The organism is Brevibacillus thermoruber 423, assembly GCF_000454065.1.
GTDB lineage: Bacteria > Bacillota > Bacilli > Brevibacillales > Brevibacillaceae > Brevibacillus > Brevibacillus thermoruber.
In genome coordinates this window covers 252,127-366,827 of sequence record NZ_KE695652.1, presented here as the reverse complement: position 1 = coordinate 366,827, position 114,701 = coordinate 252,127, and the positions used below count along the sequence as shown (strand labels likewise).

The window sequence follows — 114,701 nt, the reverse complement described above, 5'->3', positions numbered from 1 at the left end:
CCCTTGGGGAATGCTCTTGCTCGGAATCACGGCCACCGGCTTATCCGCCAGCGCGGCAGCCTGCTGGGCGGCCATGACGATATTGCTGTTGTTCGGCAGGATGATCACCTGCTTGGCGTGCAGTCCCTCCACCGCCTTGACGAAGTCTTCCGTGCTGGGGTTCATCGTCTGGCCGCCTTCCACCACGACGTGGACGCCCATGCTGCGGTAAATCTCGGCGATGCCGTCTCCGGCGGCGACGGCGACCAGGCCGTAGGGAAGCGGCTCCGCCGGTTGGGCTTTCGCTTCACTCACCTTTTTCTCCTCTTCACGGAGGATGTTGGCGTGCTGCTCCCGCATGTTTTCGATCTTGATCCGATGCAGGCTGCCAAACTGCTGGGCGTACTGCAGCACGCTGCCCGGGTGTTCGGCGTGTATATGTACCTTGACGATTTCGTCGTCGGAGATGACCAGCAGGGAATCGCCCATCTGGTCCAGTTGATGGCGGAAGACCGTTTCCGAAAACGGCTTTTTGTTCGGTTCCGTGCTGTTGACCAGCCGGATCATGAACTCCGTGCAGTAGCCGAACGTGATGTCCTCCGTTTTCAGGTGCACCTGCGCGCTGTGCTGCTCGTGCACCAGTTCGTCCAGATTGACCTGTGCAGCGGATCGTTTGGACTCTGCCTCACGCTCTTCCGCCGTCTCGCCGCGCAGGGCGCGGAGAAAGCCCTCGTAGACGAACAGCAGCCCTTGGCCGCCCGAGTCGACGACCCCCACTTCCTTTAGCACCGGCAGCATGTCCGGTGTGCGCAGCAGCGCAGCCTGCGCCTGTTCGTAGGTTTTTTCCATGACCAGCAATACGTCGTCTGTGGCGCGCGCCGTGCGAACGGCCATCTCCGCCGCCTCGCGGGCAACGGTCAAAATGGTGCCTTCCACCGGCTTCATGACTGCCTGATAGGCGGAATCCACCCCGGCCTTCAACGCCTCGGCGAACTGGCGGGCGCTGATCACGTCTTTTCCGCTGACCGCTTTGCTGAAGCCGCGGAACAACTGGGACAGAATGACCCCGGAGTTCCCCCGAGCGCCCATCAGAAGCCCCCTCGCCAGCGCGGCGGCCGCCTCTCCGATCGACGCCGATTCCCTGCGCGACAGCTCCTCCACTCCTGACGTGAGCGTCAAATTCATGTTTGTCCCCGTATCGCCGTCCGGCACCGGAAAGACGTTTAATCCATCCACCACTTTGGCGTTGCTTGACAGCAGCCTGGCCCCCAGATGAACCATCCGGCTAAACAGCACGCCATCGAGACGCGTATGTACCAACTGATGTTCCTCCTTACGAATCCCTGTCTGTACGGACTCCCTGTACATAGATATTAACCGCAGCCAGATCGACGCCAACCAACTGTTCCAGCGTGTACCGGACGCGCCGCTGCACGTTCCCGGCCACCTCGGAAATCTTCACGCCGTAGCTGACGATGATATGCATGTCCAGTACCACTTCACCGTTCTGGTTGTGGACGACGACGCCTTTACTCAGATTGTCCCGCCCCAACAGTTCGGCAATTCCATCTTTCAGCGCCTTCCGGGAAGCCATGCCGACGAGGCCGAACACTTCCATGGCGGCGCCCCCGGCAATCCGCGCAATTACTTCTTCTGCAACGTCAATTTTACCCAGAGGTGTGCTCATTTCCACTGTCATGCAAGGACTCCTCCTTTTTCAACGGCGTCGCCGTTCTAGTCAGGCACGTATATACCATGCTTCTCCCAATTCTACACCATGAAAAGCGAGAAATGAAGCGTTTTGTCGAACGCGGCGGGGGAAAGCGGAAGCCGGGCTTTTCCTCATGTCAAGTATTGCAATTGACAGGGGGGTGTGCTACTATAAGCAAGTGTTTGTATTTCTCACACCGGGTATCCCGTTTATATGCAGCTAAGGGAGGTGGATCGCAATGGCACGTCGCTGCTTTGTAACTGGCAAGTCTGGCAAAGCTGGAAACGCTCGCTCCCACTCCATGCGCGCTACTCGCCGCAAATGGGGTGTTAACGTTCAAAAAGTGCGCATTCTCGTAGATGGAAAACCGAAGCGCGTTTACGTCAGCACCCGAGCGCTGAAATCCGGTCTCGTAACCCGCGTGTAACGCGATACGGGACAACGCGAAAAAAAGCACCCGCGAGGTGCTTTTTTGCTTTTTCCCTGCTGTTTTTCCTTCCCCTGAACACGGGGCGCTGCCTGCTCGCGCGTCGATCGCCCTGCATGAAACGTCCCGGAAACGACTGGCGCACCGCCGCGCGCAACCGCTTCCGGTCTCCCCTGCATAAGAACAGCTTCCCCGGGAAGACCGGCTTCTTCCGAGGGCGCCGTCAGATGTGTGCACAGCGATGCCGCTGTCACTTTTTCCGGTTGAACGCCTCAATGACGGCGCGAATCATGCCACCCAGGAACTTCGGCAACTTGATGGTGTAGAACCGCATGCGTACCCCTCCTTACCGAAATTACTTCACGTGATACAGATACCAGCCAGCCCCCACGAGGCCCAATCCCAACAGGCTATACCAAACCCACGGAGGTGCCGTGTACAGGAAAATGGTGATCCCTCCGACAGCCAACGCAACCCCGAGAACACGTCGCAAGGCGCCCCCCTGTCGCAGGCGAAAGGAGCGCAATCCCATTTACTGCCGCACCTCCTTCAGGCGTACTGTTCAAACGTGCATATTACATCATATTCCGCCGTGGGGCAAACATGTGTCTCCCGGTGTCGAAATGAAAAAAATTCAGGCAACTCGTTGCTGCCTGAATACCATATGCGGATAGCTCCGCCGATATGACCCTTTTTTCGCCCGTGTACGAAAATGGGCGCGGCACGCCGCCTCGTTCCCGCCGAGACGGCAGCCGAACCCGTCTGTCTCCTGGCGCTCCCTTACGCCATCCGCCTCCGTTCCCCCGCCGGAAACAGCAGGTGCGGCGCGCTGGTCAGCACCACCGTCAGCACGATGCCGGCAATGATCATCTCCGGCAGCAGATAGGTGATGTTGTAGAGGAACGAGTAGAGCGCGACCGGCGTCCCCTCCGGTGCGTATTGGCCGAACCAGACGATGCCGGAGATGAAGTGGCAGACAAACCGTCCGATCACGCCGACAAACAGGGCGCTCCACAGCGCCGTAATCCGCCTCGTCGCCCCCTGCAGACCGGACAGCGGGATCACGCCGGACAGTCCCAGGGCGGCAAACGCCAGCGGGTAGTCGAGCAGCACCTGAACGGGAGCAACGATCGTGCCCCCCAGCAGCGTTTGCAGCAGCCCGACGATCAAGCCGGTCACCACGCCCGGCAGAATCCCGCGCCGCACCGCGATGAGGGCGATCGGCACCATCACCAGGGAAACGGACCCTCCCTGCGGCATTTCCAACACCTTGATTTCGCTGAACACAACCGCAAGTGCTGCCATCATCGCCATTTCCAGCAAGACGAGCAGTCGTTGTCGAGCCATGCGCGTTCACTCCTTTTTACCCGAAGTACCAATGGAAAAAGACGGAAGCCAAAGAGCGGCTGCTGCTAATTCTAACGGAAGCTGTCCGGTCTGTCAAAATCGCAAGCAGAGAAAAAGCCGCGGAGCGCTTCTGGCCCCGCGGCTTCGTCCCTTGCGTCATGGTGTGCCCCGCTGTGTTTGCCCTCAAGCGGCGGCATCGTCTTGAACACGGTTTTGTCCGGGACAGCGTCTTGTCCTCACAGCATTTTTTCCAGGAACTGTTTGGCCCGCTCGCTGCGCGGACTGGTGAAAAATTCCGCCGGCGGCGCCTCTTCCACCAGCCGTCCCCCGTCGAGGAAGCAGATGCGGTCGGCCACTTCCCGGGCAAAGTTCATCTCGTGCGTGACGATCGCCATCGTCATGCCGGAATCGGCCAGCCCTTTCATAACCTCCAGCACCTCTTTGACCATCTCCGGGTCGAGCGCCGAGGTGGGCTCGTCAAACAGCATGATCTCCGGCTCCATCGCCAGCGACCGGGCGATGGCGACGCGCTGCTTCTGCCCGCCGGACAGCCGCGCCGGAAAGACGTCCGCCTTGTCGGAGAGGCCGACGCGGGCCAGCAGGTCCCGGGCCTTGGCTTCGGCCGCCTCCTTGGACACGCCCTTCACCTTGACCGGCGCGTAGGTCAGGTTGTCCAGCACGGTCATGTGCGGGAAGAGGTAAAAGTGCTGAAACACCATGCCGATTTTTTGCCGGATCTTCATCACGTCCGCCTTGGGGGCGGTTATCTCGTCCCCGTCGATGAAGATGCTGCCCTTCGTCGGGGTCTCCAGCAGGTTGATGCAGCGCAGCAGCGTCGATTTCCCCGAACCGGACGGACCGATGATCGCCACCACGTCGCCGCGGCCGATCTCGGTGGAGATGTCGTGCAGGACGTCGAGCGACCCGAACGACTTGCTTACGTTTTGAATCTTAATCACTGCGTCTGAGCCTCCTCTCCAGACCGTGCGCCAGCCAGGTGAGCAGCATGACCATTACGTAGTACAGCGCGCCGGCAATCAGGTACGGCTCGAAGTAGCGGAAGATCGTTCCCTTCACGATGTTGGCGTTCTGCATGATGTCGGCCAGCCCGATCGTGGAGACCAGCGCCGATTCCTTCAACAGCGCGATCGTTTCGTTCACCAGGGCGGGCAGGATGTTTTTCAGCGCCTGCGGCAGAATGATGTCGATCATCATCTGCCGGTACGGAACGCCAAGCGCCTTGGCCGCCTCCCACTGCCCCTTGTCGACAGCCAGAATCCCTGCGCGGATCGTCTCCGAAATGTACGCGCCGGAGTTGAGCGTAAAGGTGAGCACGGCCGCCTCGAATTTGGAAATGTTATAGCCGAATATCTGCGGTGTCGCAAAATAGATGAACGTCAACTGCAAAATCAGCGGCGTGCCGCGAAACACCGAGGTGTAGGCGACCGCCAGCCATTTCAGTATGCGAATGTTGGAAATCTTGATCAGCGCCAGAATCGAGCCCCAGATAAACCCCAGCACGACCGAGAGGAGCGTTACCTGTAATGTGACCTTTATCCCGTTCAAGATAAACGGGATATAGGGCACAATTTGTGCAAAATCAAACATGCCCGTTTTCTACTCCTTGTCAGGGCCCGGTTATTGGCCGAACCACTTCTTGATCAGCTTGTCCATCTCGCCGTTTTCCTGCATCTGTTTGAGCACCTTGTTGAAATCCTCCACGTACGGAGAACCTTTCGGGAAAGCGACGGCGGAACCGTTCTTTTCGGCTTCTGGCATCGTGGTGAACTGGAGTCCCGGATTGGCGTCGATGTACCCCTTGGCCACGGTGTCCTCCAGGATCGCGGCGTCGACGCGTCCGGTTTTTACCTCTTCGATGATTTCGCCCGTCTTGTTCAGCGAGACGATTTCCAGCCCCTGGATCGTCTTGGCCAGTTCCTTGGCCGCTTCTTCCTGAATGGAGCCGGTCTGCACGGCCACTTTTTTGCCGGCCAACTGCTCCGGCTTGGTGAGCTTGCTCTCCTTCTTGGCGACAATCGAGTTCTTGGCGTCGTAGTAGATGACGGAAAAGTCCACGTTTTTCTGCCGTTCCGGCGTCGGCGACATGCCCGCCATGACGAAGTCGGCGCGCTTGCTTTGCAGCGCGGGGATCAACCCGTCAAAGTTCATGTCGACCACCTGCACCTCGAAGCCCAGTTCTTTGCCGATGTGCTTGGCGATGTCGATGTCAAAACCGACGATCTCGTCCTGGCCGCTGGACAGGTCGTGGAATTCATACGGCTTGTAGTCGGCCGACGTGGCCATGATCAGCGTTTTCTTTCCGCCGGAGGAAGCTTGTCCAGCCGGCTGTTCCCCTGCGGGCTGCGCGCCAGGCTGGCTGCCGGTGCCGCATCCCGCCAGTACCGCTACCGCCAGCAGCGTGGAGACGGCGAGCGAAAACAAGGACGTCTTTTTCATCGGAATACCCCCTAGACATGATGTGAGTAAAGTACCTTCGCTTGCCATGAATCGTTGGCTGCGGAAGTGCAAGCTGCCGGCTGCTTCTCCGACAACTTATATTTATTCATCATAATGCTTATTTTAATCATAACCGAAACAATTTCAACTAAATTTTATTTATCATGCAGCAGCAGGCGGTGTGTTTCGGTTTTCCGCCGCGTCCGGACGTCCCCTCTGCTTTTTTTCGGAAACGCGGCCGCCCGCTCTGGCAGTATTCTTCCAGACGATGTATCATGCAGGTGGAAACCGTTAGGAGGAGGGCGTGTATGAACAGGAATTGGACTGAATATTTTCGCCGGCTGCTGCCGGATGTGCTGGAAGAACTGCGCACCTACGTGGAAATGGAGACACCCACGCACGACAAGGCGGCGGTCGACAGACTCGGGGCGTACATCACGGCCCGTTTTCGCGAACTGGGCTGCCGCGTGGAGGCGATTCCGCAGCGCGAATACGGCAGCCAACTGCGTGTGGAATACGGAAGCGGCCAAGAGCAGGTGCTCGTGCTCGGCCATTTTGACACGGTCAAGGAGATCGGCACACTCAGCCGGGAGCCGTGGCGCATCGAGGATGGCAAAGCGTGGGGACCCGGCACGTACGACATGAAGGCGGGCATCGTGTTCGGCTATTTTGCCCTGCGCGCGATCATTGAAGAAAACCTGCCGCTTACAAGCAAGCTGGTCTTTTTCTGGAACACGGATGAAGAGGTCGGCAGCCCGTCATCGGAGGCGCTGATCAAAGAAGAAGCGAAGCGGAGCAAATGCGTGCTGGTGCTGGAGCCTGCGGCGGGAGACGGGTCGTTGAAAACCAGCCGCAAAGGCGGCGGCAATTTCGTGTTGAAGGTAAAAGGACGGGCTGCCCACGCCGGCAACGACCACGCCAAAGGCGTCAACGCCATCGCCGAGCTGGCCCATCACGTCCTCGCCGTCCAGTCCTGGACCGATTACGCCGCGGGCACCACGCTCTCCGTCGGCACGATCAAGGGGGGCACCGCCTCCAATGTCGTACCGGACAGCGCGGAAGCCGTGGTAGACGTGCGCGTGAGCACGTCGGCCGAAGCGGAACGGATCAGCCGGCTGATGCGCTCGCTCTCCCCCGTCCTGCCCGGCGCCGAGCTGGTGGTGGAGGGGAGCATCAGCAAACTGCCGATGGAACGGACCGGCGAGACGGAACGCCTCTTTCTTCACGCCCGCTCGCTGGCTGCCCTGGAGGGACTGGACTTGACCGAGACCGGCGTCGGCGGCACCAGCGACGGCAATGTTGCGGCAGCTGTCGGCACGCCCACACTGGACGGACTGGGACCTGTCGGCGACGGGGCCCACGCTCCCCACGAACACGTCGTGATTGACGCCATTCCGCAGCGGATCGCGCTGCTGCTACGCTTGTTCACCACCTTGTAATATTTTCATGATTCTGCATATAATGGAAAGATGATCACATGGAAACGGTCAAACCGCTGCCGAGCAACCCGGTCGGCTATTGGGCCCGACTGGGAGCCAACCTTTTGGACGGACTCATTTTCGGATTGCCTTTGCTTTTGATCAGCTACTGGATTACGGGAAATTGGTCAGGCAATCTTGTTACCAACCTGCTTTCCATACTCTACTCGCTTTTGCTCCCGGTCCTCTGGTACGGCTGCACGATCGGCAAGAGGATTGTGGGCGTGCGCATCGTCAAGGTAAACGGCGAACCCGTCGGCATCGGCACGATGCTGCTGCGCCTGGTCGTCGGGATGTGGATCGTCTACGGCCTGACGTTCGGGATCGCGGCGATCATCAGCGTAATCATGGTCGTCGTCCGCGACGACAAGCGGGCGATCCACGACCTGATTGCCGGCACCTACGTGACCTCCAACCAACCGTCAGCCTTGTAGAAAACAAAACAACGCACGGCAGGGCCGGGACGGCATCTTCGCTGTCCCGGCCCTCTTTTGGGCATTGCGAACCGCCCTCCCATTCGATATGATAGTCCGTATGATGTTTTACGGGAGGCAGTTGCTTTGGCTTTGACCGACAAACGACGTCGTTTCAGTTCCGTACAAATTATTGTGCTCTTTTACCTGAGTGCCGTGCTGATTTCCACCCTGCTTTTGATGCTGCCGTTCTTTCACCAGCCCGGCGCCCGGCTTACGTTTATCGACGCGCTGTTTACCGCGTCAAGCGCCATCAGCGTGACGGGTCTGACCGTGATCGCGATTCACGAGGTGTTCAATCACTGGGGGATTCTCCTGCTCACCCTGCTCTTTCAGATCGGCGGCATCGGCATCATGACGCTGGGAACATTTTTCTGGCTGGTTCTGCGGCAGCGAATCGGGCTGGAACAGCGCAAATGGATCGCCACCGACCACAACCGCCCCACGCTTGCCGGTCTCGTCTCCCTGATGCGCAGCATTCTCCTGCTCGCCATCTTCATCGAGCTGGCGGGAACGGTCATGCTGGGAAGTTACTTCTTGTCGGCAGGGTACCACGACGATTGGTACACGGCCTATTTTCACGGTTTTTTCGCGTCGGTCAGCGCCTTCACCAACGCCGGGTTTGACATCTACGGAAGCTCGCTGGTCGGCTTTTCCCACGACTACGTGTTCCAACTCATCAACATGGTCTTGATGGTCTTGGGGGCCATCGGCTTTCCCGTGCTGGTCGAGGTGAAGGACTACGTCGCGCACCGGCGGCTCAACCAGCGGTTTACCTTTTCGCTGTTTACCAAAATCACCACGCTGACCTACTTGATCCTGAGCGTGGCGGGCACCCTGTTTTTCCTGCTCTTTGAATGGGACGGGTTCCTTACGGACAAGAGCTGGCACGAATCGCTTTTTTACGCGCTGTTTCAATCGCTCTCCACACGCAGCGCCGGCTTGACGACGATGGATGTCAGCCTGCTGTCCACGCCGACGCTGGTCATGCTGTCCGCGCTGATGTTCATCGGGGCCTCCCCCAACAGCGTGGGGGGCGGTATCCGGACGACCACGTTTTTTGTCATGATCGCCACGGTGGTCTCCTACATGCGCGGCCAGAAAGACGTCAAGGTGTTCGGCCGGGAGCTGGAGGAAGACGACATCATGCGCTCCTTTCTCGTCTTCTTTGTGGCCATCAGCCTGGTCTTCGCCGCGATCGTCCTGCTCGTCTGGATCGAGGGGCTGCCCATCCAGCAGGTCTTCTTTGAGGTGTGCTCGGCGTTCGGGACGACCGGAATGTCCATGGGGATCACATCCGAACTGAGCACGTCCGGCAAGCTGATCCTGATCATCGCGATGGTGATCGGCCGGATCGGGATTGTCAACCTGCTGCTCCTGCTGAAAAAGGACGAGCGGCAGATTCGCTACCACTATCCGAAAGAACGGGTCATCATCGGACAGTAACCACAAACGACAAAAGCCATCCTCACGATGAGGATGGCTTTTTGTTGCAGTTCGGGTCAGCCGCGAATCGCCGCGATGGCCTGCGCGCGGTCGGCCTGGTTGAAGACGGCGCTTCCGGCGACGAGCACCGTAGCCCCCGCTTCCTCGCAGAGGCGGGCCGTCTGCGCATTGACACCGCCGTCAATTTCAATTTCCACGCGGTTCAGTCCGCGCTCGTCCAGCATCCGGCGCAGCTCTTTGATTTTCGGCACGACGCTGTGAATGAACTTCTGGCCGCCAAAACCGGGGTTGACCGTCATCAGCAGCACCATGTCCAGATCCTCCAGCACCGATTCGATCGTCACCAGCGGGGTGGCCGGGTTGAGCACAACCCCCGCCTTTACCCCCTGCTCCTTGATCAGGTACAGCGTGCGGTGCAGATGGCGGCACGCTTCCTGGTGAACCGTGATCCAGTCCGCGCCGCTCTTGGCAAACTGCGGGATGTAGCGGTCCGGCTCTTCGATCATCAGATGCACGTCCAGGGGCAGCTTGGTCACGGGGCGGATCGCCTCCACGATCAGCGGTCCAATCGTGATGTTGGGAACAAAGCGGCCGTCCATCACGTCGACGTGAATCCAGTCGGCTCCGCCCCGCTCGACGTCGCGAATTTCTTCGCCCAGCCGGGCAAAGTCGGCGGACAGGATAGAGGGTGCGATTTTTACCATGGCTTGTTCCTCCGTTGGTATTCTTTCAGTTCCTCGCGAAATTGCTTGTAGTGTTCGTAGCGCTCGGCGTCCAGCTCGCCCGCTTGCAGTGCCGCGAGGACGGCGCAGCCGGGTTCGCTTACGTGCAGACAACCGCGAAACTTGCACGGGACGCCCAGCGCACCGAAGTCGCGGAACGCCTCCGCCAGGTCGAGCTCGTCGATGCCGATAAACTCCAGGGAACTGAAACCGGGGGTGTCCGCCACGTACCCCCCGCCGGGAAGCGGGATCAGCTCCACGTGGCGGGTCGTATGCCGGCCGCGCCCCAGCTTCTGGCTGACGTCGCCGGTCTGCAGGCTGATGCCGGGAAACAAGGCGTTGATCAGCGAGGACTTGCCTACGCCCGACTGGCCGGCGAAGACGGAGATGGAGTCGCGCAGCGCTTCGCGGAGAGCTTCGACGCCGCGCTTGTCCACCGTGGACGTGGGGATGACGCGGTAGCCGATCTTCTCATATTTGCGCACGACCGCTTCCACGTCATCGTCCGCTGCGAGGTCCGCCTTGGACAGCACGATCACGGAATCAATCCCGGCGTGCTCCGTATGCACGAGAAACTTGTCCAGCAAAAACGGACTGAACGCCGGCTCCACCATGGAAAAGACGAGCACGGCCTGATCGACGTTGGCGATGGGCGGGCGAACCAGCTCGCTCGTCCGTTCGCCCACCTCCATCACGTACCCCTCGCCGTCGCTGATGACTTCGTACACCACCCAGTCGCCGACGAGCGGATTCACTTTCGCCCCTTTTTTCTTGAACAGTCCCCGGGCCCGGCACTGGTAGACTCGATCCCCGTCGGCCACGTAGTAGAATCCGCTTAATGCTTTCACGATCCGTCCTTCTGGCATCCATGTCCCCCCAACTGCTTATGGCACACTGTCGTAGGTGATGGTGATTTTCTGATAATCCGGCACCCCGTTGCGGTACACACGGATCACGGCGTTTTTCTGCGGCGACAACACAACCGGCACGTCGTAATTCTTGCTCTCGGTGATTTTTTCATCGACGACAACCTGATTGTCGCCGCGCGCGTCGCTCACCGTAATCTTGACCGACACTTCTCCCTCGCCGTCCAGCACCTCCATGTAGATCGGCTGGGAGGCGAACCGGGCGTCCGCCGGATATTGGCCGTTGCTTACGATCAGCGGAATCGCCGTTCCCTTGGTCACCCGGGTGCCCGGCTCGTAAGGCGAAGGCATGCCGATGACAATGCCCGGCGTGTCCGTATAGGCCGGTTCCTGCCTGATGTTTTGCTGGTCGACCAGAAGCCCCTTCTTGAACAGCTCGATCTGCGCCTTTTCCAGGGTATAGCCGCGCACGTCCGGAATGGTTACCTGCGGCGGTCCCGTGCTGATCTCCACCCGCACGTCGGTCTGGTTGGGAACGACCTTCTCGTCCGCCGGCGGGAACTGGTCGATCACATGGCCGGCCGGCACCTTCTCGTCCTCTTTTTCCACGAAGGTATTGTCCGTGATGGCAAACCCTTTTTCTTTCAAAGCCTCTTCCGCTTCCTCCCGACTCAGGTTGACGAGGTTGGGCATCTCCACGGCTTCCTGCCCCTTGCTGACATAGATCGTGACGATGCCGTTTTCCTTCAGCCGCATCGGCGGCGCCGGGTCCTGCCGGATCACGATGTCCTTCTCCACGCTGTCGCTCGGCTCGTAAACCACCTGCGGGACCAGTTTGGCTTCGCGGATTCTCTGCTCCGCCAGGGTGCGGTGCGTCCCTTCCACGTGCGGCACCTGCACTTCGGGCACAGACGGGAAGAGGTTTACCACCAGGTTGAACCCGAGAAAGGCCAGAACCATGAACAGCCCGATCGCCCCGACCCACGCCGCCGGTTTGACCCACCATCGGCGCCGCTGCGGGGTTTCTTCCTCCTGCCGCTGCTGCCCGGTCTGCCGCTGCTGCCCGGCCTGCCCCTGACGTCCCTGACCTTCCAGCATCTCCGGCGTGATGGCCGGATACACCTTCGTCTGCTCGTCGTCTTCCGGGAACTGGATCTTCTCCTCGTCAAGCCGCTCCGGCAAGAGGCAGGTCTCCAGGTCCTCCAGCATCTCCCGCGCGGAGGCGTAGCGCAGTTGCGGGTCCTTTACCAGCGCTTTGAGAATGACGTTCTCCACGCTTTGCGGAATGTCCGGATTGACCTGCCGCGGTTCGGGCAGGGGTTCCTGCAAATGCTTCAGCGCGACAGAAATCGGCGAATCGCCGGAAAACGGCAGTTGGCCGGTGACCATTTCGTAGAGCACAATCCCCAATGAGTAAATGTCCGACTTTTCCGCCGTCACGCCACCGCGGGCCTGCTCCGGCGAAAAGTAGTGGACCGAACCGAGCACGGCGTTGGTGTGCGTGATGGTGGTGGACGTCACCGCACGGGCGATGCCGAAATCGGTCACCTTCACCCGTCCGTTTTTCCCGATCAGGATGTTGTGCGGCTTGATGTCGCGGTGGATGATCTGGTTTTGGTGGGCGTGGTCCAGCGCGTCGCAGATTTCCGCAGCAATCCGCACGGCCTCTTCCACCGGAAGCGCTCCGTGGCGGTTGATCAGATCCTTCAGCGTCGAGCCTTCCACGTACTCCATCACCATGTAGTGGGTATCCCCGTCCTGCCCCACGTCGTACACGCCGACCACGTTGGGGTGAGACAAGCTGGCCACCGCCTGCGCCTCCCGCCGGAAACGGGTGACGAAATCTTCGTCCGTTCCGAACTGCGAACGCAGCACTTTGACCGCCACCTGACGGTTCAGGACCAGATCCTTCGCCTTGTACACGATGGCCATTCCGCCCCCGCCGATGCGGGCTTCCAGTTGGTATCGTCCCCCCAGTCGTTGACCTTCCATCTCGCTCACCCCTCTCTTTGCCCGGTGACGGGCTTGGGTCTGTTGCGAACAGCTACCAGTGTGATGTTGTCCTCGCCGCCCGCCTCCAGGGCGTGTTCGACCAGACCGTCCACCTGTGCCTGCAGCGATACGGGACGCTTCAGCCACTCCACCATCACCGAATGATGTACTTTGTTGCTCAACCCGTCAGAGCACAGCAGCACCACGTCGCCCTCCGACCAGTTGAACTGTCCCAGGTCGATGCGCACGTCCGGCTCCGTGCCGAGGGCGCGCATCAACACGTTGCGCTGAGGGTGAACCGAGGCTTCCTCGGCCGTGATTTGGCCGCTTTTCATCAGTTCGTGCACGAGCGAGTGGTCTTCCGTCTTCAACTGCAGACCATCCGCGTTGAAATGATACAGCCGGCTGTCGCCGATGTGCGCCGTCACGCCGCCGGTCTCTCCCAGCAGCGCGGCCACGATCGTCGTCCCCATGCCGCTGCACTCCGGGTGCTCCTGGGCGTACCGGTACACTTCCTCATTGGCCATGAGGAGCGCGTGCATCAGCCGCTCGCGGGCGTCTTCCCCGCTCAGTTCGCTGTCCAGATGACGCAGTTCTTTTACTATTCGCTCAACGGCGAGGCGGCTGGCGATATCGCCAGCCTGGTGGCCGCCCATGCCGTCGGCGACCACGGCCAGAACGCGCCCGTTCAGGTCGGCGATGCAGGCGAAGTAGTCCTCGTTGACCTGACGGACGCGGCCGACATGTGATTTCATCGCAATTTCCATGAGATCACCCCGCGGTTTCCTTTGCGTATTGTGCCCGGAGCTGTCCGCACGCGGCCGCGATGTCGCTGCCGTGCTCGCGGCGGATCGTCACGTTGATCCCTCGCTCCTCCAAAATGCGTTTGAACCGGAAGATTTCGTTGCGCGGGGTACGCACGTAATCGCGCTCCGGCACGTAGTTGACCGGGATCAGGTTGACGTGGCAGAGCATGTCGCCGATCAGGTCGGCCAGTTCTTCCGCGTGCTCGGGCTGGTCGTTTTTCCCTCCGAACAAGCCGTACTCAAAGCTGATGCGGCGGCCCGTCTTGGCGATGTAGTAACGGCAGGCCTCCAGCAGTTTCTCGAGCGGGAAGCCCCGGTTGATCGGCATCAGCTTGGTCCTCAGCTCCGTGTTCGGGGCGTGCAGGGAGATGGCCAGGTTCACCTGGCCTCCCTTGTCCGCAAATTCGTAGATCTTGGGCACGATCCCGCTGGTGGAAACGGTGATGTGGCGGGCCCCGATGTTCAGTCCGCGGTTGTCGTTGATAATCCGCAGGAAGGCGATCAGGTTGTCGAAATTCTCGAACGGCTCGCCAATGCCCATGACGACGACATGGCTGACGCGCTCTCCTTCTTCGTCCAGCTTCCGCTGGGCCATCAGCACCTGGGCGACGATCTCGCCGGCGTCCAGATTGCGCTTCAGACCGCCCAGGGTGGAGGCGCAGAACGTGCAGCCGATGCGGCAGCCCACCTGCGTGGTGACGCAGACGCTGTTGCCGTAGTTGTGCCGCATGATCACCGTCTCGATCGCGTGGCCGTCCGCCAGTTGGAACAGGAACTTGACGGTTCCGTCCTGTGACACCTGGCGCGTAATTTCACGCAGCGGATCGATGCGGAAGGTTTCGTTCAGCTTTTGCCGCAGATCCTTGGACAGGTTGGTCATCTCGTCAAACGAATGGACGCGCTTGACGTACAGCCAGTCAAAAATCTGCTGGGCGCGAAACGCCTTGTCTCCCGCCCCGACGAGCCACTCTTTCAACTCGTCCTGGGTCAGGCTGTAAATGAGCGGTTTTTCGCCCGTATACGATGAAAATGGCATTTGTATGTTCACATCCTCAAGTAGTGGCATAGCGAGAAATCATCATTCTATCATTGTACCTTGCATCGCGCGCCGCATCAAACACGAAATGGCGCGAACCGCGCAATATGCGTCGCTTTTCCTAGTGTAAACCAAACGGCAGGGACGCAAACAACAGCGAAGGAGCGGCCATCCGCTGACGGAGTGCCACCCCTTCACGCTACCCTTTTCGTTTCAGACGGGCGATAAAAAATCCGTCGCTGTCAAAGTGATGCGGCAGCACCTGCACGTATCCCGCGCGGCCGTCCAGACGCTCCCGCGCCGCTGTCGGCAGGTCCTGGGCCAGCGTTTCGTCCAGCGCGAACTCCGGATGCTCGGCCACAAACCAGCGCACCACCGACTGGTTTTCCTCCGGTTCGATGGTGCAGGTGCTGTACACCAGGAGGCCGCCCGGCGCCAGCATCCCCGCCACCCGTTCCAGCAGCCGGTACTGCAGGTCGGCGATCGCCTCCACGTCGGCCGGGGTTTTGTTCCATTTCAGGTCAGGCTTGCGCCGGATCACGCCAAATCCGGAGCACGGCGCGTCCAGGAGAATTCGGTCAAACGCGCCCAGCCCCCTGTCCGGCAGTTCGAGCGCGTCGCTCGTGATCGGCGTAATGATCGAGATGCCAAGCCTGTCGGCGTTCTCCGCAATCAGCTCCCGCTTGTGCGGATGGACGTCGCTCGCCACGATCTCTCCCCGGTTCTGCATCAGCTCCGCCAGATGCGTCGTCTTTCCGCCCGGAGCGGCGCAGGCGTCCAGCACCCGCATGCCCGGCTGGACGGCCAGCGCCGGCGCGACGAGCATGGAGCTTTCGTCCTGCACGGTGAAGTACCCTTCGCGGAACCAGCGGGTCCCCGCCGCATGCCCGCCGGGAAACAGGATGCCGTGCGGGCTGAGCGGCGACGGGGCGGCGTCCGGATACTCCTCCCGCAGCCGTTCCAGCAGTTCGTCCCGCGTCAGTTTCAGCGTATTGACGCGAACGGACGCCCGCGGGGGGCGGTTGTTGCTCGCACAGATGGCCCGCGTCTCCGCTTCGCCGTATGTCTCGACCCAGCGGCGCACCAGCCATTCCGGGTGGGACTCTTCTACCGCCAGTCGGCGCGCAGCGTCTCCCTCCGGCAGGCGCTCCCACACGTCAGGCTGCCGCAGCACGTTGCGCAGCACGCCGTTTACCATCGACGCGATGCCCTGGTGCCCTCTCCGCTTGGCGATCTCCACCGCTTCGTGCACCGCGGCCCGCGCCGGAATCCGGTCCAGGTAGCGAATCTGGTACAGGCTGAGCCGCAGCAGGTTGCGCACCCAAAGCTGCACCTTTTTGCCGCGGACAAAGTGGGCGAGCACCTCGTCCAGCGTCAGCCGCCGCTGAATCGTGCCGTAGACCAGCTCCGTCACCAGTCCGGCGTCGGGAGCGCGCAGCTCCCCGCGCTCCAGGACGTGCTTCAGCTCCAGATTGCTGTACGACTTGTGTTGCTCCACCCTGTTCAGGACGTCCAGGGCGATCTCGCGCGCTCCCTTGTATGCCACGTGTTATTCTCCTACCTTTGTGCCGATTTCAATGCCGCTGCCTGCGCCGCGCAAAAAGTCGCGCGCGCTCATCCGCTTCTTTCCTTCCGGCTGCAGTTCGGTAATCTTCACCGCGCCGCTGCCGCAGGCCACGACCAGCCCGTCCTCTTCCCGGGCGACAATCGTGCCGGGCTCCGCCAACTGACCGTCGTCCGCCTGCATTTCCACCCACCAGAGCTTCCACACCTTGCCGCCATAGGTGGTAAAGGCGACAGGCCAAGGGTTGAGGCCGCGCACCTGGTTGTACACCTGCCGCGCCGTCCGGGTCCAGTCGACCCGCTCATCCGCCCGTTTGAGCGTAGGCGCATACGTCGCGGCCTCGTGATCCTGCGGCTCAGGCACGATCTCTCCGGCCAACAGCTTCGGCACGGTCTCCACCAGCAGCTTGGCGCCGGCAGCCGCCAGCTTGTCAAACAGGGTGCCGGCCGTATCCCGTTCGTCAATCGGCACGACCACGCGGGAGAGCATGTCGCCCGCGTCCAGCGCCTCCACCATGTACATGATCGTCACGCCCGACTCGGTTTCGCCCTCCACAATCGCCTTGTGGATCGGCGCTCCTCCCCGGTACTTGGGCAGGAGCGAGGCGTGCACGTTGATGCAGCCGTAGCGGGGCGCGTCCAGCAAACGCTTCGGCAAAATCTGGCCGTACGCGGCCGTCACGATCAGATCAGGCTCCAGCGCGAGCACCTGTGCCAGCGCCTCGTCCGCCTTGATCTTCTCCGGCTGCAGCACCGGGATGCCGAGGCGCAGCGCCGCTTCCTTCACCGGCGGCGGCGTCAGCACCTGCTTGCGCCCCACAGGCCGGTCAGGCTGCGTCACGGCGGCGACGACCCGGTATCCCTCCGCCGCCAGCGCTTCCAGGCTGGGGACGGCAAAGTCGGGCGTTCCCATAAACAGTATGCGCACGTCTTTCAAAACGGTTTATTCCCCTTCCTCTTCCTTGCTGATCGGATAGACGCGGTCGGCGATGTCGATGAACAGGACGCCGTTGAGATGGTCGATTTCGTGCTGGGCGCAGCGGGACAAGAGGTCGTCCGCTTCCATTTCAAACACGTTGCCGTACCGGTCCTGTCCCCTGAGCTTGATCCATTTGTGACGGCGCACATCGCCGCGCAGACCGGGGATGCTGAGGCAGCCTTCCGGGTAGTCGAACTGCTCCCCTTCGAAGGCGATGATCTCCGGATTGACCACCTCGATCAGGCCGTCCCCGCAGTCCATGACGATGACGCGCTTCGAAACGCCCACCTGGGGCGCGGCCAGGCCGACGCCGTCCGCGTCGTACATGGTCTCCGCCATGTCGTCCAGCAGCTTGTGCAGGTTGGCGTTGAATTTGGTGACCACTGCCGCTTTTTCCCGCAGGATCGGATCAGGGTGTTTGACGATTGTGCGAATAGCCATTGGTTGTAATCCTCCCTAAAGCAGTACGTGCGGATCGACGTCGATCGTCATCAGCACCTTCTGCTGTTTGTTCCCTTCTTCAAAGACGTCCACGGCCTGGGCCAGCAGGTCGGACAGCCGAGGCTCATCCCGATATTTTAACATGATCTGGAACCGAAATCTATCTTTGATCCGCGGAATCGGCGACGCCACCGGTCCCAGCAGGATCGTCGTCTCCGCCAGCCGCGGCCGGAGAAAATCGGCCACGGTATGAGCCGCCCGGATGACGACGGGCACCTCTTCATGCGAAAAGGTGAGCAGCACCAGCCGGTAGTACGGCGGATAGCCGGTCCGCCTGCGCTGCATCATCTCCTCGCGGTAAAACGACGGGTAGTCGTGCCGGGTGGCATGGACGATGCTGTAGTGCTCCGGCGTGTAGGTCTGGATGACCACATCCCCTTCCAGTTCGTGCCGCCCGGCCCGTCCGCCCACCTGGGTCAGCAGTTGGAACGTCTTTTCCGCCGCGCGGAAATCGGGCAGGTGCAGCGACGTGTCCGCCGCGATGACGCCGACCAGCGTCACGCGGGGAAAGTCCAGCCCCTTGGCAATCATTTGCGTACCCAGCAGCACGTCCCCCTGCCCGGTGCGAAACTTGTGCAGAAGCTCCTCGTGCGCCCCTTTGCGGGAGGTGGTGTCCACGTCCATGCGGATGACGCGGATGCCCGGGAACAGCCGGGCCAGCTCCGCCTCCACTTTTTGCGTGCCCGTCCCGAAAAAGCGGATGTGCTCGCTCTGACACTCCGGACAGTGGGCGGGCTGCACGATCGTATAGCCGCAGTAGTGGCAGCGGGCGGTGTGGTTGGTCTTGTGGTACGTCAGCGAAATGTCGCAGTGCACGCAGCGGAGCGTGTAGCCGCAGGAGCGGCACATGACAAAAGTGGAAAAGCCGCGCCGGTTCAAAAACAGCACCATCTGCTCCTGTTTGGCCAGCCTGTCGCCGATCATCTCGTACAGCAGGCGGCTGAACATCGACCGGTTCTCCGCGCGCAGTTCTTCCCGCATGTCGACGACGTGGACGCGCGGCAGCGGCCGGCTGCCGACCCGCTCCGGCATCTCCAGGAGCGTGTAGCGGCCGCGGGCAGCCAGCGCGTACGTCTCCAGGGAAGGCGTGGCGCTGCCCATCAGCACCACGGCGCCGTTTTCCCGCGCCCGCCAAAGCGCCACCTCCCGCGCGTGGTAGCGCGGCGTCTCCTCCTGTTTGTAGGAACTCTCGTGCTCCTCGTCGATCACGATCAGCCCGACGTTTTGAAACGGGGCAAAGACGGCCGAGCGCGCCCCCACCACCACTTTTACCTGCCGGCGGATGATTTTGCGCCACTCGTCGTACCGCTCTCCCTGGGAAAGCGCGCTGTGCAGCACGGCCACGTCGGCCCCGAACCGCGCCTTGAACCGTTCCACCATCTGCGGCGTCAAGCTGATCTCGGGAACGAGAAAAATCGCCTCCCGCCCCGCGGCCAGCGTCCGTTCGATCGCTTCCAGGTACACTTCGGTCTTGCCGCTGCCGGTCACCCCGTGCAGCAAAAACGCGCCGTACGCGCCCGCTTCGATCTGATCGCAAATCGGCTTCAGCGCCGCCTCCTGCTGCGGGGTGAAGGACGGCTTTTCACCGCCGGCAAAGCGCTTGTGCGCATACGGGTCGCGGTAGACCTCCACCTGCTCGATCGCGACCCAGCCCCGCTGCTCCAGACTTTTCAACGGGGAGCGGGTGATGCCCAGCTCGTCTCGCAGCGTCTGCACGGAAAACGACTGCCCCTCGTGCGCGGCAAACAGCTCCAGCACCCGCCGCATCTGCTCCGCCCGCGCCGGCAGGGAGCGGATCGCGGAAGCCAGCTCCGCTCCCTCCAGCAGGCAGCGGACAAACGACTGCTGCTTGCGGGTGATCCGGTCCCTCACCTGGTATTCCGTCGCCAACAGACCGCTTGCAATCCACCCCGGCACCAGCATCGCCTCGTCAGGAAAGCGCTTTTCCGCCTCGGCGAGCGGCAGCTGCCGCTTTCGGTACACTTCCCACAGCAGGGCGGACTGTCCGCAGGCCGTCTCATCCAGCAGGTCGGTGGCCGCCAGCCACTTTTCCGATCGGCCCTTCAGCACGGCGGGAATCATCGCCTGCATCGCCGTCACCCACGGACACAAATACTGGCGGGACATCCACTCGCCCAGGCGGATCAGCTCGGCGGTCAGCGGCGGCGTATCGTCCAGCACCTGTTCCACATCCCGAAGCCGTCCGGCCGCGGCCGCCTCCCCCGGCTGATCGGTTACGTCCACCACATACCCCTGCAGCTTCCGGGGGCCAAACGGCACGACCACGCGGCTGCCGACCCGCACCAGCGGACGGAGCCAGGGCGGTATCCGGTAGTCAAACGGGCGGTTGGTGCGGTTGACCGGCACGTCCACCACGATCCGGGCGATCATAACGCGTCAGACAGCGGCCGGTGCGCCATTTTGACCAGGATCGCGTCGAACAGTTTGTCCGCCACGTCCCGCTTGCTCAGCTTTTCCAGCGCCGCCTGCTCCCCTTCCCGCGTCAGCAGCGTGACGATGTTGGTGTCGCTGCCCATGCCCGCGCCTTCCATCAGCACGTCGTTGGCCACGATCATGTCCAGGTTTTTCCGCTCCAGCTTGGCCTTCGCGTGGGCCAGCACGTCCTGCGTCTCGGCCGCAAAGCCGACCACGTACTGGTCCGTCTTCCGCCGGCCCACCTCCTGCAGGATGTCCGGCGCCTTTTCCAGCTCCAGCACCAGCGGGCCGTCTCCTTTTTTCATCTTATGCGCATGGACCGTCTTCGGCCGGTAGTCGGATACCGCCGCCGACTTGATCACGATGTCGGCGTCCGGCAAATACCGCATGACCGCGTCGTACATCTCCTGCACCGATTCCACCGGGACAAACTCGACACCGGCCGGCTTGGGCAGCGACGTCGGCCCGCTGATCAGCACCACGTCCGCCCCTCTGTCCCGCGCCGCTTCCGCGATGGCATATCCCATCTTGCCGGAGGCGTGGTTGGTGATGTAGCGGACCGGGTCGATTTTTTCCCGCGTCGGCCCCGCCGTCACCAGCACCCGTCTGCCGGCGAGGTCGCGGGGGTTCTCCTTCTGTTCGGCAAACAGGCGGATGACCGCTTCGACGATCTCCTCCGGTTCGGCCAACCGCCCTTTGCCGATCCAGCCGCATGCCAGCAAGCCTTCGCCCGGCTCGACGAAGCGACAGCCGTACTCCGCCAGCCGCCGCATGTTGGCCGTCACCGCGGGATGGCCGTACATGTTGACGTTCATCGCCGGAGCCAGCATCACCGGCGCTTTGGTGGCGAGAACGGTCGTCGTCAGCATGTCGTCGGCGATGCCGTTCGCCATTTTGCCGATGACGTTGGCCGTGGCGGGGGCGATCAGCACGAGGTCGGCCCGGTCGGCCAGCTCGATGTGGCTGATCACCGCGGGGTCCGGCTCCTGAAACATGTCGGTGTACACCTGCTGGTGGGAGAGCGCCTGAAAGGTGAGCGGCTGCACAAACTGCATGGCGCTCGCCGTCAGGATGACGTGTACCTGCGCTCCCGCCTGGGTCAGCTTGCTGGTCAGCGCCGCCGCCTTGTACGCGGCGATGCCTCCCGAAACGCCCAGCACGATTCGTTTTCCTTGCAGAGGAAGCATGTCTCGGTTGTCCTCCCTTTTTAGTCGGTCTGCCAAACGGCCAGACCGGCGTGGTTGCGTCCGTCACGACGAAAGACCGGTGCCGCTGCGAAAAAAAACAACCTGCGTGAGGTTGTTTGTAAGCAAAAACGCGGTAACAAGGCCGCTCTTATTTGCGGACGTCGGTGTATTCGTAGATGACCTGGTCGGCGATCAGCTCTTCCAGCGCCAGGCCGACGAACTTTTTGGACTTCGGTTTTTCCACCTGGACGGCGCTGTTTTCGCGAAGCTGGCGGGCCCGTTTGGACGCGATGGTGACCAGGGTGTACTTGCTTTCCACTTTTTCGGTCAGTTTGTCAATCGACGGATACAGCATGGATTATTTGACCTCCTCAAGCCATTTGCGGTACTTGTGAATTTGGCGTTCCTTTTTCAAGTGCTCGGCGGTGATGATCGACCGGATGCGTTCGCAGGCGCAGTCGATCACGTCGTTGACCACCACGTAGTCGTACTGATCCATCAGCTCGATCTCCTGGCGGGCCATCTCCATGCGGTGACGGATCGTCTCTTCCGTCTCCGTTCCCCGTCCGACGATCCGGTTTTCCAGTTCGGCCAGATCGGGCGGCGCGAGGAACAGAAAAACCCCCTGGGGAAACTTTTTCTTCACCTGCAGGGCGCCCTGCACCTCGATTTCCAGAATCACGTCGCGCCCTTTTGCCAGCATCTCTTCCACAAACAGGCGCGGCGTACCGTAGTAATTGCCGACGTATTCCGCCCACTCCAGCAGTTCGTCCTGCTCGATCATCCGGCGGAACTCTTCTTTTGTTTTGAAAAAGTAGTTAACCCCTTCCACTTCTCCGGCCCGCGGCGCCCGCGTGGTGGCGGAAACGGAATAGACCAGATCCGGCATGCGCTCGCGAAGCGCTTTGCAGACCGTTCCCTTGCCGACGCCAGACGGCCCCGAAAGAACCAAAAGGAGACCGCTATCGCCCATCGTATGTCTTCACTCCTGCCTATTCGTCCGATTCGTCGTCTTTTGTCGTCAGCCGCTGCGCCACGGTTTCCGGCTGGACCGCGGACAGGATGACGTGATCGCTGTCCGTGATGATGACCGCCCGCGTGCGCCTCCCGTACGTCGCGTCCACCAGCATGTTGCGGTCGCGCGCTTCCTGGATGATCCGCTTGATCGGCGCTGATTCGGGACTGACGATGGATATGATGCGGTTGGCGTTGACGATGTTGCCAAACCCGATATTGATCAGCTTGATTGCCATGACGGCCCCGTCCATCCTTTCATCGCTACTCGATGTTCTGAACCTGCTCTCTCATTTTTTCCAGTTCCGTCTTGATCTCGACGGCCAATCGCTGGATGGGCAGGTGATTGGCCTTGGAAGCGATCGTGTTGGCTTCCCGGTTCATCTCCTGCAGTAGAAAGTCCAGCTTGCGCCCGACCGCTTCTTCCCTGCCCAACTGTTCCGCAAACTGGGAGCAGTGGCTTGTAAGACGGGTCACCTCTTCACTGATGTCGGAACGGTCGGCCAAAAAGGCCGCTTCCTGCGCAAGGCGCTGCGCGTCCAGTTCAAACGGAGCAGTTTCGGCCCATTCGGCCATGCGCTGATGCAGACGGCTGCGGTACTCGTCGACGACCAGCGGCGCCATTTGTCCGATTTCCTGTGTCCAGGCGGTGATCCGGGCAAGCCGCTGTTCCAAATCCGCCTGAAGCTGCAGCCCTTCCTTCCGCTTCATGGACAGCAAGTCTTCCGCCGCTTCCCGGCACGCCGCAAGCAGCCACTCGGCCGCCTGCTCGGCGTCCGCTTCCGCCACGTCCCGGTTTTGCACCACACCAGGCAGGAGCAGCAAGTCCTTGGCGGTTAACGGCGACTGCAGCGAAAAGCGCTCGTTCATCTCCCGCGCCGCCGACACGTACTGCTCCGCGACGGCCCAGTCGATGGCAATTCCCTGCCCCGTCAGGCCGCCGGCATCCACGGTGACGGCCACATCGACGCGGCCTCGCCGGACGTATTGGCCCACAAGCTTGCGCACCGGCTCCTCAAGCATGCCCCAGGCCTTGGGCAAGCGAACAAGGATTTCGCAGAAACGATGGTTCACCGCGCGCATCTCCACAGTGAGCCGCAGCGAACCGTACATCCCTTCTCTTCGGCCGTACCCGGTCATGCTTCGGACCATGGTTCTCACTTCCATAGACGTAAAATCGTTAATTTATTATAGGAGACAACTCTTGACAGTGTCAACCGAAGCCGGGGCGGGGACAAGCCGATTCCGCCGTGGTGCGCTTTGTGATACACTGTCACTGACGCTTTTGAGACAGGCGCGAAAGTGGATTCGTGCAGGATTTCTGCACACGTGAGGTGAGCACTTGTGGCATTTGACGGAATTGTAACCCGTGCCGTCGTGCGGGAATTGCAAAAACTGGCGGGCGGACGGATCGCCAAAATCCATCAGCCCCATCACAGCGATATCGTCATGCAGATCCGGGCGCAGGGGGAGACGGTAAAGCTGCTGCTTTCCGCCAATCCGACCTATCCCCGGCTGCATGTGACCACCGAAGAGTTTACCAATCCGCAGGAAGCCCCGATGTTTTGCATGCTGCTCCGAAAGCACTGCGAAGGCGGGCTGATCGAGGCAATCGAACAGGTGGACATGGAGCGGATCGTCCACATCGACATTCGCACCCGCGACGAACTGGGAGACACGGCGCGGCGGCGGATCGTCATGGAAATCATGGGCAAGCACAGCAACATCATCCTGCTCGATCCGGCCAGCGGCACCATCCTGGACAGCGCCGTGCACGTGACCCCGGCGATCAGCCAATACCGGCAGGTCCTGCCCGGCCGTCCGTACGTCTCCCCGCCCAACCAGGAGAAGCGGGACCCGCTTGTCGTTACGGAACAGGCGTTCATCACGGCGATCGACTGGAACGGCGGTCGGCTGGACCGACAGTTAGTGGACGCCTTCACCGGGATCAGTCCCCTTTTGGCGAAAGAGATCGTCCACCGGGCGGGCCTGCCGACGCGGGAAGCGTTGTGGCGCGCCTTTTCTTCCGTGATGGAAGCGGTCAGACAGCACCGCTATGCGCCGATGATCGCAGAAGGCCGGGAGAAAACGCAGTTTCACGTGGTGGAACTGACCCATCTGACGGACGCCGCCACGACCTCCTTTTCCTCCGCAAGCGAATGCCTGCAGGCGTTTTACGCCGTCAAGGCGCAGCGGGACACGGTCAAGCAGAAGGTGCACGACCTGATCCGCATCGTCACCAGCGAACGGAACAAAAACGAGAAGAAAATCGAAAAGCTGGAGCAGACCTTGGCGGAAGCGAAGGATGCGGAGATTTTCCGGCTGTACGGCGAACTGATCACCGCCCACATGCACCAGCTCAAGCGGGGCGATACCCTCCTGGAGGCGGTCAACTGGTACGACGAAGCGGGCGGCACAGTGACCATTCCGCTCGACCCGTTGAAGACGCCGTCGGAAAATCTGCAGGCGTACTACAAACGCTACAACAAGGCCAAAAACAGCCTGCAGATCGTGGAAGACCAAATCCGGCAGGCGCGCGAAGAGATCGTCTATCTGGACGGCCTGCTCGTCCAGTTGGAGCACGCCTCGCTGCAGGAAGCAGAAGAAATCCGCGAAGAGCTGGCGGAACAGGGGTACGTGCGCAGCCGGCAGAAACGGGCGAACAAAAAGAAAAAGGACGCCCGCCCCGAACTGGACGCCTACACGTCCAGCGACGGCACGGAGATTCTCGTGGGCAAGAACAACAAGCAAAACGACTACCTGACCAACAAGCTGGCCGCGCCTCACGACACGTGGCTGCACACCAAGGAGATCCCCGGTTCCCACGTCGTCATCCGCTCCCGCCAGGTCTCGGAACAAACCCTGCGGGAAGCGGCCGTCCTCGCCGCTTACTACAGCAAGGCGCAGCACGGCAGCCAGGTGCCGGTCGACTACACGCTGGTCAAGCACGTGAAAAAACCGAGCGGCGCCAAGCCCGGCTTCGTCATCTACGAACAGCAGCGGACGCTTTACGTCACCCCCGACGAAGCGCTGGTCCGCCGGCTGAAGGCGAACAACCGCGCGGCGCATAGCGAGACTAGCTAGGTTCATACTAAGAGCATGAAAGGAGGGTTCGTTCTTGAACATCCTGCTCAAGCTCTTGGTAAACGGCATCATCGCGGTGCCGGGGCTGCTGTGGTCGGGAACGTCGCTTTCGTTTGCGCTGGTCACCAGCGCCGTCGTCAGCCTGGTGGCCTACGGGCTGGGTGATGCCGTCATCCTGCCGCGGACCAACAATACATTCGCCAGCACGGCCGATTTCGCGCTTGTGTTTTCCCTGTTCTGGCTGGCCGCGTTTGTGTTTGCGCAGCCCTTTCGGCTGTCCGGACTGTTTTTGACGGCCTTTGCCATTTCCGTTGCGGAATACTTTTTTCACGACTATTTGCAGCGACACGGGGTCCATCACACCAAGCACCCCGGCTGACGCCCCACCATTGACATGCGAAGGAGGATCGGGATGAACGTCATCGGGATCATCCAGACAGATTTGAACGAGTTTAACGTTCTGTTTGTACCGGACCAGAACAGCGGCCAGAACGGAGCACAACAGGGTCAGCAGGGCCAGCAGAGTCAGCAGGGCCAGCAGAACCAGGCCAGTCAGGACAACGACTCCCTGTTTCTCGATTTCCTGGAGGACCAGACTGGCGGACAGAATCAGGGGGCAGCCGGAAATCAGCAGAGCGGTCCGCAGGAGATGACCGTCCGGATCAAAGGCATTCCGGAGGGGCAGAAAGCGAACTTTTTGCAGATGTACCAGATCCTTCAGGACGCCAAGGACACCCGTGATCTGGAACAGTCGCTGACCATCGTCAACCAGGGAGACCCGCAGCAGAATCAGGGAGCGGGCGGCTCCGGCGGACAGCAATAAGCCCGATCCCCACAGGACCGGGTGCTCGAAGGAACCGCGACGCCGCCGGCAAACACCCCGGCCCGCTGCCTGCCAGGAAACCCTTCCGGCCCATTCCAGTCGGACACGCGGTTTCTTTTACGGGCAGCAGGACTTCCTTGTGGATCACGCAAAAAACCTGGAACGGTAACGTCCCAGGTTTTTTCGTGATCGAATCGTATATGTCCAGCTACTGCCGTTTTCCAAAGGAAAAGCCCCCGCTCTGCCGTCCGGCCTCATGTTTCTGTAACCTGCTCTCACACAGGTGGGTGACCCGTCCGCGTTTCTGCCTTCCCATGCGTCCCAAGACGGGAGGTGGGCCTGACATACGGCGCGAAGTTCTGTCTCCCTCGAAACACTCATAAGGTTAGAAACATTCGTGGCCTCACGTACATCGCAGGATCTTTACATTTCTAACTCTACCACAGATGGCTTCACTTCTCAACGGATAATCTTTCACCTTTTGCATATTCGCCGAAAGACTTGGTTGCGCCGTGCACGATGCCGTTCTTTCAGGCAGAGCGGCCATGTGCAGGAACGCTGCTGATTATTGATGGGACCAAACGAATGTCCTATCATTTATTTAGGAGAAAAACGCGTTGGGAGGTTTTTCACAAGACGCGCATCAAAGAAGGAGGATTCCATGCGCAAAAAGGTGGAAAAAACGTTATTCGGGTTATGGGCAGGTGAATTATTCGCTGTTGTTTGTTTTGCCTTGCTGTGGTTGATCTATGCACAACAGTTTAAGTGGGCAAAACCCTATGTAACGTCATGGCCGTCTGTCTATGCGTTTGCCTTGCTGGAATTTATCTTGCTTCAAGGAAGTTATTATTGGTTTGTAAAATGGAAACAAGTGCGGCGAGGCTGTTTCTCCCATTTGCCTGATCGTCACCTTCGACTTTTCCATGTCTTCAAAAGAATCAACCTTTTCCTGATTGCGATCGGACTGCTGTTCTTGATTTATCAATGGAAGGTTTTTTCCGTTGATTTTTATTGGTTTGTCTTTCTCTACGTGTTTGCCATTCTTGAATATATCAATTACTACCACGTGCGGCTGTCCTATCAAACCATAGACGAAATAAAAGATTTCCTCCGTCAACGGGGATTCCGGCGTTCGAAACTGGCAAGTGAATGGAAAACCCGCTCATGATGTGATCCGGAGTTTTCGCTCGACATGATTATACCCTCGCCTCTCTGTTCGGGCGGACGCCGCGCATCAACCGGATAGGAACGGGACAAACGGGTCATGCTACAAACAAAACCCACCCGTATGGAGGCATCACGCGATGAAAAAGAACGTGTTTCGTGCGTGGTTGATCGTCTGCTGGCTGGGATGCGTCTCTGCGCTTCCCCCGGCCGCCGGTGCCGCCGGCATTCCGCCAGCGCCAAAGAGCCAACAGGGGTACGGCAACGATGCGTTCCGCAATATCACGGTCAGCAAGACCGACGCCCGCCAATACGTCGTCAAGGGAGAAGCCCGCGTCTTCGAAGGCAATGTCCGCTACGTGGTCACGGACGGGGCAACCACCCTGATCAACAGTTTCGTCACCGCCAGCCGCGGCGGCCTGGCATGGGGCTCCTATGAACTCAACCTGAACCTGCCCGGCAGCAAGCAGCCGCTGACCTTGATTCTGTTTGAAGAAATCGCGCAGACGGGCGCCCGCCGGCACGAACTGAAAATTCCGCTTCCCTGACGAAAAAAACGCCGAGGCTTCGGCGTTTCTTCACGTTCGCTTCTGTTTGGCCTGAACCAGCGATTCAAACGTGGGATGCATGATCAACGCGGGCTGCTGCTCCTTTTCCCAGGCCAGCGACTGCGCCAGATTCATCTCCAGGCAAGCGGTCAAACCCGCTTTGGTGACGGCCAGCGCATGACGGGGCAAACGGCGGAGGGCACTGATCAACTGCTGCGCCTCCTGCTCGATCTCGGCCGCATCCACGGCTTTGTAAATCAAGCCGATCCGCTCCGCTTCACTGCCGGAAATCTTTTCGCCGAGCAGCGCCAATCGTTTGGCCTGGGCCATGCCAACCAGGCGCGGCAGCAGATAGGTGCCGCCGAAATCGGTGGTCAGGCCGATCTGGACAAACGGCTCCTGCAGCACGGCTTCCCGGGCGGCGATGACAAAGTCGGCGTGAAGCGCCAGATTGAGGCCCGCCCCTACCGCCGCCCCTTCGATCAGGGCGATGACCGGCTTGGGCATGTGATGGAGCTGCGTCAGAAACGCGTTGATCACCGTCAGCGACTCGTCCGCCTGGGCGGGGTCGCGCAGCGCTCCCAGTATGCTCAAATCGGCCCCCGAGCAGAAATTGCCACCGGCGCCGCGCAGAAGCACCACGTCGGCAGCCGGTTCAGCGGCGGCCCGGGCGATCGCGTCCCTCAGCAGCGAAAACATCTCCAGCGTCAGCGCGTTCAGCACCCGCGGACGATTGAGCGTGATCGTCCAGACGCCCTCCCGCAGGTCGGTTTGGATCGGCAAGTCTTGTCTGTGTTCCATCACGGGTTTTCTCCTTTCGTTACGAGGTAGGCGGGATGACGCCTTCCTGTTCCAAGCGGGCCAATTCGTCATCCGTCAGGTTCAGCTTGGCTTTCAGCACGTCGCGGGTGTCTCCCCCGCAGCGTGGAGGAGGCATCATGCCGTCCAGCGGGCGGGTTCGTTCCACGCGCACCTGCAGCGTCTCTCCATCGGTTCCGTATGGCAGGGTAAAGGCGACTTCCCGGCTGGCGACATACGCGCTGCCGCTCCAGGTGTCCATCTCCTCCACGGCGGTCAGGCAGCAGTCCACTTCGCTCCCCAGCTCGCTCCACTCCGCCTGTGTCCGAGACAGAAACAGGGTTTTCATTTCCTCAAATACGTCCGGGTGGTCGGCAATCAACGCGCCGTGCAGGGTCTCCCAGTCTTCCCGTCCAACCGCCCGGCAGAAATTGTGCCAGAACTTTTCTTCCAGCGCCGCCAGCGCGACGTACTTGCCATCCGCGCTCTCGTACACCTGGTAGGCCAGCATTCCCTTCAGGAATTGGCCCATCGCCTTCGCCTGCCCGTCATGGGCGAGCAGGGCATGCAGTCCCATCCAGGAGGAGAGCACGTCCACCGAGGCGACGTCCAGGTAGGCGCCCTGTCCGTGTCGGCATTGCCGAACCAGCGCCGCACAAATTTGCTCGGCTGCGTACAGGCCCACGGCGTAATCGGCGATCGGCACTTCCGGGGGGACCGGCCTGCCTTCGCTGTCGCGAATCGCTGACAACAACCCGCTGATCGCCTGGTAGTTGAGGTCGTGGCCGCCCAACTGGTGCATGTCCCCCGTCTGGCCGTATCCGGTAACCGAGCAGTACACCAGCGAAGGATGGACAGCAGACAAGCTGTCGTAGTCCAGACCGAGGTGGCGCATCACGCCCGGACGGAAGCTCTCCACCACCACGTCGGCACGGCTGGCCAGGTCAAAAGCCAAGGCCCTGCCCGCTTCGGTATGCAAGTTCAGCGCGACGCTCCGCTTGTTGCGATTGGAGCTTAAAAACAGCGCGCCCGTCTCCCCGATCCGCGGCCCCAGCGAACGGCCAGGATCTCCCCCGGGATGGGCTTCCACCTTGATCACTTCTGCCCCCAGGTCGGCCAGCCTCATTGTGCAATATGGCCCGGGAAGATGGCGTGAAAAATCGACAACCGTGATCCCTGTCAACATGCGGTTACCACCCCTTTCCACCCTTGTCCATGTTTTGGTATTTCGTGATGGGCGGGCCGCATTCCTTCATTGTCAGAAAAATGCCAACACGATTACAGCCGTCCAAATAACGAACGGCTGTTGCTAGGTGATAAAGCGCAGTGTGAGCGGATAGCGATAGGGTATGCCGTCATTGGCTCTGATCGCCGCCAAGATGACGGCCACCACCCAAAAGACGAACAGGGCGAACAAGAGCAGGACGCCAATAAACAGGAAAATCAGCAGCATGCTGATCGCACCGTAGATCGTGACGCTGATGGCAAAGTTGAGCGCCTCTTTCCCTTGGCTGTCGACAAACGCTCCCTCTTCCCGCTTGATCAGCCAGACAATCAGCGGCCCCAGCACATTCCCCAGCGGGATGACCAATCCGGCAAACGCAGCGAGATGAGCAGCGATCGCCCATATCCGCTCCTGTTTGCCGGGCCGTTCCTGATTCATGAAGAACGCCTCCCTGTTTTTTCCTTCTCCCTTCCAAATGTACGGCAGACCTCCCGAAAACTTGCGGAGAGAAAAAAAGCACCCCTGGAAGAGGCGCTTTTTTTCGCGTTAGTAATGGCTGTCGTACCCGTAATGAGACATCGACGAGGATCCGTACCCGCCGTATCCTTTCCCGTGGTGCTCTTTCCTGTAGTGGTGGCAATCGTACTTGTAGACAGGTTCGTAGTAACATTTTTTCTTGTAGTACTTCTTCTTACAGCATTTTTTGTAATGGCATTTGTGCCCGTGAGACTTATGGCATCCGCAGCTCATGACCTCACCCCCCTTGAGTTGGTACAGTTACATGCTATGTCGAAGGGGGGATATCGGCATGGTACACTTGTCTAAAATGCACACAAAATAAACGGATATCCATGTGGGTCGTTACTGCGTGACAATTTTCCGCAGTTCGTTGATTCCGTGATGATCGGGTATTTCCTGAAACTCCTTTACCTTGGGCAAGGTCAACAGATGCGGACGGGTCATGTAGCCCGGTTTGGAGATGTAGACCACGTCACAGTTGGCAATCAGCTCAAACACGTCGGGGTGGTTGGCCTCGATCGTCCGCAGGTCCAGATGGGTGATCCCGGCGTTGTACAAGTCGTCGATCATTCCCTCCGCTCCCCGGATGGTGGCGCAGATCAAGCCCACCTTGGTGTGGCGGGGGTACGCTTCCAGTGCGGGAATGACGATGGTCGGGTCGGGGATGAAGTCCAGGCTGACCACCGGAGGCGCTTCCCGCGGGAGCGCCTGCTTTATTTTCAGATTGACGCTGGGATGGGTGACAATCGCCTTGTACTGCTGCAAAAAGCCGGCGTCCTCTTCCAGCCGCTCCCAAAATTCATCAAACGTGCGCCCCTCCACCATCGCGCTCGGCAGGTGATACTGCACCAGCCGCAGATACTCGGCCAGCTCCAGTTCCGTAAAGCGGAGAAACAGCACGGGGGACTGGTTGATCTCCTGCATGACGGCGGACAAGACGCGCGTAAACTCGTCCATCGAATACCCCATCGCTTTTACCTTGTGCAGCGTCTCCTTGGCCAATAGCGCTAGGTGGGCGGGGTTGCGGGTTAACAGGGGGTCGTTCACCACGTTGCTCACAATCGTCCCCCGTCCCTGTCGGGAGTCGACCAGTCCCTCCTGCTGCAGGCGCAGGTAGACGCTGCGCACCGTGTTGTAGTTCACCTTGAGATGGGCGGCCAACTGCCGCACAGTCGGAAGCTGTGTGTGCGGCGGCAGTTCCCCGCTGCGGATGAAGGCGGCGATTTGCTGATACAGTTGTTCGTGGTACGAGATGTTGGAATCTTTTTGCAGAGACAGACGATGCACGGTACAACCCCCCGGAATTGTGGTGTTCCTATCGTAAATCAATTCTGAATCGAGCGTCAATAGAGACACAGGGGTTGAACCCGCCCCTCGGGGAGATACTAAACGGGACACTACATGGGAAGAAAGCGGGGTGACCCTTATGGGCGAGCGCAGCCGTTTTCGCGAAGGCGACAAGTCCCCGAAAAACGCGGTCTACATGGAAATCGGGGAGTCCGGCGCCAGCGTGCAGGACCCGATGATCATCGAGCTGGGCAGAGGGGACAAGTTTCCCCCCACCCGCAACAAGAACCGCGTCTGGACACAAAAGTAGCCGATTGTCACGGACAAAGGGGAAAACGCGGCTCCGCCACGCGATGGGGCGGAGCCTGCCATTCCCTTTGCCTTGGGAGAACCCCCCCGCCAGCGGCTGGGGTTGGCCTCGTTTTACTCCTCTTCGTCCTCGCCGTCCTCTTCGTCGCCTTTCAGGTAGATGATCGTAACCCCCAGGCTTTCCAGGAGCTGCAGCACTTCCCGGTTCAGCTCCTCGTCCCGCAGCAGCCCCAGGCTCTCCACCAGTTCCAGCTCTTCCAGATCGCCCGATTCGGCATCCTCGATCAGTTCGATTACTTCCGTCATCTCCCTTTCCTGCAGAATGGAGAGAAGTTCCTCTTTGGTCATTCTGTTATCTGCACCTCGTTTTCTGCTTGCTTGTTCCTTTATAATAGTACATGGATGAATCGGAAAACAAAAGAGCGAGGAGCCAGTCATGTACCCGCACCCCTACCTGGAATACCTGGTTCAGTTCCACGCCGAACGGGACTACTTCGAATGTCACGAGATTTTGGAGGAGTATTGGAAAAGCGAGGCCGGACAGCGCAGCCCCGTCTGGGTCGGGCTGATTCAGATCGCCGTCGGGCTGTATCACCACCGCAGGGGGAATCGGGCCGGCGCCGTCAAAATGATGAACAGCGCCCTCCGCCTGCTGCGGCAGCAGCAGGATGCTCTCAGCCGTCTCGGTCTGGACCCCGCCGCCCTGCTTCAACTCCTCGCCGCCGTCGTCGCCGAGATGGAGGCGGGCGCTCCGTACCGCAGCATCTCGCTGCCGATCGCCGATCCGGAGCTGCGCCGACGTGTGCAGCAGATGTGCGCGGAACGGGGGCTGCCATGTGAACGGCCAAGCGACATGGCCAACCGGTATCTCCTGCACAAGCACACCTTGCGCGACCGCAGCGGCGTCATCGCCGAGCGGGCCCGCCAGCTCTCGCTTCGGGAACAGCGGAAACCGAACGGCTAATCGCGACGATCCCGCCGTCGTTTTCAGCCCGCGTACACCCAGATGACCAGCGCGAGAACGATGCCGAAGTCGGCCAGCATGTGGCTGAACCACGTGGCGTACACGGCGGGAAAGATACCCTTGAGCCACCCCCAGAGAACGCCGACCGCCAGCACCATGAGCGTAATCCACACGCCCCACCGCCAGCCGAACAGGACGGTGGCCACCAGCAGATGATACAGGCAAAAAAAGAGGCTGCTGAGAAGCACAGCAGCAAAGCGGGACATTGCGGCCAGCAGCCGCTCCAGGACGAACCCGCGCCAAAACAGCTCTTCCAACAGCGAATTGACGACGGCCATGTACAGCGAAAACCACCAGACCGCCTGCTGGGTGAGTCCCCATCGTTCCAGCACGGCGCGGATTTCTTCCGGCTGCACGCCGGAGGCAAAGAGCAGCCGGATGCCGGCGAGAATTCCCGTCAGCATGAGCGCTCCCGCAGCCAGACCCCAGACCGCCCCCTGTTTGTCAAAGGGGAGCCACGCACGCCGCCAATCGTCGGCCAATCCCCCTTCCCACCATCCGTGAAGCAGGGGAATGCCGAGGCAGACCAGCAGATGAAACGAGACAAACGTGGCAGCCAGGCTCTCCCTTTCTACCAATCCGTAAAAAACAGCCAACGTTGCGATAAAGCCGTAGCCGATCAACAGCAAGAGCGAGCGTTTCCGCTTCATGAAAAAACTCCTTACTCCTTATCCGTCTGATGACGGGCTTAGGTTTCCCCATGTGCCGGGAAGGCATACCCAACAGGGAATCATATACAAACGAGTGGGCAAATGGTATACTGTTTGAATCGAATGGATAAAAATGTTTGGATCCAATGGAGAGTGGCTTCCATGTTGTGGCGAAATCGTACGTTTCTCCTGTTGATGACGGGGGAGGTGATCACCGGATCGGGCCTGTGGATCTCCATTATCGCCAACCTGCAGTTCATGCAGCACCTGATCCCGTCCGACGCGCTCAAAGGGCTGATCCTCATGAGCGGCCTGGTGGTCAGCATCCTGCTGTCGCCCAAGGCGGGCGTCGTCATCGACCGTTCCGACAAGCGCAAGATCATGCTGGTATCCAGCCTGGTTCGCTGTCTGAGTCCGGTCTGCATGTTTCCTGCCATCGCGCACGACTCGCTCGGGTGGATGGTCGTTTCCCTGATCATCATGCAGGCGTCCGCCGCCTTTTACTTCCCGACCCTGCAGGCATCGCTGCCCGCCATCCTACCGTCGTCCGAACTGCTCAAAGCGAACAGCGTCTACCTGAATATTTCCACGCTGTCCCGGATCGGCGGGACCGCCATCGGCGGCGTTCTCGTCGCCACGATGGATCTCCGCATGCTCTACGCCCTGTCCGTCGCCGCCTACATCGTCGTGGCGCTGTTGACCCTGCTGCTGCGCATTCCGCCAATCGCCTCCCACAAACGGCAGGAAAAGGTGGAGTTCCGCGAAGTGCTGACGATCACCAAAAAGGATCCCGTCCTGCTCGTCGGGCTGGTGAACATGGGGCTGATCACGCTGTTTCTCGGCGGCATCAATCTGCTGGTGCTCAACTTCAGCGAAATCCAGCGGACGCCCGAAATGATGGGCTGGATCTACGGGGTGGAGGGGACCGGCATTCTGGTGGGCGGACTTCTGGCCAAGCGCTGGATCGGCGGACGCAACCTGATCGTCGCATCCACCGTCCTCTTGTTTTTCTTCGCCCTCGCCCAGTACGGGATGTCGTTTGCGGAAAGCCGGATCATGGTGCTGGGCTCGTTTGCCTTGTTCGGCATGACCGTCGCCTTTTTCTTCCCGGTCACCACGACCGTGTTTCAGAAGCGGCTGGCGGAGCATCAGCAGGGGCGTTTCTTCTCCTTCCGCAGCATGCTGGACCGCGGCGTTTTCCTGATCGCCCTGGGGACGACCGGCCTCTGCCTGGACCTGCTGGGCATCTCCGGCTACATGCTGGTAATCGCCACCGCCACCCTGCTGACAGCCGTGATCACGCTGTCGTACAGCCTCAAAAGCAGGCTGGACGTGCGGGAGACAGACGAACCGGCGGCGGCGTAGCGGGCCCCGTGAAATGACGGCGGACCGCTTTCCCCTTTACGGCAAAATGGTGTACACTAGAATATCATGGGCCAAGGAGGGACTACTTCCATGCAGATTCTCTCATCCACTGCCCTGGGCATGCTGGTGCCGCTGCTCATGGCGACGGTGGTGATCGTCCTGCGCATGCGCGGGACCAAAAAGCCGGTGTCCGCGCGGCGCATCATCCTGCCGCCCCTGTTCATGTCCACCGGTTTTGCGATGTTTCACTTTCCGGAAACGGCCACTCCGCTCATCTACGACGCCATCGCCTTTTTCGTCGGGATGATCTTCTCCATCCCGCTGATTCTCACGTCCCGCTTCGAAATCGTCGGCCAGGACGTCTATCTGAAACGGTCCCGCGCCTTTTTCGGCATCCTCGTCGCCCTGGTGGTGATTCGCTTTGCCATGAAACTGTGGGTAAACGATTCGCTGACAACCATGCAAACGGCCGGACTGTTCTTCGTCCTCGCCTACGGCATGATCGTTCCGTGGCGGCTGGCGATGCTGTACATGTACCGCCAATTGGTCAAAAAGACGGTGCGAACCTGACAAACGAAAGAGCAGAGCCTCTGTCTCGAGGCTTCTGCTCTTTTTTGTCCTGCTGCCCCCAAGAAAAAAGCCTCCGCTGCGGCCGATCCCGGCCGTCGGAGGGAGGTGATGCTCTCGGTTCGTCAGGCTAGCGGTTGGCTCTCACCGGCTCGCCGCGGAGGGCGGCTTCTTTTCGCTGCCCGCGCCGGAAAAACGGAAGGCCCAAGAGCGTAATGGCGAGGGCCGCCAGCGTATTCCCCGGATTGGTGAGCAGCGTGCTCGCGAGGATATAGAGCGAACCAGCGATGGCGAACAGCGGCACTATCGGATAGAGCGGCACGCTGTAAGCGCGTGGCCGTCCCCCCTGACGTCTGCGCAGGATGAATAGAGCGACGAACGCCAGGATGTAAAACAGGTACACGGAGAAAATGGCCAGCTCGGACAAGTGGTCGGGATTGCTCACCACCATCAGGATCACAGCGATCACGGCTTGCGATAAAATGGCGGCCACCGGCGTGCCGTAGGCGGCGTGGATGCGGGAGAGCCAGCGGGAGCCAGGAAGATGGCCGCGCTCTGCCATCGCGAACGGCACGCGGGGAAACGCCAGGATTTTGCCGTTGAGGCAGCCAAAGATGGAGACGAGAATCCCGACGCTGATCAGCCTGCCGCCCCATTCGCCGAACAAGTGCGACGCCGCCGCCCCTGCGGCGTTTTCCCCCAGGCGCACAATCTCGGATGCGGGCAATAGATGGAGCAGGGCCACGTTGACCGACAGATACGCCAGTGTCACCACGAGCAGGCCGCCGATGATGGCGCGCGGCAGCACTTTGGCGGGATTTTTCATCTCTCCCGCCATGAAGCCGACCAGCATCCAGCCGTCATAGGCCCACAGCGTGGCCAGCACAGCCGCCCCAAAGCTGATCTCGGTGGTCACTCCGCTGTCGGCCCCCCATATCTGACCGTTTCCTTTCCACATTCCAAACACGGCGATCAGCGCGATCGGCACCAGCTTGCCGAGGGTGGCCGCCGTTTGGACGAAGCCCCCGTACCGGGTGCCCAGGCTGTTGACGACGGCCAAGAGGAGCACCGTACCGACCGCGATCGGCAGCTTCCATGCAGCCCCCCAGCCAAACAGGTGGACGAGCAGCGAACCGAAATACAAGCCCAGCGCGCCGATTACCTCCGGACCGTAAATGACCGACTGCACCCATCCGGCGAGAAAGCCCCACACCTTTCCGTACACTTCTTCCAGATAGACGTACAGCCCCCCTGTCTTGGGGATTTGTGTTCCCACCTCGGCGATGGTCAACCCGCTCGCCAGCGTGATCAATCCTCCCACTATCCACGCCCACAGTGCCAGCGTGGAGTCGCCGGCGTATTCAATGACCTTGCCCGGCTTCATGAAAATGCCGGAGCCGATAACGGTCCCGATCACCAGCGATGTAGCCAACGTCAAACCTACTTCTTTTTGCAGCGAACGATGCTGTACCTCCACGTTGTTCCCCCTAACTGTTCGGCTATTTACTAACAATCTAAACAAATGATAGCACGAACGTACGGGATTAACTCTTTTTTGCAATTTTACAAAAAAAGAAAGAAGAGCCGCCCGGGCTCTTCCAGATTGATGACATACCGGGGATGTCCGCGTGCGTGAAGCGTTGCAGCCTGTAGGGAGCACGCACCTGCTTTCCGGCTTGATTCACCACACATACCACCCACCGTACAGCTCGTGGCGAATCTCTCCGCTCCCGCCGGCGAACCGGACGAAAAACGGCCTCTCTCCGCGGGCCAGCAGCGCGTCGCGGGCCAATCCCTCCCCCAACGGCTGGCACAGCACGACAGCCCCGCCGGAAAACGCAAGCGTCCGGCAGCGGGCGTTTAGCCCTTCATCGACGAAGGCGGCCGCCGCCTCCAGGCCGAACCACCGCCGCCAGCGTTCCGCCGCTTCGTCCGCGTCTTCCGCCGCCAAGCAGACGCATTTGAGGGCGTGCGCTCCATTTGGGTGCGGAGCAATGACGCCCCGGCGGGTGAGATCGTCCCGCCGCTCGTCGTCGCTCTGCTCCCACTGGATCAGAAACGGCACACGCCCCCTCTCCTCCGGCGTCTCCGCAAACAGCATCTGCCAGCGGATCACCGTGCCGTCCTCCCGCTTCCTGCTGCCCGGCAGCGGACCGGTCACCTTCATCCCGCGCTCGTGAAAATGCTCCGCCCAGCGTTCAATGTCGCGCGTCCGCAGGGCGATTTGCCCCATGCCCTCGCCCACTGCCGCGTCCTGAACCAACTGCCGGACCAGCGGATTGTCAGACCGCTCGGCCACCTCCGGGTATTCCACGGCCAGAAATTCCACGTAGGCAAGCCCGAAGTAACTGAGGCTGTTGCAAGTCCCCCAGGCCTCGTGCCGGCCGCCCGCCAGCGCGTGAAATCCTTCCTTTTGTAAGCGCTCCGCCGCCTCGACGGGCGGACGGCGGAGAAAGTGAACCAGATGATCAAATGCCAGTTCCATGCGCTCCCGCCTTTCCAAATGGTTTCGTTACCTCACGTCCAGCAGAGTGAACCCCGATCGCGGAGCGTTTTGCCCGGACAGCGCTGTGCTGCGGCGGATTGCTCCTACAGCGTGACGGTCGTCCCTGCTCCCAGCCGTTTCGCCTTTTCGTAGACGGCGCAGGCCACCATCGTATCCAGGGAGGCAATCCCCACGGATTTGTACAGGGTGATTTCCTCATCCGTCTCCCGCCCCGGTTTTTGGCCGGTGACCAGTTCGCCGATTTCGCCGTACAGCCGGTCGATCGACCACTCTCCCCGCTGAATCGGCTTGATCAGATCGCCCGCTTCGTGCAGGGCCCCTTCCTTGGTGTCCACCACTACTTTCCCGCTACGGTTCAACGTCACGGCGTCAAATTCCTGCATGTGCGGCTGATAGGCGCCGATCGCGTTGACGTGGGTACCGGGGCGCAGGATGCCGCCGTCAAACAGCGGCTCGGTCGCCTTGGTGCTCAACACCACGATGTCGGCGGCGGACACGGCCTCGCCGGCGTCGTTGACACATGTGATGCTGCCCTTCCACTCCGGGTAGAGGGCGCGAATCCGGGCGGCAAGCTGCTCCGCGCGCGCCCGCGTCCGGTTGTACAGCCAAAGCCGCTCGATCGGCCGGACCGCCATGATCGCCTGCACCTGCCCCAGCGCCTGGGCGCCGCATCCCAGCACGGCGCAGCTCTTGGCATCTTGGCGCGCCAGCAGCCTGGTCGCCACGCCGCTGCTCGCGCCGGTGCGCAGCACGGTCAGGCAGGTTGCGTCCATCAGCGCCACATGCCGTCCGCTCTTCGCCTCCGTCAGCAGCGTGATCCCCTGCAGGGACGGCAGCCCTTTTTCCGCGTTTTGCGGAAAGATGCTGACCACTTTCACCGCCGTGTATTCGACGGCCTCCACGTACGACGGCATGTACAGCGTCGTCGCCGCCCGCTTTTCGTGGGCGACAGCGGTGCGAACCGGTGTGACCGTGCCGCCCGCCGCCTCGCACCGAAACGCCTCCTCCACGTCCCGCAGGCACTCTTCCATCGTGTACAGCTCGCGAATCTCTTCCTGGGACAAAACCAGCATGACCATCCCGCCTTTCCTCACATGCCCGCTCACAAGCTCGCGTCTTTCGTCTCCCGCGCCGCGCCGATGGCCGCGAGCGAAATAAGCCCGGTCAGGATGATGTACAGGGCGACCGGCACCCACGAGTTGGCAAACGCGTCAAGCAGCCAGGTGGCAATCAGCGGAGCCGTGCCGCCGGCGATGGCCGCCCCCAACTGGTAGCCGAGCGTCACGCCGGTGTAGCGCACTTCGGTGCTGAAAATCTCTGAAAACAGCGTTCCCAGAACAGCCGTCACCGGCGCCCAGAGAATCCCCAGCCCGATCACCGTGGCCGCCGTCAGCCAAAACGACGACTTGAGCGACAGCAGATAAAAGTACGGAAACGCAAACAGCATGATCGCCACGGTGCCGCCGATGTAGAGCGGTTTGCGCCCCGCCTGGTCCGACCATTTGCCCATGAACGGAATCGCGATGGTGGCCACCAGCGTGGCGATCGTCACCGCGTTCAGCGCCGTCACCTTGTCGTAGCCGAGGTACTTGGTCGCGTAGGCGATCACAAAGGTCGAAAAGATGTAAAACGGTCCGGTCTCCACCACTTTGGCCCCGATGGCGATCAGCACGGACTTCCAGTGGCAGCGGAGCGTGTCCGCCAGGGGCACCTTGGCAATGCTGCCGCTCTGCTGCGCTTCCCGGAACGCGGGCGTCTCGTCGATGCCGCTGCGAATCCACAGGCCGAGGAAGACAAGCACGGCACTGAGGACAAACGGCACCCGCCAGCCCCACGACAGGAACTGCTCTTCCGGCAGGAGGCTCATCAGCGAAATGGAGAGCGTGCCGAGCAGCATGCCGATGGTTACACCCATCTGGGGAATGCTGCCGTAGAAGCCGCGCTGGTTGTTCCGCGCGTATTCCACGGCCAGGAGCAGGGCGCCGCCCCACTCGCCGCCAATGCCCAGCCCCTGCACCAGACGGAGGATGAACAGCAGGATCGGGGCCCACACGCCGATCGTGTCGTACCCGGGCAAAAGGCCGATCAGGACCGTCGCCGTCCCCATCAGCGAAAGCGTCAGCACCAGCGTCTTTTTCCGTCCGACCTTGTCGCCGATATGACTGAAGATGAGACCGCCTAGCGGACGGATGAAAAACGTCAGCGAGAACGACAGGTAGGAGAGCAGCAGTCCCACCACAGGGTCCGTATGGGGGAAAAACAGCTTGGTAAACGCCAGCGATGCCACCGTCCCGTAGAGAAAGTAGTCAAACCACTCGATGGAACTGCCGATCAGACTGGCGATCAACGCTTTGGTGCCCGTCTGCGGAGAAACTGCCGCTTGCGCCATCTGCATCCTCCCTTTCCTCTAAGCAATTGTGAATACACCACGAATGGTAACGCCCACTTGACGGAATCGTCAATATTTTCACACAAAATACTTGCCTGCATGCCGCCGTATTGACGAGGGTATGTTTACCAGGTAAGATGAAGCCAACTTCCGTAACGACAGTCATCGCACGACTTGGTATCGTTTTGGCCGGCTGGCGAACGCCGCCGTCTACCGATTCGGAGGGATAACGGATGAACGCCTTGATTGTGATTGACTATACGAACGATTTCGTGGCAGCCGACGGAGCGCTGACCTGCGGGGAACCGGCCCAGCGGATCGAACAGCGGATCGTGGAGCTGACCGAGCAGTTCGTGCGCGACGGCCGCTACGTCGTCATGGCGGTGGACGCCCACCAGAAGGACGACCCATTCCACCCGGAAACGCCGTTGTATCCGCCGCACAACATCATCGGAACCGAGGGGCGCCGCCTGTACGGAAAGGTGCAGGACGCGTACGACCGGCATGCCGGACGCATCACCTGGATGGACAAAACCCGCTACAGCGCGTTCCAGGGGACCGACCTTGCCCTGCAGCTTCACGCGCGGGGCATTCGCGAAATCCACCTGGCCGGCGTCTGCACGGACATCTGCGTGCTGCACACGGCGATCGACGGCTTTTACCGCGGATTTAGGGTCGTGATACACGCGGATGCCGTCGCCAGCTTTAACCCGGCCGGCCACGAATGGGCCTTGAACCACTTCAAAAATCAGCTCGGCCTCCAGGTCTTGGGCGAGTCGATGTAAGGAGACGCCAAGATGACACCCGACAAGACGCTTTTTGACGTAATTGACCCGAAAATCTACCGCTTTGTGCACATCTGCCAAACGTGCGGCCAGCCCAATTTTCGCACCACCGATCAACTGCAGAAGTGCGCCGCTTGCGATGAAACCCGGTCGTTTGAAGTGCTGCCTTACTACGATCCGTCCCGGGATTACGCCCTCGACGCGGACGAGTACGCACTCAGCATGATGTACGCGCTGTACAAGAAAGGGCTGCACAAGACCGAAGTGGTATTTGACGACTTTTACCGCAAGGCGCCCTTTGTCAAACCGACGGGGGATTACCAGGGCGAGCTGGGCGGGTACGTGGCATTCGGCGGCCTGCAGCAGTTGATTGACATCATCCAAAACCTGTACTTCAACGAATCGGACATCGCTTACCTCCGCTCCAAAAACCTCTATGACGAGGATTTTCTCGAGGAGCTGCGAAACCTGCGCTTCACCGGCCACCTGGACGCGATGGAAGAAGGCCAGATCGTCTTTCCCAACACGCCCTACATCCGGATCATCGCCCCCGTGATCGAGTGCATCTGGATTGAAGCGCAGCTGCTCAACACCATCAACAGCGAGTCGCTCCTGATGACCAAAGGGTCCCGCATCATCACGGCGACGGACGGCCAGACGGTGATCGAAATGGGCAAGCGCCGGGCCCAGGGGCGGGACGCTTCCGTCCAGGGGGCACGGGCCGCCTACATCGCCGGCTTTCACTTCACGTCCAATCTGAAGGCGGGCAAAAAGTACGGCGTGCCGACGACGGGAACGCACGCCCACCTGTTCGTCCAGTTTTTCCCCAGCGAACTGGACGCGTTTCTCGCCTTTGCCGAGGTCTTTCCGGCGAAGTCGATCCTGTTGGTCGACACCTTTGACGTGCTGGAAAGCGGCATCCCCAACGCCATCAAGACGGCCAAGATCATGGAAGAACGCGGACACAGGCTGAACGGCATCCGGCTGGACAGCGGCGATTTGGCCTTCCTCTCCAAGCGGGCGCGGGAGATGCTGGACAGCGCCGGCCTGTCGTACGTGAAGATCGCCGCTTCCAGCGACCTGGACGAGTACACGATCGCTTCGCTCAAGCTGCAGGGGGCCAAAATCGACGTGTGGGGCATCGGCACGAAGTTCATCACCGCCTACGACAGCCCAGCCCTCGGCGGCGTGCACAAGATCGTCGCCCGCAAGACCGAGCAGGAGTGGATCGCGCTGATCAAGATCTCGGAGAACCTGGACAAAATCATCAACCCCGGGCTGAAAAAAGTGTACCGCCTCTACGACCGAAACGGCATGGCAAAGGGCGACTACATCTGCCTGGAGGACGAAACGCTGGACAACCTCAACGAAATCATCCTGAAGCACCCGACCAATCCGCTGAAAAGCAAGCGGGTCACCGATTTTACGGCGGTGGAATTGCTTCGCCCCATTTTCCGGGACGGCCAGCTCGTCTACCAGATGCCCAGTTTGGACGAGATCAGGGCCTTCCACCGCAAGCAGAAGAGCACGTTCTGGGAAGAGTACCTCCGCCTCGACAACCCGGAAGTATACCCCGTCGCGCTGTCCGACCGCTTGCGGGCGCTGAAGGACAAGCTGATTCACGACAAGCGGCGCCATTCGCTGACGTAACTGCTGACAATACACCCCCTCCGGTATCGACTGCCGGAGGGGGTGTTTGCATGACAATCCAGCGCCGCGCCCGCCTGTCAGGGAGTCATATCGCGGATGTGCTGCTCCAGTTCGCGGCGGTACGCGTCCGTCCGCTCCGCACTCCAGTTCCCGTACCGCTTCATGAAGTTCAGGACCGGCTCTTTCCAGCGGTTCGCCCATTCGATGTCAAACAGCAGACTGCTCGTGCGGCGAAGCAAAAAGTCCACTGGCGTCATCGCCATCTCCTCTTCCAGCGCGTACACCAGGGACGCGTACACCTCCAGTGACAGCCGATGACGGGCCGCTTCCCGGCCGCGCTCGCGGATGATCGTAAACAGGCGGTCCACATTGCTGCCGTAGCGGCGAACGAGCCGCTCCGCCTCTTCACGGCCGAGGCCGAGCGACATCCCTTCCTCCGTTTTCTTCGCGACAAAGGAAGCAAAGCCGGCGGAACCGCCCACCTTCCCGCCGGACAGCGGAATCCGGTCCGTCGTGCACGGCGCCTTCACGCCCAGTTCCTGTGCGACGATGTTCACCACTTTTTCCGCCATCTTGCGGTAGCCGGTCAGCTTGCCGCCGGCGATGGTGATCAACCCGCTCGGGGAGCGGAACACTTCGTCTTTGCGGGAGATGTCCGAGGCGGACTTGCCTTCCTCGTAAATCAGCGGCCGAATACCTGCCCAGCTCGCCTCGATGTCCTCCGCCTGGATGCCCACCTCCGGGAACATGTAATCGATGGCCGCCAGCAGGTAATCGCGGTCTTCCACCGTCATCACCGGATGGGCCAGATCGGCGTCGTAGGGGGTGTCGGTGGTGCCCACGTACGTCTTCCCCGCGCGCGGGATGGCAAACGCCATGCGGCCGTCCGGCGTGTCGAAATACACGGCCTGACGCAGCGGAAAGCGCTTCCGGTCAAAGACGATGTGCACCCCTTTGGTGTGAAAGAGCCGCTTGCCCTGCCGGGAGCCGTCTTTTTCGCGCAGTTCGTCCACCCACGGTCCGGCGGCGTTGACCACTTGTTTTGCGCGGATGGCAAACGTCTCCCCGCTGATCCGATCGACGGCCTGCACGCCAACGACCCTGCCGTTTTCGTACAGGAACGCCTCCGCCTTCACGTAGTTGACCGGCACCGCGCCGCGGGCCGCCGCCTCTTTGATCACTTCCAGCGTCAGGCGGGCGTCGTCCGTCTTGTACTCCACGTAGTAACCGCCCGCTTTCAGCTTCTCTTTGCGCAAGAGCGGCTCCATCCTGAGCGTCTCCTCCCGGCTGAGCATCCGCCGCCGCTCGCTCCGTTTCACTCCCGCCAGCCAGTCGTACAGGTACAAGCCGACGGATGTGGCCAGCCGCCCGTACGTCCCGCCCTCGATCAGCGGCAGCAGCATCCACTCCGGCTGGGTGACGTGCGGCGCGTTTTCGTAGACGATCGCCCGCTCTCTGCCCACTTCGGCGACGAGGCGAAACTCCAACTGCTTCAGGTAGCGCAGCCCGCCGTGAACCAGTTTGGTGGAGCGGGAACTGGTCCCCGCAGCAAAGTCCTGCATCTCGATCAGCCCCGTTTGGATGCCCCTCGCCTGGGCGTCCAGCGCAATCCCCGCGCCGGTAATGCCGCCGCCGATCACCAGCAGGTCTAGTTCTGCCGTTTTGAGCCGCGCCAGGTGTTCCGCTCGTTTCACCACGCATCACTCCCCCTTCTACTTTATCGGTGGGTCAACCCGAACAGTCCGGAAAAAACACAAACGACCACCAATCCCTCCTTGCCCGCAAAGAAGGATCAGTGGTCGACTCCGTTTCTCAGACCATCCGTATGACCTTGTTGCGTTCAGTATACCACGTCCGGCCGATTATTTGAAGGCCATCGCCGCCCGCACGGCTTTTTTCCAGCCGGCGTACAGCCCGTTTCGCCGTTCCTCGCTCATCTTCACCTCGAAGGCGCCGTCCACGTTCCAGTTGGCGGCGATCTCCTGCCTGTTTTTCCAGAAGCCCACAGCCAAACCGGCCAGATAAGCCGCTCCCAGGGCGGTCGTCTCGTTTACCTGCGGACGTTCCACCGGCACGCCCAACAGGTCGCTCTGGAACTGCATCAGGAAGTCGTTCTTCACCGCGCCGCCGTCCACGCGCAGCTTTTTCAGCGTGATGCCGGAGTCGGCTTCCATCGCGGTGAGCACGTCTTTCGTCTGGTAGGCCAGCGATTCCAGCGTGGCGCGGATGAAGTGCTCCTTGCTGGTGCCCCGCGTCAGGCCGAAGACGGCGCCGCGCACGTCGCTGTCCCAGTACGGCGTGCCCAGGCCGACGAACGCCGGCACCACGTAGACACCCTCGGTCGATTCCACGCGGCTGGCGTACGCTTCGCTGTCCGCCGCCGATTTCAGCATGCGCAGGCCGTCGCGCAGCCACTGGATGGCGGAACCGGCGACAAAAATGCTTCCTTCCAGCGCATACTCCACTTTGCCGTCGATGCCCCAGGCGATCGTGGTCAACAGGCCGTGTTCGGAGCGGACCGGTCTTTCCCCGGTGTTCATCAGCATGAAGCAGCCGGTGCCGTAGGTGTTTTTCGCCATGCCTTCCTCAAAGCACGCCTGGCCGAACAGGGCGGCCTGCTGGTCTCCCGCCGCCCCGGAGATGGGCGCTTCCACGCCGAAGAAGAGGTCTTTGTCGGTATGCGCGTAGATTTCCGAGCTGGAGCGCACTTCGGGGAGCATCGCTTTCGGCACGGTGAGGTGCTCCAGCAGCTCGTCGTCCCAGCGCAGGTCGAAAATGTTGTACATCAGCGTGCGGGACGCGTTGGTGTAGTCGGTCACGTGCGCCCGACCGCCGGAGAGTTTCCAGATCAGCCAGGTGTCGATGGTGCCGAACAAGAGCTCGCCGCGTTCCGCCCTGGCCCGTGCTCCCTCCACGTTGTCGAGGATCCACTTGACCTTGGTGCCGGAGAAGTAGGCGTCGATCAAAAGGCCGGTCCGTTCGCGAAACCGATCGTTCAGCCCCTGCGCCTTCAGCGCCTCGCAAATCTCCGCCGTCTGGCGGGACTGCCAGACGATCGCGTTGTAGACCGGCAGGCCGGTCTGTCTGTCCCAGACGACGGTCGTCTCCCGCTGGTTGGTGATGCCGATCGCGGCCACTTCCTGGGCGCTGATGTTGTGGATGGCCAGCACCTCGCCGATCACGCCGACGACGGACGACCAGATCTCCATGGCGTCGTGCTCCACCCAGCCCGGCCGGGGAAACAACTGCGTGAACTCCTTCTGGGCCGCTCCCACCATGTTCCCTTCCCGGTTGAACAAAATGGCACGGGAACTGGTCGTGCCCTGGTCGATGGCCAATACGTACCGCTTTTCCATCCGTCTCATCCCCCTTTATCGTTTTCTCCCGATCCCTCGCTGCGTCAATCGGCCCGGGCCGACCGCTTAGCCGAACAAGGTCTTGAATACGAGCGCTCCCGCCGTCCCGCCGACGATCGGCCCCACGACCGGAATCCAGGCGTAGCTCCAGTCGGATGAGCCTTTGCCTGCGATCGGCAGGACGAAGTGGGCGAGGCGCGGCCCCAAATCGCGCGCCGGATTGATCGCGTAGCCGGTGGTCCCGCCGAGCGACATGCCGATGGCGACGATAAAAAAGCCGACAATCAGCGGATTGAGCCCTTCGGCAAACGTGTTGCCGCCGATGGCCAGCAGGCCGAACACGAGAAAAAACGTGCCCAACCCCTCGCTGAGAACATTCGCAAACGTGTGTCGAATCGCCGGAGCCGTGCAGAATACCCCCAGTTTGGCCGCCGGGTCAGCGGTTTCTTTCCAGTGCGGCAGGTAGTACAGGTAGACGAACACAGCCCCCAGAAACGCCCCGGCCATCTGGGCCAGGATGTACCCGGGCACGAGCTCCCAAGCGAACGATCCGATCGACGCGAGCGCGATGGTGACGGCCGGATTCAGATGGCCGCCGCTGACTCCCCCGACCGCGTAAACGGCAAAGGCGACGGCAAAGCCCCAGCCCATGGTAATCACGATCCATCCGCCGTCTTGCGCCTTGGACTTGTTCAGCACGACGCCCGCCACGACGCCGTCCCCGAGAATCACCAGCATCATGGTCCCGATCAGTTCCGCCCAATACGCCGACATCATGTTCCCCCACTCTCTTCTTTTTTATGATGAGACCGGACCGGCTCCCCCCTTTTCGCCGTTCACCTCCCTGGAAGAAAACAGAAAATCCACCTATCAACCACTGCTTAAGCCCACGGGAACTTAAACACTAGAGAAATAGGTGGATCTCCTGATCTCATCCGACGTATGACCTTCTGGAATCAATCATAAGCGGACGTGAAAGCGTTGTCAACCACTTTTTTACAGTTGTTTCCACAGGTTTCGATCAGAGGTGGTGACGGCGATGGCTCCCGCCGCCAGAGCGCTCTCGATCTCCTCCCGGGTGCGGATAAACCCGCCGACGATGATCGGAATCCGGATCTGCTCACGGATTTCCGTAATGATGTGCGGCATGACCCCCGGCAGGACTTCCACGAAATCGGGTTTCGTCTGCTCGAGGATTTTGTAGCTTGTCTCCAGCGCGCCGGAGTCCAGCAAAAACAGGCGCTGCACCGTGACCAAGCCCTTCTTTTTGGCGGTCGTGATCACCTGCGAACGGGTGGAAATGACGCCGGCCGGCTTGATCTCCTGGCAGAGAAACAGCGCGCCGTGCTCGTCGTTTTTCAACCCCTGCACCAGATCGGCGTGCAGCCACAGCTTTTTTCCGTGCCGGCGCGCCAGGTCGGCGATGCTTTTCAGTTGACAGATATGGCTCTCCAGCAGAATGATCGTGTCGTACCGGCTTTCCAGGACGCGCTCAAACTCCTTCATGTGGCGAATGGCCGGCAGAATGGTTTGCGAACCCAGCATGATGTGTCCTCATCCCCTTGAAGAAGAAGTGCTCCGCTTCTATCATGCCAAAAAATCCCGGCGAATGCGATGGGGAGTTGGACGCTTGTTTACCAACCCACAGTCCCTTCGACGGCACCACGATCGTCGGCCGCCTCCAGCACGGGGTACAGCCGCGCCTGCAGGCCGAAGTCCCGTCCCAAGAGCTCCGCGTGCTCCTCCCTGAGTCCGGCGGCGAGCAAGCCCACGCGCAGGACGCTGCCCGGATCGTACTGGACGGTCAGCCTGCGGACGGCGACTCCCGCCCGTTCGAGGAACAGCAGCACCTGCTCCGGCGTCACGCGGGCCGCTGTCCCTTCCAGAAAACAGAAGTCGAGGCCGGATGAGAGCCGGCTGGACGGGACCGCCGTCGGCCGTTCCCGCCAGGCGGGATGAGGCGTAAACGGCTGGGTCAGCAAGAAGGCCAGATCCTCCACGACCGCGCTGGCTGTCGGCAGTTCGCCCGCCCCTTTGCCGGTGAACAAAAGGTCGCCGACGAGGCTGCCCTCCACCTGGACGGCATTGTACGCATCCCGGATGCGCGCCAGCGGATGCCCCAGCGGCACCAGCGTCGGCCGCACGGACAGGTGCAGACCGCCGTCTTCCCGGCGCGCTTGCGCCAGCAGTTTGATCCGGTACCCCAACTCTTTCGCCAGCCGGATGTGGCCCTGCGAGAGGTCGGCAATCCCCTGCCGCTCGATGGCGGAGAGGGGCAGCGACTCGCCGAACACGAGCTGCGCCAGAATGTACAGCTTGTACAGGGCGTCCCAGCCTTCCACGTCGGCGCGCGGATCGGCCTCCGCATAGCCCAGCTCCTGCGCCCGCTTCAACACGTCCGCGTAGGGCAGCTGCGCCTCCTCCATCTGCGACAGGATGAAGTTGGTCGTTCCGTTGAGGATGCCCCGCACCTCCGCAATGTCGTTGGTCCTGAGGAACTGGCGCAGCACGCCGAGGATGGGAATCCCCCCGGCAACGCTGGCCTCGTAGGCGAGATGGACGCCGTGCCGGTTGGCCAGTTCTACCAGCTCCGCGCCGCGCTTGGCCAGCAGTTCCTTGTTGGCCGTCACCACATGGCAGCCCTTTTGGATCAGCGCCCGCACGTAGTCGTAGGTCGGCTCCACGCCGCCCATCACTTCCACGACGATGTCCACGTCGCTTTCCAGAACGTCGGCAAACCGCGTCGTCAACAGCGACGGCTCCACCTGCACGGCCCGCTGCTTCCGCGTGTCGCGCACCAGCGCCTTGACGATTTCGATGCGCCTGCCCAGCCGGGCCGACAGCTTCTCCTGCTGCGCGCGGATCGTCTTGACCACCCCGCCGCCTACCGTTCCCAATCCCAACAAGCCCACTTTTACCACGCTCATGTTTCTCCCACCCCGTTTTTGTCTTGTACAACACGAAAAAACCTTCTTCCGATTCGAAGAAGGCTTGTGTGCATTGCGCCCGAGCCTCCTTCTCATCTCTCAAGACACGCGTGTCTTGCAGGAATTGGCACCTTGTCACATACCGCGTGACGGTTGCCGGGCTTCATCGGGCCAGTCCCTCCACCTCTCTGGATAAGAAAGAAGTCCTATGAAGTTCAGGAACAGAAGAACGAAAAAGCCTTCTCCGACAAGAAGAAGGCCTGCATCCGTATCAAACGAACCCGCTTCTTATCTGTCAAGACCTCTGTCTTGCAGGAATTGGCACCTGGTCACGCACCGCGTGACGGTTGCCGGGCTTCATCGGGCCAGTCCCTCCGCCGCTCTGGATAAGAACAGTGTTTACCTGTTGGGTATCATTGTAAAGAATGCCAGGTTGTTCGTCAACAAGAATCTGGCAGACGGCGCCGCGTGCGGCACGCGCGAACGTCACAGCAGCATTCGAGATAGGCGTAACGTGCGGCGATTTCTCCCGTGCCAGCCGGCAAATGTCCGACGTGATCCGCGTTCCCCATCCTCTGTTTTGGTGGGCTGGCGAAGTGCCGATATTGCCGATCTCCACATAGCGCTCGTGAAAAATGTGAAACCCGGCCATCGACATGAGGTCGCCGGCAGGGGAAAACAAGCCGATATGAGGCGTTTCCGTCAGTTCTTCCTTTCGAAAGCTCACATACATGGAAGGTGAACGCGTGGAAAGGCAAGCCTTTCAGATAGGTTCCTACCAGACAAATCTCTTCGTTGTGTGTCTGCGCAAGCGCGATGCATCTGTCCGCCCGCACAAAGAGGTTGCTGTACAGGATGTACACTTCTTCCAAACACAAACGCTCCTGCAGGGCGGAAAGTTCCTGCCCTGTGATCGAACGGATCATGTCGTCTCCTCCGTGAAAAAGGGGGTTTCTTTGTTTCCTCTCTTTATTCTACTTTTTTGCGCGGCCGCAGGCACGTTTTCTTCTGGTTCGCTTCTTCAAGGGTCAGGTGGGTTAGGGTGGTTCCTATTTTCTTTATACGCAAAGAAAGAGGGGTTTCCCTTGGCGGCAGGGAATTGGATATGATTCCCTCTATTACGAAAGGAGTGCTCCTCATGGCACGTGTCGTCCTGTTCGAATTAAGCAGCCAAAACCCCGAGCGAGCCGTTCAGTTTTATTCCACCGTCTTCGGCTGGAACATCGCGGAGCCGCGGTGGGATTACTACGCGGTGACAACCGGCTCCGATGACCGTCCGGGCATCAACGGCGGCATTGACTTGGGGCCGCCTGACTATCCGCATGGCACCCGCATCATCATCGAGGTGGATTCGATCGAGGAGGCGATCGCCAAATCGGTGGAAAACGGGGCCAACATCGTCCGGGAACCAATGGATTTCGATGATTTTCACCTGGCCTATCTGGTCGATCCGACAGGGCTCGGATTCGGCTTGATTCAATACAAGTCTTGACCGGCGCCGCCTCTCTAGTTCCCGGAGACCGGACCTTTCCTTTTGGGGTCCGGATTTTTTCTCCCCTGCCGAGCGCATGGGACGTCCGGGCAGATGAATACACATGTACTATCCCCGCGCGACACGGCTTGCTCGAACTTTTTCGTCCATGACTGGAAAAGGAGGTGACAGCACCCATGCGGTATCGCTGCCTTCCCCCTAGCCCCCTCGCTTTTCCCCCCGTGTACACGAATGACCACTCGAACACAAGGAGGTTGTTCTCATGAACCTGCGCCCTCGGGAGCCGATTGACATGACTGCCCAAGTGTCGGTGCACCCCGCCGATATCGATCTTCATCTGCAAAAATGGCTGTTTCGAATGCGAAGATAGACCGTTGCCCACATACGGAAGGAGGACTCTATGCGAGTCGCAATAGTAGGTGTTGGCGGCGTTGGACAAGTGAGCGCCTGCGAAATCGTGAAGTCGCGTTATCTGGAAAAACTGGTGCTGGCCGACATCTCCATCGGTCCGGCGGAAGAACTGGCCGCCGAGCTGCGCCGGGAAACCGACGTGGAGATTCAGGTGAAACGGGTGGACGCCCGCGACGTGTCGAGCGTTCAGGCCATTCTGGGCGACATCGACGTACTGCTGCACATCGGTTTGCCCGAAAACAACTTCGAAGTGATGAAAGCGTGCTTGAACACGAAAACGCATTACATTGATACCGCCTCCAGCGGGCCGCAGTGGCTCCGCAAACAGTTGGCCTGGAACGACGCGTTCAAAGCGGCCGGCCTCTTGGGCATCATGGGCTTGGGGTGCGACCCCGGCTTTTCCAACATCGCGGCCCGGTACGCCGTCGATCAGTTGGACGAAGTGGATGCCATTCTGATCCGCGACGGCGACAATTCCGTCGTCGACTACGACGGTTTCTGCTCCTACTTCAGCCCGCAGACCGCCATCCAGGAGTGTCTCGCCAAGCCCAACTACTGGACCGCGGACAAAGGGGAACAGTATTTCCCGACGCCGTTCGCCAACAAGGAGGAGTTTGAATTCCCCGAACCGATCGGCTGGCTCGACTGCTACAACGTCGAGCACGAGGAGGCCACCACCCTGGGCGAAACCATCGGCCGGGCCAAGGGATGCAGGTACGTGGACTTCAAGTACGCCCTGCACCCCGACTTCGTCAATACGCTGCAGGTATTGAGCTACCTGGGGCTGGACAGCGACGAGGAGATCGACGTCAAAGGCGTAAAGGTGGCGCCGCGCGACGTGGTCGTCACCTCGATGCCGAAACCGGCCGACCTGGCGGGCAAAATTCACGGCTACTCCTGCGTCGGCGCGCTCGTCAAAGGAAAAAAGGACAACAAGCGAAAGGACATGTACGTCTACACCATCGCCAATCATGACGAGGTTTTCTACAAAACCGAATTCCAGGCGACGATCTGGCAGACCGGCATTCCGCCCGTCGTAGCCGTGGACATGATGGCGGAGGGGCTCTTGACCGCGACAGGCTGCATACCGCCCGAGCTGATCGATCCGATCCCGTTTCTGACCCGGCTGAAAGCCCGCGGCATGAAGTGGGACGTGATCGAAAAGACCTCCCCCCTCCTGTAGATCACGTAGCACGTAAGTTGACATACACGCGAAAAAGGATGGCGGCATCCGATCTGCCATCCTTTTTCGGGACCAGCAAGGCGCACGGAACATCGAACCAGCGGAAAAGCGGACAAGCCTAGCTGTCCTCTGCGGGCTGACCCGCTATGGAAGGCGGCCGGCTCCGCCGCTCGGCCGCTCCGCTAGTCTCCCAGCGGCTGCGAGTTGTTGCTGGAGCCGGTCCAGTCCGTCAGCTCGCTGATCGCTTTCCACAGCGCCGGGTAAAACGCGTGGCGCACGCCCTTTTGCAGCGCCTGGGCGGGGATTCCTTTCAGGCTGTTGGTCTCCAGACCGATCATTCGTTTGACCAACTGCAGGTGCTGGTAGCGAAAGCTCTGGAACGACTCGTCAAACTGAAGCAGTTCCTGCATCAAGCGGAACAGTGCCGGTTGGGCGTCCGGCTGCTTGTGCAGTTCCAGCGGACTGAGGCCGGCGTCGGTCAGCAGCCGCTCGAACGGCTCCCACAGCGTCGGCCCCGTCTGCAGGATCCGGTTGAAGCCGGGCGAGTCCTGCCCGCTGCCGCGCCCCAACGCCAGCCGGATGGTATGGTAGTCGATCGGGTTGATCACCTTTACCATCTGAAAGACTTCCGGCAGATGCTTGAGATGCAGGTTGACGCGGCCCAACCGGGCGGCCGCCCGATCCGGATCGCCGGCAAGCATGGCGGTCCTGGCCTGGCCCAGGTACTGCACAATCAATGTAAAATGAAGCTCGGCAATCTGGTGGATCACCTGAAAGGTCAGTTCGTCTTCGCAGACCAACTGCTCTTCGTTTTTTTGCAGACGGAGCAGTTCTTCCGTGCGAATGTACTTTTCGTAGTCGGTCAGCGCTTTCACCATTCCGCTCTGCCTCCCCCATGTAGTAGACTGGCATTCCGGTCATCAGCGAACAGGCAGGAACGCACTACAGGTAAACGGCTGTCTTTCTCGAATCATTGAAAACATGTACCTTGTATCATCATTCAGGAGGGATTGACCGTTCCGAAACCATTCATCTGATTTACACATGCAAGGACGGTTTTGGACGCCCTGCGTCAAGCGGCGAAGGAAAAAGGGCGAAATACCTGTACATCTCATCGATGGAAACGGAGTCGGCGGTGAAGTTTTATCGAAGCTGCGGTTCCACGATCACCTCGGAAATCGATGAGGAATTGTTTGAAAAAGAACCGCATGACATCCATATGCGGCTGACATTGTGACTCCCCCGCCAGGTTCCGCAGGGAGATGGGCAGCCTACGGGATTGAGCCCCCCGTGTCATTCCCCACTCCTGTTCGCCAAGCGGCGCAGCACCGCCCGGACCGGACTGCCGTCCGCCTCGCGAAGCGGCAGCGGCAGCGCGATCAATTCGTAGTCGCCCGGCGTCACGCGATCCAGCACGACGCCCTCCAGGATGTGAATGTCGTGGGCGTGCAGACCGTGATGCGCCGGCAGCTCCTTGCTGTCCAGCGGGTCGACCGAGGGAACGTCCACGCCGATCAGGCGGATGCCCTTCGCCGCCAGAAACGGCGGCAGATCGGGACGAAGGTAACAAATGTCGGCGGGAAACCGCTCCGGGTCGGTCCAGGAGCCGGTCTTCAGCAGCAGCCTGGTCACGCCGGACAGGTCGTGGGCGGCCAGATCATCCGCACCGATGCTCGCTTTGCCGCTGACGTCGATCACCCGGGCTGGACCGACGTACAGCTCGACGGGCAGGTCGGCCGCTCGCCGCCCCTCGTCATCCACGTGAAACGGCGCGTCCACGTGCGTCCCGGTGTGGACGCTCATCGTCAATCGGCCGACGTTGACGGAGCCGCTCGCCGCCTTGGACCAGCTTACCTCGTAGCGAAACGGCGTGTCGCCCGGCCAGGTGGGCACCCCGGCGAAAAGCGGGCGGGAAATGTCGATCCATTCCATGCGCTTCCCTCCTCCTGCCGTCAGGTCACGACGCCCCGTTTGTTTTCGTAGCGTTCGTACAGCTTCTCCTGCATGATCCGCTTCAGCACCTGCACCGCTCTCCACACTTCATGGTATGACGTGTACAAGGCCACCGGTGCCAGCCGAATCACGTTGGGGGCGCGGAAGTCAGGGATGACGCCGTGCGCTTTCAACGCTTGGGAGATGCGGGCCGCTTCCGGGTGTTCCAGGCTGACGTGGCCGCCGCGCCGCTCGTCCTCACGCGGGCTGCCGATGACAAAGCCCATGTCCGGCAGCTCCATGTCGATCAGGTCCATCAGGTAGCGCGTCTGCCGCAGCGACTTGTCGCGGATCGCCTCCATGCCGGCCTCGGCAAACATCTCCAGCGATCCGAACAGCGGCGCCATGCTGAGGATGTGCGGCGTGCCGATCTGGTACGCCCCCGCCGTCCGGGCCGGCGTAAAGTCGTGCTCCATGTCAAACTGCTTTTCCTTGTCCGAGCCGAACCATCCGGCCAGACCCGGGAGCCGTCCGAAGTGCTTCCGGTTGACGTAGAGGCCGCCGACGCCGCCGGGCCCGCTGTTCAGGTACTTGTAGGTGCACCAGTAGGCGAAGTCGACACCCCACTCGCTGAACCGATGGGGGATCGCCCCCACCGAGTGGCAGCCGTCAAATCCGATCAAGATGCCGCGGGCATGCGCCTCCGCCGTCAGCCGGGGAATGTCCAGAAGCTGGCCGCTCTTGTACAGCACCGTCGGCAGCACGATCAGCGCCACCTCCTCCGTCATCGCGGCGATGATGTCCTCCTCGGCCAGATAGCGGCCGTCCCGGCTTTTGACCCGCACCAGGTAGTCGGCGGGGTCCAGCCCGCGCAGCCGCAGTTGGCTCTGCAGGGCGTAGATGTCGGAGGGAAAATTGAGCTCGTCGGCGAGGATTTTGCTCCGCTTCCCCTCCGGGCAGAAAAAGGCGGCCGCCAACTGGTGCAGATTGACCGTTGTAGAACCGCTCACAACCACTTCGTCAGGTTCGGCGCCGACCAGCGGCGCACTCATCGCGCCCAGCCGCTCCGCCTGGTAAAACCACGGGTTGTCCCCCTCTGTCCACCCGTCGATGCCGCGCGTCTTCCAATCGTCCAGCGCGCGCAGCAGCGCTTCCTCCGCCCGCCTGGACAAAAGGCCGAGCGAATTGCCGTCCAGGTAGACGATGCCCGGCTGGATGTAAAACGCTTCGCGAAAACGGGCCAACCCATCCTCTGCGTCGCACTGCAGCGCATGCGCCTCTTTCAGTAAAACGGAACGGCTCTCCACGACAAGCCTCCTCCCACGGAAATGAGTTGCTCATACACAGCTTACAGAAAAAAACGAAAAACAGAACCGGTTGGAAGCTAGTGGGAAATGCCGAAGGGAAAAAGCCGCTCCGCTCCACTCCTCTCCACAAGGCCCTGTACCGCGTCGATGACTGTTCGACGGCTCATGGCCCCAGCTTCGCCATCGTCGCATCGGAAGTGAACCCAGCGGCTTCCCGTGCGCTGAATGGCGTCCCCATTGACAATGTCAAACGATGGAAGTCCGATGAACGCTTTGCTAAAATCAATAGGCAGCGCAGATTTCCTTTTCTTGGTATGTCTAACTCACTCGACATTGCGATAATAATTCTGGCAATAAACACAATGCCCGGTACGTTCAAAAAAGACTTGTACGGAAAAAAACCGCACAAGTCTCTTGCTTGTTGTGGCGGTCACGGTCCCAGCCTTTCGGTGAAAAACCCCCCCGCGGCCCCCTCAAATCCGCTTGTGCCGCGCCAAGAACTTCTCCACGTCGTCGTACAGACCGCCCTGGTTGGCGTATTTCACGTAGTTTTTCACCGTGCGCAGCCACTCGATGGTGGACGGGCGCGTATCGGCAATCGCTTCGCGCAGGTCGTCCACGCCGATGGGCCGCTCCACGCCGGTGGACATGATGTCGCGGATGACGTTTTCCGTCGCCTGCTCGACCACCTGTTCGATGTCGGCGCCGGAGTACAGCTCGGTCCACTCCGCCAACTGCCGGTAGTCCAGCGGCTCGACCGGCCGCTCCGCCAGTTTCAGCCGGAAGATCGCCTCCCGCGCCTCGCGGTCCGGCGGGGCGACGAAAATCAGCTTGTCAAAGCGGCCCGGCCGTTTGAACGCCGGATCCACATCCCACGGCATGTTGGTGGCGCCGATGATCAAGAGTTTATCCGTATTGGCGTCGATGCCTTCCATCTCGGTCAGAAGCTGATCGATCACCGTCCGCATCGTGTGGGAGGCGGACTTGCCCCGGTTGTAACCCAGCGCGTCCATTTCGTCGAGAAAGAGAACGGCCGGCTTCTGCGCCCGGGCGGAGGCGAACAGGTCGCGCAGGTTTTGTTCGCTCACGCCCAGATACGGGTCGAGAACGTCGGCGATGTGCACGCTGACAAACCGCGCCCGGCATTCCCCCGCCGTCGCTTTGGCGATATACGTCTTGCCGCAGCCGGGCGGGCCGTACAGGAGAATACCGCCGCCCGCCTTTTTGCGGAAGCGCTCAAACAGGCCGGGAGAGAGAAACGGCTGAATGATCTTCATGCGGATCGCCTCTTTGACCTCGTGCATGCCGCCGACGTCGGCAAAGGTGATGACGCCTTCCCGCTCCTTGGCCGCTGCCGCCCCGCTCCGGGCCTTGCCGCCGGGTATCACCCGCATCGGGCCGGCCGGAACGGACGGGACCGCAATCTCTTCCGCCGGTTCCTGCCGGTTCTTCTCCGCTTGTGGGGGGATGAATTCGGCCTCCGCAGCCGAGAGTTTTCCCAGCGCCTCGATGATGGTTTGCTTCATCTCGTCGTCACCGTGGGCCAGCGCCTGGGTAAACGCCTGCAGGGCCTCGCTGCGGTTTCCCTGCTCGGCGTATTCCACACCGAGCAGATACCACACGGAGGCGTTGTGCCGATCAGCCTCCAGCATCTGTTTTAACACTTCGATCTTCGTCATGACTACCAACCCTTACCGCATCATTTTTCGGAACAGTTTGTACACGACCGGCGATATCCAGGTGTAGACGCACAACAGCACGTACGCAATCGCGGTCACAGCGGCCGTTCCGTACCATTCCATTCGTCTCAACAGCGTCATCAGTGCGAGAAACCCGAGCCACCAGACGATGGGACCGCCCATTTTTTGCATCAGGCGGTTGGGGAAAAAGATCGGGTGGGACACCCTGTCCACTTCCTCCAGCACCCTCAACAGGTCCCGGTTGGTCGGTTCGAGCAAAAACGCCTGCCGGAAACACTCCCGCGCTTCGCGGTAATCCTCCCGGTCCAGCGCGGCCAGTCCCAGCTTGGTCAGCTTGTCCACGTCGCTTTCCGCGACGTGCATGTACTGGCGAATGGTTTGCTCCTGTCCTGCTTTTTCGTCAAACGCGCGCTGAAAGAAAAAATGGTAGTGCAGCACCGTCTCGTTTTCCGGATCGAGCCGCAGCGCCTCCCGCATCAGCCGGCGCGCTTTTTCCTCATAGCCGGTTTTCAGCATCAAAAAGGCGTACTGGGCCATGATCCCCGCGTTTTGCGGGTTGAGCGAAAGCGCGTGAAGCAGGCATTCCTCCGCTTCCACATACGCTTCTTTTCGCATGCAGATCGCCCCCAGGAGCGAGAGAGCCATTTCACCGTCGCACCCGTTCCTCAGCGCCTCCCTGACGAAGCGCTCTGCCTCGTCCGTCTCGTCAAGCTGAAAGGCGCAGGCGGCGAGATAATAGAGCAGCATCCCGTCGTCAGGGGCGTACGGGAGCAGTTCGAGAAATGCGGCCCTGGCTTGTTCATGGCGGCCGATTTCATAGTAGTAGAGGGCTTCCCGCCAGGCGGCGTGAAAGTCATCCGGTATGTGTGACATGGTGGATTCCCTCCCCCAAACGGATCAGCACCGCTTCCGCCACAAAGCCGGCGACGACTCCCACCAGTCCCGCCTTCGCCATGGATTTGTGCTCACCCTGCAGGACGGTGTGCAGCCGGTACCGTTTTTTTAGCGCAAACCGATAGGCAAACGCCATCACAATCCCGGCCAGCCGCGAGTGCACGAAAGCGGCGCCTTCCTCTCCCGTCGCCACAATCGCGGCAAACCTGGCCGCCAGCACGGTCAGGCCGGCAGTCAGCAGCAGCATCGTCCGTTTTTTGTCCGCCCGCAGCCAGACGGCATTGACGGTTCCCAGCGCCAGCACGGGGAGGATTCCGCCAAAGAAGCCGACATAGATCAATTTGTCGAGATCGTAGGATTTTGTCGCTTTGACGCCCCCCTCCTTCAACGAGGGACGCAGCAGTTCCTGGTCCAACAAAAAAACGTGCTCCTTTCCAATATGTAGAAATCCAACCTCTTTATTATAATACAAGCGGCGAACAAGGAGGAGATGGAAGAATTGCATGATGCAGGAAAGTTGGCGGTTTGCTGCGAATGAATGTCGAAAAAACAAGCGGGGATGTGGGAAGACGGATGAAGGTCATCACCTTGTGCGGTTCCACCAGGTTCAAACGGCAGTTTCGGGAGATGGAAGCGGCGCTGACGCTGCAGGGGCATGTGGTCATCAGCCTGGGATTTTTTGAACAGAGCGACAACATTCCCGTCACCCCGGAACAGGCGCTGCTGTTTGAGCGAATCCACCGCCGGAAAATCGATCTGGCGGACGAAATTTTCGTGATTGATCCGGACGGGTATATCGGAGAGAGTACTCGCAGCGAAATCGCATTCGCCATGGCGAAGGGAAAAGCGGTCCGGTACTACTCCGAACGGGAGCCCAACAGGTAGGGAGCAGCACAGGCAAAGGGCAGCGCATTCGCCGCTGCCCCCTGCTGTCATCCGCTATTTCATGGGAAAGCCCTGCTGGCGCAGGAAGGCGGCCAGGTGCTGCCGGCGCGGCGAACTGAGGTACTCCGCCAGTTGTGCCGTCCACCCGTCCGTGCGCTCGCCGCCCGTTCGCTGCGCGTAGTACGCGGCGGTGATGTCTTCGTACTCGCGCAGGGCATCATGCAGGTGCTCGGTTTGATAGCGTTCCGCATGAACGACGGCCCGCTGCGGCAGTCTCGGCTTTTGCGCCACATCCTGATCGGGAAAGCCGAGGCACATTCCCATCACCGGGAAGGTAAGCGGCGGGAGCTGCAGCAGACGAGTCACTTCGTCCGGCTGGTTGCGAATGCCTCCGATCATGACGCCGCCCAACCCGTGGGAGCGGGCTGCCAGCAGCACGTTTTCCGCCGCCAGCGCGGTGTCCACCGCCGCGACCAGCAGGTTTTCCACTTCGTCTGCGGCCAGTTCGCGACCGTGCATCTCGCACGCCAGCTTGAGCCGGTAAAAGTCGGCGCAAAACACGAGAAAGACCGGGCAGGTCTCCACCCATTTCTGGTTGCCGCACAAGACCGCCAACTGCCGTTTGGTTTCTGCGGACTTCACGACGATCACGCTGTAGGCCTGGACATTGTGCGAGGACGGGGCCCACTGCGCGCAGGTCAGGACATCCTGCAGCACCTCCTCGGGAATCGGCGCGGCCGTGAATTTTCGGATGGAGCGATGCGACTGAATCAATCGGGTTACGTCTGTTGACATGAATGTTGAGCCTCCATTTCTCTAGGAATCCACCTCATAGTGTCGCCATTTCGTATTTCCTCATGAATCGTTCGATCTCCTCCATGCTTCCGCAACCAAAAAACACGCCGGAGCAAGGCGGAAGAATGGGTCGAGTCGCTTGCCCGGCGCCGTCGTCGTCTGGTGCTGACGCAGCGGAGTGCGTTTTCGTTCCGCGTTTTAAAGAAAAAACGCCCCGAAACAGGGCGCTGACGAAATACAGCCGATAAGCTGCAGCGGTTCTTTCCATTCAGTCTGTTCTGGCATGCGTCATGACCAGTTAACCAAAAAAGGTGCGGGGGGCTTTGCGCCAGTCGGCCAACAGGCTCTCCTGCTCCGCCGTGATGACGCCGCGCTCGCGTGCCGTCTCGAGCAGCGCGGTGTAATGGGAAAGCGTCGCGACCGGGATGCCCTCCTCTGTAAAAAGGGCTTCTGCTTCCGGAAACTGGTAGCTGAAGATGGCTGCCACGCCCAGCACGTCGCCTCCCTCCGACTGGACGGCCCTTGCCGCCTTGAGCGAGCTGCCGCCGGTGGAGATCAGATCCTCGATGACCACCACTTTCTGACCTGCGGCAAGCACGCCTTCAATTTGATTCTGCCTCCCGTGTCCCTTTGCCTTGTCGCGCACGTAGATCATCGGCAGATCCAGCAGTTCCGCCACCCAGGCGGCGTGCGGGATGCCCGCTGTCGCCGTGCCGGCGATCACTTCCGCCTGCGGAAAACGCTCGCGGATCACGTCGGCAAACGCCCGGGCAATCCGGCGGCGGACCGGCGGATGGGACATCGTGAGCCGGTTGTCGCAGTAGATCGGCGATTTAATGCCGGATGTCCAGGTATACGGCTGGTCCGGGCGCAGGTGAACCGCGCCGATCTCCAGCAGGTGTCCCGCAATTTCTTTGGCTGTCGTGGTTGTCATCCTATCCTCTTCCCTTCGCGTCCGTTGTTTCGTGCTGTGCCGCCTGCACGGCGTTCACGATCCGCTCCCAGGCGGCGGCAGGATCGGGCGAAGCCGTGACCGCCCGGCCGATGACGATGTAGTCGCTCCCCAACTGAAACGCCTGTTCCGGGGTCGTGATTCGGGTCTGGTCCCCCTTTTCCGCCCAGAGAGGCCGAATTCCCGGCGTGACGGTGAGGAATTCGGTTCCGGCCGCCTGCTTGATCATCGGCACCTCCAGCGGAGAGGCGACGACGCCGTCCAGGCCTGCCCGCTTGGTCATCCTCGCGTAATGGACGACGACGTCTTCCACCGCGCCGGGAATCGCCAGCTCCTCGTTCATCGTCTGTTTTCCCGTCGAGGTGAGCATCGTGACGCCGATCAGCAGCGGACGGGGGGAACCGGCCGCCGTCCCCTGCTCCAGTCCTTCCCGGGCCGCCTCCATCATGGCCACGCCGCCGGCGGCGTGCACGTTGACCATGTCAACGCCGTGACGGGCTAGGCTTTTCATCGCTCCTTTGGCCGTGTTGGGGATGTCGTGCACCTTCAGGTCGAGAAACACCTTTAGTCCCTGCTCCTTCAGGTAGTGGACGATTGCCGGACCTTCCGCATAGGCCAGTTCCATGCCCACCTTGACGTAGCGGATCAGCCCGTCCAGCCGGGCCAGGCATTGTGTGACGTCCTCTTTCGTGGAAAAGTCGAGCGCAACGATCATGCGCTCGCGAATATCGGTTGGTTGTGGCGGCACACCGCTCTCTCCCTTCTTAGTGGCGACACTACGTCGTGTTTACCCCCTTGCGAAGCCACATCCGGGTCCCCGCAGAGGGGGCTTTCTGTCCTGTTCTCGTCTACACCGGCACGGCGAGATTGGTGCCCGTGCGCTGCGACGGCATCGCTTCCGTGGAGAACGTGATCGTCTCCAGGACGTGCAGCAGCGCTTTCGCCGTGTCCAGGGACGTCAGGCAGACGGCGCCGTTTTCCACGGCTTCGCGGCGGATGCGGAAACCGTCCCGCTGCGGTGTCTTGCCTTTGGTCAGGGTGTTCAGCACAATGTTCGCTTCCCCTTTGTGGATCATGTCCAGCAGGTTGGGCGTGCCCTCGGACAGCTTGTTCACGCGGGTGACGGTCAGTCCCGCTTTCTCCAGGTAGTCCGCCGTTCCGGAGGTGGCCAGCAGTTTAAAGCCCAGGCAGCGGAAGCGTTTGACGATCTCCAGCGCTTCTTCCTTGTCCTTGTCGGCGACGGTGACGAGCAGCGAACCGTGCGTCGGGATGTTCATGCCGGCGGCCAGAAGCCCTTTGTACAGCGCTTTGGCCAGCGTCCGCTCGCGGCCCATCACTTCGCCGGTCGACTTCATTTCCGGCCCCAGCGTGATGTCGACGCGGCGCAGTTTGGCGAAGGAGAAGACCGGCACCTTCACGGAGACCATCTCGTCTTCCGGATGGCAGCCGGGCGTAAAGCCCTGCTCGACGATGGAGTGGCCGAGGATGGCCTTGGTCGCGATGTTCGCCATCGGGATGCCCGTCACCTTGGACAGAAACGGCACGGTCCGGGACGAACGCGGGTTTACCTCGATCACGTACGGACGGTTGTCGCAGATGACAAACTGGATGTTGATCAGCCCTTTGATCTTCAGGGCGCGGGCCAGGTTCGTCGTCATCTCGATCAGTTCCTGCTTGATTTCAGGCGAGAGGGACTGCGGCGGATACACCGCGATCGAGTCGCCGGAGTGCACCCCTGCGCGCTCAATGTGCTCCATGATGCCCGGAATCAGCACGTTTTCGCCGTCGCAGATGGCGTCGACCTCCGCCTCCGTGCCGACCATGTAGCGGTCGACCAGCACCGGATGCTCCGGATTGACCTTCACCGCGTTTTCCATGTACGCCAGGAGTTCCGTCTGGTTGTAGACGATTTCCATCGCGCGGCCGCCCAGGACGTAGGACGGGCGAACCAGCACCGGGAAGCCAAGGCTTTCCGCCGCCACCACCGCTTCCTCCACGGAGGTGACGGTTTTGCCCGGCGGTTGGGCGATGTCGAGGCTTCTGAGCAGCGCTTCAAACTTTTCGCGGTTTTCCGCCGCGTCGATGTTCTCCAGGCTGGTGCCGAGGATGCGCACGCCGCGGGCAGCCAGTTTGTCCGCCAGGTTGATCGCCGTCTGTCCGCCGAACTGGACGATCACGCCCTCCGGTTGTTCCGCGTCGATGATGTTCATCACGTCTTCGATGTAGAGTGGTTCGAAGTAGAGGCGGTCGGAGGTGTTGAAATCGGTGGAGACCGTCTCCGGGTTGTTGTTGACGATGATCGCCTCGTACCCCGCTTCCTTCAGCGCCCAGACCGCGTGCACGGTGGCGTAGTCGAACTCGATGCCCTGGCCGATGCGGATCGGGCCGGAGCCGAGCACGACGACGCGCTTTTTGCCCGTCTCCACACGCTCGTCTTCCTGCTCGTAGGTGGAGTAGTAGTACGGGGTCTGCGCTTCAAACTCGGCCGCGCAGGTGTCCACCATCTTGAACACGGGCTTGAAGCCGTGCTCTTCCCGCAGGGTGCGGACATCCGCTTCCGTCCGGCCGGTCAATTCGGCGATTTTCCGGTCGGTAAAGCCCATCCGCTTCGCCTCGTAGAGCTTCTCCGGCGTCAGGCCTGCCGCCAGTTCCTTTTCGAAGGCGACGATCTTGTGCAGCTTGTGCAGGAAGAACCGGTCGATGCTGGTCAGGCCGTGCAGCGTTTCGATGCTCCAGCCGCGCCGCAGCGCCTCTGCCAGGAGGAACAGGCGCTCGTCGTCGGCGGCGATCAGTCGGGCTTTCAGCTCGTCGTCGGCCAGCACGGACGCGCCCTTGATCTCCAGGTGGTAGGTGCCGATCTCCAGCGAGCGGATCGCCTTCATGATCGACTCTTCGAAGGTGCGGCCGATCGCCATCACTTCCCCGGTCGCCTTCATCTGCGTGCCCAGCTTGCGGTTGGCCGCCTGGAACTTGTCAAACGGCCAGCGCGGGATTTTGCTCACCACGTAGTCGATCGTCGGCTCGAAGCAGGCGTAGGTTTGGCCGGTTACCGGGTTTTTCAGTTCGTCCAGCGTGTAGCCGATGGCGATTTTGGCCGCCATCTTGGCGATCGGGTACCCCGTCGCCTTGGAGGCCAGCGCCGAGGAGCGGCTGACGCGAGGGTTTACCTCGATCACGTAGTATCGGAAGCTGTGCGGGTCGAGCGCGTACTGCACGTTGCATCCGCCTTCGATGCCCAGCGCGCGAATGATTTTCAGCGCGGAGGAGCGGAGCATCTGATACTCTCGGTCGGACAGCGTCTGGCTCGGCGCCACGACGATGGAATCGCCGGTGTGGACCCCGACCGGATCGATGTTTTCCATGTTGCAGACGACGATGCAGTTGTCGTTTGCGTCGCGCATCACTTCGTACTCGATTTCCTTCATCCCGGCGATGCTCTTCTCGACCAGGCACTGCGTGATGGGGGAGTATTTCAGGCCGCTCGCCACGATTTCCCGCAGGCTCTCCTCGTCTTCGCAGATGCCCCCGCCGGTGCCGCCCAGCGTGTAGGCCGGACGGACGATGATCGGGTAGCCGATTTCGCTGGCGAACCGCACCGCTTCTTCCACGGTGCTGACGATCGTCGACTCCGGCACCGGCTCGCCCAGCTCGTTCATCAGGGCGCGGAACTGTTCCCGGTCTTCCGCCCGCTTGATCGAGTCGAGGTTGGTGCCGAGCAGTTTCACGTTCTCTTCTGCCAGCACGCCTGCTTCCGCCAGCGCCACCGCCATGTTGAGCCCGGTTTGGCCGCCCAGCGTCGGCAGGAGGCCGTCCGGTTTTTCCTGGCGGATGACGCGGGTGACAAATTCCGGCGTGATCGGTTCGATGTATACTTTGTCCGCCATGTTGGTGTCAGTCATGATGGTGGCCGGGTTGGAGTTGATCAGCACCACTTCCAGCCCTTCTTCCTTCAGCGCCTGGCAGGCCTGCGTGCCCGCGTAGTCAAACTCCGCCGCCTGCCCGATGACGATGGGACCGGAGCCGATCACCAGGATTTTTTTCAGGTTAGCGTGCTTTGGCATGTGCCCTCTCCTCCTTTGCGGTGTCCATCATCTCGAGAAACCGGTCAAACAGGCTGCCGGTGTCGTACGGGCCGGGGGCCGCTTCCGGGTGGAACTGCACGGAGAAGGCCCGTTTCGCCGTGCTGCACAGCCCTTCCACCGTGCCGTCGTTCAGCGCGACGTGGGTAATCTCCAGGCCGGTTCCCGGAATCGACTCCGCTTTCACCGCGTAGCTGTGGTTCTGCGACGTGATGTAGGTGCGGCCGGTTGCCAGCTCCTTGACCGGGTGGTTGCCGCCGCGGTGGCCGAACTTCATCTTCACCGTGTCCGCTCCGGACGCCAGGGCAAACAACTGGTGGCCCAGGCAGATGCCAAACAGCGGATACTCGCCCAAAATCTCGCGGATCGTCGCGATCGCCTGCGGCACGTCTTTCGGATCGCCGGGGCCGTTGGACAGGAGGATGCCGTCCGGCTGCAGGCGGCGAATCTCGGTGGCGGTCACGTTGTAGGGGACGACCACCACGTCGCAGTTGCGCTTGGTCAGCTCGCGCAAAATTCCGTGCTTGGCGCCAAAGTCGACCAGCAACACGCGATGCCCCGTCCCCGGACAGCTATACACGCTTCGGGTGGAGACGCGGGACACCTGGTCCGTCATCAGGGAAGCGCGGCGGAGCGAGTCGAGCAGGTCGGACAGGGGGGCGCCGCTGGTGGTGATCATCCCTTTCATCGTGCCGTGGTAGCGGATCTTGCGGGTCAGCATCCGCGTGTCGACGCCGGCGATGCCCGGGATGCCGTACGCCTTCAGAAGTTCATCCAGCGTCCCGGCGCTGCGCCAGTTGCTCGGCGCGTCACAGTGCTCGCGGACGACGAACCCGTGGATGTAGGGGCGCACCGCCTCAAAATCGTCCCGGTTGATCCCGTAGTTGCCGATCAGCGGGTAGGTCATGGTGACGATCTGGCCGCAGTAGGAAGGGTCGGACAGCACTTCCTGATAACCGGTCAGCCCGGTGTTGAACACCACCTCCCCCACGCTCTCCGCCGCCGCCCCAAAGGCGGTGCCGACGCACTCCGTTCCGTCTTCCAAGATCAGTCTCGCTCGCATCTTCGCTTCCTCCTTATTCCGCATCCTTATTCCGCTTCGCGATGTACGATCGCGCCGTTCACCATCGTCAGGGTCGGCCATCCTTTGCAGACCCAGCCGGCAAATGGCGTATTGGTTCCCTTGCTGGCAAAGGTGCTCGGATCAATGGTCCGCTCCGTCTCCAGATCGAGGACGGTGAGATCGGCCGGAGCGCCTACTTCCAGGCGTCCGTACGGCAGTCCGAAAATGGCCGCCGGTTTTACGGTCAACAGCTCAATCAACCGTTTCAGCGTCAGCTCGCCGGTCAGCACCAGATGGGTGTACAGGAGCGGGAACGCCGTCTCCAGCCCGACGATGCCAAACGGCGCCCGCACGATGCCGTTCGCCTTTTCTTCCGCCGTGTGAGGGGCGTGGTCAGTGGCGATGATGTCAATCGTGCCGTCCTTCAGCCCGGCGATCAGCGCCGCCCGGTCTTCGCGGCCGCGCAGCGGCGGGTTCATTTTCCAGTTCGCGTTCAGGTCTTCCGGGATGTCTTCGTCGCAGAGCAGCAGGTGGTGCGGCGTCACTTCGCAGGTGACGTTCACCCCGGCCCGCTTGCCGTCCCGCACCAGGCGCACCGATTCCTTGGCGCTGATGTGGCAGACGTGGTAGTGGACGCCGGTCTGCTCCGCCAGCAGGATGTCCCGCCCCACGTGGATCGACTCCGATTCGGACGGGATGCCCGGCAGTCCGTGCCGCGCCGCCACCACGCCGTCGTGCAGCGCACTGCCCGGCGTGATCAGGTCGTCGTCTTCGCAGTGGGCGACGATCGAGAGGCCCAGCTCTTTCGCCCGCTTCATCGCTTCCTTCATCGTCGCGCTGGACTGGACGCCCACGCCGTCATCGGTCAGGGCAAAAATCCCCGCTTCCTTGAGCGCGGCGAAGTCGGTCAGCTCCTTGCCGAGCTGCCGCACGGTAATCGCCCCGTAGGGAATCACGCGCGCCTTGCCCGCTTCCCGCGCCTTGTCCAGGATGTAGCGGACCGTCTCCACGCTGTCGATGGCAGGGCGGGTGTTGGGCATGCAGGCGATCGTGGTAAATCCGCCTTTTACGGCGGCATGCGCTCCCGTCGCAATCGTCTCCTTGTGCTCAAAACCCGGTTCGCGCAGGTGGACGTGGACGTCGACAAACCCGGCGGAGATGAGGCCTCCCCTGCAGTCGATCCACTCGTGGCCGTCACGCGCGAGCTGTTCAGCGATCGCCGCGATGCGTCCGTCTTCGATCAGCACTTCGGCGGCGATCTGCTCGCCTGCCTCGTTTATGCGTTTGCCGTTGCCAAGGATGATTCCCATGTCATTTCGCTCCCTTTCAGCACAATTTCCAGTACCGCCATGCGGGCAGCCACGCCGTTGGTCACCTGTTTTTTGATCAGCGACTTCTCGCATTCCACCAGGTCGCTGTGGATTTCCACCCCGCGGTTGACCGGTGCCGGGTGCATGATCACCGCCCCCGGCTTCATCATCCTGGCCCGCTCCAGCGTCAGCCCGTGTGCCTGGTGGTACTCTTCTTTGGAGACGAACAGCGCGTCCGTGTGCCGCTCCAACTGCACGCGCAGCATCATCACCACGTCGGCCGTCCGGACCGCTTCGTCGATGCCGACCGTTTTCACCCCGTCCGGCACGATCTGCGATTGCGGCATCATGCTGGCCGGACCGGCGAGCAGCAGGTTGGCCCCCAGCTTGGGCAGAGCGTGCAGATGCGAGCCGAGCACACGGCTGTGGCGCAGGTCGCCGATGATCGCCACGGTCAGCCCCTCGATCCGGCCGAACTGCTGCTTCATCGTCAAGAGGTCGAGAAGGCACTGGGTTGGATGTTCGTTGGTGCCGTCGCCCGCGTTGATCAGATGAAGGCCGACATCGGCGGCCAGTTCCTTAAGCAGGCCGTCCTTTTTCGTGCGGATGACCGCCGCCTCCACGCCCATCGCTTCCAGCGTGCGGAGCGTGTCGTAGATCGTTTCCCCTTTTACCGTGGAAGAGGTTTCCGGGATGAAATTCAGCACGTGCGCACCCAACCGCTTTTGTGCCACCTCAAACGAAAAGCGGGTTCTCGTGCTGGCCTCGAAGAAGAGGTTGGCGACGAAGCGCCCCTTGAGCGCATCCGTCTGCACGCCGGGCCGCTCCGCCCAGTATCGGGCGCGATCCAGCAGCCGCTCGATCTGTTCTGTTGTCAGCTCTTTCATGCCAATCAGGTGCGTCACGTTGCTCATCGAGAATCCCTCCGTTTTGTCCGCAGTATGGATAAAAAAAGCTTCTTGCCGTGCTGGCCGTGAAGGCAGGCGTAGGCAAGAAGCTTGTGATTCGCTTCCCTGTGCGCAGGTGAAACAGCGCCCAGCCGCCTTGCCAGCCTCTCGGGACTGACTTAAAGGTCGTCGGAACGTGTCAGGCGATTTGCTTTTGTTCTTCGCGGTGCGTTTCCCCCATCGCCGATTCCTTGCCCGGCAGGATCACGTGCAGCACGATGCCGAGGAAGGTGGAAAAGGCGATGTTGTCAATCGTCAGGTTGTGCAGGAAGGACTGCCAGAAGGAAACGCCTTCGAAGCTGATTTTGTAACCGCCGATCCCGGTGACCAGAATCGCGGCGGCGATGATCATGTTTCGCTTGTTGGAGAAGTCCACTTTGCTTTCCACGTACATTCGGAGCCCCTGGGCCGCGATGATCCCGAACAGGATGATGGAGACGCCGCCCAGCACCGGCGTCGGAATCGTCATCAGGAGCGCGCTGACTTTGCCGACGAAGGCGAACAGGATCGCCAATACCGCCGCCAGCCCGATCACCACGCGGCTGAACACGCGGGTGATGGCGAGCACGCCGATGTTTTCCCCGTACGTGGTGGCCGGCGGTCCGCCGATCAGGGCGGCCAGCGCGGTCGCCACGCCGTCCCCCAGCAGGCTGCGGTGCAGTCCCGGATCTTTCATCAGATCGCGGTCCATCACCCGGCTCGTCACCAGCAGGTGACCGAGGTGCTCCGCCAGCGTGACAAACGCGACCGGCGCGATGATCAGCGCCGCCACCCAGGCGGACGGGTCGCCGATCGCGGAGGCCACTTCCCCCAGCTTGAAGCCCGGCGAGGCAAAGAGGGGCGCTGCGGCCACCTTGTTCAGGTCGATCAGGTCAGGATGGCGAATGAGCGTGTAGAGGTACCCGACAACGATGCCGATGAGAATCGGAATGAGGGCGAAAAAGCCGCGCAGCATCACGGCCGCCAAGACCGTCACCACCATCGTCACGAGCGAGATTTCGATGGAGGTGAGCGACATGACCGACTGGCCGTCCACCGTTACCTTGGTCGCCATGTCGACGGCCACCACCGACAGGCTCAGGCCTATGACGACGATGACGGACGCGATCACCACCGGCGGCAGGACGCGGTCCAGCCACTTGACGCCGGCCTTCTGCACGATCGCCGCCACGATGACGTAGACCAGGCCGGAGAGGAGGCAGCCCAGCAGCGCGGTGCCGACACCATAGGCCTGGCTGACCGTGATGATCGGGCCGATAAAGGCAAACGATGAACCCAGGTAGTTGGGCAGCTTGCCTTTGGTAATCAGCAGGAACAGGAGCGTCCCCACCCCGCTGGTGAAGAGCGCGGTAGCCGGGTCCAGGCCGGTCAGAATCGGCACCAGCACGGTCGCGCCGAACATCGCAAACAGGTGCTGGATGCTGAGCGGCAGCAGCTTGACAGCCGCCGGCGTTTCGTGCACATCGACAAAGTTCTTTTGACTCATGTGTATCGTCTCCCCCTGCGTTTTGTTTTCTCTTTCCTGCGTTTTCCGGTGACGGCCAACAAAAAAACCTCTTTGTGCGGGCACAAAGAGGCATACTCCTTCCATCCTTCCACGGGCATGGAAAGCGCGTAAACCTCTTCGCAACCTCACGGGATTGCGGTTAAAGAGGCGTATCCGGTTTTTCAGTCTCAGATCAATTGGCGGATGGTGACCATGTCCATCCCGTCCACTTCCGCCAGCTTCACGTCCACGATCTCGGAGCGGGACGTGGGGACGTTTTTGCCGACAAAGTCGGGCCGGATCGGCAGCTCGCGGTGGCCGCGGTCCACCAGCACGGCCAACTGGATCATGCGCGGGCGGCCGTTGTCGATCAGCGCGTCCAGCGCGGCCCGGACCGTTCGCCCGGTGTACAGCACGTCGTCGACGAGGATGACCGTCTTGCCGGTGATGTCACCGGGCAGTTGGGCGCCGTGCAGCACCGCATCTTCCGATTTGTGCTGCAGATCGTCCCGGTAAAAGGTGATGTCCAACTGGCCGACCGGCACCTTGACGTTTTCGATCAGTTCGATCCGCTCCACCAGCCGCTGCGCCAGGTAGATCCCCCTCGTCTTGATGCCGACGACGATGCAGTCTTCCACCCCTTTGTTCCGCTCGATGATTTCGTGGGCAATCCGTGTCAGAGCCCGGCGGATGGCCGCTTCGTCCATGATGACGCTTTTGTTGATCACGTGCGCTTCCTCCTCCAAGAAATCGGCTTGTCTCTCCTGCGGCACAAAAAAAGGCTTCTTGTCAGGCGACAAGAAGCCACAGGCCGATGACAGGCAAAAGGGTTGGTTCGCCCTTTTCCCGCCGTCTCTTCGTATCCGTGCCCTTGCCAGCCTCACGGGACTGGATTTAAAGGTTCCCTTCGTCAGTTCGAATTATGGCACGAATCGGGACCGGTGTCAATGAGGTTTTTGCTCTTTCCAGAAAACGCGGATCCACGGCGGCAGGTAGTTGCCGTAATACCCGATGTCCCCCGTCACGTGCCGGAGCAGTTCCACTTCGCTTTCGCTGCCCGTTTTCAGATAGAGAGAGCCGTGTTCGGCAGCATCAAGCCGGACAAACAGCAGGGCGTTCCCGTCCGGCGACAGGGCGGGAAAGGTATCGGCCGTCTTGTCCGTCCCCTGCGTCACGGCCTGCTGACTGCCGTCGGCGCTCCGCCGCCAAATGCGCTGCCCGGGCACCATCGGCTTTTGCGGCTCGTACTGATACTCCTTCGCGACGCCGCGGGTAAAGTACAGCGCGTAAGGGGCAGCTGCCGTCCACGTCGGCAGGGCATCCACCTTGTCCGGCTGCCCTGCCGGAATCACCCGTCCGTTCGCATCCGCGAGCGTCACGCGCTTGTTGTGGGTGGCCATGCGATCGCTGCCGTCGATAAACGCCAGCAGGCTGCTGTCCGGCGACCAGGCCAGCCACTCCGGGTACGCCAAACCGCTGCCGATGTCCACCGGTTTGCGGGCGGGCTGTGTCAGGTCAAACATCTGAATCGCCACGCCGTCAGCGGAGAGCGAAGCGGAGGACACCCGCACGTAGTAGGCCACCCGCTTGCCGTCGGGAGCGACCGTCAGCCCGTCAGCCGCCCACGGATAGATGCCTTCTTCCACATTGGGCGGTTCGGCAAGCGGGTAGGCGGCCAGCCGATTGCCCGCCAGATCGGTAAGCTGCAGCGTCATCGGCCGCCCCGAAGCGGCGGGCACGGACACGAGCAGGCTCCTGCCGTCCGGCATCCAGGCAAAATCGGCCAGATCGGTCGTCCAACTGCCGACGACGACCGCTTTCTCCCCGGCCATTTCCGCCACCACCAGCACCGGCTTCCGTTGCTCCCCTGTTCCGGCCGCGTTGACCCTGTAGGCAAAGGTGCGGGAGACGGGGGACCACTTCGGCTGGTCCAGGATCGGCCGCTCATCCACCCGAAACGCGCTGGTGCCATCCGCCTTCACCGCCCACAGGTAGGCCGGGGACGAATAATCGTCCGCCCTGTCGTACTGCAGGTAGAGCAGCCATTGGCCGTCAGCCGACCACCCGGCGATCTCCGCTTTGCCCTGCGCCGTCACCTGCCGGGGCACGGCGTCGGCCCGGCTGGCGTCCAGGATCCACAGATGAGCGTTGTTGGTAAACGCGATCGTCGCCGGAACCGCGGCCTGGCTGACGCGCTGCGGGGCGTCCGCCCGCACGGCCCGCTCCCCCTGCTGCACGCCTCCAACCGCTGTCGGGGACGCCTGCAGCGATGACGCCGGAGCCGAGCCCTGCATCGGCGAGGACGGGGCCAACCCCTGCACCGGCGAAGACTGAACCGATACCGCCTGCACGGATGCGGTCATCACCGACGCCGTCAGCGCCGCTGCACATGCCGCTTGTTTCAACATCGTCCACACGGGTCTTCCTCCTTTTTTCACCTCGTCGTTGGTATGACGCTCCCGGCGTGGAAACGTTTCGTCCGCCAACAAAAAACGCCAGGGAATGTCCGTGGTACCTCCCTAGCGTTTTTCCAGTCCAACCGTTTTATGTGCGTGTGATGTGTCAGGCCTGCCGCAGTTGGTGAATCACGTCCAGCAGATCCTGCGGCAGCGGCGCTTCAAACTCCAGCCGCTCGCCCGTGCGCGGATGGTCGAAGCCCAGCGTTTTCGCGTGCAGCGCCTGGCCGTCCAGCTCCAGCGTGTTTTTCGGCCCGTACTTGGGGTCGCCCGCCAGCGGATAGCCGATGTATTTCATATGCACCCGGATCTGGTGGGTGCGCCCCGTCTCCAGCTTCAGTTCCACCAGGGTAAACGCCTTGAACCGTTCCAGCACGACAAAATGGGTGACGGCCGGTTTGCTGTTTTCAAAGACGACGGCCATTTGCTGCCGGTTTTTCGGATCCCGGCCGATCGGCGCGTCGATCGTGCCCATTTCGTGCGGGATGACCCCGTGCACGATGGCCACGTATTTGCGGTTGACGCTGTGCTCTTTCAACTGCCGGGCGAGGCTGACGTGCGCCTTGTCGTTCTTGGCCACCATCAGCAGGCCGGAGGTGTCCTTGTCGATGCGGTGGACAATGCCCGGCCGAAGCACACCGTTAATCCCCGACAGGTCCTTGCAGTGGGCCAAGAGGCCGTTGACCAGCGTGCCGCTGTAATGTCCGGGGGCGGGATGGACCACCAGCCCGCGCGGCTTGTTCACCACGATCACGTCGGCGTCTTCGTAGACGATGTCGAGCGGCATCGGCTCCGGCGCGATCTCCATTTCCTTCGGCGGGGGGACCCGCAACGTAATCTCGTCGTCCGCCGCCAGCTTGTAGTTGCTTTTCACCGGCTCCCCGTTGACGGACACTCGGCCTTCCTTGATCCAGATTTGCACTTGCGACCGGGACCAGTCTTCGTTTTGCATCGCGACGAATTTGTCGATCCGCTCGCCCGCGTCGGCAGGCTCAACGGTCCAGTCGTACCGTTCAAACAACTGCGTGTCGTTCATCTCTGTCTCCTCGTAAGTAGTACCGCTAGTATCGTCCAAAAACACTCGTTCCATTTACGGCTTACTCCGTCTTGCGCCTGCCCTCCAGCAGCACGTCCAGCAGCAGCAGGGCGACGCCGATGGTAATGGCCATATCGGCTACGTTGAAAATCGGAAAGTTGATCAGGGTAAAATCGAGAAAATCGACCACCTGGCCCGTGCTGACGCGGTCGATGAAATTGCCGATCGCCCCGCCCAACACCAGCGAAAGCGCGAGCGACACGCGCGGCTGCCGCTTGCCGATGCGGACGAGCGACACCAGGATGCCGATCACGACGGCAATCGTGATGATCACAAACAGCCACCGCTGGTTTTGCAGGATGCCGAATGCCGCTCCCATGTTCCGATGGGACGTGAGGTGAAACACGTCCGGAATCAGGGGAATCGACTGCCCCAGCTCCATCCGTGTCACCACCAGGTTCTTGGTCCATTGGTCGAGCGCGACAATGGCTGCAGCAATGAGAAAGTACATCGATGGGGTCCTCCTTACTCCGACTCAGTCAGCCAACAACAACATGACGTCAACAGAAGATGATACCACAGCGCCGCTTCCGAAACAATGAAACGACCGCCGCTCCCCGTGGACCGGTGCGTTTTCGCCCGCTCACCTAAAGAGGCGGGACAGCTTCTTGTAGTACCGATACCCTTTGCGCACGCCATCCAGCACCCAGAGCGGGATCTTCCAGCCGCGGTCCTTGAGAAACGGCAGGTAAATCTTGTAGTACGCTCGCCGCAGGTCGCGCCACTTGCTGTCCGGTATGTTTTTGTAGTAGTCGGACACGTCGATCAGATAGCCCCGCCCCTGATCCATCAGCACGTTTTTGCCGTGCACGTCGTGGGGAAACAGCCCCTTGGACCGGGCTTCCTCAAGCGCCTCCTCCACGTCCTCGATCACCTGCGGCGGGATCGGGATGCCGTAGCGGAGGCAGTCAAACAGGGAAATGCCGTTGATCCGCTTCAGCACCAGGTAGCAGGGCTCCGCCTGATAGCAGACGGGAAACGAGCGGGTCTCCCCCAGCTTGCGGTACACGTCCACTTCCTGTTCCCAACCGGGACGACCCGGCGCGTACAGCTTCACCACCACGTCCGGGTAGTCGGGATGGGCGAACACCGCCGCGTAGTTGCCCGTCCCCACCAACTCCCACGGGTACGGCGTGTGCAGAACGATGACCGGGTCGTCCGGCGAACGGCTTTCCAGTTTTACGTCCCGCAAGAACGGGTCCAACACGTCTCGATGGATGCGCATGTGTCCACTTCTTTCGTCACGGAAGGGTTTCTTCTTTTTGATTCTAGCAAAACCAGAAAATTAGGCAACCGCGGCAAGTGATTGACAAACGAAAACGTTGGACGCAGGAAACGACATTGATAATCATTATCAAAGACTTCCGATGCTTGTCGGAAATCGGCGCGGGTCCGGTCGTTTCGGCGGAACAAGCATCGGCCCGTGCGCATCACCTACCACGTAGCCAAAGGAGAATGCGGCATGAAAAACATCCTTCTTTCCATCCTGCTGCTGTTCACTCTCGTAATCAGCGCTTGCAGCAGCCACCCGACAGGACAAGGGAACCAACCGGCTTCACCGGAAGACAACTCCGGCACGTTTACATACCAATCGGAAAACGGCCCCATCGAAGTTCCCGCCACCCCCAAGCGCGTGGTCGTGCTGTCATCGTTCGCCGGCAACGTCATGGCTTTGGGCGTCAATCTTGTCGGCGTGGATTCGTGGTCGAAAATGAACCCGCGTTTTCAAGACAAATTGAAAGATGCAGCCGAAGTATCGGATGAAAATCTGGAAAAAAACATCGAATTACAGCCCGATTTGATCATCGGATTGTCAAACACGAAAAATCTTGAGAAGTTAAGCAAAATTGCCCCTACCGTGACATACACATACGGAAAAGTGGATTACCTGACACAGCACCAGATCGGGAAGCTGTTAAACAAAGTAAAGGAAGCACGCGCCTGGATTGACGATTTCAAAAAGCGTGCGCAGCAGGCCGGAGCAGACATCCGGGCAAAAATCGGGGAAAACGCAACCGTTTCCGTCATCGAAAACTTTGACAAGCAGCTTTACGTGTTCGGCGACAACTGGGGCCGCGGCACCGAGATCCTCTACCAGGAAATGAAACTGCGCATGCCTGAAAAGGTAAAGGAAACGGCGCTGAAAAACGGCTACTTCGCCCTCTCTCCGGAAGTTCTCCCGGAGTTTGCCGGAGATTATCTGATTGTGAGCAAGAACAAGGAGGCCGACAACTCCTTTCAGGAAACCGACACGTATAAAAACATGCCGGCTGTGAAAAAGCACCGCGTTTTTGAAGTGAATGCGAAAGAGTTCTACTTCAATGATCCCTTGACGTTGGAATTCCAATTGGACTTCTTTATCAAAAGCTTTCTCGGCAGCTAACTCCTCCACGAAAGAAAAGATGAGAGACTGATGACGAAAGACAAGCAATGGTCCATCCCATTCGGATACAAACTGATTGCGGGCATCCTGTCACTGCTGGCGATGTTTGCAGTGGCGATGGCGTACGGGGCAGCGGACACCACACTCCGCGATGTTTGGCTGTCCCTTGTTTCTGACGCTGCGGGAGAGAAACTCTCCGTCATCCGGGACATCCGCCTGCCGCGCATGGTGATCACCCTGTTGGCAGGTATGGCCCTTGCGCTGTCCGGCGCTGTCTTGCAAGGCATCACGCGCAACGATCTGGCTGATCCCGGCATCGTCGGAATCAATGCGGGGGCCGGCGTGGCGATCGCCGTCTTCTTTTTGTTCTTCCCTGTGAAGGCCGATACGTTTGTCTTTGCGCTTCCCTTTGTCGCGTTTGTCGGAGCCCTGCTGACCGCTGTGGCGCTTGCCGCTTTCGCCGTTTCTGTCACAGGAGGCATTGCCTTTATCGGCCTCATGGCGCCCCATATGGCAAAAGCCCTGGTGGGACCCCGCCATCACGTATTGATCCCCGTCAGCGTCCTGCTCGGCGGATGGCTGCTGCTGCTTGCAGACACGACCGGCCGCCATCTGCTCGATCCGGATGGCATTCCGGCTGGCATCATGGCCGCATTACTGGGTGCCCCCTATTTTCTCTATTTGTTGTTGAAATCCTAGGAAAGGTTCGAGCAGCAGCAAGAGCCGCCTCCAAGCCGCATGGGCCAGGCTTGGAGGCGGCCTTTCACCATTTTTCCCCCGCAAACGCGTTTCCGTTCCGGCGAGGCCGGAGGGGGGTCCCGTTCGTTACGCGTTGATCTCGATAAACCAGTCCTGAACGGCCTCCCTGATCTTCTCCAAAGCGGCGGCGTTCGCCGCCTCGCAGTAGATGCGGATGAGCGGCTCTGTCCCGGACGGGCGGATCAGCACCCAATGGCCGCCGTCGAGCAGCAGCTTGATGCCGTCCATGCGGTTGATTTCCCGCACCGCAAACGGCCCCACCTGGCCGGGCGGCACCGCCAGCATCTGCTGCATCCAGCGGTCTTTTTCCGGCAGACGGATGTCCAGCCGCGTCGAAAACAGCTCGCCAAACTCGTCGCAGACCTCCTGAAAAATCTGGTCGATGCCTTTCTTTTCCCAGGCGCACATCTCCGCCAAAAGCAGGTTGATCAAGATGCCGTCCTTTTCCGGGATGTGGCCGAGGATGCTGGCTCCGCCGCTCTCCTCGCCGCCGATCAGCACGTCTCCCCGCAGCATCTGGGCGCCGATGTACTTGAACCCGACGGGCGTCTCCACCAGGTCCAGATCGTACCGGGCCGCCATCCGGTCCAACAGGTGGGTGGTCGCCACGGTGCGCACGATTCGGCCGCGCAGCCTCCTGTTTTTCACCAGGTGGCGGGTCAGCAGGGCGAGCACGGCGTTGGGCGGCACGTACCGGCCGAAACGGTCAACGGCGCCGAAGCGGTCCGCGTCTCCGTCGTTGGCCAACCCCAGGTCGGCCTGCCGGTCGACGACCTCCCGCTTCAACAAGGACAGATGGTGATCGTTCGGCTCCGGCAGGCTGCCGCCAAAAAACGGGTCGGCCGTCTCGCGGATGCTGACCGTTTCCACCCCCGCTTCTCCCAGCAGTCCGCTTACGTAGCCAATCCCGGCGCCGTGCATGGGATCGATCACGACCCGGAGCGGTGATTGTTTCAGAACGTCCAGGTGGACCATTCGCCTGAGGTGCGCCTCGTAGTGCGGACGCAGCACGATCACCTGCAGCAGCCTGCGCGCCTTGGCTTCTTCCAGCGAGATGTCCCGGACGCCGCCCGCCTCCTGGACCGCCCGGATCAGCTCTTCCAGCCTGCCGGTGATCTGCGGAGCGGCCGGTCCCGCATAGTCGGGAATGTACTTGATCCCGTTGTACTCGGGGGGGTTGTGGCTGGCGGTGATCATCACCGCGCCGCTGGCGGCAAAATGCTTGACGCCGAACGCGACGGCCGGCGTCGGCGCCGCTTCGTTGACCAGATAGACGCGAATGCCGTTGGCGGCCAGCACGCCTGCCACCGTCTCGGCGAAGCGGCGGCCCAAAAAGCGGGTGTCATGACCGATGATAATGCCTTGTTCCTGATGGCCGATCTCCCTGGTATAGGCAGCAATGGCCTGGGCGACGACGCGCACGTTTTCCACCGTGAATTGATCGGCGACGATGGCGCGCCAGCCGTCCGTGCCAAAGCGGATGTCGTTCACTGCGATTCACCTCTCCTCTCTTTGCCGGATCTCGGTTGCTTTGTCCACGTAACGCAGCACCGTGGCGACAAAGGTGGCGTGCGACCAGGTGAGCGGCGCGACGGAGACGGGCTCGCCGGTGTACGGGTCCAACTGCTCCGACAGCACGCCGCTCTCCATCGCGTGCCGCACCACCCAGGCGAGCCGCTCCCTCGCTTCGCCCAGTTCTTCCAGCGACCGCGCTTTCTCAATCTCCCAATCGGCTACCCACAGCGTGCAGATAATCCAGGGGTTTCCCGGCACCCTGGCCGTGTCGTGGGCCTTGCGAAAATACGGATCTCCCTGGTACCGGGCGATTCCGCCCACCGGCGTATCCACCCGCAGTCTGTGCTTGACCGCCTCCATCGTGCTGACCACCCGGGGATCGTCGGCCGGCAGTACGCCCAGGGCAAACAGCCCAAACAGGCTGCTTTCCACCGTCTCATCCTTTTCCAGCTTTCCGTCCGGCCGCACGTACACCCCGCGCAAAAACCGGCCGAGGTCCGGGTCGTACAAATGCTGCAGCATGGCCGAACGGACGCGCTCCGCCCCTTCGTCGTAGCGCTGGAAGCGGTGGTCGTCGCCAAACAACTGGGCAAACCGGGCCGCCGCCTTGAGTCCGGCGTAGACGGCGGCGCTGGTAAAGGTAAAGATCCCTCTGCGCTCCTCCCACAAATCGTAGCTGGGGAGAGGAAGCTGCCATTCGGGATGGAGATGGGACAGCAAAAAACGGGCGGCCGGCCTGACCAGCGAGGGATACAGCCGCTGGCAGAACTCGATCTGCTTGCCGCAGCGGTACATCTCCCACAGCGCGTGGAGGACGAGCGCCGTCTCGTCTTCCTGGATGGGAAGCTGGTGCTCCCCGTCCCGGACATACGGGTGCCAGCTCGAACCGACGGAACCGTCCGGGTTGTACTTGTGCAGCAGATAGCCGTCGTCCGTCAATGCGTCCCGGCAAAAGCGAAAAAACGGCGCCACCGTCCCGCTGTATCCCGCCCGGGCCATTGCGCAGGCGACCAGCGCCCCGTCGCGCGGCCACATGTAGCTGTAATGGTCGCGGTTGTACTGCAGGATGTCCGAGTCGTTGGCGGCCAGAATGGCGCCGTGCTGATCAATCTGCGTCTGGATGATCAACAGGCTCTGTTTGTACAGGCGGACCACCTCAGGGGGCAGGTCGGCAAAGCTCCGCTCCTCCTTGTTCACCCAGCGCCGCCAGTAGACGTCTACCCGCGCCAGCAGGCGGTCCGCTCCGCTGTCCAGCACGTACTGGTTCAATTCCTTGACCGCCGGGTACGTGTCGCCGACGCACATCCAATAGTACAGCGTCTGCTCTTCCAGCGGCTCCAGCACGAGGCGGAACGAAACGGTGCTGTCCACCGAGCCCTGCGCGATCGTGTTTCCTTCCAGCAGCCCGTCCTCCGCGTCCCGCCAGGTCCCTTCCGCGTAATTGAACCGCTTAATGCCCACGCTGTACTGGAACATGCCGTCCTCCGCCGTCCGGCCGTTCATCATGATGTAGACGCTGCGCTTGTAATGGTACACGGTGTGAAGCAGGGGATCGTACACGGCCGTATCCCCCACTTCGGTCTCGTTCAGGCTGAAGTCGTGATGAAAGAACAGGCGCACTTCCCGCGTCTCCGCGAAGTGGTTGCGGACACGGACCTGTTTTAAGTAAATCGGGTCGCGCTGATGCACGCCGTCCGCGATGCATAGCGTAAGCCCCAACTGCTCGTGACGGGCGGTGACGTCGGTCACGAGCGACTCGTTGCGGTAGCCGAGCTTGCGCACCCAGCCCTCTTCATCCAGCCAGGAAAACCGCCCCTGCACCCAGATGCCCAGCTTGCAGAAATGACCGCCCACGTGATTCAGTTCCCCGACGTACGGATAGAAGAGATCGCGCATGTGCAGTCTGTCGTCAAAGTTGATCAGCAGCTTTCCGTTGCCCACCACAAGCGGTCTTGGCATGATGTCACGTCCCTTCCGATCTGAAAAAACTTCACGAGAAGGCTCCCGAAAGCGGAACGCGCGTTATCGGGACTGGAACTCCGCGATCCGCCGGGCGAACGAAGCGGCGAGGGTGGCCGCCGTTTCCGCCGTCACGCCCTGCGAAATGATATTGACGTGGGAATCTTCCGTATCCGGCAGGATCAGCACCCAGCCGTGGGCGTCGTACACCTTGATGCCGTCCACCAACTCCAGCGGCTTGCCTTTGTGTTCCTCCAACATTTTACGCATCACTTTTCCCTTCCATGCCCACGGACAAAACACCGTCGTTTTGTCCATGTGGCATGCCGGGAGCTGAGCGGCCAACCGGCTGAGCGGCTGCTCTTCCCGGGACAGGTACGCGAGGATGCCGACCAGGCTGAAGACCGCGTCAAACAGCGGATGGAACCGCTCGTCCGGCGATACCTCCATCATCGCGCGCGGCGACAGCTTGGTGCGGACCACGTCCACCTGCATCAGCCGGGCCAGGTGCTCCACCTCTTCCGGCGCGCTGACCGGCAGGCCGATCTGCCGCCGATGCCCCCGGCATGCGAGGAGCTGCAGCGCCAGAAGCTGTTCCGGCGAAAGCCGCTCCCCTGTTTCCGTGAACAGCTCGAACTGCTCGCCGTTTTTGTGCAGGCGGACTGCCAGATCGACACCGTGCCTGCCGACCCCTTCCGCGACGGCGCCGTACACGGCGGTCACGCCCAGCGCGCAAAACAGCGGAGCCAGAAACGCCGGCAGGAAGCGGGTCTCGCACTCGACCAGCAGTTTGAACCCCCGGCGCTGAATCGGCGCCGCGTCGATCTGCTCCAGGAGCTCCCGCGTGTAGGCCTCCTGCACCTGGTGCTCCACGTGCAGTTCGCCCAGGTGGTGAAGCGAACGGACATACGTCTCCTGCCAGTAGGCGGTTTCGATTTTCCGCTCCCAATCGCGGGAGACCGGCAGCCCCAGGTGGTCGACGAACTGGATCACCACCTGTTTCTCCTCGGCCGGTTCGGCCATGTGGATGTGGATCCCGCCCTGGCATTGGAACCGGCGGACGCCGTACCGGTTTACCGGCGCGATGCAGATGCCGATGTCGATCGTGTGGATCCCGGACGAGCAGAGACTGGTCATGATGCTGTGCTTGAGCAGTTGGGCAAACGGATGGGCGCAGGCGGACAGGGCGATCCGGCTGCCCGGTTTGAGCAGATAGGCGTATGCGGCAGCCAGCCGGGTCACGAATTCCGGCGTGATCTCCACATTGCCCAGCCCTTTGATGCCGTGGCTGCCGAACAGGTGTTTCGACTGCTTCGCCCCGTAGATGAGTGACGTGTGCACGTTGGCGCTTTCCCCGATTTCCTTGTGGGGCCAGATCTTCACCCCGTCTTTTACCACCGCCTTGGCGCCGATCCGGCAGTGGTTGCCGATGACCGCGCCCTCGCCCAGCAGGACGCACGGACCGACGCTCACGTTGCGGCCCAGTGTGGCGCCCGTCAGTTCCGCCCGCTGGCCGACGAAGGCGTTTTCCCACAAAATCGACTGCCCCAGCCTCGTCCCGGCGGAAATGACCGAATGGCTGCCCAGCACGGAGTAGGCGCCGACCGACACACCCGTCTGCAGATGGACGTTTTCCCCGATGTACACAGGCCCTTCCAGCCGCACCGACGAATCAATCCGCACGTGGTTTTCGAGGAAGATGCGAGGGGCGATCTCGCGCGCGTCAATCTCCACCCGCACCCGTCCGTCCAGCATGTCAGCCTGTGCCTGCCGGTACACCTCCAGCGACCCGATATCCGACCAGTAGCCCTCCGCCGTGTGGCCGAACAGCGGCAGACCCGCGTCCAAAAAGGCGGGAAACAGCTCTCTGCTGAAATCCACTTCCCTCTCTTCCTCTATATAGGAAAGCACCTCGGGTTCAAAGACGTACATGCCGGTGTTGACCGTATCGCTGAACACTTCGGCCCAACTCGGCTTTTCCAGGAACCGGGCGATTCGTCCGCTCTCATCCGTCATGACGACGCCGAATTCCAGCGGCGTCTCCACTCTGGTCAGGATCAGCGTGGCCAGGGCGCCGTTTCGCTCGTGAAAGCGGACAGCTTCCGTCAAATCGATGTCCGTCAAGGTGTCTCCGCTGATCACAAGGAACCGGTCATCCAGGAAATCGGCGCAGTTCTTTACGCTGCCCGCCGTACCCAATGGCGTCGATTCTTCGAAATAGGTAAGCGAGACGCCGAAGCGCGAACCGTCGCCAAAGTAGCTGCGGATGGCATCGGGGAGGTACTGCAGCGTGACCGCGATGTCCGTAATCCCGTGGCGTTTCAGCAGGTGGATCGTGTATTCCATGCAGGGCCGGTTTAACAGCGGCACCATCGGTTTGGGCGTATGGACCGTCAACGGGCGCAGGCGGGTTCCCTTGCCGCCAGCCATGATCACTGCTTTCATCAACCGTTCCTCCTCTCGGTCAGATCGAAGTTGCCAAGGCTGAACCCAACGAACGATACAAATCCAGCGTCTGAAGCGCCAACCGGTTCCATTCGTATTGACGCAGGATGTCCTCCCGCGCCAGGCGGACCAGCCGCCCGCGTTCATCGGGGCGGTGCAGGAGCCAGCACAACTGATCGGCGAGCGAATCGGCGTTGCCGGTGTAAAAGGTGAGCCCGTTCTCGCCGTGGCGGACGATTTCCCGCAAGCCTCCCGTATCGGCCGCGATCACCGGCGTCCCCAGCGACATGGCCTCCAGCGCCACGATCCCGAACGGCTCGTACAAGCTGGGAAAAACGGCTGCGGCAGCCAGCCGGAAGAGCAGATTGCGGCGGACGTCGTCGACGAAGCCGAGAAACCGGACGCGAGACGACAGCCCCCGCTGCTCCGCCGTCTGCCGCCACTCTTCCAGCATCGGCCCTTTTCCCGCCAGGACGAAGACGGCTTCCGGATGATCGTGCAGAACGCGAGGGGCCGCCTCCAGCAGCAGGTGAACCCCTTTTTCCCGCACCATCCGGCCGACAAACATGATCACCGGTCCCGTTCCCAGCCCCAGTTCCTCCCGCACGCCGCGCATCCGCTCCTCTTCATCCGCTGTCGCGGCCGGCGGGCATTCGACACCGTTGGGGATCACGTCGATACGCTCTTGCGGTACGCCAAACAGCCTGTTTACCTCCCCGGCCATGTAGCGGCTGCACACGATGAGGCGGTCGGATGCGGCGGAGAGGTTCTCTTCCCGCTCGTGAATCCGCTGCTGCAGCGGGGTGTGAATCCCTTGGTGACGGCCGTGCTCCAGCGCGTGGATCGTCGTCACCAACGGCAGCTCAAAGCGCTGTTTCAGCTCCAGCGCGGCCCATCCGACCATCCAGTCGTGCGCGTGGATGAGATCGGGCCGAAAGCCCTGCCGCACCAACCGTTCCGCCGCGTCCGTCATGGCCAGGTTGAGCTGAAATACCCAGTCGAGAAAATCGCTCTGCTCTCCTGGAACGTAGGTGTTGAGCCGATGGACACGCACCCCGTCCACCAGCTCCGTCTGCGCGGCCGTGCACGGTGCGGCTGTCAGCACGTGCACCTCCACGTGCTGCCTCGCCAGATGGCGGGCCAGATCGTACACGGCCCGGCCCAGTCCGCCGACGACGCGGGGCGGAAACTCCCAGCTCAGCATCAGCACCCGCAGCCCTTCTTCACGCTCCTTGCCGGCGGCGACATATTGACGCGATACGTTCACTCTATGCGAACCTGCCGGCAAATAGTACCGTAGGTCCACAGCGGGGAAGAGCGGATACGCCCGCTCTCTTGCGGCCAGACGTTCGGGATCGATCGTCCCCGCCCGAATCTGCTCCATCAGCTCGCGAAAGCAGGCCAGATGGTCGTGGGTGCGGCGGACGGCGTAGTCCACCACTGTCTGTCCGTCCATGATAAACGCCCAGTCGCTGCTCTGCGCCAGCATCAGCTCCCGGGCCGCCTGCTGCAGTCCGCGCCGCAGCAGCGGACGGGCCTCATGATCGTCGTGGGTCTCTTCCACCAGTTCGATCAGCTCCCGCTCGGCCTGGTGCAGGTGGCGGTAGATCCAGCCGTTTTGCTCGTTGAGCCAGACTTCGCCGTAGCCGTTTCGCCCCCAGGACGACATCGGCAGACGGCCGCGGTCGATCTGGGGATAGTCGTCCAGGTAGGCGGACGGCGTGGTCAGGCTGATCACCTGTGAATCGCAGGCCGTCTTGCGCAGCAGAAAATCGAGGAATTGCGGCCCTTCGTACCACCAGTGGCCGAACAGTTCGGCGTCGTACGTGGCCGTGATCAACGGAGGGCGATCCAGCCATTCGGCTGCCTGCACCGCCTGCGCCTCCCGGCTGGCAAGGAAATGACCGGCGTGAACGGCCGCCTTCTCCCTCGCCCGGTCGGGATCGTAAATGGCTTTCGGCACGCCCCGCCCGGTGATCCGGTGGTACTTGAGGCCTGTATGTACGCGGATTCCCTCGGGATGAACGTACGGAGCGATGTACGCCCAGTCCAGGTCAAACCCGATGTCCCGGTAATATTCCCGGTAATCGTAATCCCCGGGATAGCCGATGACGGAGCTCCACACCTGACGCGATGCCTCTTCATCGCGCGGAAAGGCGGCCACGTCGTACGGAGTCAAAAGCGGCGCGAACAGCCCCCGCCGCGGCTGGGGGGTGGCGTGGCGAACCGTGTGGCTGTCGGTGAAAAAATAGCGGATGCCCGCTTCTTTCAGCAGGCGGTCCAGCCCCGGGGTATAGCCGCACTCAGGCAGCCAGATTCCCGCGGGACGGCGGCCGAGAATGCGCTCATGCGTATCAATCCCCACCATGAGCTGGGCCCGGATCGCCTCTTCCGTCTCCACAAAGGGGAGAAACGCGTGAGTCGCGGCGCAGGTGATCAGCTCCGCGAAGCCGCTATCCTGCAGCCGTTTCAAGGCGGGAATCAGCGCATAATCCCACTTGCGGCAGTACGCGGCGATCTCCCGAAAGCGCCGCAGATACATCTTCGCCACGCGGTGCTCCTCCGGGCTACCGCTCGTCCGCCTGCATTCCTTTCCGGCCAACTCGACCGTTTTGGCGAGGTGGCGCTGGAACCTCTCCCGGATCAACGGATCGTCAAGCATGGACAGCAGCGGGGGCGAAACGGCCAGCGTGATGCGAAACGGGATGCTGTCCGCGAGCAGTTTGTCAAACACCAGCAAGAGCGGGATGTACGACTCGAGCATGGCCTCGTACACCCAGCGCTCTTCCAGACGATCGTCCCGCTCGCCATCCCGCACGTAAGGCAGATGGGCGTGCAGCACGAGGGAGAGATAACCGTTTGACACCACAGACACCTCGCTCATTTTGACGTTTTGGGATAGAGGGAATAGGAGGAAAAGTTCTCAAACCAGGCAGGCACACGCGTGTCAGCGGCCGTTTCCACCAACGGCTCGCCCCAGGCTGCCGGGTGATTGCGCGGTGTCGCCGCCGGCTCCGAGCGCAGGATCGGATAGAAGCGCTCGCGGTGGAACAGACCGAAGTCGGCGATGTAGGTCCTCCCCGGCTGGACGTCATGCACGAACCAGGAGTGGGCGCCGTCCGACACGGTCACGTCCCGGTGGCCATGAGCGTTGGTGCCGTCAAACAAGCGGTCGGTCACGTCGTAGAGACGCAGCCCCTTGTCGATCTGCCGGTAATCTGCCTGCAGGTAGGAAGCGACCATCCGCATGCGCGGCCAGGTGATCTCCCAATAGACGAACAGCACCGTCGGCCCCTGCACCATCAGTTTGACGACATCCCGCCCGTAAAACGGCGGCAGCCGCCACGCGTCGTCCGGTCGGTTCTGCGACGGAGCGGCATTCCGGCTGGCGGCAGGTTCGGCCTCGGAGCGCGATCTGCCCTTCTGCAACCGGTATTTCACCTGGCCCACGGTCAGCCCGCATTCTTTGGCGATTTGCGCGATGGACATGGACTGCGATCGAAGCTGTAAGATTCGTTCCAACATCGTTGAACGCTCCTTTCTGCCGGTATTCCTCCAAGCCCGTGACAGGCGGAGGCGACGGATCATTTGCCAACAATGCCATCATAGCCAAAACCGCCCATCAAAGACTGTCGAACGATGTGTGCACATCCCTTCTTCTTTTGTCGAGTCCCCGACAGTTTTTCGTCATGGGAACACACTAGCCGCGGGGCGGCGGGACATCCGTGGAATCGCTGGGGGCCAGTCCCGTCTTCCCCGGGAAATGCGGCCAGAAAAAAACCACCTGTACAGGTGGATCAGACGGTGAATCAGAAAAATTTTTTTCTTTCCTGCTCTTCTTTCAACAATTCCACTGCTTCGCGAAATCTCAGCGAGTGGACGATTTCCCGTTCGCGGAGGAATTTGAGGCCGTCCTTCAGGTCGGGATCGTCCGTCATGTCAATCAGCCATTGATAGGTGGCTCTCGCCTTTTCCTCGGCGGCAATGTCTTCGTACAGGTCGGCGATCGGGTCGCCCTTGGCCTGGATGTACGCCGCCGTCCAGGGGACGCCGGCGGCATTGTTGTAAAACAGCGCCCTGTCGTGATTGGCGTAGTGGGCGCCGAGGCCGGCTTCCTCCAACTGCTCGACCGTGGCGTCTTTCGTCAATTTGTACACCATGGTGGCAATCATTTCCAGATGAGCAAACTCCTCTGTCCCGATATCCGTCAGCAAACCGATCACCTTGTCGGGGATGGAGTACCGCTGGTTCAGGTAGCGGAGCGCCGCCGCCAGTTCCCCGTCGGCTCCGCCGTACTGCTCGATCAGGAACTTCGCCATGCGCGGGTCGCATTTGCTCACGCGTACGGGGTACTGCAGTTTCTTCTCATAAATCCACACGTTCGGTTCTCCTCCTCATCCTCATACCTGCCACGGCCACGGCGATTCGGGCCACTGCCAGGGATATCCGGAATAGCTGTGTCCGTATTGCAGAAGCGGCCCGTAGTGAGCCTCGAACTCGCACGCCACCTGCCAGCGTCTGCCGGAGTACTCGTTGAACTGCTGGATCGCATTCATGTCGTCACGGTGGGTGTTCAGGTACAGCGACAGCTCCACCAGCACGAAATCGAGCGACTGCAGCTCATGCATAAGCTGGTAGTAGCGTTCGTCCACTTGTTTGTGGTCGCTCACTTCCGTTCCCTCCCTTTCCTGTCCCGTCCCTCGTACGGACTGTACAGTGCCGGCCAGAGCACGCCGTGGCGCAGGGCTTCGGGAGCAGAAAACTGCGGCAAACCGGGGGGCTGGAATTGGATGAACAGGTTGGGGGGTACCACATATGTCTTCACCCGCATCGGCGGACACGGATCAAACGGGCTGACATACGGATAATACACTCTCGTCTGCGAATGCAACGAAGGCGACCTCCTTGTGTAGGTGTTTGACTAACCAGTATCACTGTATGACACTCACCTACCTGCGGTGTTGGGCGGACGCCCGTTTGTGGCCGACAAGAAAAGAACCCGCTGTGATCAGCGGGTTATCGTCGTTTCGTGATTCGGCCGAAGCCTCCGACCTTCGTGCGCGGAGGCGATTTGCTTCGGGGTGAGGAGAAGATCGAGGATCCCCATGAGGAGGAAGAATCGGAGATCGTCGCGTCCTTGTCAGATTTTCGGATAATCCGTCCGACCCGCCCGGCCGGTTCCGTGGACGGCTCCGCCTGTTTTTTGGTGATGCTGCCGTCCGCGCCGATTACAGAACCCCGATCGACCGGCTTGTCGCTCCGCTTGATGAGGCTCCCCGTTCCCTGCTTGGTGACGGGAGGAGCCGCCTTTTTCTCCTGCTGGGTGGGGATGTGGTACGTCCCCACTGGTTTGTAGATGTCTCTCGTGGTATACCCGCGATATGAGCCGGGGGCATGTTTGTGCGCGTCAAAGAGGTCATCCAGCAGGCTGGCCAGGATGTACCCCTCCAGAAACGACGGATCGTAATTTTGCCGGACAAACTCCTTGCTGTCCACTTCGATGAGCGTGTCCGAAGGTTTCTTCTCATCCTGCTGCAGGTGGTACCATTCATCCGGATAGATGAGAAACATGTGTTTCTCGTCTTCCTTGGAGATCTCGTCCGGCTCTCGCTGCTCTGCCAGTTCGCGGGCCACTTCCGGCACCGTCTTGTTTTCGGCGCGGTAGACGCGGGAATACTGCCCGTCGTCCTTGGAGATCACCGATTCCAGCGGATAACTGGAACCGGCCGCCGGTGTCCCGCAGCCGGCCAGGGCCAAGAGCAAGAGCGCTGGCACCAGGAGGATCGTGACCGCTCGAAACAGCCGCTGTTCCATCCTCATCCCTCCCTACGTTCCGCGCAAGACCTGCACGTCAGCCGGGAGGACAAACTCTCCCTCGTACAGCATGAAACGACCGTCCTGCCATTCGATCCGCAGCAGATGGCGCTGGTCGGATTGAAACTGCCAGATGTGCTGCTCTCCTGACGAAGGGAACGGGGTTTTGCCCTGGGCCGTCACGTGACCGGTGTAGTGTTCCTCCAGATGATAGGCGACCCCGTCCATTTCAATGGTGGTCGGGACCGCATCGACGGAATCCAACCGGCCGTCAATGGCGCTGTAGAGCTGGTACACCACCTGTTCCCGCTCTTCGATGTGGAGATAGCGAATCTGATGGCCGTCCTGCAGGGTCAGCATCACGGCGTTTCGACTGACGTTCCGGGTCCTGCCCGTCACCTGGTAGGTGACCAGGGAAACCTCCACCACATCTCCCGGCCCCACGGTGAGGATGCCGGGCTCTACCCGCGGCGGCTCATGCTTGGCAAAGAGATGGTGGATTCGCTTGAACAAACTCATGGATGCGCTCCTTTCCCCGCACTACAGACAAGCGGCTAAAATCATTGCGCCGACGATGTGGAAAGAGCCGGCCAACAGTGCGTACGCGACTTTACCCTGCCGCGTTCCCTCGTCCAGATCAAGCGACGCGGCCATTTTCAACAGCCGTTCGACAATCCATTCCAGCATGAACAATATGACAAATGAAACCACAGACACCAACAGGGCAATAAACAGATCGTTGGAAGTGGCAATCGACCGGGACAAAATATAGCCCTGGGCAAACAGCTTCATGATGAAACGAGTCGTTACCGCCACGTTCCCGTTCTTCATTTCCGTAATGTCCTTGTATTTGGTGAACAAACTGTCCACCCACATGAGCACAAACAAGAGAATGGCACCGGCCCCGGTCCACACCAGCATGGCCAGCACTTCAAACCACGACAAAGGTCATCCCTCCACAGCGTTCAATATTTACTTGCGGCAGTTCGCGGAATCAGAGAAAAAGGGGAACCGCCTAGAGCGGTTTACCCCTCGTATTTTTTCAGCAGGGCCGCCAGTTCGTCTTCAATTTCCTGATCCCGGTTCAACTTGGCGATTTCCTCGTCCAGCGATGTTTCTTTTTTGTACACGTCGCCGCTGGCCTCCGCTTCCGCTTCGAGCTGCAGCGCCTTCTCTTCCATGCGCTTCAACCCCGCCATCGCCGTATTTGCGTCGAACCCGGTCATCGCCTTGTTGATGTTTTTCTGGGCCTTGGCGGCGTTGACGCGGGCGACCAGGGTCTCCCGTTTGTGTTTCAGCTCGTTGATCTGCTTGCGCATTTCCGCCAGCTTCTCGCGCAGGTTGTCGGCCGCCCGTTTATTCTGCTCGTAGCTCGCCTTGTACTCCTCCATCTTCTGCTGAGCCGCTTTCTTTTCTTCCAGGGCGCGGCGGGCGAGATCGACGTTCTTCGCCTGCGCGGCCAGATGGGCCTGCTCGTCGCGCTTCTTGACGAGGGCTTCCTGCTCCTCGTACAGCAGCTTGAATTTTTTCTCCAGCGCAATCTGGGCGGCGACGGCTTTTTCCGCCTCTTCCAGATCCTCCTGCATGTCGCGCAGGTACTGGTCCGTCATTTTGATGGGGTCTTCCGCTTTTTCAATCAAAGCAAACAGATTGGCCATGGTCAGGTCTCGCAGACGTTTGAAAAAGGACATGACTTTTTTCCTCCTTGGGTAAGGGATCGTCAGCGCACGTGCGGCTGCGCTTCTCTATAACGTATCTACGAAAAAAGAGACGTCCCGGTTTCACCGGGACGCCTTCCTTTTGCGTATGTCGCCCGCACGCACCTCCTTGCTGCCGGCTTCCTGCTGCAAGCGCACCTTCCGTTCCCGGTCGTCCCACAGCAGATAGGCGTCGAAGCGCTCCTCTCCCTTTTGAAATCCTTTGATCGTATTGCTCCTGCCCGTCTCCATCAGCCGTTTGACGTTGGCGGCGGTGATTTTCTTGCCCAAAATGGTCTTGGACAGCGTCACGCCGCACCCGGTTTTGCGGTAGTTGGCGCAGCCGTAAAAATCCCCCTTGTCCACCAGATCGCCGCCGCAGGCGCGGCAGACAGCCACCTTTTTGCCCAGGCTGAACCGGGAGGCCTGCTTCGGCATCGCCGCCACGTCGTATCCGTCCAGATTCCAGCTTCGCGCCTGCTCCACCGCATCCTGCACGATCTTGCGGGACAGCTTTTTCACCTGCTCCATGAACGCCTGTGGCGAGGCCAATCCCTGCCCGATCTCCGCCAGACGCTGCTCCCACCGGGCCGTCATTTCCGGCGAGGCCAGGATCTTGTCACCGATCAGGTCGATCAAGAGCATGCCCTTGGGGGTGGCGTACACCTGGTTCCGCTTGACCTCGATGTACTTTCGCTGCTTCAGCGTGGCGATGATGGCGGCGCGGGTCGCTTCGGTGCCCAGCCCTTCCGTCTTCATCAGCACCTTCTCCAGTTCTTCGTTGTCCAGATGCTTGCCCGCCGTCTTCATCAGCGTGATCAGTTGGCCTTCGGTGTAGCGCTTGGGCGGCTGCGTCCTGCTCTCCTTGACGTTCGCCTTGTGCACCCGGCCCTCTTCTCCCTCAGCCAGCGGCGGCAGTACCGGTTCGTCTTCCTCCTTCTCCTCGTCGAACAGCACCGACCGCCATCCGGCCCTGAGCTGCACCTTTCCCTTGCTGACAAATGCGGCCCGGCCGTCCACCAGCGTGACCACCGTGGTGTAATCAAACAGCGCGCTCTCGTAATGGGCGGCGATCAGCCGGCGGGCCACCAGGTCGTAGATTTTCCGCTCGTCATCCCCCAGCTTGGCCACGGTGGGCACCTGCTCCGTCGGGATAATCGCGTAGTGGTCCGTCACCTTTTTTTGGTTGACGTAGCGCCGATCCTGGGCGATCGAGGCTTTCGGAGCGGGAAAAAAGCCGCGGTACTCCGGCTGCCTGGCCAGCCTGGAGAGGATGTCGGGGAACGCCCGCGCCTCCTCGGCCGTCACAAAGGCGGAATCAGAGCGGGGATAGGAGAGATACCCCTTGACGTACAGCTTTTGCGCCACGTCCAGCGTCTTTTGCGGCGAAAACTTGTACAGCTTGTTGGCGGCCGCCTGCAGGGCGGAGAGGTTGAACAGGTACGGGGGCAGGAACTCTTTTCGCTCCGTCTTCACCTCCGACACGCGCGCCGGTTTCTCGCGGCAAAACGCGGCGATCCGCTCCGCCAGCTCGGGGTCGTTGATCCGCGACTGCCCGTCCTTGTGCCAGACGCCTTCATACCGTTTGCCGTCCACGTCGAAGGATGCCTTCACCTCCCAGAACGGTTCCGGCTTAAACGATGCGATTTCCTTTTCCCGCTTCACCACCAGCGCCAGGGTCGGGGTCTGCACCCGGCCGGCGGAGAACACGTCGCTGATCCCTTTTTCTTTCAGCAAAACGGTGTAGACGCGGGAGGCGTTCATGCCCACCAGCCAGTCGGCGCAGGCCCGGCTGTACGCCTCGTGGTACAGGCTGCGCGTCTGCTCCTCCTGCAGCAGCGATTCGAAGCCGGCGACGACGGCCCGCTCCGTCAGCGACGAGATCCACAGCCGCTTCATCGGCTTGCGAACCCCGCTCATCTCCACGATCGTCCGGACGATCAGCTCCCCTTCCCGTCCGGCGTCGCCCGCGTGGATGATCTCGGTCACATCGGGCCGCCGGAGAAGCTGCTTGATCACGCCGAACTGCTTGGCCTTGCCCTTTATCACCTGATGGCGAAACGATTCCGGAATGATCGGCAGCGTCTCCACCGTCCACTTTTTCCACGCGGGGTTGTACGCTTCCGGCGGCACCAGCTCGCACACGTGACCGACCGCCCAGGTGATGAACGCCCCCCGGGGAAACAGCCGGTTCGGCTGGATTTCCACATAGCCCTGCTTTTTTTTATGCACGAACGGACTGGCCAGCTTGAGCGCCTGGTCCGGTTTTTCGGCGATGATGACTTTCATGCGCGGCATTCTCCCCATCCGTCTGGAAACATTTGTTCTGACGTCTATTGTACTACAAGTCCGCGGACCTGTCCCGGCCTGTCCATCCGTTCCCCAAACCGGGGTACTTCCTCGTCGGCACCGGCCGTCTTCCGCTTTCCGGAAACACCACGCGGAACACGCGGCGATCAAGCAGGAAACAGCACCGGGATTTTGCCTCGGGCGTGCCGGCCAACATTGGGCGAGCGTACAGGCAAAACCCACAGGACACACATACAGTATGACTAATCGCGGAAAGGAGGCGAAGCGATGAGCAGTATCTTCAACAGTTGTGGACTGGACGAATTCGGTCTGGTACTGGTGCTGTTTGTCCTGTTGGTGATCGTGGGCTGCAGCTGCAATTGACGAGGACTAAGCGGAGAAGACAGATCCATGCAAAGGGAGAATTCGGGGGCGTTCTCCCCTTGCATGTTCTCCGCCCTTTTTGCAGGCATCACGCACGGAAGCGCAGCCATCGATGAAATGTCCACATCAGCCAGAGAAAGCCGAAATAACCGAAAACGGTATACAGATGGCGCCAGTCTTCACGATGGCCAAACCATCCCGCCTTCTCGGACAAGGGTTCGGCCAGCGCCATCGCCAGGCTCAGCACCGTGATGAACGCGGCGCGGCCGAGAGCGGGCATCCGTTCGGCCCAGAACAGAAACCAGGCGGTAAAGAAGGGAAGCAGAATCAACGTATAGGCCACGTTGATGTCAAAGACGCCCGGAAACGGCCGGACGGGAAAGCTGTAGAACCCACCGTTTACGAGGATCAGGTCCAAATAGGTTCCCGCCAAGGAAGCCAGGAGCATTCCCGGCACGTACCTTCTGAGCGAGGCACGGCCGGCGTCAGGCAGGAAAGATCGCTTCCTTGGCGACAATCGCCCGTTCGATTTTCTCCAGCGTTTGACAATAGGCATCCTTCACATCACCGCCCGCCTCTTCGTTTTCATTCAGCAAAAACAGGATGCACCTCGCGTCCGTGCACCAATCCTCCGGTTCCGGCTCCGCATGGGTCACGTCGCCCCAGGCGTGGACGAGCCGGGGACTGTACAACCGTGCGGCGCCCGCCAAAATTCCTCCCACAGCACCTGCATGAAGCGGGAGACGTGCAGGTGCGGCAGCAGGTAAAACAGGTTGGCCTGCCTCTTCACGCTTTCCTCGTACACCAGCATTTGCGGATAGACGCGTGGAAGATCAGCCAGTTTCCCCGCTCCAAAAACGCAAAAAAATCCTCCTGCTCCTTTCGGGAGAGGAGCCGGGACAGCAGTTCCCCCTTGATGTCCGTCATGTTCCACCCCCCGTTTCGGGAGACCATGTGGCCGAGCAGCGCCCAGTGGATTTCGGGATGCCTGAGGTAAAACTGCAAATAGGCCATCGTCCGCGTGACATTGTTGCGATTATGCTGGCGCGTTTGTTCGCGGATGGCGTCCACCAGGGCCTGATCGCGGCCGGACAGCACAGCCAGGCCGCCGGGCTGTTCCGCCGATTTTCGCGTCAGCGCTCGTCTGATTCGCCAGAACGACGGAAACCGGCTCTGCCGACAGCGGGTCCATCGCTCCCTCAGCCATGAGATGCCCATAGACTCCTCTCCTCGCGTTCATCAACATGTATATGATGCCTGTACGCCTCTCCATGATCGCTTCGAGCGATGGGGTACTTCATTTCTTCTTGTCCGTCACTTCCTCGAAGTAGCCGATCAATTGAAGGGCAGCGCCGATCAGCGACAAAACCAGCCCGATTAACTGCAGTTCCTGAGCGGGTGTCGGCCGATTCTCTTTTTCCTTCATGTCTTCCTCCCTCCGGTTTCGTTTTCCATCAGGATATGCAAAAAACGCGCTTCCCGCTGCTTGGCGGAAAACGCGTTTTTCATCATGCTAGACGCTTTGCATCTCCTCTTTGCTACTCCGGACGGACAGCCGGGGGATGCGGCGCAGGCTGTAAACGGCGTTGGCCGCCGTACATGCAACCCGGTGCCGGCTGGTCTTCAGCGGTTTGGCAAAGGCCGGGCGGTCCGTCAGTTTCCGCAGCCCCTCCAGCGTCACCCCCTGTTTCGCAAGAGCTTCCTCGAATTCCTTCTGGGCGGCTTGCTTTGCTTTGAACAGCATCATCTGCACCCTGCTGTAGACGTTGATCGCGCCGTCTCCCGTCGTCTCGATCGGGAGGAAAATGGCATCCGGGTACTTTTCCGTGATCAGCGACTGCACGCCGTCCGATACGCCGGAAGACGGCATGCAGCCGAACGGCTTGACGGAGATCGTCATGTTCACTTTCCGCTTGACCACGTTCAGGATCAGTTTGCCCACTTCCATGTGGCCTTCGCCGCCGCGCAGGTGGTTGTTGTAATGCTGATGAGCAACTCGGGCCACCTCGTCCATGTCCGGCAGATGGTAGCCGGACAAGCCCAACAGCTTCGCGTAGCTGTAAAACATCAAGCGGAGGACGCGGTCGGCCGCCCACAGCATGCGCAGGCGCATGACAGGATTTTTGCCGGCGAGCCCGTAGCGGCCGCCGTCCTCGCCGCGCAGCTTCATGCGCTTCAGCGTGTCGTAGCGCCCTTCCCAGATCAGGTAGAGGATCCAGGCGGTCAGCGATTGCACGTCCACCTCGGCCCCTTCCTTTTCCAGAAAGCGCTGCAGTTGATAGTTGCCGTCCCCCTCCGTCGTCATCGCCCAAAACTCGCCGATGATGCTCACCTTGGGTTTTACCCGCGTCTTGTCCACCCGGATCGCCTGCAGCTCCCTGCGGCATGCCAGCAGGGCGGGAATCAGCCGCCTGCGCTGGCGCAGGGCCTCGTACAGACGATGTTTGCAGCTTTCGAGCGCGGCATCGGTGGCGCCCGGTTCCACCTCGTAGGGACGGATGCGGTAGCCGATGGCGTTCAAAATGTCGCCCAACAGGACCGCTTTCAAGAAGCTGAGGAAAAACGAGGTGTCCAGCTTGAGGGCGGAGTCGTCGCCGGTCGCCTGCTTCAACCCGCTCTGCTGCTGAAACAGGAGCACGCGGAAGCCGTCAAACCCGGCATCGCGCAGCGCCTTGCGATACTCCGTCACATACGTGCCGAAGCGGCAGGGCCCGCACGAACCGCTGGTGATGAACAGGTAGTTCTGGACGATCTCCTCTTTTGATTTGCCCTCCACGTCCCGCAGATGCGTCAAATGCTTGATCAGGTTGCCCACGGTAAAATACGTCGGGTTGCACTGGCCGCGGTTGCCGAACTCCTTGCCAAACCGGAGCGCCTCGTTGTCCGGACAGTCCAGGTGCTTCACGTTGTAGCCCAGCCCGGACAGCGCCCCTTCGACCAGGTAGTCGTGGGCCATGGTCAGTCCGCCGAAGAGGATGGTGGTGCTGGCCTTGTCCTTGGCCAAAAACTGGCGGGGAACCGGATCGAACCACTGCGACCGACTGGCTGTCAATCCCAGCGCCTGTTCCTGCTCCTCCTGAAAACGGCGCAATTCATCGGCAAAAGCGTTCTCGTTAACGGGAATTTCCTTGGTGGTTGACATGCGTTTTCGCCCCTTTCAGATTCGTCATGACGGGATCGATTCGCTGCCCGTCTGCGGGAAACCGGTCGGGTCCATCGCAGCCGCCGGTTCTTGCGTGTTGATGCCGAGCAGTTCCCGCCGCTTCTGTTCGATGCGCTGCTGAAGCTCCGCTTTTTTCGCGGCCACATCCTGCAGGCGCTCCTCGTGCAGACTCAGGCTGTGTGCATAGGTTTTTACACGAATGTTGATCGAGCCGCTCGGCTTGTTGGCGTCGATGTCGTGCAAGGCGGAGTAAGGCGTTCCCGCCGTCGAGATAACCGCGTCGATCAGCCCGTAGGTCGGCGCGTCGTGGCCGCACTTGAAGCTGGACAGATCAAGCACCGCGACGTTGGGATGGCGGGCGGCGAACTTGGCTGCCCACACCTTTTGCACGCTGTTGGAACTGAAGTTTTCCGGCCAGACGTCCGTCACCTCCAGCGCGTGCTCCACGCGCCCGCTCTCGATGTCGTCGCGGAAAAAGCGCCGCAGCCACTGCTCGTCCTTGGGGATGGAGCGCATTGAGAGAATGGGGTAGCCCAATACCTGAAACTCTTCCAGCACCCCGTGATTGAGGCCGGGATCGGAGTGGTACGGCCGCCCGATCATCAGGATGGCGAGACGATTCTCCGCTTCCACCTGCTCCAGGATCACCTTGCCCCGCTCCTGCATTTCGGCGTCGAAGAGATCCATCGCCCGCCATCCCTGCTCCACGGCAAAATCGCTCTCGTCCTCGGTGATCTGCAGCACGTCCCGAAACGCCTCGAACAGCTGCTTCTTCATCATGTGCCGCTCCGTAAAGGTGACGGCCGGATCGAGGTAGGCGACGCCTCTCGTCGCAAAGAAGTCGATTTCTTTCGTAAAGGCCGCCTTGATCACGTTGGGCGCCCCCGCGACGATGGGACAGCTCGCCGAATCCATCACGTTCTGCAGGTGGGTCGGGATATGGGTGATGCACGGGAACACGATGCAGTCCAGCGGCTTTCGCTCGTGATGCTTGAACAGCAGGTTGTGGATGTGCGCCTGGGCCACCTTCGACGGATAGCACGGGTCGATCGAGCCGTACTTGCCGCCCTCCAGCCACATCTCTTCGCTGGTGAAGTCGCTGAAGACGATGTTGTTCTTGTCGACGCCGAGCGCTTCAAAATAGGTGCGCCAAAACGGAGCCGTCGACCAGATGTTCAGCACCCGCGGAATTCCGATGCGCATCTGGCCGCGCCGCTCCGCCGCCTCCGCCGAGGAGCGCTGAAAATGGCGCGTATACACCTTTCTCCGCATCCCCCCCAGGCCCAGCCAGCCGCGCGTCACGACGACGTCGCTTACCGGCTCGTCCGCCGACGGCATCTGTTCCGGATCGTAGAAGTGCTGGAACATGCGGGTCGCTTCGTATTCCACCAGGTTGGGATAGTGCTTTTTCAGTTCCTGCCGCTTCTTGGTCAGGCGAATGACCGCCTCCTTGTCTTCCACCGTTCCCTTTTCGCAGCTAAAACCGGAGATGTAGCGGGCCGTCTGTCCGTCCGGCGTCTCAGAGTCGATAAAGGTGCGGCTGCAGTGGTTGGGACAGAAGGTGCAGCGGGTGGATTCGTCGTTGCGGGTGATGTAGGTGAGCCCGATCGCTGCGTCCAGCCCCAGGAAGGTGGAATATCCCCGCCGCTTGACGACGCGCAGGGTCTCCATCGCGGCGCCAATCGCGCCCGCTTCGCCGGGATGGGGATGCACGTACACCTCGGCGTCGGGAACCCGCTCCCGGATGTAGTCGACCTGCGCCTTGACGGCCGCCAGGTTGTACTGCGTGCCGCCCTGGAGGACGAATTTGCGGCCCAGCTCGGCCATGCGCGGAATCTGCACGACGTACTGCCAGACGTTTTTCGGCAGGACCAGGGCGAGGCCGGCCAGCAGTTCTTCCTTGGAATACCCTTCCTTTTGGAAATTGACCCGGTCGGCATCGAGGAACACCGCACAGCCGTACGAAAACTTGGGGCTGAGATCCGCCTTGAAGGCCGTTTCCGCGTACTCCTGGATGGGGATGCCGAACTGGTCGGCCATCGCCTGCAGCAGCATGCCGTTTCCCGCCGAGCATTGGTTGGACAGCCGGAAGTTGCGGATGTCGCCGTTTTTCAAAAAGAGCACCTTGATGTCCTGTCCGCCAATGTCGCAGATCACGTCGACATCCCCGAACTGGTGGACGGCGCTCATCATGTGGGCGACCGTCTCCACGATGTTGACGTCCGCCCTGAGCGTCTTTTCCAGCACGTCCGCCGCGTACCCGGTGGCGCCAAAGCCGATGATCTCCAGCTCCGCTCCCTCGCCCGTCACCTTGTCGCGGATCCGCTGCAGCATCTCTTTGGTGTCTTCGAGAGGGTTGCCCTTGGACAGTTGGTACTCTTTCAAGAGAATGGCGCCGCTCTCGTCGACGAGCACTGCCTTGGACGACGTCGACCCACCGTCCAGCCCGATTACCGCCCTCACCTTTTGCCCCGGCGAGAAGCTGGCGGGCGTGAACCGCGGGATGCTGTACGTGCGGCGGAATTCTTCCAGCTCGGTGACGCTGCCCACAAGCGGCGGGCCGGCATTTTCGCCCAGTTTGGCTTTGCGGCCGTGGGCGATGAAGGCCTTCAACGCTTCGATCCCCTTGTAGGCGCCGACCTCAGCCGGCTCGTGCATGCCGTACATGACGGCGCCGTACGCGGCGTAGTACTGGGAGTTTTCCGGCACAAAGATCAGCTCTTCGACGGGGATGTCCCTGGGGTACTGATATCCCCGCTCTTCCCACGTCTGCGGAATGCGCTTGCGCCAGCACTCCTGCAGGAACGGCAGGTATGTATTGGGACCACCCAGGAGCAGCACCCGGTGCCTGAGCGTGTTTCCCCGTGTGAGCACGGACAGGTTCTGCATGACGATCGCGTCCGCCAGCGAACACATGATTTCCGCCGCGGGTATGCCGCTCTTCACCAGGTTGACGATGTCCGTCTCCGCAAACACGCCGCATTTGGCGGCCACGTGGTGCAGTTTCGAATCGTCGAAATGCAGCCTGCCCACTTCCTCCATCGGCATGCCCACCTTGATCATGCACTTGTCGATGGTGGCTCCCGTCCCGGAGGCGCACTTGTCGTTCATCGAAGTGAGGGCTTGTTTGTCCCCCGTCTCTTCGTTCGCTTTGAAAATGATGATTTTCGCGTCCTGACCGCCCAGTTCGATCACGCTGCCCACGTCGGGGTGAAGCTGTTCCACCGCCATGGTGACGGCGTTCACTTCCTGGACGAACTTGGCGCCGACGTGTTCCGCAATCGGACCGGCTCCGGAGCCGGTCATAAAGACGCGAATGTTTTCACGCCGGACGGCGGCAAACTGATTGCCGATCGCCACCAGGAATTCGAGCACTTTTTCCGCCTGCTTGGTATGATGGCGCTGGTAGTCCGACCAGAGAATCTTCCTGGTGCGGGGATCGACCACGGTTGCTTTGACGGTGGTCGACCCGACGTCGACGCCGATGATGAGAGAATCTTGCCCTTTCGCTTCGTTTGCCACCAAACCACACCCTTCTCCAGAAAAATACATTAAGTAGCGTGGCAATGTTTGAAGCAATCTATACATCATGGATATAGGGAAAAAGGGATGTGCCAACAACAAAACCCCTCCTCGGCAGCATCGAGGAGGGGTTGCGGGCAGCCGGCCTGTTCGCCGGGGTGCCGCGTGTCGTTTCTTCGCCTGCTAGTGAAGAACCGCACCGCCGCTCTCTTCTTTGCCGGCCGCCTCGGCAGGAAGCGGTTCAAAAGAGGGCGGGGCGATGATGTCGGGCGGCGGCAGATTGGCGGGCGGCTGCGGGGCTTCGGGGCTGTTCTTTGGCTGCGGAGGCAATTGCTGTCCGCCGGTTCCGCCCGAGGCGGGACTGTCCGCCGGGGCACCGCCCGTTCTCCCCCCTCCGGCCGACTCGTCGCCGGAAGCAGCCGGCTTGGACTTGCCGCCGCTGAGTGCAGGCGTGGAACCGGCAGCCGTTTGGCCGGTTGCCCCCGCCTGTTTGGGGGCTCCCGCCGCCCCGTTTCCAGCCGTCTGTTTGCTTGCCGCTGCCGGCTCTTTTCGTTCCGCGCGGGCGTACTCGGCGACGGCCGCCTCGCTCAAGGTTGCGCCGGTTTTGACCCCCATGGCGCTTTGCAGGGCGGAGCGGACGTGATCCATCTTCTCTTTGGGCCACAGCGTGTACAAGAGGCGGGAATCCCACAAGGCGCCGTTGTCCAGCGAAACCATCCGCTCCGGGGAAAAGCCGGCGAAATCGAGGGCCAATCCGGTGATCTGCTCTTTGGACAGATCGGTTTTGACGTGCTGTCCCGCCGTCTCGAGAATGGCGAACGCGTTCGTCAGACCGTCCATCGACGTCACCTTGTCGGCCACGGCCTTGATCACGTCCTGCTGCCGCCGGTTGCGGTCAAAATCGCTGGAGTCGTAGGCGTGTCCCCGCCGGTCCACACGGTGGCGGACAAAGCCGAGAGCCTGCTCGCCGTTCAGCACCTGCCGTCCCTTTTTCAGACGCTTGTAGACGCCCCCTTGAGGCAGCTCATAGACGAGGTCGCGGTCGACCGTCACCTCTACCCCGCCCAGCTTGTCAATCACCGCGGTGAAGCCCTCAAAGTCGAACAGGATGTAGTGTTGAACCGGGATGCCCACCATCGCTTCGACCGTTTTTTTCAACAGCGAGACGCCGTTTTCGGTCACTGTCTCGCCCCGCTGCTCCGCGCGAATCCGCGCGCCTTCCCCGGCGGCAAACACGCTGTTGATTTTGTGATACCCCGGGTAACCCGGCATCTGGACGCGGGTGTCGCGCGGCAGGGAGACCATCGTCACCTGCTGCGCGCCGGGATCGACGACGGCCAGAATCAGCACGTCGGTGTTTAACATGCCCTCCTGTTTCCGGGTGTCGGTCCCGACAATCAGCACGGAGAGCGGCTTCTTTTTCTCGTACGCCTGCTGCGCTGCGGGCTGGTCCGGCAGCTTGTACGGGTCATCCGTGATCGCCCCCAGGGTGTCGTTGATCCGGGTGATGCTGTAGGCGGCTCCGGCTGCCAGCAAACAGAGAAACAGGCAGCCCGCCAGCAGCAGGCGCATCCCCCATGTCCGCCGGCTCCGTCTGGCGCGGCGCCCCTTTTGTGCAGGAGCAGTCGCTTCATCCGTCTTCCGCATGCGTCGTCAACTCCTCAATCCCAGTGTACGTGACGTTTGATTCGACGTTTCTACTTTTTCTGGAAAAAATATGTACCATTCTATCACAGTTTTGTCTGGTTTTGTAGAATGGTGATTTCTTGTTCAGCCTGTATATGGACTTACTGTCATCTTTATCGTCTCGTAGATTACGTACCTCTTGACACATTCCTCGTTTTTCCATATTGTTGAGTGCAGAAGAAAAGTTAGTTATATAGCTAACTTATAAATAAAGCGAGGATGATTCCATGGCCAAACCCAATGTCGTGTCCAAACAGGAACTGCTGCGTTCTGCGCAGCAATGCGTCGCCCGGCAAGGTCTGCAGGCGCTGACGCTTAAAGCGGTTGCAGAAGGGGCCAACGTCACGCCGGGCACTGTCTACTACCATTTTCGGAGCAAAGAACAGCTTCTCCTGGAGTTGGTGCAGGAGATGTGCCGCCGATCCTGGCAGCACCTGGAGACGGACGCCGATACGGCGGACGGGTTCCTGGAGGCTGCGCTCGATTCGGCGAAAAGCCGCTGCTCGCATGAATCGTTGTACCATCGGCTGTTTTTTTCACTTGTCGCCGCCGGCTTTCACCAGGAGAAACTGCGGGCGGAACTGAGCCGCCTGCTTCAGGAGGAAAACGACGCGCTTGCCAGTCAGATCCGCCGCCATTGGCACGCCGAACAGTTGGGAGACATCTCAGCAGAGAGCTGGGCGCTGTTGATGAACGCCCTGATCGACGGACTGGCGCTGCAGGCACTTCTTTCTCCCACGTTTGACGTGGAACGTGCCTATGCCGACCTGGAAAAACTGATCCGCCGCCAGCTTCTGCCGCAAGGAGGGGCGTCGGCATGAACCTCTCCCTCCGCGCGATTGCGATTCCGACAGCGGCTGGCCTGATCGTCTGGGCGGCTGTGACGATGTTCTTTCGTTGGTTTGGGCATCTTATCCTGACGAGCGTACACGATGAGCGGTTTCCCGTAATCTTCATCGGGTTGGAGGGGGCCACTGGCATCGGCCTCTACCTGATCGGCTTGTTGTACCGAAAGATTGACCGTTCGCCCCGCGCTCTGCTGCGGTTCGCCCTGATCGGATCAGCGGTCGGCTTGATGCTGGACAGCGTTTCCCTTTCATTTCACCCGCTGTTTTTTCCCGGGATGAACCGGGATCAGGTACTGGCCTTTACCGTCTGGATGGCATTCGCCTACGGATTGTTTCTGATCATTCCCGCCCTCCAGAACGCACTTGCGCTCACCACAGGAAAACGGTAGTCTAAAACTATCCAAAAAGAAACCGGAACGTTTACGGGAAGCGGAGGGGCTGAGTGTGGAACGCGTACAGGTGCTGATCGCAGGCGGCGGCATCGCCGGGTTGTCCGCCGCCATCTGGTGTGAACGGCTCGGATTGTCCTGTGTCCTGGTGGAAAAAGGGGATCGGCTCGGCGGGCAGCTTTCGGACATCCACAACCAAATTTGGGACTTTCCGCCGCGCGTCTACCCGGACGGCGCGGCTTTGCTGGACGAACTGCTCGCCCATCAATCGATTCGCGCACTCCGCCCCCGCCTGGGGGAAGCGCTTCGGTCGGTCGATCTCGACGAGCACCTGGTCCATACCGACAAGGCGGTGTACCGGGCCGACTACCTGATCATCGCGACGGGAGTGCGCCCCAACCGGATTCCCGCCCTCGCCGGCTGTTCGCGGGTGCTGCCGCCGTGGTTCTCCACCACCTCGCAGGGAACCGCCGTCGCCGGCCAGGATGTGGCGGTGATCGGGGGCGGCGACCGGGCGGTGGAAAGCGCCTGCAACCTCCTGCCCCACGTCCGCAGCCTCTACCTCCTCGTCCGCAGCGATCGGCTGCGGGCCCGTCCGCAGTGGGTGGAGCGCCTCCACCCTCACCCTTCGCTCCACGTGCTGTGGGAGACAGTGGTGAGCGGCTGCCGGGAGCAAAACGGCAAAGCCGTGCTCACCCTGGATTCCCCCCGCCCCGGTACACCCCAAACGCTCGTCGTCGATTGGGTCCTGCCGCGAATCGGCGTGCGTGGAAACATCGACGGGCTGGGACAACTGCCTGCCTTGGAAGGCGGGTATCTGCAGGCTGACGTCAACCAGCAGGTCGGAGCCGACTGGGTCTACGCCATCGGAGACGTCGCCAACGGCGCCGCCTACGCCAGCCTGTCCCTCGCCGTCGGCCAAGCGATGAAGGCGGTCAAGCACATTTCGCTTCAGGTCCCGTCGCCGTAACCGATCGCGTCGGGTTACCATCCGAGCAAAAGGAGCCGTGATCATGTACTCGTTCGTCGATAACTTTGGCCTGCCGGTGACGCTTACGTTTGACCCGGCCGTCTACCGGAAACGGCGCGCCCGGCATGTACTGGTCTTTCCGTTTTGGAAAGGCCGGCTGGTTTTTACCCGCCACCGCACAAGGGGCATCGAGCTGCCCGGGGGCAAGGTGGAGCCGGGCGAATCCAGTCTGGCCGCCGCCGTCCGGGAAACCTACGAGGAAACCGGTGCCACGCTGGAGGCGATCGAACGCATCGGCCAATACACCGTCAACCACGATCTGGTCAAGGATATTTACGTCGCCCGCGTGCTGAACCTGGAGGCTGAGCCGCCCGGGGCGGACGTGGCGGAGCGGGTGTTGTTCGAAGAGACACCTCTCCAGGTACGGGATGATCCCCGCTTCAGCCGCTATCTGTACGACGATGTGTACCCGCTCGCGCTGGAGCGGGCAAGCCGCCATCCGTTTGCCGCAACGTGACAGGCATCCCCCCGCTCGTGGGCGATGCCTGTTTCAGCTTTTTCCTTTTTCCTTTTTCTCTCCCAACAGACGGTTGACCAGCTCGTTCGGATCAAACCCCATCCTGCGCACCGCCTCCGATCGCCGTCTCTCCTCGTCGCTCTCCGCCTGGATTCCGAGGATTTCCGCCGCCTGCCGCATCGCTTCCGTCTCCTTTGCCTGCTCGTTCTCCGCTTGCGCCCGTTGGCCGGAAGCCTCCCGGGAATCCTGCTGCGGTTTCAGGAAGAACAGCGCGACCACCGCAAACAAAGCGGTCAAACCGGCGATGGAGTAAAACATCACGCTGCGGGAAATGCCCAGGAGCCAGGTAAACACCGGCGGTCCAACAGCCACGCCGATAAACCGGACGCCGCTGTAGAGCGACGTGATCATGCCCCTCTCCGCCTTTTTCACTGCCCCCACGATCATGCTGTTGAGACAGGGAAGGATCATGCCCGTTCCGGCGCTGCCGATCACCAGCACCCCGATCAGGAGGTACACCCCCTGCACAAAACTGGCGATCACGTAGGAGGCGGCCAGGAGGAACATCCCGCTGATCACGAACAGGCGCATCACGCGCAGCTTTTTCTTGATGATCAGGCCGGTCACGTACGCGACGATGCTCATCACCAGCAGCGGAATGGCCAGGAAGCCGCCCTTCAGCACACCGTCGATCTTGTACGTCTCCTCCAGCAGGTCGGACAGGTAAAAGAGCACGCCAAACAGCGTGAACAGGCAGATGCTGCCGATGAAGAACGCCGGCACCAGCCAACGTCCGTGCTGCCGGAACACCTGCCCGATGGACTGCAGGTACTGGCTGACCTGCATCGGCTGTTTCTGCTGCCTGTTTTCCCGGGTACAGAACCAAAACAGCAGCAGGACCGCTCCGCAGATGATCGGAAACGCCAGAAACACCATGTACCAGGAAATCATGGCCAAAAGCGCGCCCAAAACCGGACTGAGCACCTTGCCCAAACCGTTGGATGTCTCCATCAAGCCCAGCGCCCGGCTCTCCGCCGCCCCGTTAAACAGGTCGCCCACCATCGCCATCGCGATCGGGGCGGTACCGGCGGCGCCGATGCCCTGCAGGACCCGCCCGATCATGATGATCCCGTACGGCTTGTCCCACCAGAGCGCCGCCAATCCGGCCAAAAGACCGCCCGCCCCGTACAGGATCAGGGACAGGATCACGACAATTTTGCGTCCAAACCGGTCGGACAGATAGCCCGCCAGCGGAATCACGACGCCCGCCGCGATGGAAAACGCGGTAATCAACAGGCTCGTCTGCAGGCCCGTCAGTTGCAGCTTGGCTTTCATCGTGGGCAGGACGGGGATCAGCATCGAGTTTCCCAACACCATGACCAGCGGGATGCCCGCCAGTCCCATCAGGTTTTTCGTGTTCTGTGCCATACCGTACTCCCTCGCGTCACGCGTATGCGCTGCCATCCCAGCGCAACGCATTGATAATCTGCCAATCCGGCTCCACGCCGATGCCCGCTCCTCCGGGCAGGGCCACCTGTCCGTTGACCGGGGTGACGGGAAACAGACGGGTAAACGGATTTTCCATGACGTCCCACTCCACCGGTTCGATCGGGTCGGCATCCATTTTGCTCCACGCCGGGAGACACGCCTGCGCGTATATCGCGTACAAACGAGCCAGCGATCCGTCAAACACGTGCGGAGAGACGCGGTGCCCGAACTGCCGCCCCACCTGCAAATTGAAGCGAAAGCCGTCCACCCCGTCGGCATGCATCGGATCGGGCTGGATGATGTCGACTGCTCCCTGCTTCAAGAGCGGCAGGTACTGGTGGCAGTGGATCAGGTTTTCTCCGCCGGCCAGCGGAATCGACAGCGCCTGCCGCAATTTGGCGTACTCCTCCGTCCGCTCCATCGGCATCGGTTCTTCCAGCCACATCCAGTTCTTATGACGGGAAAAGACCTGTTCCCACTGCCGGGCGGCGGCCAGATCGTAGCTTTGGTTGGCGTCTACCGCCACCTGGACGTCTGCCGGCAGCGACGCCATCAGCCGCTCGATGTGACGGCGGTCTTCCTGCCAGGAACGGCCCCCGATTTTCACCTTGATGCGGCGAAATCCGGCCTGCACCTGTTGTTCCACCAGCCGGACGGAATGCTCCGCCCAATCCGGCCGCTCGCTGTAGGATTGAAAGGACGCGTAAACCGGGATGCTGGTGTGGTACGCCCCTCCCCACAGCTCGCAGACGGACAAGCCGGCCAGTTTGGCAGCGATCTCGGTCAGGGCCATGCTGACCGCCGCCGCGGAGCGTTGATGCCATTTGCCGATGACCTCCACCAGGCGCAGGCGGTCCGTCACCCGTTTGCCCATGAGGTACGGAACGATTCGCTCGTGAAATCCCTTGTCCAGCGTCGGCAGCCAGTCCACCGCTTCTCCCCATCCGTCGGCCCCGGAGGTCGTGATGATGCGGATCAAGTAACAAGTGCGGTACTTCTTGCAGCCGTTGGCGTCGCCGTACGGCTGCGCCAGCCGATAGAGCAGCGGGTAGGTCTCCACGCGTTCGATCTGCATCTCATGTGCTCCTCACAACAGGTCGTCGCGTCCTTCGCGCTCCGCCCGCTCCCGCAGATACGCTTCGTAATCAAGGAACATGCCCTTTCCTTCCCCTTTGCGCATGTACTCCTCATAGGTGCCGCTGCGCATGAAATTGACGCTTTCCGGACCGTGGTAGCCGTCCATGTCCGTGTAGCCGATCTGCTCGACGGCCTCGACGGACCCGTCCGCCTCGTCGCTCTCCACGTACATCTCCTTGTAGTCGGTCTTGTCGTTGTCCACATAGGAAAACGGCGTGCTTGACGTTCCCCACGCCTCAACAATCTGCCAGGCGTCCTCTCCGTCGAAGCCGTTCTGCCCTTCCTTTTCGTCCAGCGAGGTGCGGCCAAACGGCGGCTGCAAAAACTCCTCCTCGATCGGACGGGACTCGTTGATGTTGGGCGCCGGCGCGTGTTCCTTGCAGGTTTGGGCGTGGGGCAGTGCCTCCAGCCGCTCTTCCGGGATGGGCTGCCCGCAGACGGTGCAGCGCCCGTACGTCCCTTCGTCCATGCGGGTGAGCGCCTGGTCGATCTCCTTCAGCGTCTCCCGGTCCAGACTGTCCAGCGCGAGGTCTTTTTCGCGCTCAAACAGCTCGCTGCCAATGTCGGCCGGGTGATTGTCGTACATGGAAAACTCCTGCAGGGATGTCGCCATCTGCTCCCGCATGCCGTAGTGGGCCTGTACCCGCTCCTCCAGCTCCCGCTTTTCCTGCAGCAGCCGCTCCCTGAATCCAGCCAGCTTCTCCTTGTCCACGCATGCCACCCTCCTCTGTTTGATTTCCTTGATGGGTAGTATGTCTTGCGGACAGTGAAAATAACCCTCGCCTGCCCCTCGGCAGTACCGGCAGCGGTTGGCCGCCTTTTTGGAGGGACCCGGCAGACAAAAAAACAGCCCTGCCTCACCACAGGGGCACAGGCAGGGCCGTACAGCTTGTCGGATGAAGTTATTCCGCCACGTGGGCGTAGTGTTCGTGTACAATTGTCGCGCAGCGCTTGCAGAGGGTCGGATGGGCGCTGTCCGCCCCGACGTCCTGCTTCACCACGCGGCAGCGTTCGCACTTGACACCGTCAGCGGGAGCGACGACGACCGCGATGCCTTCCAGCGCAGCCGCTTCGGCCGGCACGCTGGCACCGTGCGGATGCAGATCCACATGGGCGACGATGAACAGGTCGGCCAGGTCATCCATGGCGGACAAGACGCGTGCCACCTCTTCCGTTTGCGGATAGAGCGCCAGCTTGGCGTCGACGGAGTTGCCGAACACTTTGTTGCGGCGTGCTTCTTCCATCGCTTTCAGCACTTCGTCGCGCACCGCCAGGAACGCGTCCCACTTGCTCTCCATGTCTGCCGCGAAGCCGAGATGCTGTTCGTTTGCCTCCGGCATGTCGGTCAGCTGCACGCTTTCCTCGGCCACGCCCGGGATGTAGCTCCACACTTCGTCTGCGGTGTGCGGCAGGATCGGCGCCACCAGCTTCACCAGGTTCAACAGGCAGTCATACATGACGGTCTGCGCGGCGCGGCGCTTGATGCTGTCGGGCGCTTCCACATAGAGCCGGTCTTTGCAGATGTCCAGATAAAAGGCGGACAGGTCAATGACGCAGAAGTTGTGAACGGCGTGGAACACCGTGTGGAATTGATAGTCGTCGTACGCCTTGCGCACCCGTTTGACCACCTGCGCCGCCTTGGCCAGCACGTAGCGGTCCAATTCGCCCAGCTGCTCGTACGGGACGCGGTCCTTCGCCGGATCGAAGCCGTTCAGGTTGCCCAACAGGAAGCGGAACGTGTTGCGGATCTTGCGGTACACTTCGGCGATCTGGTTGAGGATCGCGTCGGAAATCCGCACGTCCGCCTGGTAGTCCACGGACGCTACCCACAGGCGCAGGATGTCCGCCCCCAGCTTGTCGATCACCTCTTGCGGCACGATGACGTTGCCGAGCGACTTGGACATTTTGCGTCCTTCGCCGTCGAGGGCGAAGCCGTGGCTCAGCACCGCCTTGTACGGCGCCGTCCCGTAAACGGCCACCGACGTGGAGAGCGACGAGTTGAACCAGCCGCGGTACTGGTCCGAGCCTTCCAGGTAGAGGTCAGCCGGCCATTTCAGCTCTTCCCGCTCTCTCAGCACCGCTTCGTGGCTGGAGCCGGAGTCGAACCACACGTCCATGATGTCCGTCTCTTTGCGGAACTCCGTGCAGCCGCACTTTTCGCAAGTCAGGCCCGGCGGCACCAGTTCGCTCGCTTCCCGGGCAAACCAGACGGAAGAGCCCTCTTTGCGGAACAGCTCCGCGATGTGGTCGATCGTCGTGTCGTTGATCACCGGCTCGTTGCAGGATTTGCAGTAGAAGATCGGAATCGGCACGCCCCAGACGCGCTGACGGGAGATGCACCAGTCGCCGCGGTCGGCCACCATGTTGGCCAGGCGCGTTTCGCCCCAGTGCGGAAGCCACTGCACGTTTCTGATCGCTTCCAGCATCTGTTCGCGGAAGCCGTCGATCGATGCAAACCACTGCTCGGTCGCCCGGTAGATGACCGGCTTTTTCGTCCGCCAGTCGTGCGGGTAGGAGTGGGTGATGAAGCCCAGCTTCAAGAGCGCTCCCGCTTCTTCCAGCTTTTGTGTAACCGCCTTGTTGGCGTCCTCGTAGAACATGCCTTCGAAGCCCGGCGCTTCGGCGGTCATCTTGCCCTCGTGGTCAACCGGACAGAGCACGCCGAGACCGTATTTCTGGCCGACGTTGAAGTCGTCTTCCCCGTGACCCGGAGCGGTGTGGACGCAGCCCGTACCGGCGTCCAGGGTGACGTGTTCGCCCAGGATCAGCGGGGACGGACGATCGTAAAACGGGTGCTTGGTCACGACGCCTTCCAGTTCGCTCCCCTTGAAGGCAGCCAGCACTTCCACGTTCTCCCAGCCGATCTCCTTGGACGCTGCTTCCAGCAGACCGCTCGCCAGCAGGAATTTGCGGCCGTCCGCCTTCACCACGTTGTACTCCAGTTCCGGGTGAATCGAGATGGCCAGGTTGGCCGGAATCGTCCACGGTGTGGTGGTCCAGATGACAACGCCGGTGTCCGTGTCCAGTTTGCCCTTGCCGTCGGTCACCTGGAAGCTGACGTAAATGGACGGCGAGCGCTTGTCCTTGTATTCGATTTCCGCGTCCGCCAAAGCCGTCTCAGACGACGGGGACCAGTAGACGCAGCGCAGCCCTTTGTAGATGTAGCCTTTTTTCGCCATCTCGCCGAAGATGCGGATCTGCCGCGCTTCATACTCCGGTTTCAGCGTCACGTACGGATTTTCCCAGTCGCCGCGGACGCCGAGCCGCTTGAACTGATCCCGCTGCTTTTCGATGTAGGACCAGGCGTACGCTTCACAGCGTTTGCGGAAGTCGTTTACCTCAATGTTGCGGCGGTCCAGCCCCTCGGCGTTGATGATCGCCTGCTCGATCGGCAGCCCGTGGGTATCCCAGCCGGGCACGTACGGCGCGCAGAAACCGGCCATCGACTTGTAGCGGACGATGAAGTCCTTGAGGATTTTGTTCAGCGCGTGGCCGATGTGAATGTTTCCGTTGGCGTACGGAGGACCGTCATGCAGAATGAATGCGGGACGTCCTTTTGTCCGCTCCTGCACTTTCCGGTAAATCTCCTGCTCATCCCAGCGGGCCTGTATCTGCGGTTCGCGGGTCGGCAGGTTGCCGCGCATGGGGAAGTCGGTTTTCGGCAGCGATAACGTTTTGCTGTAATCCATGGCCTGTTTTCACTCCTACTTGGTATCAAAATAAAAGCCTTCCCTCATCCCAAAAGGGACGAGAGAAGGCTCCCGTGGTACCACCCTGATTGAACGGAACGCATCCTGCCGCAAGCCGGCAGTCGCTGCTCCGCTCCACTCGTTTCATTCGTAACGGGAATGACGCGCTCCCTTACTCGCCCGCCGGACGTGACGTCGGCAGCAGGCTTTCAGTTGTGAACTCCCGGGTGATTTTCGGCGACGGCAGCTGGCCGGGCTTTCACCTCTCCCCGGCTCTCTGGGCAGCGCTTGGTCACGTACTCTTCCCGTTCATCGTTGGTACAGTGATGAAAAGTTTGCAAATATTATAGTACCATCATGGCCTGAACGTCAACGGTTTATTCCGCCAACAGGGCGGACGTCGTGGAATCAGCCTGCTCGAGATCGTCCCACGCCCCGTTTTCCAGCATCTCCAACTGGGCTTCGAGCAGGGTGCGGAAGCGCATCCGATAGACGGAGGCGCGCTTTTTCAACTCTTCGATTTCAATTGCGATCTTGCGGGATTTCGCCAGGGCTTCGTTGACGATCCGATCGGCGTTTTTCTCCGCTTCCTTCAGGATCAACTGCGCTTCCTTGCGGGCGTTGGACTTGACATCCTCGGCCGTTTCCTGGGCCACGAGGATGGATTTGCTCAGGTTCTCCTCCAGGCTCTTGTAGTGCTCCACCCGCTCGTTCAGCATGGCGACGCGCTCTTCCAGTTCCTTTTTTTCCTTTATCAGGAGTTCGAAGTCCTTGATCACCTGATCGAGGAACTCGTTCACTTCGTCAATGTTGTATCCGCGAAAACCCGTGCTGAATTCCTTATTGTGTATGTCCAATGGCGTTAAAGGCACATGAACCCCCCACTTTTCCCGGTAGTCGTACCCATTCTCTTCGACAGGCAGAGCCGCATTTCCTGCCGGATTTTGCAAAATTATTGAGCCTGCTCTCAGGTGACCAGCCCGACGATCATGCGCAGCCGTCCACTCCGTGTCGGACCGGTCACGTCCAGCAGCTTGAACCGTCCGAATCCGGCCAGCGACACCATGTCGCCCGGCTCCAGCAGATGCGACGGGTCGTCCACCACTTTCCAGTTGACCTTCAGCTTGCCCGCCCGGATCGGCACCAGCGCCTTTGCCCGCGACAGGTTGTACACCTCGCCGACGACCGCGTCGACGCGCGGCGACGGAACAGTGACTGTCTTTTCCGCAAACCGGGGAGCGGGCGGCTGAAACGACTCCCAATCAATCCGCTCGAATTGGACCGGCGTCCGGTGAATATGCGTCACCTGGGAACAGACGAAATCGGCCACTTCTTCCGCGATGACGACATGGATCGCCTCCTCGGCCACGATCATGTCGCCGAACTTCTCCCGCTTCAGCCCCACGTTCAGGAGCGCTCCCATCACATCCCGGTGCTCCAGTGTCCGGAAGCGCTGGTCGGCGGCAATCCGCAGCAGGGCCAGGCGGTAGTCCTCCGGCTCGGGCACGAGGTAATCGGGATGGAGCAGCACGCGCACCCGCTCCGCTCCGTCGTAGCCCCCGCTGGCCGAAACGGAGACGTCACGCACCTGCGAGGTGAGGCTCTGCATGATCGCAAGCTGCCTCGGGTCCAGAAAATCAGTAAGGCGCATGGCCTGCTTCCGCTCTGTCAGCGTCAGCATCTCCAGCGCCCGTTCCGCAAAGGGACGTTCCTCTTTTCGAAAATGATCAAACACGCTCATGCCGTCACGCACCTCACAGCAGCAGTTGCTGCAGGATCGCATTGAGACCCCTGTGGGCGAAGTTGAGCGCGATCAACGCCACGATCGGCGAGATGTCGATAAAGCCGAGCGGCGGGATAAAGCGGCGAAACGGCGCCAGAAACGGCTCCACCAACCGCTCCAGCAGTTGGCCGATGGGCGTTTCCCGCATCTGCGGCACCCACGACATGAGGACGTAGGCAATGACCATGAATTGATAGACGGTAAAAGCGTAATACACGATGGTAAATATGGCCGTTGTCATTCACTCACCCTTTTTGCTGAGTTCTCTTACTCTTCGACGACACTGGAGATCGTACCCTGGATGTCGACGTGATCCGGCGTGCAGACAAAGATGTAGTCGCCTACCTTTTGAATGTCTCCGTTCAGCGCGTACACCGTTCCGCTCAAAAAGTCGACGATGCGCTTGGCCTGTTCCTTGTCCACCCGCTGCAGGTTGACGACGACCGGCCGGCGGTGACGGAGGTTGTCAGCGATGTCCTGCGCGTCGCTGTAATGCCGTGGTTCACATAGAATCAACCGAATGCCCTCCTTTTCCCGCGCCTGAAACGGCACCACGTTGTTGGCGCGAGGCGCCGGCTGCCGTTTGGTGAAAGACTCCCGCTCCTGCTCTTCGCGCTCCTCTTCCACCGTCTCTTCGATGTACTCTTCGTTTTCCAATCCCAGGAACCCCATGATCTTGTTCATTACGCCCATGGCCATCCTCCTCTCGTGCGGAGTTACGGTGATTCCGGCTTTACCAGTACCGAACCGAGCCGGATATATGTCGCTCCTTCTTCAATCGCCACTTCAAAATCGTTGGACATGCCCATCGACAGCTCGTCGATTGCGGCGTGCGGAAAGCTCCAGCCGTTGATCCGCTCTTTCCATTCGCGCAGGCCGCGGAACACGGGACGCGCCTCCTCGGGATTTTCGACAAAAGGCGCCATGGTCATCAATCCGACGATCTTTATATGTTTCATATTACTGGTTTCCTGCAAAAAAGCCAATACGTCATTGGGACTAAGCCCAAATTTTGTCTCTTCTCCGGAGATATTGAGCTGCAGAAAACAGGAAACGACACGGTTCAGCGCTTCGCCGCGCTTGTTCAGCTCCCGGGCGAGCGACAGCCTGTCCAGCGAGTGGATGAACGGAAACTTCCCTACAACGTCTTTTACCTTGTTGGTCTGAAGATGGCCGATGAAGTGCCACGTCCCCAGGTGGCCGTAGCGCTCGAACTTGGGCAGCGCATCCTGCACGCGGTTTTCCCCGATGTGCTCCACGCCGATGGCCAGCAAATCGCCGATCGTGTCGGCGTCGACGTACTTGGTGACGGCGATGACTTTCACCTCTTCCCGCTTCCGGTTGGCCCGGGCGCAGGCGGCCGCGATGCGCTCTTCGACGGCTGCCAGCCTCTCTTTCAGCATTTCCCTCTCTCTCGTCACGATTCGTTCACAGCTCCTTTTCAGACTCTCTCCACCCGATAAACGACGCCATCCGTCCCGTTTTCCCCGCCTCTTTCCGGTGGGAGAAAAACAGGTCGGTCCGGCAGCTTGTACACCATCCCGTACGCAGCACGCGCTCTGGCGCGACGCCGCATTCCGCCAAAATTTCCTCGTTCAGACGGGGCAGATCCAGCATGTACCGGCCGTTTTCCCGGGGAATCACGGCCGCTTCCCAGCGAGCAGCCGCCGTCCGCACCCGTTCCATGATTCGTTCGTCCACTTCGTAGCAGCAGCCGCCGATAGCAGGACCGATCGCCACCAGCAGCTCCTCCGCCCTGCTGCCGTAGTGACGCTGAAACGCCCGCACCATTTCCTCGGCAATACGCGCCACCGTCCCCTTCCAGCCGGCGTGGGCCAAGCCGATCGCCCGCGACGCCGGATCGAGGAAAAACAGCGGCACGCAGTCGGCATAAAAGGACGTGAGCAGCACGCCCGGCTGATCCGTATGCAGGCCGTCCGTCGCCGGTATCACGTCGTCCAGGCTCTCCCTGCCCGCTCCTTTGGATTGGGACGTCACCTGGCATACCCGACTGCCGTGCACCTGGTCAGCGCACGTCCAGGCTTCAAACGGCATGCCCAGCTCCGCCGCCAGCTTGCGCCGGTTGGCCACCACGTGTTCCGGGTCGTCCCCCACGTGCAGGCCCATGTTAAAAGAGTGGTACGGCCCTTCGCTCACACCCCCGGTCCTGAGGGTAAACCCGGCCGCCAAGCCGGGAAAGCGCTCTTCCCACTCCCGCAGATGAAGCAGCGCGCCGCCCTCTCTGCCAACAAACGGTTCGTTCATGTTGTCACCTTCCTTATATGGCTTATGATACCACAGCCCAAAAGAAAAGAAAGGCTCTCTCTCGCCTTTCTCAAGCCCGGTATTCGTCTTCCCCGCTGGTTTTCGCCTCTACCCGCAGCGACTCCTCCAGGCGAACCAGAACGACGTCCTTGCCGATCTTGATGATGTTGCGCCAGGGAATCACGTAGTCGTTGCCCGCTGAAAAGAACCCGAGGAATTTGCCCGGTCCGGGGACGACAATCGCCTCCACCCGCCCGTGGCGTAGGTCTATCTCCAGGTCGGATATCTGCCCCAGCCGCTTGCCGTCCAAAATGTTCACCACTTCTTTGGTCTGGAAGTCCGAGATCTTGACCATTTTCCTCACCCACTTTTTCTCCGTTAGTTCAAGTATATGACCTGGCAGACAAATATGCCCCGTGAAAAAGCGGAGAAAGATTGGACCGGCGTCACGGCAAGTCGTTTGCGGCGCCATCCTGGCCGATCAGCTTGGTCAATTGCGGACACACACTTTTCTTTGCCATACATAAGGTATGGTGAGAGGTTGGCCATGCAAAGGAGGTTCTCGGCGGTGGATACAGGCGACACGACCCGGAAACCCAGATTGCTTGATTTTCG

The 114,701-nt window shown here is 61.0% G+C and carries 111 protein-coding genes, 1 other RNA gene, 2 pseudogenes, 2 riboswitches and 1 other annotated feature (2 of these 117 only partly in view); of the genes and pseudogenes, 26 read left to right on the top strand and 88 right to left on the bottom strand.

The features are described 5' to 3' along the window. Both M516_RS0116340 and M516_RS0116335 read right to left on the bottom strand, forming a co-directional pair. Positions 1–1,299: the 5' portion of a DAK2 domain-containing protein gene (locus M516_RS0116340; protein ID WP_029100073.1), read on the bottom strand. 396 nt of this gene lie to the left of the window's left edge; only the first 1,299 of its 1,695 coding nucleotides appear in the window; its start codon is at positions 1,297–1,299; its stop codon lies beyond the left edge, outside the window. Positions 1,300–1,312: 13 nt separating this feature from the next. Next, entirely contained in the window at positions 1,313–1,678 is a 366-nt protein-coding gene (locus M516_RS0116335) for an Asp23/Gls24 family envelope stress response protein (protein WP_029100072.1), read from the bottom strand. A gap of 250 nt (positions 1,679–1,928) precedes the next feature. Between M516_RS0116335 and rpmB the strand changes: the two genes are divergently transcribed. After that, positions 1,929–2,117: a 50S ribosomal protein L28 gene (gene rpmB, locus M516_RS24895; protein WP_081656570.1), complete on the top strand. Its 189-nt coding sequence runs from the start codon at positions 1,929–1,931 to the stop codon at positions 2,115–2,117. A gap of 250 nt (positions 2,118–2,367) precedes the next feature. Here rpmB and spoVM read toward each other — a convergent pair whose 3' ends face one another. The 5 genes from spoVM to M516_RS0116305 form a co-directional block, all read right to left on the bottom strand. Beyond that, entirely contained in the window at positions 2,368–2,451 is an 84-nt protein-coding gene (gene spoVM / locus M516_RS23670; protein ID WP_035286689.1) for a stage V sporulation protein SpoVM, read from the bottom strand. A 446-nt stretch (positions 2,452–2,897) separates the two neighbouring features. Next, positions 2,898–3,464: an energy-coupled thiamine transporter ThiT gene (thiT, locus tag M516_RS0116320; RefSeq protein WP_029100070.1), complete on the bottom strand. Its 567-nt coding sequence runs from the start codon at positions 3,462–3,464 to the stop codon at positions 2,898–2,900. Positions 3,465–3,700: 236 nt separating this feature from the next. Further along, the gene (locus M516_RS0116315; protein WP_029100069.1) at positions 3,701–4,423 is read right to left on the bottom strand and encodes an amino acid ABC transporter ATP-binding protein; all 723 of its coding nucleotides are present in this window, start codon (positions 4,421–4,423) and stop codon (positions 3,701–3,703) included. Further along, positions 4,416–5,072, bottom strand: a complete 657-nt coding sequence (locus tag M516_RS0116310) for an amino acid ABC transporter permease (RefSeq protein ID WP_029100068.1) — start codon at positions 5,070–5,072, stop codon at positions 4,416–4,418. Before M516_RS0116310 ends, M516_RS0116315 begins: the two co-directional genes overlap by 8 nt. 30 nt (positions 5,073–5,102) lie before the next feature. Further along, on the bottom strand, positions 5,103–5,921 hold the full coding sequence (locus tag M516_RS0116305; RefSeq protein ID WP_029100067.1) for a transporter substrate-binding domain-containing protein: 819 nt from the start codon (positions 5,919–5,921) through the stop codon (positions 5,103–5,105). A 308-nt stretch (positions 5,922–6,229) separates the two neighbouring features. On the opposite strand from M516_RS0116305, the gene M516_RS0116300 reads away from it, so the two are divergent. The 3 genes from M516_RS0116300 (at position 6,230) to M516_RS0116290 (ending at position 9,318) form a co-directional block, all read left to right on the top strand. Continuing rightward, positions 6,230–7,360 (top strand): M20 family metallopeptidase, encoded by a 1,131-nt coding sequence (locus tag M516_RS0116300; protein ID WP_029100066.1) that lies wholly within the window; start codon positions 6,230–6,232, stop codon positions 7,358–7,360. Between the two features lie 38 nt (positions 7,361–7,398). Continuing rightward, positions 7,399–7,833 carry an RDD family protein gene (locus tag M516_RS0116295; protein ID WP_029100065.1) on the top strand — a complete coding sequence of 145 codons (435 nt, stop codon included), beginning with the start codon at positions 7,399–7,401 and terminating at the stop codon, positions 7,831–7,833. Positions 7,834–7,959: 126 nt separating this feature from the next. Beyond that, positions 7,960–9,318 (top strand): TrkH family potassium uptake protein, encoded by a 1,359-nt coding sequence (locus tag M516_RS0116290; protein WP_029100064.1) that lies wholly within the window; start codon positions 7,960–7,962, stop codon positions 9,316–9,318. 56 nt (positions 9,319–9,374) lie between these two features. Here M516_RS0116290 and rpe read toward each other — a convergent pair whose 3' ends face one another. From rpe to M516_RS0116220, 14 genes are all read right to left on the bottom strand, one after another. Next, the gene (gene rpe, locus M516_RS0116285; RefSeq protein WP_029100063.1) at positions 9,375–10,022 is read right to left on the bottom strand and encodes a ribulose-phosphate 3-epimerase; all 648 of its coding nucleotides are present in this window, start codon (positions 10,020–10,022) and stop codon (positions 9,375–9,377) included. Beyond that, positions 10,016–10,906, bottom strand: a complete 891-nt coding sequence (gene rsgA / locus M516_RS0116280; RefSeq protein ID WP_029100062.1) for a ribosome small subunit-dependent GTPase A — start codon at positions 10,904–10,906, stop codon at positions 10,016–10,018. The genes rpe and rsgA overlap by 7 nt, the downstream gene beginning before the upstream one ends. 18 nt (positions 10,907–10,924) lie before the next feature. Next, on the bottom strand, positions 10,925–12,898 hold the full coding sequence (pknB, locus tag M516_RS0116275; protein ID WP_029100061.1) for a Stk1 family PASTA domain-containing Ser/Thr kinase: 1,974 nt from the start codon (positions 12,896–12,898) through the stop codon (positions 10,925–10,927). Between the two features lie 5 nt (positions 12,899–12,903). Beyond that, positions 12,904–13,665, bottom strand: coding sequence for a Stp1/IreP family PP2C-type Ser/Thr phosphatase (locus M516_RS0116270; protein WP_029100060.1), 762 nt, complete (start codon positions 13,663–13,665; stop codon positions 12,904–12,906). 4 nt (positions 13,666–13,669) lie between these two features. Continuing rightward, a complete protein-coding gene (gene rlmN / locus M516_RS0116265) occupies positions 13,670–14,740 on the bottom strand; it encodes a dual-specificity RNA methyltransferase RlmN (protein WP_029100059.1) in 1,071 nt (356 codons plus the stop codon). 199 nt (positions 14,741–14,939) lie between these two features. Next, complete coding sequence (gene rsmB / locus M516_RS0116260) at positions 14,940–16,286, bottom strand: 16S rRNA (cytosine(967)-C(5))-methyltransferase RsmB (protein ID WP_029100058.1); 1,347 nt, start codon at positions 16,284–16,286, stop codon at positions 14,940–14,942. 3 nt (positions 16,287–16,289) lie between these two features. Next, positions 16,290–17,240 carry a methionyl-tRNA formyltransferase gene (fmt, locus tag M516_RS0116255; RefSeq protein ID WP_029100057.1) on the bottom strand — a complete coding sequence of 317 codons (951 nt, stop codon included), beginning with the start codon at positions 17,238–17,240 and terminating at the stop codon, positions 16,290–16,292. Between the two features lie 6 nt (positions 17,241–17,246). Then, a complete protein-coding gene (def, locus tag M516_RS0116250; protein ID WP_029100056.1) occupies positions 17,247–17,723 on the bottom strand; it encodes a peptide deformylase in 477 nt (158 codons plus the stop codon). Between the two features lie 15 nt (positions 17,724–17,738). Continuing rightward, positions 17,739–20,174, bottom strand: a complete 2,436-nt coding sequence (gene priA / locus M516_RS0116245; protein ID WP_029100055.1) for a primosomal protein N' — start codon at positions 20,172–20,174, stop codon at positions 17,739–17,741. Next, entirely contained in the window at positions 20,171–21,406 is a 1,236-nt protein-coding gene (coaBC, locus tag M516_RS0116240) for a bifunctional phosphopantothenoylcysteine decarboxylase/phosphopantothenate--cysteine ligase CoaBC (RefSeq protein ID WP_029100054.1), read from the bottom strand. Before coaBC ends, priA begins: the two co-directional genes overlap by 4 nt. A gap of 148 nt (positions 21,407–21,554) precedes the next feature. Continuing rightward, positions 21,555–21,761 (bottom strand): DNA-directed RNA polymerase subunit omega, encoded by a 207-nt coding sequence (gene rpoZ, locus M516_RS0116235; RefSeq protein WP_029100053.1) that lies wholly within the window; start codon positions 21,759–21,761, stop codon positions 21,555–21,557. Between the two features lie 3 nt (positions 21,762–21,764). Further along, complete coding sequence (gene gmk / locus M516_RS0116230; protein ID WP_029100052.1) at positions 21,765–22,379, bottom strand: guanylate kinase; 615 nt, start codon at positions 22,377–22,379, stop codon at positions 21,765–21,767. Between the two features lie 19 nt (positions 22,380–22,398). Continuing rightward, the gene (gene remA, locus M516_RS0116225; RefSeq protein ID WP_015891999.1) at positions 22,399–22,659 is read right to left on the bottom strand and encodes an extracellular matrix/biofilm regulator RemA; all 261 of its coding nucleotides are present in this window, start codon (positions 22,657–22,659) and stop codon (positions 22,399–22,401) included. Positions 22,660–22,684: 25 nt separating this feature from the next. Then, positions 22,685–23,572, bottom strand: a complete 888-nt coding sequence (locus tag M516_RS0116220) for a YicC/YloC family endoribonuclease (RefSeq protein ID WP_029100051.1) — start codon at positions 23,570–23,572, stop codon at positions 22,685–22,687. Positions 23,573–23,764: 192 nt separating this feature from the next. Between M516_RS0116220 and M516_RS0116215 the strand changes: the two genes are divergently transcribed. The 3 genes from M516_RS0116215 to M516_RS0116205 are packed head-to-tail and all read left to right on the top strand — an operon-like array spanning position 23,765 to position 26,327. Beyond that, positions 23,765–25,504 (top strand): Rqc2 family fibronectin-binding protein, encoded by a 1,740-nt coding sequence (locus M516_RS0116215; protein WP_029100050.1) that lies wholly within the window; start codon positions 23,765–23,767, stop codon positions 25,502–25,504. A 34-nt stretch (positions 25,505–25,538) separates the two neighbouring features. Further along, complete coding sequence (locus tag M516_RS0116210; protein WP_029100049.1) at positions 25,539–25,883, top strand: DUF2512 family protein; 345 nt, start codon at positions 25,539–25,541, stop codon at positions 25,881–25,883. Positions 25,884–25,916: 33 nt separating this feature from the next. Continuing rightward, a complete protein-coding gene (locus M516_RS0116205; RefSeq protein ID WP_029100048.1) occupies positions 25,917–26,327 on the top strand; it encodes a hypothetical protein in 411 nt (136 codons plus the stop codon). A gap of 229 nt (positions 26,328–26,556) precedes the next feature. Here the strand turns inward: M516_RS0116205 and ssrS are convergent. Further along, positions 26,557–26,751: non-coding RNA, 6S RNA (ssrS, locus tag M516_RS24890), on the bottom strand. A gap of 237 nt (positions 26,752–26,988) precedes the next feature. Between ssrS and M516_RS0116200 the strand changes: the two genes are divergently transcribed. Then, positions 26,989–27,495 carry a hypothetical protein gene (locus M516_RS0116200; RefSeq protein WP_029100047.1) on the top strand — a complete coding sequence of 169 codons (507 nt, stop codon included), beginning with the start codon at positions 26,989–26,991 and terminating at the stop codon, positions 27,493–27,495. A gap of 136 nt (positions 27,496–27,631) precedes the next feature. Next, positions 27,632–28,039, top strand: a complete 408-nt coding sequence (locus tag M516_RS0116195) for a Gmad2 immunoglobulin-like domain-containing protein (protein ID WP_029100046.1) — start codon at positions 27,632–27,634, stop codon at positions 28,037–28,039. A gap of 30 nt (positions 28,040–28,069) precedes the next feature. Here M516_RS0116195 and M516_RS0116190 read toward each other — a convergent pair whose 3' ends face one another. The 4 genes from M516_RS0116190 to M516_RS0116175 form a co-directional block, all read right to left on the bottom strand. Beyond that, the gene (locus M516_RS0116190) at positions 28,070–28,840 is read right to left on the bottom strand and encodes an enoyl-CoA hydratase/isomerase family protein (protein WP_029100045.1); all 771 of its coding nucleotides are present in this window, start codon (positions 28,838–28,840) and stop codon (positions 28,070–28,072) included. A 19-nt stretch (positions 28,841–28,859) separates the two neighbouring features. Further along, positions 28,860–30,023: a CaiB/BaiF CoA transferase family protein gene (locus tag M516_RS0116185; protein ID WP_029100044.1), complete on the bottom strand. Its 1,164-nt coding sequence runs from the start codon at positions 30,021–30,023 to the stop codon at positions 28,860–28,862. A gap of 123 nt (positions 30,024–30,146) precedes the next feature. Beyond that, complete coding sequence (locus tag M516_RS0116180) at positions 30,147–30,500, bottom strand: DUF4870 domain-containing protein (protein WP_029100043.1); 354 nt, start codon at positions 30,498–30,500, stop codon at positions 30,147–30,149. Between the two features lie 423 nt (positions 30,501–30,923). Then, entirely contained in the window at positions 30,924–31,868 is a 945-nt protein-coding gene (locus M516_RS0116175) for a GntR family transcriptional regulator (RefSeq protein ID WP_029100042.1), read from the bottom strand. A 139-nt stretch (positions 31,869–32,007) separates the two neighbouring features. On the opposite strand from M516_RS0116175, the gene M516_RS24885 reads away from it, so the two are divergent. After that, the gene (locus tag M516_RS24885) at positions 32,008–32,178 is read left to right on the top strand and encodes a YjzC family protein (protein WP_065066786.1); all 171 of its coding nucleotides are present in this window, start codon (positions 32,008–32,010) and stop codon (positions 32,176–32,178) included. 113 nt (positions 32,179–32,291) lie between these two features. Here the strand turns inward: M516_RS24885 and M516_RS0116165 are convergent, their stop codons facing one another. Then, entirely contained in the window at positions 32,292–32,525 is a 234-nt protein-coding gene (locus M516_RS0116165) for a hypothetical protein (protein ID WP_029100041.1), read from the bottom strand. A gap of 88 nt (positions 32,526–32,613) precedes the next feature. Here M516_RS0116165 and M516_RS0116160 point away from each other — a divergent pair, with 88 nt between their 5' ends. Further along, entirely contained in the window at positions 32,614–33,141 is a 528-nt protein-coding gene (locus M516_RS0116160; RefSeq protein WP_029100040.1) for a DUF309 domain-containing protein, read from the top strand. A 23-nt stretch (positions 33,142–33,164) separates the two neighbouring features. On the opposite strand, the gene M516_RS0116155 is transcribed toward M516_RS0116160, so the two are convergent. Then, on the bottom strand, positions 33,165–33,851 hold the full coding sequence (locus M516_RS0116155; RefSeq protein WP_029100039.1) for a CPBP family intramembrane glutamic endopeptidase: 687 nt from the start codon (positions 33,849–33,851) through the stop codon (positions 33,165–33,167). A gap of 162 nt (positions 33,852–34,013) precedes the next feature. Between M516_RS0116155 and M516_RS0116150 the strand changes: the two genes are divergently transcribed. After that, positions 34,014–35,216: an MFS transporter gene (locus M516_RS0116150; protein ID WP_029100038.1), complete on the top strand. Its 1,203-nt coding sequence runs from the start codon at positions 34,014–34,016 to the stop codon at positions 35,214–35,216. A 90-nt stretch (positions 35,217–35,306) separates the two neighbouring features. Further along, positions 35,307–35,786 (top strand): CcdC family protein, encoded by a 480-nt coding sequence (locus M516_RS0116145; RefSeq protein WP_029100037.1) that lies wholly within the window; start codon positions 35,307–35,309, stop codon positions 35,784–35,786. A gap of 127 nt (positions 35,787–35,913) precedes the next feature. Here the strand turns inward: M516_RS0116145 and M516_RS0116140 are convergent, their stop codons facing one another. The 4 genes from M516_RS0116140 to M516_RS0116125 all read right to left on the bottom strand — a co-directional run bounded on the left by M516_RS0116140 (position 35,914) and on the right by M516_RS0116125 (position 40,678). After that, complete coding sequence (locus M516_RS0116140) at positions 35,914–37,260, bottom strand: APC family permease (protein ID WP_029100036.1); 1,347 nt, start codon at positions 37,258–37,260, stop codon at positions 35,914–35,916. A 204-nt stretch (positions 37,261–37,464) separates the two neighbouring features. Next, positions 37,465–38,268, bottom strand: coding sequence for a VOC family protein (locus tag M516_RS0116135; protein WP_029100035.1), 804 nt, complete (start codon positions 38,266–38,268; stop codon positions 37,465–37,467). 104 nt (positions 38,269–38,372) lie between these two features. Continuing rightward, the gene (locus tag M516_RS0116130) at positions 38,373–39,362 is read right to left on the bottom strand and encodes an ornithine cyclodeaminase family protein (RefSeq protein WP_029100034.1); all 990 of its coding nucleotides are present in this window, start codon (positions 39,360–39,362) and stop codon (positions 38,373–38,375) included. Positions 39,363–39,391: 29 nt separating this feature from the next. After that, a complete protein-coding gene (locus M516_RS0116125) occupies positions 39,392–40,678 on the bottom strand; it encodes an MFS transporter (RefSeq protein WP_029100033.1) in 1,287 nt (428 codons plus the stop codon). A gap of 233 nt (positions 40,679–40,911) precedes the next feature. Between M516_RS0116125 and M516_RS0116120 the strand changes: the two genes are divergently transcribed. Continuing rightward, a complete protein-coding gene (locus tag M516_RS0116120) occupies positions 40,912–41,463 on the top strand; it encodes a cysteine hydrolase family protein (protein ID WP_029100032.1) in 552 nt (183 codons plus the stop codon). A 12-nt stretch (positions 41,464–41,475) separates the two neighbouring features. Continuing rightward, the gene (locus tag M516_RS0116115) at positions 41,476–43,113 is read left to right on the top strand and encodes a nicotinate phosphoribosyltransferase (RefSeq protein WP_029100031.1); all 1,638 of its coding nucleotides are present in this window, start codon (positions 41,476–41,478) and stop codon (positions 43,111–43,113) included. A gap of 77 nt (positions 43,114–43,190) precedes the next feature. Here M516_RS0116115 and M516_RS0116110 read toward each other — a convergent pair whose 3' ends face one another. The 6 genes and pseudogenes from M516_RS0116110 to M516_RS26355 form a co-directional block, all read right to left on the bottom strand. After that, complete coding sequence (locus M516_RS0116110) at positions 43,191–44,810, bottom strand: glycerol-3-phosphate dehydrogenase/oxidase (protein WP_029100030.1); 1,620 nt, start codon at positions 44,808–44,810, stop codon at positions 43,191–43,193. Positions 44,811–44,975: 165 nt separating this feature from the next. After that, complete coding sequence (gene glpK / locus M516_RS0116105) at positions 44,976–46,469, bottom strand: glycerol kinase GlpK (RefSeq protein WP_029100029.1); 1,494 nt, start codon at positions 46,467–46,469, stop codon at positions 44,976–44,978. 66 nt (positions 46,470–46,535) lie between these two features. Then, a complete protein-coding gene (locus M516_RS0116100; RefSeq protein ID WP_029100028.1) occupies positions 46,536–47,243 on the bottom strand; it encodes an MIP/aquaporin family protein in 708 nt (235 codons plus the stop codon). Positions 47,244–47,465: 222 nt separating this feature from the next. Further along, positions 47,466–48,017 (bottom strand): glycerol-3-phosphate responsive antiterminator, encoded by a 552-nt coding sequence (locus tag M516_RS0116095; protein ID WP_413541986.1) that lies wholly within the window; start codon positions 48,015–48,017, stop codon positions 47,466–47,468. An 86-nt stretch (positions 48,018–48,103) separates the two neighbouring features. Next, on the bottom strand, positions 48,104–49,396 hold the full coding sequence (locus M516_RS23665) for a homoserine dehydrogenase (protein WP_051188249.1): 1,293 nt from the start codon (positions 49,394–49,396) through the stop codon (positions 48,104–48,106). 89 nt (positions 49,397–49,485) lie between these two features. Further along, positions 49,486–49,595: riboswitch (SAM riboswitch) on the bottom strand. A gap of 86 nt (positions 49,596–49,681) precedes the next feature. After that, a riboswitch (SAM riboswitch) is annotated at positions 49,682–49,789 on the bottom strand. A gap of 190 nt (positions 49,790–49,979) precedes the next feature. Continuing rightward, positions 49,980–50,048 (bottom strand): annotated as a pseudogene (locus M516_RS26355) (hypothetical protein); the annotation flags it as partial. Positions 50,049–50,534: 486 nt separating this feature from the next. Here M516_RS26355 and M516_RS0116075 point away from each other — a divergent pair. Further along, complete coding sequence (locus M516_RS0116075; RefSeq protein ID WP_029100024.1) at positions 50,535–50,888, top strand: VOC family protein; 354 nt, start codon at positions 50,535–50,537, stop codon at positions 50,886–50,888. A gap of 400 nt (positions 50,889–51,288) precedes the next feature. Further along, entirely contained in the window at positions 51,289–52,482 is a 1,194-nt protein-coding gene (locus M516_RS0116065; protein WP_029100023.1) for a saccharopine dehydrogenase family protein, read from the top strand. A gap of 182 nt (positions 52,483–52,664) precedes the next feature. On the opposite strand, the gene M516_RS0116060 is transcribed toward M516_RS0116065, so the two are convergent. From M516_RS0116060 to M516_RS0116030, 6 genes are all read right to left on the bottom strand, one after another. Next, a complete protein-coding gene (locus tag M516_RS0116060) occupies positions 52,665–53,360 on the bottom strand; it encodes a tryptophan 2,3-dioxygenase family protein (protein ID WP_029100022.1) in 696 nt (231 codons plus the stop codon). Positions 53,361–53,775: 415 nt separating this feature from the next. After that, the gene (gene kynB, locus M516_RS0116050) at positions 53,776–54,414 is read right to left on the bottom strand and encodes an arylformamidase (protein WP_029100021.1); all 639 of its coding nucleotides are present in this window, start codon (positions 54,412–54,414) and stop codon (positions 53,776–53,778) included. Between the two features lie 20 nt (positions 54,415–54,434). After that, on the bottom strand, positions 54,435–55,721 hold the full coding sequence (gene kynU / locus M516_RS0116045) for a kynureninase (protein WP_035289936.1): 1,287 nt from the start codon (positions 55,719–55,721) through the stop codon (positions 54,435–54,437). Between the two features lie 473 nt (positions 55,722–56,194). Beyond that, positions 56,195–57,400, bottom strand: coding sequence for an AAA family ATPase (locus M516_RS0116040; protein ID WP_029100019.1), 1,206 nt, complete (start codon positions 57,398–57,400; stop codon positions 56,195–56,197). Positions 57,401–57,412: 12 nt separating this feature from the next. After that, positions 57,413–58,294 (bottom strand): tetratricopeptide repeat protein, encoded by an 882-nt coding sequence (locus M516_RS0116035; RefSeq protein ID WP_029100018.1) that lies wholly within the window; start codon positions 58,292–58,294, stop codon positions 57,413–57,415. After that, complete coding sequence (locus M516_RS0116030; protein ID WP_029100017.1) at positions 58,275–58,733, bottom strand: hypothetical protein; 459 nt, start codon at positions 58,731–58,733, stop codon at positions 58,275–58,277. Before M516_RS0116030 ends, M516_RS0116035 begins: the two co-directional genes overlap by 20 nt. Before the next feature lie 155 nt (positions 58,734–58,888). Between M516_RS0116030 and M516_RS0116025 the strand changes: the two genes are divergently transcribed. Further along, complete coding sequence (locus M516_RS0116025; protein ID WP_029100016.1) at positions 58,889–59,200, top strand: hypothetical protein; 312 nt, start codon at positions 58,889–58,891, stop codon at positions 59,198–59,200. A 54-nt stretch (positions 59,201–59,254) separates the two neighbouring features. Here the strand turns inward: M516_RS0116025 and nfsA are convergent, their stop codons facing one another. The 13 genes from nfsA to M516_RS0115960 all read right to left on the bottom strand — a co-directional run bounded on the left by nfsA (position 59,255) and on the right by M516_RS0115960 (position 74,609). Next, on the bottom strand, positions 59,255–59,995 hold the full coding sequence (gene nfsA / locus M516_RS0116020; protein WP_029100015.1) for an oxygen-insensitive NADPH nitroreductase: 741 nt from the start codon (positions 59,993–59,995) through the stop codon (positions 59,255–59,257). Between the two features lie 298 nt (positions 59,996–60,293). Next, a complete protein-coding gene (gene pyrE, locus M516_RS0116015) occupies positions 60,294–60,929 on the bottom strand; it encodes an orotate phosphoribosyltransferase (RefSeq protein WP_029100014.1) in 636 nt (211 codons plus the stop codon). A gap of 1 nt (position 60,930) precedes the next feature. Beyond that, entirely contained in the window at positions 60,931–61,662 is a 732-nt protein-coding gene (pyrF, locus tag M516_RS0116010; protein ID WP_035290056.1) for an orotidine-5'-phosphate decarboxylase, read from the bottom strand. Between the two features lie 133 nt (positions 61,663–61,795). After that, on the bottom strand, positions 61,796–65,008 hold the full coding sequence (gene carB, locus M516_RS0116005) for a carbamoyl-phosphate synthase large subunit (protein WP_029100012.1): 3,213 nt from the start codon (positions 65,006–65,008) through the stop codon (positions 61,796–61,798). Then, positions 64,992–66,089, bottom strand: a complete 1,098-nt coding sequence (locus tag M516_RS0116000) for a carbamoyl phosphate synthase small subunit (RefSeq protein ID WP_029100011.1) — start codon at positions 66,087–66,089, stop codon at positions 64,992–64,994. Before M516_RS0116000 ends, carB begins: the two co-directional genes overlap by 17 nt. A 26-nt stretch (positions 66,090–66,115) precedes the next feature. Continuing rightward, positions 66,116–67,399: a dihydroorotase gene (locus M516_RS0115995; protein WP_029100010.1), complete on the bottom strand. Its 1,284-nt coding sequence runs from the start codon at positions 67,397–67,399 to the stop codon at positions 66,116–66,118. Continuing rightward, positions 67,366–68,313, bottom strand: coding sequence for an aspartate carbamoyltransferase catalytic subunit (locus M516_RS0115990; RefSeq protein ID WP_029100009.1), 948 nt, complete (start codon positions 68,311–68,313; stop codon positions 67,366–67,368). Before M516_RS0115990 ends, M516_RS0115995 begins: the two co-directional genes overlap by 34 nt. Positions 68,314–68,485: 172 nt before the next feature. Beyond that, positions 68,486–69,832 carry a solute carrier family 23 protein gene (locus M516_RS0115985; protein ID WP_029100008.1) on the bottom strand — a complete coding sequence of 449 codons (1,347 nt, stop codon included), beginning with the start codon at positions 69,830–69,832 and terminating at the stop codon, positions 68,486–68,488. A 188-nt stretch (positions 69,833–70,020) separates the two neighbouring features. Next, positions 70,021–70,560, bottom strand: coding sequence for a bifunctional pyr operon transcriptional regulator/uracil phosphoribosyltransferase PyrR (pyrR, locus tag M516_RS0115980; RefSeq protein WP_029100007.1), 540 nt, complete (start codon positions 70,558–70,560; stop codon positions 70,021–70,023). A 216-nt stretch (positions 70,561–70,776) separates the two neighbouring features. Further along, on the bottom strand, positions 70,777–72,249 hold the full coding sequence (locus tag M516_RS23655; protein ID WP_051188247.1) for a TolB-like translocation protein: 1,473 nt from the start codon (positions 72,247–72,249) through the stop codon (positions 70,777–70,779). A 145-nt stretch (positions 72,250–72,394) separates the two neighbouring features. Next, positions 72,395–73,324, bottom strand: coding sequence for an RluA family pseudouridine synthase (locus tag M516_RS0115970; protein WP_029100006.1), 930 nt, complete (start codon positions 73,322–73,324; stop codon positions 72,395–72,397). 61 nt (positions 73,325–73,385) lie between these two features. Further along, positions 73,386–73,835, bottom strand: a complete 450-nt coding sequence (lspA, locus tag M516_RS0115965) for a signal peptidase II (RefSeq protein ID WP_029100005.1) — start codon at positions 73,833–73,835, stop codon at positions 73,386–73,388. A 132-nt stretch (positions 73,836–73,967) separates the two neighbouring features. Next, a complete protein-coding gene (locus M516_RS0115960; protein ID WP_029100004.1) occupies positions 73,968–74,609 on the bottom strand; it encodes a serine/threonine protein kinase in 642 nt (213 codons plus the stop codon). A gap of 237 nt (positions 74,610–74,846) precedes the next feature. Here M516_RS0115960 and M516_RS0115955 point away from each other — a divergent pair, with 237 nt between their 5' ends. Together M516_RS0115955 and M516_RS0115950 are read left to right on the top strand one after the other, a co-directional pair. Continuing rightward, positions 74,847–75,767: an iron-hydroxamate ABC transporter substrate-binding protein gene (locus tag M516_RS0115955; protein ID WP_029100003.1), complete on the top strand. Its 921-nt coding sequence runs from the start codon at positions 74,847–74,849 to the stop codon at positions 75,765–75,767. 30 nt (positions 75,768–75,797) lie between these two features. Continuing rightward, the gene (locus M516_RS0115950; protein ID WP_051188246.1) at positions 75,798–76,466 is read left to right on the top strand and encodes a FecCD family ABC transporter permease; all 669 of its coding nucleotides are present in this window, start codon (positions 75,798–75,800) and stop codon (positions 76,464–76,466) included. 126 nt (positions 76,467–76,592) lie between these two features. On the opposite strand, the gene M516_RS0115945 is transcribed toward M516_RS0115950, so the two are convergent. The 13 genes from M516_RS0115945 to M516_RS0115885 form a co-directional block, all read right to left on the bottom strand. Continuing rightward, positions 76,593–78,017, bottom strand: coding sequence for a phosphoglucomutase/phosphomannomutase family protein (locus M516_RS0115945; RefSeq protein WP_193746985.1), 1,425 nt, complete (start codon positions 78,015–78,017; stop codon positions 76,593–76,595). A gap of 6 nt (positions 78,018–78,023) precedes the next feature. After that, positions 78,024–80,000 carry a glycoside hydrolase family 15 protein gene (locus M516_RS0115940; protein ID WP_029100000.1) on the bottom strand — a complete coding sequence of 659 codons (1,977 nt, stop codon included), beginning with the start codon at positions 79,998–80,000 and terminating at the stop codon, positions 78,024–78,026. A 63-nt stretch (positions 80,001–80,063) separates the two neighbouring features. Next, entirely contained in the window at positions 80,064–82,445 is a 2,382-nt protein-coding gene (locus M516_RS0115935) for a sugar phosphate nucleotidyltransferase (RefSeq protein WP_029099999.1), read from the bottom strand. A 19-nt stretch (positions 82,446–82,464) separates the two neighbouring features. Continuing rightward, the gene (locus M516_RS0115930; protein ID WP_029099998.1) at positions 82,465–85,311 is read right to left on the bottom strand and encodes a 1,4-alpha-glucan branching protein domain-containing protein; all 2,847 of its coding nucleotides are present in this window, start codon (positions 85,309–85,311) and stop codon (positions 82,465–82,467) included. A 14-nt stretch (positions 85,312–85,325) separates the two neighbouring features. After that, complete coding sequence (locus M516_RS0115925; RefSeq protein ID WP_029099997.1) at positions 85,326–85,970, bottom strand: DUF4912 domain-containing protein; 645 nt, start codon at positions 85,968–85,970, stop codon at positions 85,326–85,328. Positions 85,971–86,254: 284 nt separating this feature from the next. Next, on the bottom strand, positions 86,255–86,824 hold the full coding sequence (locus M516_RS0115920; protein WP_029099996.1) for a manganese catalase family protein: 570 nt from the start codon (positions 86,822–86,824) through the stop codon (positions 86,255–86,257). Positions 86,825–86,845: 21 nt separating this feature from the next. Further along, complete coding sequence (locus tag M516_RS0115915) at positions 86,846–87,115, bottom strand: spore coat protein CotJB (RefSeq protein ID WP_029099995.1); 270 nt, start codon at positions 87,113–87,115, stop codon at positions 86,846–86,848. Continuing rightward, positions 87,112–87,336: a spore coat associated protein CotJA gene (locus M516_RS0115910; protein WP_029099994.1), complete on the bottom strand. Its 225-nt coding sequence runs from the start codon at positions 87,334–87,336 to the stop codon at positions 87,112–87,114. The genes M516_RS0115915 and M516_RS0115910 overlap by 4 nt, the downstream gene beginning before the upstream one ends. A 125-nt stretch (positions 87,337–87,461) precedes the next feature. Continuing rightward, on the bottom strand, positions 87,462–88,259 hold the full coding sequence (locus M516_RS0115905; protein ID WP_029099993.1) for a DUF4247 domain-containing protein: 798 nt from the start codon (positions 88,257–88,259) through the stop codon (positions 87,462–87,464). A gap of 12 nt (positions 88,260–88,271) precedes the next feature. Beyond that, positions 88,272–88,778, bottom strand: a complete 507-nt coding sequence (locus tag M516_RS0115900; RefSeq protein WP_029099992.1) for a DUF4178 domain-containing protein — start codon at positions 88,776–88,778, stop codon at positions 88,272–88,274. Between the two features lie 21 nt (positions 88,779–88,799). Then, positions 88,800–89,204, bottom strand: a complete 405-nt coding sequence (locus M516_RS0115895; protein WP_029099991.1) for a DUF350 domain-containing protein — start codon at positions 89,202–89,204, stop codon at positions 88,800–88,802. An 80-nt stretch (positions 89,205–89,284) separates the two neighbouring features. Further along, the gene (locus M516_RS0115890; protein WP_029099990.1) at positions 89,285–89,950 is read right to left on the bottom strand and encodes a PspA/IM30 family protein; all 666 of its coding nucleotides are present in this window, start codon (positions 89,948–89,950) and stop codon (positions 89,285–89,287) included. A gap of 90 nt (positions 89,951–90,040) precedes the next feature. Next, the gene (locus M516_RS0115885; RefSeq protein WP_029099989.1) at positions 90,041–92,245 is read right to left on the bottom strand and encodes a DNA topoisomerase III; all 2,205 of its coding nucleotides are present in this window, start codon (positions 92,243–92,245) and stop codon (positions 90,041–90,043) included. A gap of 288 nt (positions 92,246–92,533) precedes the next feature. On the opposite strand from M516_RS0115885, the gene M516_RS24875 reads away from it, so the two are divergent. After that, entirely contained in the window at positions 92,534–92,629 is a 96-nt protein-coding gene (locus M516_RS24875; RefSeq protein ID WP_029099988.1) for a YjcZ family sporulation protein, read from the top strand. 88 nt (positions 92,630–92,717) lie between these two features. On the opposite strand, the gene M516_RS0115875 is transcribed toward M516_RS24875, so the two are convergent. The 7 genes and pseudogenes from M516_RS0115875 to M516_RS0115840 form a co-directional block, all read right to left on the bottom strand. Further along, a complete protein-coding gene (locus M516_RS0115875; protein ID WP_029099987.1) occupies positions 92,718–93,185 on the bottom strand; it encodes a CBO0543 family protein in 468 nt (155 codons plus the stop codon). Then, positions 93,115–93,321, bottom strand: a complete 207-nt coding sequence (locus M516_RS26350; RefSeq protein ID WP_081656569.1) for a DUF2515 family protein — start codon at positions 93,319–93,321, stop codon at positions 93,115–93,117. The genes M516_RS0115875 and M516_RS26350 overlap by 71 nt, the downstream gene beginning before the upstream one ends. Beyond that, positions 93,282–93,643, bottom strand: a pseudogene (locus M516_RS26345) (DUF2515 family protein). Before M516_RS26345 ends, M516_RS26350 begins: the two are co-directional and overlap by 40 nt. A 283-nt stretch (positions 93,644–93,926) precedes the next feature. Then, entirely contained in the window at positions 93,927–94,055 is a 129-nt protein-coding gene (locus M516_RS26170) for a hypothetical protein (protein WP_271140088.1), read from the bottom strand. An 87-nt stretch (positions 94,056–94,142) separates the two neighbouring features. Continuing rightward, positions 94,143–95,771: a 2-hydroxyglutaryl-CoA dehydratase gene (locus M516_RS0115850; protein WP_029099985.1), complete on the bottom strand. Its 1,629-nt coding sequence runs from the start codon at positions 95,769–95,771 to the stop codon at positions 94,143–94,145. Between the two features lie 24 nt (positions 95,772–95,795). Further along, a complete protein-coding gene (locus M516_RS23650; RefSeq protein WP_238550986.1) occupies positions 95,796–99,314 on the bottom strand; it encodes a BadF/BadG/BcrA/BcrD ATPase family protein in 3,519 nt (1,172 codons plus the stop codon). 183 nt (positions 99,315–99,497) lie between these two features. Further along, positions 99,498–100,961, bottom strand: a complete 1,464-nt coding sequence (locus tag M516_RS0115840) for an LCP family protein (protein WP_029099984.1) — start codon at positions 100,959–100,961, stop codon at positions 99,498–99,500. Between the two features lie 266 nt (positions 100,962–101,227). On the opposite strand from M516_RS0115840, the gene M516_RS0115835 reads away from it, so the two are divergent. Genes M516_RS0115835 through M516_RS0115820 form a run of 4 tightly spaced genes read left to right on the top strand, consistent with a single transcriptional unit; the run spans position 101,228 to position 103,724 of the window. Next, on the top strand, positions 101,228–101,821 hold the full coding sequence (locus M516_RS0115835) for a TetR/AcrR family transcriptional regulator (protein WP_029099983.1): 594 nt from the start codon (positions 101,228–101,230) through the stop codon (positions 101,819–101,821). Continuing rightward, positions 101,818–102,237 (top strand): hypothetical protein, encoded by a 420-nt coding sequence (locus tag M516_RS0115830; RefSeq protein ID WP_044899416.1) that lies wholly within the window; start codon positions 101,818–101,820, stop codon positions 102,235–102,237. The genes M516_RS0115835 and M516_RS0115830 overlap by 4 nt, the downstream gene beginning before the upstream one ends. Before the next feature lie 55 nt (positions 102,238–102,292). Further along, positions 102,293–103,207 carry an NAD(P)/FAD-dependent oxidoreductase gene (locus M516_RS0115825; protein WP_029099981.1) on the top strand — a complete coding sequence of 305 codons (915 nt, stop codon included), beginning with the start codon at positions 102,293–102,295 and terminating at the stop codon, positions 103,205–103,207. 43 nt (positions 103,208–103,250) lie between these two features. Further along, positions 103,251–103,724: an NUDIX domain-containing protein gene (locus tag M516_RS0115820; protein WP_029099980.1), complete on the top strand. Its 474-nt coding sequence runs from the start codon at positions 103,251–103,253 to the stop codon at positions 103,722–103,724. A gap of 33 nt (positions 103,725–103,757) precedes the next feature. Here M516_RS0115820 and M516_RS0115815 read toward each other — a convergent pair whose 3' ends face one another. The 11 genes from M516_RS0115815 to M516_RS0115765 form a co-directional block, all read right to left on the bottom strand. After that, complete coding sequence (locus M516_RS0115815; protein WP_029099979.1) at positions 103,758–105,152, bottom strand: MFS transporter; 1,395 nt, start codon at positions 105,150–105,152, stop codon at positions 103,758–103,760. A gap of 16 nt (positions 105,153–105,168) precedes the next feature. Then, positions 105,169–106,287 carry a mandelate racemase/muconate lactonizing enzyme family protein gene (locus tag M516_RS0115810; protein WP_029099978.1) on the bottom strand — a complete coding sequence of 373 codons (1,119 nt, stop codon included), beginning with the start codon at positions 106,285–106,287 and terminating at the stop codon, positions 105,169–105,171. 12 nt (positions 106,288–106,299) lie between these two features. Next, a complete protein-coding gene (locus M516_RS0115805; RefSeq protein WP_029099977.1) occupies positions 106,300–107,061 on the bottom strand; it encodes a TraR/DksA C4-type zinc finger protein in 762 nt (253 codons plus the stop codon). 190 nt (positions 107,062–107,251) lie between these two features. Next, positions 107,252–110,038 (bottom strand): isoleucine--tRNA ligase, encoded by a 2,787-nt coding sequence (gene ileS / locus M516_RS0115800; RefSeq protein WP_029099976.1) that lies wholly within the window; start codon positions 110,036–110,038, stop codon positions 107,252–107,254. A gap of 51 nt (positions 110,039–110,089) precedes the next feature. Continuing rightward, positions 110,090–110,360 (bottom strand) — a binding site (T-box leader). Between the two features lie 55 nt (positions 110,361–110,415). Further along, positions 110,416–110,910: a DivIVA domain-containing protein gene (locus M516_RS0115795; protein ID WP_029099975.1), complete on the bottom strand. Its 495-nt coding sequence runs from the start codon at positions 110,908–110,910 to the stop codon at positions 110,416–110,418. A 95-nt stretch (positions 110,911–111,005) separates the two neighbouring features. Next, positions 111,006–111,779 (bottom strand): YlmH family RNA-binding protein, encoded by a 774-nt coding sequence (locus M516_RS0115790; RefSeq protein WP_029099974.1) that lies wholly within the window; start codon positions 111,777–111,779, stop codon positions 111,006–111,008. A gap of 13 nt (positions 111,780–111,792) precedes the next feature. Further along, positions 111,793–112,062 (bottom strand): YggT family protein, encoded by a 270-nt coding sequence (locus M516_RS0115785; protein ID WP_029099973.1) that lies wholly within the window; start codon positions 112,060–112,062, stop codon positions 111,793–111,795. A gap of 26 nt (positions 112,063–112,088) precedes the next feature. Continuing rightward, entirely contained in the window at positions 112,089–112,514 is a 426-nt protein-coding gene (locus tag M516_RS0115780) for a cell division protein SepF (protein WP_029099972.1), read from the bottom strand. 23 nt (positions 112,515–112,537) lie between these two features. Beyond that, positions 112,538–113,242 carry a YggS family pyridoxal phosphate-dependent enzyme gene (locus M516_RS0115775; protein WP_029099971.1) on the bottom strand — a complete coding sequence of 235 codons (705 nt, stop codon included), beginning with the start codon at positions 113,240–113,242 and terminating at the stop codon, positions 112,538–112,540. Positions 113,243–113,249: 7 nt separating this feature from the next. Beyond that, on the bottom strand, positions 113,250–114,086 hold the full coding sequence (gene pgeF, locus M516_RS0115770) for a peptidoglycan editing factor PgeF (protein WP_029099970.1): 837 nt from the start codon (positions 114,084–114,086) through the stop codon (positions 113,250–113,252). Between the two features lie 70 nt (positions 114,087–114,156). Next, positions 114,157–114,441 (bottom strand): YlmC/YmxH family sporulation protein, encoded by a 285-nt coding sequence (locus M516_RS0115765; RefSeq protein ID WP_029099969.1) that lies wholly within the window; start codon positions 114,439–114,441, stop codon positions 114,157–114,159. Between the two features lie 54 nt (positions 114,442–114,495). On the opposite strand from M516_RS0115765, the gene M516_RS23645 reads away from it, so the two are divergent. After that, on the top strand, positions 114,496–114,701 hold the 5' end (the start) of the coding sequence (locus M516_RS23645) for an FkbM family methyltransferase (protein ID WP_193746984.1). 763 nt of this gene lie beyond the right edge of the window; 206 of the gene's 969 nt are visible here — the first part of the coding sequence; the start codon lies at positions 114,496–114,498; its stop codon lies beyond the right edge, outside the window.

Coding starts and splice junctions, on each gene's coding strand:
- M516_RS0116125 (WP_029100033.1), bottom strand. CDS start 40,678: ATGGCGCAAGCGGCAGTTTCTCCGCAGACGGGCACCAAAGCGTTGATC.
- rpmB (WP_081656570.1), top strand. CDS start 1,929: ATGGCACGTCGCTGCTTTGTAACTGGCAAGTCTGGCAAAGCTGGAAAC.
- M516_RS0116075 (WP_029100024.1), top strand. CDS start 50,535: ATGGCACGTGTCGTCCTGTTCGAATTAAGCAGCCAAAACCCCGAGCGA.
- M516_RS0116180 (WP_029100043.1), bottom strand. CDS start 30,500: ATGAATCAGGAACGGCCCGGCAAACAGGAGCGGATATGGGCGATCGCT.
- priA (WP_029100055.1), bottom strand. CDS start 20,174: ATGATCGCCCGGATCGTGGTGGACGTGCCGGTCAACCGCACCAACCGC.
- M516_RS0116305 (WP_029100067.1), bottom strand. CDS start 5,921: ATGAAAAAGACGTCCTTGTTTTCGCTCGCCGTCTCCACGCTGCTGGCG.
- M516_RS0116160 (WP_029100040.1), top strand. CDS start 32,614: ATGTACCCGCACCCCTACCTGGAATACCTGGTTCAGTTCCACGCCGAA.
- M516_RS0116035 (WP_029100018.1), bottom strand. CDS start 58,294: ATGTCACACATACCGGATGACTTTCACGCCGCCTGGCGGGAAGCCCTC.
- M516_RS0116065 (WP_029100023.1), top strand. CDS start 51,289: ATGCGAGTCGCAATAGTAGGTGTTGGCGGCGTTGGACAAGTGAGCGCC.
- glpK (WP_029100029.1), bottom strand. CDS start 46,469: ATGGAAAAGCGGTACGTATTGGCCATCGACCAGGGCACGACCAGTTCC.
- M516_RS23665 (WP_051188249.1), bottom strand. CDS start 49,396: ATGAGCGTGGTAAAAGTGGGCTTGTTGGGATTGGGAACGGTAGGCGGC.
- kynB (WP_029100021.1), bottom strand. CDS start 54,414: ATGGAATGGATCGACATTTCCCGCCCGCTTTTCGCCGGGGTGCCCACC.
- pgeF (WP_029099970.1), bottom strand. CDS start 114,086: ATGAACGAACCGTTTGTTGGCAGAGAGGGCGGCGCGCTGCTTCATCTG.
- M516_RS0115790 (WP_029099974.1), bottom strand. CDS start 111,779: ATGAGCGTGTTTGATCATTTTCGAAAAGAGGAACGTCCCTTTGCGGAA.
- M516_RS0116295 (WP_029100065.1), top strand. CDS start 7,399: ATGGAAACGGTCAAACCGCTGCCGAGCAACCCGGTCGGCTATTGGGCC.
- M516_RS0115955 (WP_029100003.1), top strand. CDS start 74,847: ATGAAAAACATCCTTCTTTCCATCCTGCTGCTGTTCACTCTCGTAATC.
- pknB (WP_029100061.1), bottom strand. CDS start 12,898: ATGGAAGGTCAACGACTGGGGGGACGATACCAACTGGAAGCCCGCATC.
- M516_RS0116185 (WP_029100044.1), bottom strand. CDS start 30,023: ATGTTGACAGGGATCACGGTTGTCGATTTTTCACGCCATCTTCCCGGG.
- M516_RS0116130 (WP_029100034.1), bottom strand. CDS start 39,362: ATGCTGGTTTTGTCCCAGGAAGAGATTCGCGAGCTGTACACGATGGAA.
- M516_RS0115905 (WP_029099993.1), bottom strand. CDS start 88,259: ATGGAACAGCGGCTGTTTCGAGCGGTCACGATCCTCCTGGTGCCAGCG.
- M516_RS0116115 (WP_029100031.1), top strand. CDS start 41,476: ATGACACCCGACAAGACGCTTTTTGACGTAATTGACCCGAAAATCTAC.
- M516_RS0115820 (WP_029099980.1), top strand. CDS start 103,251: ATGTACTCGTTCGTCGATAACTTTGGCCTGCCGGTGACGCTTACGTTT.
- M516_RS0116000 (WP_029100011.1), bottom strand. CDS start 66,089: ATGCGAGCGAGACTGATCTTGGAAGACGGAACGGAGTGCGTCGGCACC.
- M516_RS0115950 (WP_051188246.1), top strand. CDS start 75,798: ATGACGAAAGACAAGCAATGGTCCATCCCATTCGGATACAAACTGATT.
- M516_RS0115875 (WP_029099987.1), bottom strand. CDS start 93,185: ATGCCTATTGTCAAACGCTGGAGAAAATCGAACGGGCGATTGTCGCCA.
- M516_RS0116200 (WP_029100047.1), top strand. CDS start 26,989: ATGCGCAAAAAGGTGGAAAAAACGTTATTCGGGTTATGGGCAGGTGAA.
- thiT (WP_029100070.1), bottom strand. CDS start 3,464: ATGGCTCGACAACGACTGCTCGTCTTGCTGGAAATGGCGATGATGGCA.
- M516_RS0115785 (WP_029099973.1), bottom strand. CDS start 112,062: ATGACAACGGCCATATTTACCATCGTGTATTACGCTTTTACCGTCTAT.
- M516_RS0116310 (WP_029100068.1), bottom strand. CDS start 5,072: ATGTTTGATTTTGCACAAATTGTGCCCTATATCCCGTTTATCTTGAAC.
- M516_RS0115850 (WP_029099985.1), bottom strand. CDS start 95,771: ATGTCAACCACCAAGGAAATTCCCGTTAACGAGAACGCTTTTGCCGAT.
- def (WP_029100056.1), bottom strand. CDS start 17,723: ATGGCTATTCGCACAATCGTCAAACACCCTGATCCGATCCTGCGGGAA.
- M516_RS0115990 (WP_029100009.1), bottom strand. CDS start 68,313: ATGAGCAACGTGACGCACCTGATTGGCATGAAAGAGCTGACAACAGAA.
- M516_RS0115815 (WP_029099979.1), bottom strand. CDS start 105,152: ATGGCACAGAACACGAAAAACCTGATGGGACTGGCGGGCATCCCGCTG.
- rpe (WP_029100063.1), bottom strand. CDS start 10,022: ATGGTAAAAATCGCACCCTCTATCCTGTCCGCCGACTTTGCCCGGCTG.
- M516_RS0115925 (WP_029099997.1), bottom strand. CDS start 85,970: ATGTTGGAACGAATCTTACAGCTTCGATCGCAGTCCATGTCCATCGCG.
- ileS (WP_029099976.1), bottom strand. CDS start 110,038: ATGGATTACAGCAAAACGTTATCGCTGCCGAAAACCGACTTCCCCATG.
- M516_RS0116040 (WP_029100019.1), bottom strand. CDS start 57,400: ATGACGAAGATCGAAGTGTTAAAACAGATGCTGGAGGCTGATCGGCAC.
- M516_RS0116270 (WP_029100060.1), bottom strand. CDS start 13,665: ATGGAAATTGCGATGAAATCACATGTCGGCCGCGTCCGTCAGGTCAAC.
- M516_RS0116060 (WP_029100022.1), bottom strand. CDS start 53,360: ATGGTGAAAGCGCTGACCGACTACGAAAAGTACATTCGCACGGAAGAA.
- carB (WP_029100012.1), bottom strand. CDS start 65,008: ATGCCAAAGCACGCTAACCTGAAAAAAATCCTGGTGATCGGCTCCGGT.
- M516_RS0116155 (WP_029100039.1), bottom strand. CDS start 33,851: ATGAAGCGGAAACGCTCGCTCTTGCTGTTGATCGGCTACGGCTTTATC.
- spoVM (WP_035286689.1), bottom strand. CDS start 2,451: ATGCGGTTCTACACCATCAAGTTGCCGAAGTTCCTGGGTGGCATGATT.
- M516_RS0115780 (WP_029099972.1), bottom strand. CDS start 112,514: ATGGGCGTAATGAACAAGATCATGGGGTTCCTGGGATTGGAAAACGAA.
- M516_RS0115835 (WP_029099983.1), top strand. CDS start 101,228: ATGGCCAAACCCAATGTCGTGTCCAAACAGGAACTGCTGCGTTCTGCG.
- M516_RS0115995 (WP_029100010.1), bottom strand. CDS start 67,399: ATGGGAATCATCCTTGGCAACGGCAAACGCATAAACGAGGCAGGCGAG.
- M516_RS0116150 (WP_029100038.1), top strand. CDS start 34,014: ATGTTGTGGCGAAATCGTACGTTTCTCCTGTTGATGACGGGGGAGGTG.
- rsgA (WP_029100062.1), bottom strand. CDS start 10,906: ATGCCAGAAGGACGGATCGTGAAAGCATTAAGCGGATTCTACTACGTG.
- M516_RS0115890 (WP_029099990.1), bottom strand. CDS start 89,950: ATGTCCTTTTTCAAACGTCTGCGAGACCTGACCATGGCCAATCTGTTT.
- nfsA (WP_029100015.1), bottom strand. CDS start 59,995: ATGTCAACAGACGTAACCCGATTGATTCAGTCGCATCGCTCCATCCGA.
- M516_RS0115940 (WP_029100000.1), bottom strand. CDS start 80,000: ATGCCAAGACCGCTTGTGGTGGGCAACGGAAAGCTGCTGATCAACTTT.
- M516_RS0116220 (WP_029100051.1), bottom strand. CDS start 23,572: ATGGTCCGAAGCATGACCGGGTACGGCCGAAGAGAAGGGATGTACGGT.
- M516_RS0115985 (WP_029100008.1), bottom strand. CDS start 69,832: ATGAGTCAAAAGAACTTTGTCGATGTGCACGAAACGCCGGCGGCTGTC.
- M516_RS0115765 (WP_029099969.1), bottom strand. CDS start 114,441: ATGGTCAAGATCTCGGACTTCCAGACCAAAGAAGTGGTGAACATTTTG.
- rpoZ (WP_029100053.1), bottom strand. CDS start 21,761: ATGCTGTATCCGTCGATTGACAAACTGACCGAAAAAGTGGAAAGCAAG.
- M516_RS26170 (WP_271140088.1), bottom strand. CDS start 94,055: ATGAAGGAAAAAGAGAATCGGCCGACACCCGCTCAGGAACTGCAGTTA.
- M516_RS0116120 (WP_029100032.1), top strand. CDS start 40,912: ATGAACGCCTTGATTGTGATTGACTATACGAACGATTTCGTGGCAGCC.
- M516_RS24885 (WP_065066786.1), top strand. CDS start 32,008: ATGGGCGAGCGCAGCCGTTTTCGCGAAGGCGACAAGTCCCCGAAAAAC.
- M516_RS0115960 (WP_029100004.1), bottom strand. CDS start 74,609: ATGCGCATCCATCGAGACGTGTTGGACCCGTTCTTGCGGGACGTAAAA.
- M516_RS0115885 (WP_029099989.1), bottom strand. CDS start 92,245: ATGAAAGTCATCATCGCCGAAAAACCGGACCAGGCGCTCAAGCTGGCC.
- remA (WP_015891999.1), bottom strand. CDS start 22,659: ATGGCAATCAAGCTGATCAATATCGGGTTTGGCAACATCGTCAACGCC.
- M516_RS0116190 (WP_029100045.1), bottom strand. CDS start 28,840: ATGGAACACAGACAAGACTTGCCGATCCAAACCGACCTGCGGGAGGGC.
- M516_RS0116165 (WP_029100041.1), bottom strand. CDS start 32,525: ATGACCAAAGAGGAACTTCTCTCCATTCTGCAGGAAAGGGAGATGACG.
- M516_RS0116205 (WP_029100048.1), top strand. CDS start 25,917: ATGAACGTCATCGGGATCATCCAGACAGATTTGAACGAGTTTAACGTT.
- M516_RS0116135 (WP_029100035.1), bottom strand. CDS start 38,268: ATGGAACTGGCATTTGATCATCTGGTTCACTTTCTCCGCCGTCCGCCC.
- gmk (WP_029100052.1), bottom strand. CDS start 22,379: ATGGGCGATAGCGGTCTCCTTTTGGTTCTTTCGGGGCCGTCTGGCGTC.
- M516_RS0115900 (WP_029099992.1), bottom strand. CDS start 88,778: ATGAGTTTGTTCAAGCGAATCCACCATCTCTTTGCCAAGCATGAGCCG.
- M516_RS0116145 (WP_029100037.1), top strand. CDS start 35,307: ATGCAGATTCTCTCATCCACTGCCCTGGGCATGCTGGTGCCGCTGCTC.
- coaBC (WP_029100054.1), bottom strand. CDS start 21,406: ATGCTTCCTCTGCAAGGAAAACGAATCGTGCTGGGCGTTTCGGGAGGC.
- M516_RS0115970 (WP_029100006.1), bottom strand. CDS start 73,324: ATGAACGACACGCAGTTGTTTGAACGGTACGACTGGACCGTTGAGCCT.
- pyrE (WP_029100014.1), bottom strand. CDS start 60,929: ATGACAACCACGACAGCCAAAGAAATTGCGGGACACCTGCTGGAGATC.
- M516_RS0116195 (WP_029100046.1), top strand. CDS start 27,632: ATGAAAAAGAACGTGTTTCGTGCGTGGTTGATCGTCTGCTGGCTGGGA.
- rlmN (WP_029100059.1), bottom strand. CDS start 14,740: ATGCCATTTTCATCGTATACGGGCGAAAAACCGCTCATTTACAGCCTG.
- M516_RS0116100 (WP_029100028.1), bottom strand. CDS start 47,243: ATGTCGGCGTATTGGGCGGAACTGATCGGGACCATGATGCTGGTGATT.
- M516_RS0115830 (WP_044899416.1), top strand. CDS start 101,818: ATGAACCTCTCCCTCCGCGCGATTGCGATTCCGACAGCGGCTGGCCTG.
- M516_RS24875 (WP_029099988.1), top strand. CDS start 92,534: ATGAGCAGTATCTTCAACAGTTGTGGACTGGACGAATTCGGTCTGGTA.
- M516_RS0116335 (WP_029100072.1), bottom strand. CDS start 1,678: ATGACAGTGGAAATGAGCACACCTCTGGGTAAAATTGACGTTGCAGAA.
- M516_RS0115935 (WP_029099999.1), bottom strand. CDS start 82,445: ATGAAAGCAGTGATCATGGCTGGCGGCAAGGGAACCCGCCTGCGCCCG.
- pyrF (WP_035290056.1), bottom strand. CDS start 61,662: ATGATCGTTGCGCTCGACTTTTCCACGAAAGAGGACGTCACACAATGC.
- M516_RS0115810 (WP_029099978.1), bottom strand. CDS start 106,287: ATGCAGATCGAACGCGTGGAGACCTACCCGCTGCTCTATCGGCTGGCG.
- lspA (WP_029100005.1), bottom strand. CDS start 73,835: ATGTACTTTCTCATTGCTGCAGCCATTGTCGCGCTCGACCAATGGACC.
- M516_RS0116025 (WP_029100016.1), top strand. CDS start 58,889: ATGAAGGTCATCACCTTGTGCGGTTCCACCAGGTTCAAACGGCAGTTT.
- M516_RS0116300 (WP_029100066.1), top strand. CDS start 6,230: ATGAACAGGAATTGGACTGAATATTTTCGCCGGCTGCTGCCGGATGTG.
- M516_RS0115840 (WP_029099984.1), bottom strand. CDS start 100,961: ATGCGGAAGACGGATGAAGCGACTGCTCCTGCACAAAAGGGGCGCCGC.